This window comes from Halorubrum sp. CBA1229, assembly GCF_003721435.2.
Taxonomy (GTDB): Archaea; Halobacteriota; Halobacteria; order Halobacteriales; family Haloferacaceae; genus Halorubrum.
In genome coordinates, this window is sequence record NZ_CP054585.1 from 3,049,754 (window position 1) to 3,160,558 (window position 110,805).

At 69.0% G+C, this 110,805-nt stretch carries 106 protein-coding genes, 2 tRNA genes and 2 pseudogenes (2 of these 110 only partly in view); 54 read left to right on the forward strand and 56 right to left on the reverse strand.

What is annotated here, in order from left to right; all coding sequences use genetic code 11:
* From acs to Hrr1229_RS15355, 4 genes are all read right to left on the reverse strand, one after another.
* A protein-coding gene (gene acs, locus Hrr1229_RS15340; RefSeq protein WP_123112083.1) for an acetate--CoA ligase crosses the window boundary here: on the reverse strand, positions 1 to 1,387 show its 5' portion. It extends 572 nt beyond the left edge of the window; only the first 1,387 of its 1,959 coding nucleotides appear in the window; its start codon is at positions 1,385 to 1,387; the stop codon falls past the left edge of the window.
* Positions 1,388 to 1,519: 132 nt separating this feature from the next.
* Complete coding sequence (gene hflX / locus Hrr1229_RS15345; protein ID WP_123112082.1) at positions 1,520 to 2,875, reverse strand: GTPase HflX; 1,356 nt, start codon at positions 2,873 to 2,875, stop codon at positions 1,520 to 1,522.
* A complete protein-coding gene (locus tag Hrr1229_RS15350) occupies positions 2,872 to 3,186 on the reverse strand; it encodes a DUF2209 family protein (RefSeq protein ID WP_255212595.1) in 315 nt (104 codons plus the stop codon). The genes hflX and Hrr1229_RS15350 overlap by 4 nt, the downstream gene beginning before the upstream one ends.
* Positions 3,187 to 3,452: 266 nt before the next feature.
* A complete protein-coding gene (locus Hrr1229_RS15355; protein ID WP_123112080.1) occupies positions 3,453 to 4,502 on the reverse strand; it encodes a GntG family PLP-dependent aldolase in 1,050 nt (349 codons plus the stop codon).
* A 148-nt stretch (positions 4,503 to 4,650) separates the two neighbouring features.
* Between Hrr1229_RS15355 and Hrr1229_RS15360 the strand changes: the two genes are divergently transcribed.
* Entirely contained in the window at positions 4,651 to 6,177 is a 1,527-nt protein-coding gene (locus Hrr1229_RS15360; protein WP_123112079.1) for a carboxypeptidase M32, read from the forward strand.
* Between the two features lie 52 nt (positions 6,178 to 6,229).
* The gene (locus Hrr1229_RS15365; protein ID WP_123112078.1) at positions 6,230 to 7,120 is read left to right on the forward strand and encodes a mechanosensitive ion channel family protein; all 891 of its coding nucleotides are present in this window, start codon (positions 6,230 to 6,232) and stop codon (positions 7,118 to 7,120) included.
* 91 nt (positions 7,121 to 7,211) lie between these two features.
* Here Hrr1229_RS15365 and Hrr1229_RS15370 read toward each other — a convergent pair whose 3' ends face one another.
* Positions 7,212 to 7,826, reverse strand: coding sequence for a hypothetical protein (locus tag Hrr1229_RS15370; protein ID WP_123112077.1), 615 nt, complete (start codon positions 7,824 to 7,826; stop codon positions 7,212 to 7,214).
* Positions 7,827 to 8,051: 225 nt separating this feature from the next.
* Positions 8,052 to 9,224, reverse strand: a complete 1,173-nt coding sequence (locus tag Hrr1229_RS15375; protein WP_123112076.1) for a 3-dehydroquinate synthase II — start codon at positions 9,222 to 9,224, stop codon at positions 8,052 to 8,054.
* Positions 9,225 to 9,409: 185 nt separating this feature from the next.
* Here Hrr1229_RS15375 and Hrr1229_RS15380 point away from each other — a divergent pair, with 185 nt between their 5' ends.
* Positions 9,410 to 10,957 (forward strand): HTTM domain-containing protein, encoded by a 1,548-nt coding sequence (locus tag Hrr1229_RS15380; RefSeq protein WP_123112075.1) that lies wholly within the window; start codon positions 9,410 to 9,412, stop codon positions 10,955 to 10,957.
* Between the two features lie 48 nt (positions 10,958 to 11,005).
* Here Hrr1229_RS15380 and Hrr1229_RS15385 read toward each other — a convergent pair whose 3' ends face one another.
* The 4 genes from Hrr1229_RS15385 to trpC all read right to left on the reverse strand — a co-directional run bounded on the left by Hrr1229_RS15385 (position 11,006) and on the right by trpC (position 14,920).
* Positions 11,006 to 11,797 carry a 2-amino-3,7-dideoxy-D-threo-hept-6-ulosonate synthase gene (locus tag Hrr1229_RS15385; RefSeq protein ID WP_123112074.1) on the reverse strand — a complete coding sequence of 264 codons (792 nt, stop codon included), beginning with the start codon at positions 11,795 to 11,797 and terminating at the stop codon, positions 11,006 to 11,008.
* Between the two features lie 82 nt (positions 11,798 to 11,879).
* Entirely contained in the window at positions 11,880 to 12,764 is an 885-nt protein-coding gene (gene trpA, locus Hrr1229_RS15390) for a tryptophan synthase subunit alpha (protein WP_123112073.1), read from the reverse strand.
* Positions 12,765 to 14,090 carry a tryptophan synthase subunit beta gene (gene trpB, locus Hrr1229_RS15395; protein WP_123112072.1) on the reverse strand — a complete coding sequence of 442 codons (1,326 nt, stop codon included), beginning with the start codon at positions 14,088 to 14,090 and terminating at the stop codon, positions 12,765 to 12,767.
* Positions 14,087 to 14,920 carry an indole-3-glycerol phosphate synthase gene (trpC, locus tag Hrr1229_RS15400; RefSeq protein ID WP_123112071.1) on the reverse strand — a complete coding sequence of 278 codons (834 nt, stop codon included), beginning with the start codon at positions 14,918 to 14,920 and terminating at the stop codon, positions 14,087 to 14,089. Before trpC ends, trpB begins: the two co-directional genes overlap by 4 nt.
* Positions 14,921 to 15,058: 138 nt before the next feature.
* Here trpC and Hrr1229_RS15405 point away from each other — a divergent pair, with 138 nt between their 5' ends.
* Positions 15,059 to 15,523 carry an MGMT family protein gene (locus Hrr1229_RS15405; protein WP_123112070.1) on the forward strand — a complete coding sequence of 155 codons (465 nt, stop codon included), beginning with the start codon at positions 15,059 to 15,061 and terminating at the stop codon, positions 15,521 to 15,523.
* 56 nt (positions 15,524 to 15,579) lie between these two features.
* On the opposite strand, the gene Hrr1229_RS15410 is transcribed toward Hrr1229_RS15405, so the two are convergent.
* Entirely contained in the window at positions 15,580 to 16,056 is a 477-nt protein-coding gene (locus tag Hrr1229_RS15410) for a DUF302 domain-containing protein (protein WP_123112069.1), read from the reverse strand.
* A 126-nt stretch (positions 16,057 to 16,182) separates the two neighbouring features.
* Here Hrr1229_RS15410 and Hrr1229_RS15415 point away from each other — a divergent pair, with 126 nt between their 5' ends.
* Positions 16,183 to 16,611 (forward strand): desampylase, encoded by a 429-nt coding sequence (locus Hrr1229_RS15415; protein WP_123112068.1) that lies wholly within the window; start codon positions 16,183 to 16,185, stop codon positions 16,609 to 16,611.
* Between the two features lie 45 nt (positions 16,612 to 16,656).
* On the opposite strand, the gene Hrr1229_RS15420 is transcribed toward Hrr1229_RS15415, so the two are convergent.
* From Hrr1229_RS15420 to moeB, 3 genes are all read right to left on the reverse strand, one after another.
* Positions 16,657 to 17,508 (reverse strand): universal stress protein, encoded by an 852-nt coding sequence (locus Hrr1229_RS15420; protein ID WP_123112067.1) that lies wholly within the window; start codon positions 17,506 to 17,508, stop codon positions 16,657 to 16,659.
* Positions 17,509 to 18,933, reverse strand: coding sequence for an APC family permease (locus Hrr1229_RS15425; protein ID WP_123112066.1), 1,425 nt, complete (start codon positions 18,931 to 18,933; stop codon positions 17,509 to 17,511).
* Positions 18,934 to 19,000: 67 nt separating this feature from the next.
* Positions 19,001 to 19,855, reverse strand: coding sequence for a molybdopterin-synthase adenylyltransferase MoeB (gene moeB / locus Hrr1229_RS15430; RefSeq protein ID WP_123112065.1), 855 nt, complete (start codon positions 19,853 to 19,855; stop codon positions 19,001 to 19,003).
* 310 nt (positions 19,856 to 20,165) lie between these two features.
* Between moeB and Hrr1229_RS15435 the strand changes: the two genes are divergently transcribed.
* Positions 20,166 to 20,429, forward strand: coding sequence for a MoaD/ThiS family protein (locus Hrr1229_RS15435; protein WP_123112064.1), 264 nt, complete (start codon positions 20,166 to 20,168; stop codon positions 20,427 to 20,429).
* 35 nt (positions 20,430 to 20,464) lie between these two features.
* On the opposite strand, the gene Hrr1229_RS15440 is transcribed toward Hrr1229_RS15435, so the two are convergent.
* Positions 20,465 to 21,484: a pyridoxal-phosphate dependent enzyme gene (locus Hrr1229_RS15440; protein WP_123112063.1), complete on the reverse strand. Its 1,020-nt coding sequence runs from the start codon at positions 21,482 to 21,484 to the stop codon at positions 20,465 to 20,467.
* A 150-nt stretch (positions 21,485 to 21,634) separates the two neighbouring features.
* Here Hrr1229_RS15440 and Hrr1229_RS15445 point away from each other — a divergent pair, with 150 nt between their 5' ends.
* Together Hrr1229_RS15445 and Hrr1229_RS15450 are read left to right on the forward strand one after the other, a co-directional pair.
* Positions 21,635 to 21,934, forward strand: a complete 300-nt coding sequence (locus Hrr1229_RS15445; protein ID WP_123112062.1) for a sulfurtransferase TusA family protein — start codon at positions 21,635 to 21,637, stop codon at positions 21,932 to 21,934.
* 2 nt (positions 21,935 to 21,936) lie between these two features.
* Positions 21,937 to 22,272, forward strand: coding sequence for a rhodanese-like domain-containing protein (locus Hrr1229_RS15450; protein WP_123112061.1), 336 nt, complete (start codon positions 21,937 to 21,939; stop codon positions 22,270 to 22,272).
* A gap of 497 nt (positions 22,273 to 22,769) precedes the next feature.
* Here the strand turns inward: Hrr1229_RS15450 and Hrr1229_RS15455 are convergent, their stop codons facing one another.
* The gene (locus tag Hrr1229_RS15455; RefSeq protein ID WP_123112059.1) at positions 22,770 to 23,978 is read right to left on the reverse strand and encodes a YeeE/YedE family protein; all 1,209 of its coding nucleotides are present in this window, start codon (positions 23,976 to 23,978) and stop codon (positions 22,770 to 22,772) included.
* 155 nt (positions 23,979 to 24,133) lie between these two features.
* On the opposite strand from Hrr1229_RS15455, the gene Hrr1229_RS15460 reads away from it, so the two are divergent.
* The 4 genes from Hrr1229_RS15460 to Hrr1229_RS15475 all read left to right on the forward strand — a co-directional run bounded on the left by Hrr1229_RS15460 (position 24,134) and on the right by Hrr1229_RS15475 (position 28,147).
* On the forward strand, positions 24,134 to 25,510 hold the full coding sequence (locus Hrr1229_RS15460) for a twin-arginine translocation signal domain-containing protein (protein WP_123112058.1): 1,377 nt from the start codon (positions 24,134 to 24,136) through the stop codon (positions 25,508 to 25,510).
* Entirely contained in the window at positions 25,511 to 26,602 is a 1,092-nt protein-coding gene (locus Hrr1229_RS15465; RefSeq protein WP_123112057.1) for a rhodanese-like domain-containing protein, read from the forward strand.
* Positions 26,599 to 27,636, forward strand: coding sequence for a hypothetical protein (locus Hrr1229_RS15470; protein ID WP_123112056.1), 1,038 nt, complete (start codon positions 26,599 to 26,601; stop codon positions 27,634 to 27,636). The genes Hrr1229_RS15465 and Hrr1229_RS15470 overlap by 4 nt, the downstream gene beginning before the upstream one ends.
* Positions 27,637 to 27,763: 127 nt before the next feature.
* On the forward strand, positions 27,764 to 28,147 hold the full coding sequence (locus Hrr1229_RS15475; RefSeq protein WP_123112055.1) for a SaoD/DsrE family protein: 384 nt from the start codon (positions 27,764 to 27,766) through the stop codon (positions 28,145 to 28,147).
* A 31-nt stretch (positions 28,148 to 28,178) separates the two neighbouring features.
* Here Hrr1229_RS15475 and cmk read toward each other — a convergent pair whose 3' ends face one another.
* Positions 28,179 to 28,793: a (d)CMP kinase gene (gene cmk, locus Hrr1229_RS15480; RefSeq protein WP_123112054.1), complete on the reverse strand. Its 615-nt coding sequence runs from the start codon at positions 28,791 to 28,793 to the stop codon at positions 28,179 to 28,181.
* Positions 28,794 to 28,889: 96 nt separating this feature from the next.
* On the opposite strand from cmk, the gene Hrr1229_RS15485 reads away from it, so the two are divergent.
* The gene (locus tag Hrr1229_RS15485) at positions 28,890 to 31,697 is read left to right on the forward strand and encodes an ATP-dependent helicase (protein ID WP_123112053.1); all 2,808 of its coding nucleotides are present in this window, start codon (positions 28,890 to 28,892) and stop codon (positions 31,695 to 31,697) included.
* A gap of 42 nt (positions 31,698 to 31,739) precedes the next feature.
* Here the strand turns inward: Hrr1229_RS15485 and Hrr1229_RS15490 are convergent, their stop codons facing one another.
* Entirely contained in the window at positions 31,740 to 31,928 is a 189-nt protein-coding gene (locus tag Hrr1229_RS15490) for a hypothetical protein (RefSeq protein WP_123112052.1), read from the reverse strand.
* A gap of 52 nt (positions 31,929 to 31,980) precedes the next feature.
* Positions 31,981 to 32,964: a formyltransferase family protein gene (locus Hrr1229_RS15495; RefSeq protein ID WP_123112051.1), complete on the reverse strand. Its 984-nt coding sequence runs from the start codon at positions 32,962 to 32,964 to the stop codon at positions 31,981 to 31,983.
* Positions 32,965 to 33,144: 180 nt separating this feature from the next.
* Here Hrr1229_RS15495 and purS point away from each other — a divergent pair, with 180 nt between their 5' ends.
* Entirely contained in the window at positions 33,145 to 33,396 is a 252-nt protein-coding gene (gene purS, locus Hrr1229_RS15500; protein WP_123112050.1) for a phosphoribosylformylglycinamidine synthase subunit PurS, read from the forward strand.
* Positions 33,393 to 34,070 (forward strand): phosphoribosylformylglycinamidine synthase I, encoded by a 678-nt coding sequence (purQ, locus tag Hrr1229_RS15505; protein WP_123112049.1) that lies wholly within the window; start codon positions 33,393 to 33,395, stop codon positions 34,068 to 34,070. Before purS ends, purQ begins: the two co-directional genes overlap by 4 nt.
* Positions 34,071 to 34,094: 24 nt before the next feature.
* On the opposite strand, the gene Hrr1229_RS18260 is transcribed toward purQ, so the two are convergent.
* On the reverse strand, positions 34,095 to 34,652 hold the full coding sequence (locus tag Hrr1229_RS18260; protein ID WP_255212527.1) for an SHOCT domain-containing protein: 558 nt from the start codon (positions 34,650 to 34,652) through the stop codon (positions 34,095 to 34,097).
* Positions 34,653 to 34,751: 99 nt separating this feature from the next.
* Between Hrr1229_RS18260 and Hrr1229_RS15515 the strand changes: the two genes are divergently transcribed.
* The 3 genes from Hrr1229_RS15515 to ilvD all read left to right on the forward strand — a co-directional run bounded on the left by Hrr1229_RS15515 (position 34,752) and on the right by ilvD (position 38,170).
* Entirely contained in the window at positions 34,752 to 35,144 is a 393-nt protein-coding gene (locus Hrr1229_RS15515; RefSeq protein WP_123112048.1) for a VOC family protein, read from the forward strand.
* A gap of 58 nt (positions 35,145 to 35,202) precedes the next feature.
* Entirely contained in the window at positions 35,203 to 36,294 is a 1,092-nt protein-coding gene (locus Hrr1229_RS15520) for a type I restriction enzyme HsdR N-terminal domain-containing protein (protein WP_123112047.1), read from the forward strand.
* Between the two features lie 85 nt (positions 36,295 to 36,379).
* On the forward strand, positions 36,380 to 38,170 hold the full coding sequence (ilvD, locus tag Hrr1229_RS15525; RefSeq protein ID WP_123112046.1) for a dihydroxy-acid dehydratase: 1,791 nt from the start codon (positions 36,380 to 36,382) through the stop codon (positions 38,168 to 38,170).
* A gap of 90 nt (positions 38,171 to 38,260) precedes the next feature.
* On the opposite strand, the gene Hrr1229_RS15530 is transcribed toward ilvD, so the two are convergent.
* Positions 38,261 to 38,512, reverse strand: a complete 252-nt coding sequence (locus Hrr1229_RS15530; RefSeq protein WP_123112045.1) for a hypothetical protein — start codon at positions 38,510 to 38,512, stop codon at positions 38,261 to 38,263.
* 165 nt (positions 38,513 to 38,677) lie between these two features.
* Between Hrr1229_RS15530 and Hrr1229_RS15535 the strand changes: the two genes are divergently transcribed.
* Complete coding sequence (locus Hrr1229_RS15535) at positions 38,678 to 39,286, forward strand: NYN domain-containing protein (RefSeq protein ID WP_123112044.1); 609 nt, start codon at positions 38,678 to 38,680, stop codon at positions 39,284 to 39,286.
* Positions 39,287 to 39,354: 68 nt separating this feature from the next.
* Here the strand turns inward: Hrr1229_RS15535 and Hrr1229_RS15540 are convergent, their stop codons facing one another.
* Positions 39,355 to 40,017 (reverse strand): S26 family signal peptidase, encoded by a 663-nt coding sequence (locus Hrr1229_RS15540; protein ID WP_123112043.1) that lies wholly within the window; start codon positions 40,015 to 40,017, stop codon positions 39,355 to 39,357.
* Positions 40,018 to 40,110: 93 nt separating this feature from the next.
* Here Hrr1229_RS15540 and gcvT point away from each other — a divergent pair, with 93 nt between their 5' ends.
* Together gcvT and Hrr1229_RS15550 are read left to right on the forward strand one after the other, a co-directional pair.
* Positions 40,111 to 41,289, forward strand: coding sequence for a glycine cleavage system aminomethyltransferase GcvT (gene gcvT, locus Hrr1229_RS15545; RefSeq protein ID WP_123112042.1), 1,179 nt, complete (start codon positions 40,111 to 40,113; stop codon positions 41,287 to 41,289).
* Between the two features lie 123 nt (positions 41,290 to 41,412).
* A complete protein-coding gene (locus Hrr1229_RS15550) occupies positions 41,413 to 43,134 on the forward strand; it encodes a formate--tetrahydrofolate ligase (RefSeq protein ID WP_123112041.1) in 1,722 nt (573 codons plus the stop codon).
* 37 nt (positions 43,135 to 43,171) lie between these two features.
* Here Hrr1229_RS15550 and moaC read toward each other — a convergent pair whose 3' ends face one another.
* Together moaC and Hrr1229_RS15560 are read right to left on the reverse strand one after the other, a co-directional pair.
* The gene (gene moaC, locus Hrr1229_RS15555) at positions 43,172 to 43,681 is read right to left on the reverse strand and encodes a cyclic pyranopterin monophosphate synthase MoaC (RefSeq protein WP_123112040.1); all 510 of its coding nucleotides are present in this window, start codon (positions 43,679 to 43,681) and stop codon (positions 43,172 to 43,174) included.
* Positions 43,674 to 45,116 carry an NAD(P)H-hydrate dehydratase gene (locus Hrr1229_RS15560; protein ID WP_123112039.1) on the reverse strand — a complete coding sequence of 481 codons (1,443 nt, stop codon included), beginning with the start codon at positions 45,114 to 45,116 and terminating at the stop codon, positions 43,674 to 43,676. The genes moaC and Hrr1229_RS15560 overlap by 8 nt, the downstream gene beginning before the upstream one ends.
* A gap of 314 nt (positions 45,117 to 45,430) precedes the next feature.
* Between Hrr1229_RS15560 and Hrr1229_RS15565 the strand changes: the two genes are divergently transcribed.
* The 3 genes from Hrr1229_RS15565 (at position 45,431) to Hrr1229_RS15575 (ending at position 48,899) form a co-directional block, all read left to right on the forward strand.
* Complete coding sequence (locus Hrr1229_RS15565) at positions 45,431 to 46,465, forward strand: glycosyltransferase (RefSeq protein ID WP_123112038.1); 1,035 nt, start codon at positions 45,431 to 45,433, stop codon at positions 46,463 to 46,465.
* Positions 46,466 to 48,118, forward strand: a complete 1,653-nt coding sequence (locus Hrr1229_RS15570; protein ID WP_123112037.1) for a DUF2070 family protein — start codon at positions 46,466 to 46,468, stop codon at positions 48,116 to 48,118.
* Positions 48,119 to 48,230: 112 nt separating this feature from the next.
* Positions 48,231 to 48,899, forward strand: a complete 669-nt coding sequence (locus tag Hrr1229_RS15575) for a type 1 glutamine amidotransferase (protein WP_123112036.1) — start codon at positions 48,231 to 48,233, stop codon at positions 48,897 to 48,899.
* Between the two features lie 108 nt (positions 48,900 to 49,007).
* On the opposite strand, the gene Hrr1229_RS15580 is transcribed toward Hrr1229_RS15575, so the two are convergent.
* Positions 49,008 to 50,021 carry a lysylphosphatidylglycerol synthase transmembrane domain-containing protein gene (locus tag Hrr1229_RS15580; RefSeq protein WP_123112035.1) on the reverse strand — a complete coding sequence of 338 codons (1,014 nt, stop codon included), beginning with the start codon at positions 50,019 to 50,021 and terminating at the stop codon, positions 49,008 to 49,010.
* 109 nt (positions 50,022 to 50,130) lie between these two features.
* Here Hrr1229_RS15580 and Hrr1229_RS15585 point away from each other — a divergent pair, with 109 nt between their 5' ends.
* The 11 genes from Hrr1229_RS15585 to Hrr1229_RS15635 all read left to right on the forward strand — a co-directional run bounded on the left by Hrr1229_RS15585 (position 50,131) and on the right by Hrr1229_RS15635 (position 62,318).
* Positions 50,131 to 51,000 carry a hypothetical protein gene (locus tag Hrr1229_RS15585; protein ID WP_123112034.1) on the forward strand — a complete coding sequence of 290 codons (870 nt, stop codon included), beginning with the start codon at positions 50,131 to 50,133 and terminating at the stop codon, positions 50,998 to 51,000.
* Positions 51,001 to 51,058: 58 nt separating this feature from the next.
* Positions 51,059 to 52,054 carry a glycosyltransferase family 4 protein gene (locus Hrr1229_RS15590; protein ID WP_123112033.1) on the forward strand — a complete coding sequence of 332 codons (996 nt, stop codon included), beginning with the start codon at positions 51,059 to 51,061 and terminating at the stop codon, positions 52,052 to 52,054.
* 147 nt (positions 52,055 to 52,201) lie between these two features.
* Entirely contained in the window at positions 52,202 to 52,945 is a 744-nt protein-coding gene (gene proC / locus Hrr1229_RS15595; protein ID WP_255212596.1) for a pyrroline-5-carboxylate reductase, read from the forward strand.
* Positions 52,935 to 53,819 carry a glutamate 5-kinase gene (gene proB / locus Hrr1229_RS15600; protein WP_123112031.1) on the forward strand — a complete coding sequence of 295 codons (885 nt, stop codon included), beginning with the start codon at positions 52,935 to 52,937 and terminating at the stop codon, positions 53,817 to 53,819. The genes proC and proB overlap by 11 nt, the downstream gene beginning before the upstream one ends.
* On the forward strand, positions 53,812 to 55,149 hold the full coding sequence (locus Hrr1229_RS15605) for a glutamate-5-semialdehyde dehydrogenase (RefSeq protein ID WP_123112030.1): 1,338 nt from the start codon (positions 53,812 to 53,814) through the stop codon (positions 55,147 to 55,149). The genes proB and Hrr1229_RS15605 overlap by 8 nt, the downstream gene beginning before the upstream one ends.
* Before the next feature lie 192 nt (positions 55,150 to 55,341).
* Positions 55,342 to 56,175 carry an MBL fold metallo-hydrolase gene (locus tag Hrr1229_RS15610; RefSeq protein WP_123112029.1) on the forward strand — a complete coding sequence of 278 codons (834 nt, stop codon included), beginning with the start codon at positions 55,342 to 55,344 and terminating at the stop codon, positions 56,173 to 56,175.
* A 126-nt stretch (positions 56,176 to 56,301) separates the two neighbouring features.
* Entirely contained in the window at positions 56,302 to 57,939 is a 1,638-nt protein-coding gene (locus tag Hrr1229_RS15615; RefSeq protein ID WP_123112028.1) for a hypothetical protein, read from the forward strand.
* Between the two features lie 137 nt (positions 57,940 to 58,076).
* Entirely contained in the window at positions 58,077 to 58,982 is a 906-nt protein-coding gene (locus Hrr1229_RS15620; protein ID WP_123112027.1) for a hypothetical protein, read from the forward strand.
* A gap of 526 nt (positions 58,983 to 59,508) precedes the next feature.
* The gene (locus Hrr1229_RS15625; RefSeq protein WP_123112026.1) at positions 59,509 to 59,889 is read left to right on the forward strand and encodes a DUF5805 domain-containing protein; all 381 of its coding nucleotides are present in this window, start codon (positions 59,509 to 59,511) and stop codon (positions 59,887 to 59,889) included.
* Complete coding sequence (locus Hrr1229_RS15630; protein WP_123112025.1) at positions 59,882 to 60,916, forward strand: tyrosine-type recombinase/integrase; 1,035 nt, start codon at positions 59,882 to 59,884, stop codon at positions 60,914 to 60,916. The genes Hrr1229_RS15625 and Hrr1229_RS15630 overlap by 8 nt, the downstream gene beginning before the upstream one ends.
* A 307-nt stretch (positions 60,917 to 61,223) precedes the next feature.
* On the forward strand, positions 61,224 to 62,318 hold the full coding sequence (locus tag Hrr1229_RS15635; protein ID WP_123112024.1) for a radical SAM protein: 1,095 nt from the start codon (positions 61,224 to 61,226) through the stop codon (positions 62,316 to 62,318).
* An 18-nt stretch (positions 62,319 to 62,336) separates the two neighbouring features.
* Here Hrr1229_RS15635 and Hrr1229_RS15640 read toward each other — a convergent pair whose 3' ends face one another.
* The 4 genes from Hrr1229_RS15640 to Hrr1229_RS15655 all read right to left on the reverse strand — a co-directional run bounded on the left by Hrr1229_RS15640 (position 62,337) and on the right by Hrr1229_RS15655 (position 65,086).
* Positions 62,337 to 63,140, reverse strand: coding sequence for a MarR family transcriptional regulator (locus Hrr1229_RS15640; RefSeq protein ID WP_123112023.1), 804 nt, complete (start codon positions 63,138 to 63,140; stop codon positions 62,337 to 62,339).
* A gap of 229 nt (positions 63,141 to 63,369) precedes the next feature.
* A complete protein-coding gene (locus Hrr1229_RS15645) occupies positions 63,370 to 64,557 on the reverse strand; it encodes an LEA type 2 family protein (RefSeq protein ID WP_123112022.1) in 1,188 nt (395 codons plus the stop codon).
* A gap of 52 nt (positions 64,558 to 64,609) precedes the next feature.
* Positions 64,610 to 64,807 (reverse strand): DUF5800 family protein, encoded by a 198-nt coding sequence (locus tag Hrr1229_RS15650; RefSeq protein WP_094522355.1) that lies wholly within the window; start codon positions 64,805 to 64,807, stop codon positions 64,610 to 64,612.
* Positions 64,808 to 64,903: 96 nt separating this feature from the next.
* On the reverse strand, positions 64,904 to 65,086 hold the full coding sequence (locus tag Hrr1229_RS15655; protein ID WP_123112021.1) for a DUF5786 family protein: 183 nt from the start codon (positions 65,084 to 65,086) through the stop codon (positions 64,904 to 64,906).
* Between the two features lie 250 nt (positions 65,087 to 65,336).
* Here Hrr1229_RS15655 and Hrr1229_RS15660 point away from each other — a divergent pair, with 250 nt between their 5' ends.
* Positions 65,337 to 66,722, forward strand: a complete 1,386-nt coding sequence (locus tag Hrr1229_RS15660; RefSeq protein WP_123112020.1) for a polymer-forming cytoskeletal protein — start codon at positions 65,337 to 65,339, stop codon at positions 66,720 to 66,722.
* A 30-nt stretch (positions 66,723 to 66,752) separates the two neighbouring features.
* Here the strand turns inward: Hrr1229_RS15660 and Hrr1229_RS15665 are convergent, their stop codons facing one another.
* Complete coding sequence (locus Hrr1229_RS15665) at positions 66,753 to 67,517, reverse strand: ribonuclease H-like domain-containing protein (RefSeq protein ID WP_123112019.1); 765 nt, start codon at positions 67,515 to 67,517, stop codon at positions 66,753 to 66,755.
* A gap of 86 nt (positions 67,518 to 67,603) precedes the next feature.
* On the opposite strand from Hrr1229_RS15665, the gene Hrr1229_RS15670 reads away from it, so the two are divergent.
* Together Hrr1229_RS15670 and Hrr1229_RS15675 are read left to right on the forward strand one after the other, a co-directional pair.
* Positions 67,604 to 68,377, forward strand: coding sequence for an SOS response-associated peptidase (locus Hrr1229_RS15670; protein ID WP_123112018.1), 774 nt, complete (start codon positions 67,604 to 67,606; stop codon positions 68,375 to 68,377).
* Between the two features lie 35 nt (positions 68,378 to 68,412).
* The gene (locus tag Hrr1229_RS15675; protein ID WP_123112017.1) at positions 68,413 to 68,667 is read left to right on the forward strand and encodes a hypothetical protein; all 255 of its coding nucleotides are present in this window, start codon (positions 68,413 to 68,415) and stop codon (positions 68,665 to 68,667) included.
* A gap of 70 nt (positions 68,668 to 68,737) precedes the next feature.
* Here Hrr1229_RS15675 and Hrr1229_RS15680 read toward each other — a convergent pair whose 3' ends face one another.
* From Hrr1229_RS15680 to Hrr1229_RS15690, 3 genes are all read right to left on the reverse strand, one after another.
* Positions 68,738 to 70,198: a class I SAM-dependent methyltransferase gene (locus Hrr1229_RS15680; protein ID WP_123112016.1), complete on the reverse strand. Its 1,461-nt coding sequence runs from the start codon at positions 70,196 to 70,198 to the stop codon at positions 68,738 to 68,740.
* A gap of 28 nt (positions 70,199 to 70,226) precedes the next feature.
* Positions 70,227 to 71,000, reverse strand: a complete 774-nt coding sequence (locus Hrr1229_RS15685) for a prephenate dehydrogenase (protein ID WP_123112015.1) — start codon at positions 70,998 to 71,000, stop codon at positions 70,227 to 70,229.
* 88 nt (positions 71,001 to 71,088) lie between these two features.
* Positions 71,089 to 72,336 (reverse strand): MFS transporter, encoded by a 1,248-nt coding sequence (locus Hrr1229_RS15690; protein WP_123112014.1) that lies wholly within the window; start codon positions 72,334 to 72,336, stop codon positions 71,089 to 71,091.
* Positions 72,337 to 72,649: 313 nt separating this feature from the next.
* On the opposite strand from Hrr1229_RS15690, the gene Hrr1229_RS15695 reads away from it, so the two are divergent.
* Positions 72,650 to 73,921: a glycosyltransferase family 2 protein gene (locus Hrr1229_RS15695; protein WP_123112013.1), complete on the forward strand. Its 1,272-nt coding sequence runs from the start codon at positions 72,650 to 72,652 to the stop codon at positions 73,919 to 73,921.
* A gap of 8 nt (positions 73,922 to 73,929) precedes the next feature.
* On the opposite strand, the gene Hrr1229_RS15700 is transcribed toward Hrr1229_RS15695, so the two are convergent.
* Together Hrr1229_RS15700 and Hrr1229_RS15705 are read right to left on the reverse strand one after the other, a co-directional pair.
* Positions 73,930 to 74,193, reverse strand: a complete 264-nt coding sequence (locus Hrr1229_RS15700) for a DUF2892 domain-containing protein (protein ID WP_123112012.1) — start codon at positions 74,191 to 74,193, stop codon at positions 73,930 to 73,932.
* 113 nt (positions 74,194 to 74,306) lie between these two features.
* The gene (locus Hrr1229_RS15705) at positions 74,307 to 74,990 is read right to left on the reverse strand and encodes a thioredoxin domain-containing protein (protein ID WP_123112011.1); all 684 of its coding nucleotides are present in this window, start codon (positions 74,988 to 74,990) and stop codon (positions 74,307 to 74,309) included.
* A 133-nt stretch (positions 74,991 to 75,123) separates the two neighbouring features.
* On the opposite strand from Hrr1229_RS15705, the pseudogene Hrr1229_RS15710 reads away from it, so the two are divergent.
* Both Hrr1229_RS15710 and Hrr1229_RS15715 read left to right on the forward strand, forming a co-directional pair.
* A pseudogene (locus Hrr1229_RS15710) lies at positions 75,124 to 75,414 on the forward strand (DUF5779 family protein); the annotation flags it as partial.
* Between the two features lie 127 nt (positions 75,415 to 75,541).
* Positions 75,542 to 76,516: an NDP-sugar synthase gene (locus Hrr1229_RS15715; protein WP_123112009.1), complete on the forward strand. Its 975-nt coding sequence runs from the start codon at positions 75,542 to 75,544 to the stop codon at positions 76,514 to 76,516.
* A 146-nt stretch (positions 76,517 to 76,662) separates the two neighbouring features.
* On the opposite strand, the gene Hrr1229_RS15720 is transcribed toward Hrr1229_RS15715, so the two are convergent.
* Together Hrr1229_RS15720 and Hrr1229_RS15725 are read right to left on the reverse strand one after the other, a co-directional pair.
* On the reverse strand, positions 76,663 to 76,875 hold the full coding sequence (locus tag Hrr1229_RS15720; RefSeq protein ID WP_123112008.1) for a hypothetical protein: 213 nt from the start codon (positions 76,873 to 76,875) through the stop codon (positions 76,663 to 76,665).
* A 103-nt stretch (positions 76,876 to 76,978) separates the two neighbouring features.
* Positions 76,979 to 78,442, reverse strand: a complete 1,464-nt coding sequence (locus Hrr1229_RS15725; RefSeq protein ID WP_123112007.1) for a DHH family phosphoesterase — start codon at positions 78,440 to 78,442, stop codon at positions 76,979 to 76,981.
* A 148-nt stretch (positions 78,443 to 78,590) separates the two neighbouring features.
* On the opposite strand from Hrr1229_RS15725, the gene Hrr1229_RS15730 reads away from it, so the two are divergent.
* Positions 78,591 to 78,664: transfer RNA gene (locus Hrr1229_RS15730), tRNA-Lys, on the forward strand.
* A 119-nt stretch (positions 78,665 to 78,783) separates the two neighbouring features.
* Here the strand turns inward: Hrr1229_RS15730 and Hrr1229_RS15735 are convergent.
* Positions 78,784 to 79,200, reverse strand: coding sequence for a thiol-disulfide oxidoreductase DCC family protein (locus Hrr1229_RS15735; RefSeq protein ID WP_123112006.1), 417 nt, complete (start codon positions 79,198 to 79,200; stop codon positions 78,784 to 78,786).
* Positions 79,201 to 79,362: 162 nt separating this feature from the next.
* On the opposite strand from Hrr1229_RS15735, the gene Hrr1229_RS15740 reads away from it, so the two are divergent.
* The 5 genes from Hrr1229_RS15740 to Hrr1229_RS15760 all read left to right on the forward strand — a co-directional run bounded on the left by Hrr1229_RS15740 (position 79,363) and on the right by Hrr1229_RS15760 (position 86,467).
* On the forward strand, positions 79,363 to 81,012 hold the full coding sequence (locus tag Hrr1229_RS15740; RefSeq protein WP_123112005.1) for an HTTM domain-containing protein: 1,650 nt from the start codon (positions 79,363 to 79,365) through the stop codon (positions 81,010 to 81,012).
* A gap of 158 nt (positions 81,013 to 81,170) precedes the next feature.
* Positions 81,171 to 83,282 (forward strand): PAS domain S-box protein, encoded by a 2,112-nt coding sequence (locus Hrr1229_RS15745; protein WP_123112004.1) that lies wholly within the window; start codon positions 81,171 to 81,173, stop codon positions 83,280 to 83,282.
* A gap of 57 nt (positions 83,283 to 83,339) precedes the next feature.
* Entirely contained in the window at positions 83,340 to 84,104 is a 765-nt protein-coding gene (locus Hrr1229_RS15750; protein WP_255212528.1) for a response regulator receiver protein, read from the forward strand.
* 101 nt (positions 84,105 to 84,205) lie between these two features.
* Positions 84,206 to 84,946, forward strand: a complete 741-nt coding sequence (locus Hrr1229_RS15755; protein ID WP_123112002.1) for an SDR family oxidoreductase — start codon at positions 84,206 to 84,208, stop codon at positions 84,944 to 84,946.
* Positions 84,947 to 85,168: 222 nt separating this feature from the next.
* On the forward strand, positions 85,169 to 86,467 hold the full coding sequence (locus Hrr1229_RS15760; protein ID WP_123112001.1) for an MFS transporter: 1,299 nt from the start codon (positions 85,169 to 85,171) through the stop codon (positions 86,465 to 86,467).
* A 7-nt stretch (positions 86,468 to 86,474) separates the two neighbouring features.
* On the opposite strand, the gene Hrr1229_RS15765 is transcribed toward Hrr1229_RS15760, so the two are convergent.
* The 4 genes from Hrr1229_RS15765 to thrS all read right to left on the reverse strand — a co-directional run bounded on the left by Hrr1229_RS15765 (position 86,475) and on the right by thrS (position 91,832).
* Entirely contained in the window at positions 86,475 to 87,206 is a 732-nt protein-coding gene (locus Hrr1229_RS15765; protein WP_123112000.1) for a class I SAM-dependent methyltransferase, read from the reverse strand.
* A 116-nt stretch (positions 87,207 to 87,322) separates the two neighbouring features.
* On the reverse strand, positions 87,323 to 88,432 hold the full coding sequence (locus Hrr1229_RS15770) for a guanosine monophosphate reductase (protein ID WP_123111999.1): 1,110 nt from the start codon (positions 88,430 to 88,432) through the stop codon (positions 87,323 to 87,325).
* A 110-nt stretch (positions 88,433 to 88,542) separates the two neighbouring features.
* Positions 88,543 to 89,709 (reverse strand): alanine--glyoxylate aminotransferase family protein, encoded by a 1,167-nt coding sequence (locus Hrr1229_RS15775; RefSeq protein WP_123111998.1) that lies wholly within the window; start codon positions 89,707 to 89,709, stop codon positions 88,543 to 88,545.
* Between the two features lie 146 nt (positions 89,710 to 89,855).
* Positions 89,856 to 91,832: a threonine--tRNA ligase gene (thrS, locus tag Hrr1229_RS15780; protein WP_176329431.1), complete on the reverse strand. Its 1,977-nt coding sequence runs from the start codon at positions 91,830 to 91,832 to the stop codon at positions 89,856 to 89,858.
* A 175-nt stretch (positions 91,833 to 92,007) separates the two neighbouring features.
* On the opposite strand from thrS, the gene Hrr1229_RS15785 reads away from it, so the two are divergent.
* Positions 92,008 to 92,988 carry a PLP-dependent cysteine synthase family protein gene (locus Hrr1229_RS15785; protein WP_123114811.1) on the forward strand — a complete coding sequence of 327 codons (981 nt, stop codon included), beginning with the start codon at positions 92,008 to 92,010 and terminating at the stop codon, positions 92,986 to 92,988.
* A gap of 33 nt (positions 92,989 to 93,021) precedes the next feature.
* Here the strand turns inward: Hrr1229_RS15785 and Hrr1229_RS15790 are convergent, their stop codons facing one another.
* Positions 93,022 to 93,444 (reverse strand): CoA-binding protein, encoded by a 423-nt coding sequence (locus Hrr1229_RS15790; RefSeq protein ID WP_123111996.1) that lies wholly within the window; start codon positions 93,442 to 93,444, stop codon positions 93,022 to 93,024.
* Between the two features lie 101 nt (positions 93,445 to 93,545).
* Positions 93,546 to 94,148, reverse strand: coding sequence for a recombinase RecA (locus Hrr1229_RS15795; protein WP_123111995.1), 603 nt, complete (start codon positions 94,146 to 94,148; stop codon positions 93,546 to 93,548).
* Positions 94,149 to 94,359: 211 nt separating this feature from the next.
* Between Hrr1229_RS15795 and Hrr1229_RS15800 the strand changes: the two genes are divergently transcribed.
* Positions 94,360 to 94,434: transfer RNA gene (locus Hrr1229_RS15800), tRNA-Arg, on the forward strand.
* A 363-nt stretch (positions 94,435 to 94,797) separates the two neighbouring features.
* Here the strand turns inward: Hrr1229_RS15800 and Hrr1229_RS15805 are convergent.
* Positions 94,798 to 95,286, reverse strand: coding sequence for a type IV pilin N-terminal domain-containing protein (locus tag Hrr1229_RS15805; RefSeq protein WP_123111994.1), 489 nt, complete (start codon positions 95,284 to 95,286; stop codon positions 94,798 to 94,800).
* A 231-nt stretch (positions 95,287 to 95,517) separates the two neighbouring features.
* On the opposite strand from Hrr1229_RS15805, the pseudogene Hrr1229_RS15810 reads away from it, so the two are divergent.
* Together Hrr1229_RS15810 and Hrr1229_RS15815 are read left to right on the forward strand one after the other, a co-directional pair.
* Positions 95,518 to 96,181, forward strand: a pseudogene (locus Hrr1229_RS15810) (hypothetical protein).
* Positions 96,182 to 96,194: 13 nt separating this feature from the next.
* Entirely contained in the window at positions 96,195 to 97,793 is a 1,599-nt protein-coding gene (locus Hrr1229_RS15815) for a 5'-nucleotidase C-terminal domain-containing protein (RefSeq protein WP_123111993.1), read from the forward strand.
* A 278-nt stretch (positions 97,794 to 98,071) separates the two neighbouring features.
* On the opposite strand, the gene Hrr1229_RS15820 is transcribed toward Hrr1229_RS15815, so the two are convergent.
* From Hrr1229_RS15820 to Hrr1229_RS15830, 3 genes are all read right to left on the reverse strand, one after another.
* Positions 98,072 to 98,287: a hypothetical protein gene (locus tag Hrr1229_RS15820; RefSeq protein ID WP_123111992.1), complete on the reverse strand. Its 216-nt coding sequence runs from the start codon at positions 98,285 to 98,287 to the stop codon at positions 98,072 to 98,074.
* 204 nt (positions 98,288 to 98,491) lie between these two features.
* Complete coding sequence (locus Hrr1229_RS15825) at positions 98,492 to 101,335, reverse strand: ATP-dependent DNA helicase (RefSeq protein ID WP_123111991.1); 2,844 nt, start codon at positions 101,333 to 101,335, stop codon at positions 98,492 to 98,494.
* Complete coding sequence (locus Hrr1229_RS15830) at positions 101,332 to 104,007, reverse strand: PD-(D/E)XK nuclease family protein (RefSeq protein ID WP_123111990.1); 2,676 nt, start codon at positions 104,005 to 104,007, stop codon at positions 101,332 to 101,334. Before Hrr1229_RS15830 ends, Hrr1229_RS15825 begins: the two co-directional genes overlap by 4 nt.
* Positions 104,008 to 104,188: 181 nt before the next feature.
* On the opposite strand from Hrr1229_RS15830, the gene Hrr1229_RS15835 reads away from it, so the two are divergent.
* On the forward strand, positions 104,189 to 104,620 hold the full coding sequence (locus tag Hrr1229_RS15835; protein ID WP_123111989.1) for a universal stress protein: 432 nt from the start codon (positions 104,189 to 104,191) through the stop codon (positions 104,618 to 104,620).
* Between the two features lie 79 nt (positions 104,621 to 104,699).
* On the opposite strand, the gene Hrr1229_RS15840 is transcribed toward Hrr1229_RS15835, so the two are convergent.
* From Hrr1229_RS15840 to Hrr1229_RS15860, 6 genes are all read right to left on the reverse strand, one after another.
* The gene (locus Hrr1229_RS15840; protein WP_123111988.1) at positions 104,700 to 105,905 is read right to left on the reverse strand and encodes an inorganic phosphate transporter; all 1,206 of its coding nucleotides are present in this window, start codon (positions 105,903 to 105,905) and stop codon (positions 104,700 to 104,702) included.
* Positions 105,906 to 106,195: 290 nt separating this feature from the next.
* Complete coding sequence (locus tag Hrr1229_RS15845) at positions 106,196 to 107,227, reverse strand: phage integrase N-terminal SAM-like domain-containing protein (RefSeq protein ID WP_123111958.1); 1,032 nt, start codon at positions 107,225 to 107,227, stop codon at positions 106,196 to 106,198.
* Positions 107,224 to 107,352: a hypothetical protein gene (locus tag Hrr1229_RS18265; RefSeq protein WP_255212529.1), complete on the reverse strand. Its 129-nt coding sequence runs from the start codon at positions 107,350 to 107,352 to the stop codon at positions 107,224 to 107,226. The genes Hrr1229_RS15845 and Hrr1229_RS18265 overlap by 4 nt, the downstream gene beginning before the upstream one ends.
* Positions 107,349 to 107,513 carry a hypothetical protein gene (locus tag Hrr1229_RS15850; protein ID WP_158606053.1) on the reverse strand — a complete coding sequence of 55 codons (165 nt, stop codon included), beginning with the start codon at positions 107,511 to 107,513 and terminating at the stop codon, positions 107,349 to 107,351. The genes Hrr1229_RS18265 and Hrr1229_RS15850 overlap by 4 nt, the downstream gene beginning before the upstream one ends.
* Positions 107,510 to 107,776, reverse strand: a complete 267-nt coding sequence (locus tag Hrr1229_RS15855; protein WP_123111957.1) for a hypothetical protein — start codon at positions 107,774 to 107,776, stop codon at positions 107,510 to 107,512. Before Hrr1229_RS15855 ends, Hrr1229_RS15850 begins: the two co-directional genes overlap by 4 nt.
* A complete protein-coding gene (locus Hrr1229_RS15860; protein WP_123111956.1) occupies positions 107,773 to 108,078 on the reverse strand; it encodes a helix-turn-helix transcriptional regulator in 306 nt (101 codons plus the stop codon). Before Hrr1229_RS15860 ends, Hrr1229_RS15855 begins: the two co-directional genes overlap by 4 nt.
* A 373-nt stretch (positions 108,079 to 108,451) precedes the next feature.
* Here Hrr1229_RS15860 and Hrr1229_RS15865 point away from each other — a divergent pair, with 373 nt between their 5' ends.
* Both Hrr1229_RS15865 and Hrr1229_RS15870 read left to right on the forward strand, forming a co-directional pair.
* Positions 108,452 to 108,784 carry a phage repressor protein gene (locus Hrr1229_RS15865; RefSeq protein ID WP_123111955.1) on the forward strand — a complete coding sequence of 111 codons (333 nt, stop codon included), beginning with the start codon at positions 108,452 to 108,454 and terminating at the stop codon, positions 108,782 to 108,784.
* A gap of 21 nt (positions 108,785 to 108,805) precedes the next feature.
* The gene (locus Hrr1229_RS15870; RefSeq protein ID WP_255212530.1) at positions 108,806 to 109,120 is read left to right on the forward strand and encodes a repressor phrH2; all 315 of its coding nucleotides are present in this window, start codon (positions 108,806 to 108,808) and stop codon (positions 109,118 to 109,120) included.
* 5 nt (positions 109,121 to 109,125) lie between these two features.
* On the opposite strand, the gene Hrr1229_RS15875 is transcribed toward Hrr1229_RS15870, so the two are convergent.
* Together Hrr1229_RS15875 and Hrr1229_RS15880 are read right to left on the reverse strand one after the other, a co-directional pair.
* Positions 109,126 to 110,070 carry a hypothetical protein gene (locus Hrr1229_RS15875; protein ID WP_148041722.1) on the reverse strand — a complete coding sequence of 315 codons (945 nt, stop codon included), beginning with the start codon at positions 110,068 to 110,070 and terminating at the stop codon, positions 109,126 to 109,128.
* 577 nt (positions 110,071 to 110,647) lie between these two features.
* A protein-coding gene (locus Hrr1229_RS15880) for a hypothetical protein (RefSeq protein WP_148041721.1) crosses the window boundary here: on the reverse strand, positions 110,648 to 110,805 show its end. 775 nt of this gene lie beyond the right edge of the window; only the last 158 of its 933 coding nucleotides appear in the window; its start codon lies off the right edge, out of view — the gene reads right to left on this strand; its stop codon occupies positions 110,648 to 110,650.

The window sequence follows — 110,805 nt, forward strand, 5'->3', positions numbered from 1 at the left end:
GATCGCCGTCCTCGTCGACGACGCGGGCGTCGATCCCGGGCAGGGGCGGCCCGACCTTCCCCGGCTTCATCGGGGTGATCCCGGGCAGCGTCGCGAGCGCGATGGCGCCCGTCTCCGTCTGCCACCACGTGTCGACAACCGGCGCCTCGCCGCCGCCGACGTGCTCGCGGTACCAGTGCCAGGCCTTGGCGGTGATCGACTCGCCGACGGTGCCCAGCAGGCGGATCGACGAGAGGTCGTGGCGGTCGGGGTACTCCGCGCCCCACTTCATGAAGGACCGAATCGCGGTCGGGGAGGTGTAGAAGACGCTGACGGCGTTGCGCTCGATGAGGTCCCACACGCGCTCGCGGTCCGGGTAGTCGGGCGACCCCTCGTAGAGGACGGTCGTGGTCCCGACCGAGAGGGGACCGTACACGCCGTAGGAGTGGCCCGTGATCCAGCCGATGTCGGCCGCGCACCAGTAGGTGTCGTCGGGGCGCACGTCGAGCACGTTCCGGGTGGTCCACGCGACGTGCGAGAGATACCCCCCGGTCGCGTGCTCGACGCCCTTCGGCCGGCCGGTCGTCCCGGAGGTGTACATCACGAACAGGAGATCGGTGGCGTCGCGCGCGACCGGTTCGACAGTCTCCCCGTCGTGTGCGTCGACGAGCGACTCGTACGCGTGCTCGTCGTCGCCGAGGGACACGTGGAGCGCGTCCCCGAGCCGGTCGACGACGACCGTCGCCGCGAGGTCGGTCTCGGTCCGGAGCCGGGCGTTGTCCGCCTTCGACTTCTGGTTGAACGCGTCCTCCCGCCGGTAGTAGCCGTCGCAGGTGATCAGGTACGACGAGTCGGCCGCGTCGAGGCGGGTCGCCAGCGCCTCCGCCGAGAGCCCCGCGAAGACGACGTTGTGCGGCGCGCCGATGCGGGCGCACGCCAGCATCGCGACCGGCAGCTCCGGGACCATCGGGAGGTACAGCGTCACCACGTCGTCCTCCTCGACGCCGAGGTCCCGCAGGCCGGCCGCGAGCGCGTTCACCTCGCGGTGGAGGTCGAGGTAGGTGTACGAGCGCCGTTCGCCGCGCTTCCCGAACCACCGGATCGCGAGCTGGTTGCGCCGCTCGTCGAGGTGCCGGTCGACGCAGTTGACGGCGGCGTTGAGCCGTCCGTCCGGGAACCACTGATAAAAGGGCGGCTCGCTGTCGTCGAGCACGGTCTCGTACTCCGTCTCCCAGTCGAGGAGATCGGCGGCCCGCCGCCAGGCGTCCGGTCCCTCGGTCTCGAACGCGTCGTGCACCCCCGCGTCGCTCGCGACGGCCTGCTCGCTGAACCCGGTCGGGGGCTCGATGGCGTCGGCGGCGGCGACGGAGCGGTCCCGCCGTCGGCCGTCGATTCCGGCGTCGTCCATGATACCTGTTCGCAAGCGAAGGAATGTATACTTTGTCCGGGGTCCCGGCCAGTGAGCCGAGCCGATGGGAGCGACGGGGGCGTCGCCTGCGGAGCGGCGGTCTGGTCTCCCGGGGATCGACGGAGAACCCGCCTACGTCGACTCCGCGGGCGCGAGCGAGGCGGCCTTCGACCGGGCGCGGGCCACGATCGAGGGCTTGGCCTCGAAGTCGACGGTCACCTGGTCGCTGGCGTACGACTCCTCGTCGACGTGGCCGTGGTCGTGGATCCACGAGACGAGGCTCATCGCCTCGTCGGAGACGGGGAGGACGAGCCGCTCGCGCTCCCAGTCGGGCAGCTCGTCCTCGACGCGGTCGCGGAGCTCCGCGACGCCCGCACCCGTCTTCGCCGAGACGGCGACGGGGTCGGGCGCGATGCCGGAGAGCGCGCCGCGCTTGTCGGCCAGCTCGCCGGGCGCGAGCCGGTCGATCTTGTTGAACACCGTGACGACGGGGGCCTCGTTGCGCTCGTAGAGGGTGTCGTGGCTCGTGACGAGCTTCTCGCGCATGTCCTCGACGGGCTCGCTCGCGTCGACGACGAGCAGCACGAGGTCGGCCCGGTAGACGGAGTCGAGCGTCGACTCGAACGACTCCACGAGCCAGTGGGGGAGGTCCGCGATGAACCCGACCGTGTCCGTGAGGAGCACGTCGCGCTTCTCCATCTCGGCCCGCCGGGTCGTCGTGCCGAGCGTGGTGAACAGCATGTCCTGCGACTCCGCGGTCGTGTCGAGGTCGGGATGCCGGTCGGCGTTCTCGTCGACGTCGATCTCGGCCGCGAGCCGGCGCATCAGCGTCGACTTCCCGGCGTTGGTGTACCCCGCGAGCGCGACCAGGTCGAAGCCGGAGTCGCGGCGCTGCTCGCGTCGCGCCTCCTCCTTCGCCGCGATCGACTCCAGCTCGTCGCGGATCTCGGAGATCTGGCGTTTGATGTCGCGCTCGACGCTCTCGTCGTACTCGCCGAGCCCCATGAAGCCGGGGCGCTCGTCGCGCTTCGCGAGGCTCGCCTTCGCCTCGGCGCGCGGGAGCTCGTACCGGAGCTCGGCCAGCTCGACCTGGAGCTGCGCCTTCCGAGTGTTCGCGCGCTGCCCGAAGATCTCGAGGATGAGCGTGAACCGGTCGATCACCTCGACGCCCTCGGGGAGCTCCCCGCCGATGTTGAACGTCTGGTAGGGTCCCACGTCGTTGTCGACGATGACGGCGCCGGCGTCGGTCCGGCGGACGAGGTCGCGCAGCTCCGCGACCTTCCCCTCCCCGAACATGAACGCGGCGTCCTCCGTGCGGGTCTGCGTGAGCTCGCCGACGACCTCGTAGCCCGCGGCCGCGGCGAGCTGGGTGATCTCGGCGAGGTCGGCGTCGCCGGAGTCGACGCGCTTGGCGACGACCGCCCGACGCTCCTTGGGGACCGGTTCTGCGTTGCCGTCGGCGCCCGCTCTCTCGACGCTCCCGGTCATAAGAGGAGGTCTCGGGCGGCGTACGCGGCGTGGTGTGCTGCCTGCACTGTTTCGCGTTCCCCTATGCTCTCGACGTATTTAAACTCGGGTCGGAAGCTCAGTCCGACTCGCTCGGGGGGCTCCTCGTAGAACTCGCCGTGCTCGGCGACGATCGGCCCGTCCGGTGGCTCCGGCAGGTTTCCGACGGCCGTCGCCACGAGTCCCAGCGTCGCATCGAGCGTCGGTCCCTCCCGCGCGGCGGCGAACCCCATCCCCTCGACCGCCCGGATCCGTGTCGAGTCGATTCGGGCGTGGACCGCTGCCGCGACCATCAGGTACTCGCCGTCCTCCTCGTGGCGGCCGCTGATGTCGACGCCGACCACCTCAGGGACGGGCGCCGGCCACCTCGGTTCGGCCGGAGCGCAGTTCCGATCCCGCGGGTACTGTGCCCATACGACCGACTTGATCGCCCGCCGAATTGAACGTTTCTGTGGTGTGCGTCAGACCTCCAACCGCGCCGCCTCAAGCCGACCGCGCCGCCTCAAGCCGACCGCGCCGCCTCAAGCCGACCGCGCCGCCTCAAGCCGACCGCGCCGCCTCAGGCCGACAGCTCCGCGACCGCGTCGCCGATCCGGTCGATCGCGTCGTCGACATCGGCGGCGTCCACGTCGAGGTGCGTCGTGAACCGCGTCGTGTAGTCGTCGAATTCGACGCAGCCGACGCCGGCCGCCTTACAGGCCTCCACGAGGTCCGCGGCGGGGATCCCGGCGTCGTCGGTGTGCGAGACGACGATATTGGTGTCCGGCGCGGGCGCGTCGACCCCGTCGAGCGCGTCGAGCCCGGCGGCGAGCCGTTCCGCGTTGGCGTGGTCGTCGGCGAGGCGGTCGACGTTCTCCAGCGCGAGCAGCCCGGGCGCGGCGATTATCCCGGCCTGTCGCATCCCGCCGCCGAACAGCTTCCGGACGCGGCGCGCCTCCTCGACGAATTCCTCGCCGCCCGCGAGGATCGAGCCGACCGGCGCGCCGAGCCCCTTCGAGAGGCAGAAGGTGACGCTGTCGACGGGCGCGACGATCTCGCTCGCGTCGACGCCGAGCGCGACCGCGGCGTTGAACACTCGGGCGCCGTCGAGGTGAACCGGCACGTCGGCGTCGCGAGCGACCTCGGCGGCCGCGGCGATCTCCTCGACCGGGACCGCGACACCGCCGCGGTAGTTGTGGGTGTTCTCCAGCGACAGGAGGCCGGTTCCCGGCCGGTGGAGGTCCTCGGTCACGAGCCCCTCGGCGACCGCGTCCGGCGTCGGGACGCAGCGGTCGCCGGCGTCGATCGTCCGGGTCTGCGCGCCCGAGAGCTTCGACGCGCCGGCGAGCTCCCACCGGTAGATGTGCGACTCGCGCTCCAAGAGGAGCTCCTCGCCCGGCTCCGTGTGGACGTGGACGGCGATCTGGTTGGCCATCGTCCCGGAGGGGACGTAGAGCGCGGCCTCGGTCCCGACCGCCTCGGCGGCGCGGCGCTCCAGCTCGTTGACGGTCGGGTCGTCGCGGTACACGTCGTCGCCGACCTCGGCGTCGCGGGCGGCCTCGCGCATCGCGTCCGAGGGCGTCGTGACGGTGTCGGATCGCAGGTCGATGGTGTCCTCGTCGATGTCCATTCGTTAGCAGCGATTCGGCGGCCGGTCTGAAATAGGTCGCGCTCGGGGCCGATTCGCCCGGCTCCCAGCGGCGGAGGCGGCCGTGGCCCGCCGTCCCGTCGATTCCGCGTTCGCTTCCTTCTTAAGCGACGCGGCCGATCCGTGTCGTATGGCAACGGAAGCCGCGGCTGACGACGCGAGCGACGCCCCCGAGGCGTACGAGGCCCTCCTGGACCGCGTTCGACGGTGGAACACGGTCGGGAGCGCCGCCGGCGTGCTCGGGTGGGACCAGCAGGTGATGATGCCCGAGGGGGGCACCCCCGCCCGGTCGAAGGAGCTCTCGACGCTCTCGTCGATCCAGCACGACATGATCACGGACGACGAGACCGGCGAGCTGCTCGCCGAGCTCGACGACGCCGACCTCACCGACGAGCAGTCGGCGGTCGTCCGCGAGGTCCGCCGCGAGTACGAGCGCGCCGACGCGGTCCCGGTCGAGCTGGTCGAGGAGATCTCCGAGACCGGCTCCGAGGCGCTGCAGGCGTGGGAGGAGGCGAAGGCCGAGGACGACTTCGATGAGTTCGCCCCCTATCTGGAGAAGCACGTCGAGCTCAAGCGGGAGTACGCCGAGCACATCGACCCCGACCGCGACCCCTACGAGGTCCTCTTCGAGGAGTACGAGCCGTGCCTCTCGATCGACCGCGCCGAGGCCATCTTAGCGGAGCTCCGTGAGACGCTCGTCCCCATGATCGACGCGATTCGCGAGTCGGACGCCGACCTCGCGGTCGACACCTTCGAGGGCACCTTCCCCGAGGGCGAGCAGGAGGAACTCGCCCGCGAGGCGCTCGAACTCGTGGGCTACGACTTCGACCGCGGCCGGCTCGACGTCTCCTCGCACCCGTTCACCGCCGGGAACCAGTTCGACTGCCGGGTGACGACCCGGTTCGACGAGTCCGACCCGCTCGGTGCGATCGGCTCGACGATCCACGAGTACGGCCACGCGCAGTACAACCTCGGACTCCCGCAGGAGGAGTGGGCGACCCCGCTCGGGGAGTCGCGCGACCTCTCGGTCCACGAGTCGCAGTCGCGGCTCTGGGAGAACCACGTCGGGCGGAGCCGGTCGTTCTGGGAGCTGTTCCTGCCGCGGTTTAAAGAGCAGTTCCCCCAGACCGAGGACGCGACCGTCGAGGACGCCTACGAGGCGTTCAACCAGGTCCACGAGGACAACTTCATCCGCGTCGAGGCGGACGAGCTCACCTACCACCTTCACATCATCGTGCGATTCGAGATCGAGCGCGACCTGGTCCGCGGCGACCTCGCGGTCGAGGACGTGCCGGAGGTCTGGAACGACAAGTACGAGGAGTACCTCGGGATCCGCCCCGAGACCGACAGCGAGGGCTGCCTCCAGGACATCCACTGGAGCCACGGCAACTTCGGCTACTTCCCCACCTACTCGCTCGGCTCGGTGATGGCCGCGCAGCTGTTCGAGGCCGCCGAGAGCGAGATCGACGACCTCGACGCGAAGATCGCCGACGGCGACTTCGACGACCTCCAGGCGTGGCTCGGCGAGAACGTCCACCGGCACGGCTCCCGCTACGAGACGAACGAGCTGGTCAAGCGGGCGACCGGCGAGGACTTCTCCGCGGACGCCTTCACCGACTACGTCGAGGAGAAGTACGGCGAGCTGTACGGGATCTAGCTCGCACACCTCGCAGTCGGGGTTTTTACCGATACGCCGCGATGTGCAGCGCATGGTCGGCCAGGTGTCTCCGCCGAAATGGGCGACAGACGTCTTCTCGGCGTACGATCAGGTGTTTTCGGAGCTGTTCTGGTTTCTCGTGGGGTTCGGGGTCATCTATCTCGTCGGCCAGACGTTTCTCGTCCCCGTTCTCACCCGCGTCATCAGAACGCGTAACCGGAACAACCCCACGATCGAGACGGCGGCGAAGACGTATCTCCGGGTGCTCCTGATCGGATTCGCGACCCTCACGGGCATCATCGCCGCCGGCTACGGACGGGTGCTCTCCGAGTCGGCGGTCATCATCGCGGCGCTCACGTTCGCGCTCGGGATCGCCGGTCAGCAGGTGTTCGGGTCGCTCATCAGCGGGATGTTTCTGGTCGCCGACCCGGATTTCAACGTCGGCGACTGGATCGAGTGGTCGGGCGGGAGCGGCACGGTCGAAGCGGTCGACTTCCGCGTCACCCGGGTCCGGACGCCTGACAACGAGACCGTCTCGATCCCCAACACCGAACTCACGACCAACGCCATCACCCGGCCCTACGGTCGGAACACGTATCGAATCACGGAACAGGTGTACGTCGCCTACGACGAGGACGCCGAGCGGGCCCTGCTGACGGTACAGCAGATCGCCGCGACTCTCGATCCGGTTCTCGGTGACCCGGCGCCGAACACCCGCCTCGTCGAACTCGGCGAGAACGCGATCACGATACAGGCGGAGTTCTGGATCGACGATCCGAGAAATCGGAGTATGCCGACGATCCGCTCTGACTTCCGTCGGCTAGTGAAACGGCGCTTCGACGAGGAGGGGATCACGCTCGCACCCCCGTCTGCGCAGTTACTCTCGGGGGAAGTGACCGTGACGGAGCGTCCGACCGAGCCGGCCGCCTCGAGCAGCGAGTGAAAGCGAACGCGGCGGGTCCGGCGGACGGGCGCGCGCCCCTACGACGGAACGTATCGCGGGTCGGTTCGGACGCGAAAGCGACGACGCATACTCACACTCCCAGCCGGAACCCGGTCATCAGGACGATGATCCCGAGCATCGTCGCGGCCTCGAACAGGCCGACCACGAGGTTCTTCTTCTCGATCGCTTCGAGCCGCGAGGCGTCCGGGTCCGACGAGAGCGTCTCGTAGTAGGCGCTGAGCTGGAGCCGGTGCGGGACCGCGAGGCCGAACGCGAACAGCCCCCACCCGAGCGCGAGCGCGAGCCCCGACCACGTCCCGGCGAACCCGTACCCCAGCCCGAGGCCGGGCGTCAGCAGGACGGTCCCCGAGACGACGGTCGTGAGCGAGAAGCCGACGAGGAAGAAGACGGCCTTCGGAACGAGCGTCGTCGTCACCGCGGCCGACGCCTCCTCGCCGAGCCCTCCGAGCGTCGGGCCGATGATCGCCGGGAAGATCAGGGCGAAGCCGAACCACACCGCCCCGGCGACGACGTGCGTATAAAAGAGGAGCTCCGTGCTCGAGAGGAGGAGGCTCGCGCCGAAAAAGGCCAGCGGGACGAGGAGGCTCCCCGCCGCGAACGCCGGATTCGCGGCGTTCGCGAGGTGTTGTACGCGATCCACTACGGTACCGTCCGTCACGCGGCTATGCTCGTGACTCACAGCCATGGACCGATGAACGGTAAGACGTTTGGTAATAGTAACGGTCGGGGCAGTCCTCTGACAGAAAGGCGGCTCTGAGACCGACCGGATCGGACGTGTCGTGCTTCGAGCAGGTCTCGCGACTCGCTGGTCGAGGGCCGGCTCGTTCGTAGTGGCCTCGCGTTCGCTCGGCCACTCGGCTCGCGGGCCTGCGGCCCGCTCGCGTACGAGACCTCGCTCCGCTCGGTCTCGCTACTTCTCGATGATGCTCTCCTCCACCGCCTCGCCGAAGTGCCGCGCCACGTCCTCGTAGTAGACGAGCGCCTCGTCGCCCTCCTCGAGGTCCGTGACCGCCTTCTTGCCGTCCGCGGTCGCGACCTTGACGGTCTCGGCGTTCTGGATCAGGGTCTCGACGCGGTCGACGCCCTCTTCCGTCTCTATCTCGGCCTGAATCCGGAACATCGGCCGCTTCTCGATCTTCACGCGGCCGACGATCGCCTCGCGGGTGTGGCCCGCGGTGTCGACGACCTGCACCTCGTCGCCGCTGGACAGTTCCGCGAGGTAGTTGGTGCCGCCCTCGGCGTTCCGGACGTACGCGTGGACGGCCCCGGCGTTCACGCGGAAGGGGCGCGACTCGACGTACGGCGACTCCGCGGTCTCGGCGTGGACGAAGAACAGCCCCCGCGACATCGACCCCACGAGCATCCCCTCGTCGTCGTCCATCAGCGAGCCGGTATCGATGCAGACGCGGTCGGCCATCCCGGTGCGCTCGACCGCGGTGACCTCGGCGTGTCTGAGGTCCAGCGTCTCGCGGTCGGCCGCGTCGCGGGCGTCGACCGCGCCCCGGATCTCGTCCGGCTCGTCGGAGTCGAGGAGCACGCCGTCGGCGCCGATCTCCAGCGTCTCGAAGGCGGTCCGCGCCTCGGCGGCGGTCGTCGCGCCGGCGACGAGGTGCGTCTCCTCGCCGACCCGCGCGATCAGGTTCTCCAGCGGGATGATCGACCAGTCCTCGCCGACGACGATCGTGTACTCGGCGTCGTTCGCCGCCTCCTCGGCGAACCGCTCGTAGTCGGTCCCGAGCACGCGGACGTACACGCCCTGCGCGCGGTCGTCTCGCCGGCGGACCGTCGTGAGGTCCGCGGAGCCGGAGAAGTCGTCGGGGAGGTCGATCGTCCCGTCGCCCTCGCCGCCCTTGCCGACGAAGTAGGCGTCGGCTTCGGCGTCGCTCTCGGCGTCGTCGATGACGTCTGCCTCGGAGCGGAACGCCGCGACCGAGACGTCGCCGAGCTCGCGGACGCGCCCCACGTCGGCCTCGTCGACGAGCACCCAGTCCGCGCCGGCCTCGATGGCGGTCGTGATCCGTCGCTTGCGCGCCTCCCAGTCGCCGACGCTCCCGTCGGCCTTCACCCAGACCGTGCGTGTCATTACCGGAACCTCACGGCGGGCGGGCTTGAAAACTGCGGAAGGGTCGCGCGTTGCGAGCGGCGGCGCCGGGGGAGCGTCCGCCGATGGCGGCGGTGCGACGGGACCGGCCGCCGTTGGCGACGCAACGACCCGGAGACGACAAAGCACTTATCACTAAGCTCGTATCGTAGGACGTACATCTCCGAATGACGACACCACGCCGGCGGCCCTCGAACGCGGGGTCCCGATACGCCGCTGCGCGCGAGGCCCTCCGGGAGCGCGCCGCGCCGCACCTCGGGATCGATCCGCGAGCGCTGGGCGCGTTCCGGATCGGGCTGGCCCTCCTGCTGCTCGGTGACCTGCTCGTCTACCGGCTCCCGGTGGTGGGCGCGTTCTACACCGACGACGGCGTCCTGCCGCGCTCGACGCTCGCCGAGCTGTACCCGTTCTTGGAGACCGTCTCGATCCACGCGGTGTCCGGCTCGGCGTGGGTCCAAACGGGGCTCCTCGCGCTCGGCGCGTGCGCCGCCGCCTGCCTGCTCGTCGGCTACCGAACGCGAGCGTCGACGGGCCTCTCCCTCGTCCTGCTCGCGTCGCTTTACGCTCGCAACCCGTTCGTGATCAACGGCGGGAACACGATTCTGCTGATGCTCCTCTTTTTAAGCCTCTTTCTTCCGCTCGACGCCCGCTGGTCGCTCGGTGCCGGCCGGTCGAGCGACCCCGGTTACCGCGACGACGCCGATGGAGGCGCGACTGACGGGGGCGAGAGCGGCGTCGGTCGGCGGGTCTGTTCGCTCGGAACCGCCGTCACCCTCCTGACGCTCGTCTCGATCTACGCGGCCAACGTGGTCTCCAAGGTCCGGAGCGACGCGTGGATGTCGGGCGTCGCGGTCCCGCGGATCTTCCAGATAGAGGAGTTCGTCGTGCTGTTCGGCCCGTTCGTCTCGGACCACACCGCGGTCCTCGCGGCCATAAACTGGCTCTGGATCGCGCTCCTCTCGGCGTCCGTGCTGCTGGTCGCCGCCACCGGGTGGCTGCGAGCCGGCGTGGCCCTCGCGTTCGTCTCCGCGCACCTCAGCATGGCCGCGACGATGCGGCTCGGCGTGTTCCCGTTCGTCATGATCTCGGTCCTGCTCCTCTTCCTCCCGCCGAGGGTCTGGGACGCCGTCGAGGCGCTCGCGTCGAGCCTCCCCGGGTCGTCTCGGCTCCCAGATCGGGCGTACCGAAGCGACGGCGGAAGCCCGACCGAGGCGGCGTCTCCGGTCACGTCGCGGGCGCGTCGCGGGATCCGCGTCGCGGCCGCCGTCCTGCTCGTTGGCGTCTTCGTCGCGCTCGTGGTCTGGCAGGCCGCGGGGGTCGGGCTCGTCGACATGCCGGCGTCGGAGTCGGCCGGCGAACTCTCGGAGGTGAGCTGGTCGTTCTTCGCGCCGAACCCGCCGGACACCTCCAGCTGGTACGTCGTCCGAGCGACGCTCGACTCCGGCGAGACCGTCGACGCGCTCGACGGGGGTCCGGTCGCGTTCGACCGGCCGCCGGACGCGGCGGACACGTACCCGACGACCCTCTGGCACCAGTTCGGGCACAGAGTGCGGTACGCCGGCGAGACGCAGTACCGCCCGGTTGCGGCGTACGTCTGTGAACGGGCGGACCCCGACGTGGAGTCCGTGACCGTCTTCCACGTCGAGCAGGAGGTCGGTCCGAACGGACCGGTGGGAGAGCCGGAGCCCCAAGAGCGGATCAGCGCCGCCTGCTGACGCCTCGAGCGTTGTTACGCCTCGGGCGTCGCCACGCCGCGAGAGTCGCTACGCCTCGATGAACCCGCCCGCGCGGAGCGCCTCGTCGACGTCGGCGTCGTCGTGGACGATCGCCGAGACGGCGCGGGCGATCCCCTCGGGGTCCTCGTGCTGGAAGATCGACCGGCCCATCGACACGCCGGCCGCGTCGCCGTCCATCGCGCCGCGGACCATCTCCACCGTCTCGCGGTCGGTGCCCTTCGAGCCGCCGGCGATGACGACCGGGAGCCGCGTCGACTCCGTGACGCGGGCGAACGAGTCGCCGTCGCCGGAGTAGCCGGTCTTCACCACGTCGGCGCCGAGCTCCTCGGCGAGCCGGACGGCGTGCCCGAGCGACTCGGGGTCGGTCTCGTCGACGCCCTCGCCGCGCGCGTACGCCATCGCGAGCACCGGCAGGCCGAGGCGCTCGGCGTCGGCGGTCAGCTCCGCCAGCTCCTCGATCTGGTCCGGCTCGTGCTCCGAGCCGACGTTGATGTGGAACGAGACCGCGTCGGCGCCCGCGCGAACCGCATCGTCGACGGTTCCGGTGACGCGCTTGTCGCTCTCGTCCGGGCCGATCGTCGTCGACCCGTTGAGGTGGACGATGTAGCCCGCGTCGTTCTTGTTCGGATGGACGCGGGGGGCGACGCCGCGCTGCGTGAGGACCGCGTCCGCGCCGCCGCGCGTGACGCCGTCGATCGTCGACTCGATGTCGACGAGCCCGTCGACGGCGCCCATCGTGATCCCGTGGTCCATCGGGACGATGAGGTACCGGTCGTTCGTGGAGATGCGATCGAGTCGTGCCGAGTGTCCTGCTGTCATGGTGGGTTCGGTCGTTGTGTGAGAGTGTGGCAATCGCAGGTAAGTGGGTTTCGTTCGGGGACGTATTGGCTCGAAACGGCGGTCACCGCGACTCGGCCGCGCCGACGCGGGCGGCGTAGCCCCGTTCGGCGCCCGCCTTCAGCTCCCGCGAGAGCGCCTCCAGGCGGTCGGCGACCTCGTCGGTCGGGCGGTCGTTCTCGACGCCGTCGGCGACGATGTCGACCAGCGCCGAGCCGACGATGACCCCGTCGGCGCCGCCGGCGACGATGCGCTCGGCGTGCTCGCCGGCCGAGATACCGAACCCGACGGCCTTCGGCACGTCGTACTCGGCGAGTCGGTCTAAGCTCTCGGTGGTCTGGTCGGAGACGTCGTCGCGCGCGCCGGTCGTCCCGAGCCGCGCCTGCACGTAGACGTACCCCGACACCCGGCTCATGATCCGGTCGAGCCGGTCGCCGACCGTGGTCGGCGCGACGATGAAGACCAGATCGAGGCCGAACTCGTCGCACGCCTCCCGCAGCGGGTCGGCCTCCTCGGCCGGGAGGTCGGGGACGACGAGCCCCTCGATGCCGGCCGCGGCGGCGCGCTCGACGAAGGGACGGGGACCGGCCTCTTTTCCATACTGATAAATCAAGTTGTAGTACGTCATGCAGACGAGCGGCGCCTCGACCTCCAGCTCTTCGGCGAACGCGAAGAACTGGTCCGGCGTCATCCCGGCATCGAGCGAGCGCACGAGGGCCCCCTGAATCGTCGGCCCCTCGGCGATCGGCTCCGAGAACGGGAGCCCGAGCTCGATCACGTCGGCGCCGCCGCGGTCGAGCGCGCGGACGTACTCCAGCGACGACTCGTAGTCCGGGTCGCCGACGGCGAGGTACGGGACGTACGCGGGGCCGTCGGCGAACGCCTCGGCTATCGCGGCCGAGTTACCCGCCTCCGGCTTCGCCGCCGACTCCGGAGTCCGCTCCGCCATTTAAATACCCCCCGTGAACATCGACATGTCGGGCGCCTCGTCGATGTCGCGCTTGTCGGTCTCCTCGATGGCGGCGTCGAGGTCCTTGTCGCCGCGTCCGGAGACGTTCACGACGACACGCTCGCCGAGCTCCTCGTGATGCTCCTCGAGGAAGCCGAACGCGTGCGCCGTCTCCAGCGCGGGGATGATCCCCTCCGTGTGCGAGAGCCGGTGGAACCCCTCCAGCGCGGCGTCGTCGTCGACGGCGACGGGGTTCACGCGCCCCTCGTCGACGAGGTACGCGAGCTCCGGGCCGACGCCGGCGTAGTCGAGCCCGGAGGAGATGGAGTGGCTCTCCATGATCTGGCCGTCGGAGTCCTGCAGGAGCTTCGTGCGCGCCCCGTGGAGCACGCCCTCCTCGCCGGTGTACAGCGACGCGGAGTTGGGGGCGACGCCGGCCTCCTCGTCGACCTCCAGCGTCGACCCGCCGGCCTCGACCGCGTGGAGCGCGACTTCCTCGTCGTCGACGAACGCCGCGAACGACCCCATCGTGTTCGAGCCGCCCCCCGCGCAGGCGACCACGTCGGTCGGGAGCGCGCCCGTCTTCTCGATCGTCTGCTCGCGCGCCTCCTCGGAGATGACCGCCTGGAAGTCGCGGACCATCACCGGGAACGGGTGCGGGCCGACGATCGACCCGATGACGTAGTGGGTGTTCTCGACGGTGGTCGCCCAGTCGCGCATCGTCTCCGAGATGGCCTCCTTCAGGGTGCCCCGCCCCGCGGTCACCGGATTCACCTCGGCGCCGTTGAGCTTCATCCGGAAGACGTTCGGACGCTGGCGGTTGATGTCGCGCTCGCCCATGTAGATCTCGCAGGGCATGTCGAGGTGGGCGGCCGCCATCGCGGTCGCGGTGCCGTGCTGTCCGGCGCCGGTCTCGGCGATGATCCGCTCTTTGCCCATGTACTTCGCGAGCAGGACCTGTCCGAGCGCGTTGTTCAGCTTGTGCGCGCCGCCGTGGAGCAGGTCCTCACGCTTGAGGAAGACGTCCCGGTCGTAGCGCTCCGAGAGCCGGTCGGCCCGCTGGAGCGGGATGGGGCGGCCGCCGAAGTCGGCGAGCCGCTCGCGGAACTCGTCCATGAAGCCGTCCTCGTTCTCGAGGACGTACCGCTCGTAGGCGTCGGTCAGCTCCTCGATCGCCGGCATCAACGCCTCGGGGACGTACTGGCCGCCGTAGCGGCCGAACTTCCCGTCCTCGCGGCCGCGCTCGCGGCCGGGGCGTCGCGACAGCTCCGCCCGCGTTGCTCCCGCGCCGGTCGTCTCGCTCGTGGTGGATCCGGTTTCGCTCATGTGGGTGTCTCCGTGGTGTCTCGGTGGTCCTCGTCGCCCGCGACCGCGTCGTCCTCGTCGACGTCCGCCTCCGCCCGCGTCAGCGCCCGCGTGTTCGCCTCGACGTCGCCGTCCATGATCGCGCTACCGACGAGCAGCGCGTCGGCGCCGGCCGCCCGCATCCGGCGGACGTCGCCCGGCGAGCCGATCCCGCTCTCGGCGATCAGGGTCACCTCGTCGGGGACGTGGGGCGCCACGGACTCGAATGTTCCGAGGTCGACGACCAACTCTGCCAGGTCGCGGTTGTTCACGCCGATCGTCGTCGCCCCGGCGTCGAGCGCGGCGTCCAGCTCCTCGCGGTCGTGGACCTCGACGAGGACCTGGAACCCGCGCTCGCGGGCGGCGGAAAGCAAGTCCGGGAGGTCGTCCCCGACGAACCGCGCGATCAGCAGGACGACGTCGCTCTCGACGGCGTCGAGCTGCGACTCGGCGACGACGAAGTCCTTGCGGAGGACCGGCACGTCGACGGCCGCCCTGACGCGATCCAGCACCTCGACGCTCCCGCCGAAGTGCTCCGGCTCGGTGAGCACCGAGAGCGCCGCGGCGCCGCCGGCGACCATCCCCTCGGCGAGCGCGACGGGGTCGTCCTCGCGGGTCCCGTCCGTGGTCGGGCTCGTCGGCTTGACCTCGGCGACGACGGGCACGCGCCCGTCGGCCTCGGCCCGGTCGAACGCGGCGCGCAGGTCGCGCGGGTCGACGTCGACGCGGTCGGTGCTGCCCTCGGCCGCCCGGTCGCGGGCCGCCGACAGTATCGACCTGACCGCGGGGGCCAGCTCGGTTGCATCCTCCATTACTGTACACTAATGCACGTATCTGTTCATAAGGCTTGCGGGCGCGAGCACGTTCGGGGACGCGGCGGGAGGCCGTCGGGCCACGGACGGCCGGCTCCGTCCCCTCGTTTTAATTATTCGGCCCGTCGTATGACGGGTATGAATACGACGGGAACGTCGGGCGTCTTCGCCCGCGAGTTCGAGGTCCTCGACCGCGCGGTGGAGGTCGGCTTCGCCGGCGGGCGGGTCATCTCGGTGTCGTTCCCGGCCGACGTGCCGGCGGACGCGGCGGCGGACCACGAGCTGCTCGACCGGATCGGCGCGTACCTCCGCGGGGAGCGCGACGAATTCGCCGAGGTCCCCGTGGGACTGACGGTGCCGACCGACAGACGGGACGTCCTCGAAGCGCTCCGGACGGTCCCCTACGGCGAGGAGGTGTCCGTGAGCCGCCTCACGCGGCTCGCCGCGCTCGACGCGGACGACCCCGAGGACCTCGAACTGGTGACGAGCGCGCTCGACGAGAACCCGATCCCGATCCTCTTCCCGGACCACCGGGTGCAGGGCGGTCCGTACGCAGCGCCGGGAGACGTGCGGAACGCGCTGCGGCGCGTCGAGGGACTGTAGCTGGGCTGTTCGGACCGCTCGGCGCTCAGAGCGACTCCCGCTGCGACGCCCTCGACTTACTCCGCCGCGCGCTTGCGGCCGTGCTCCTCGATGTTCTCCCAGACGACCGTCATCAGCTCCCCGGTCTTCTCGACGAGGTCGTCGACCGCGCCGTCGCAGCCGGTCGGCGCGCAGCCGAGGTCGCGGATCGCCTTGGTCGCCGACGTGTGGTGGACGTGGACGAGGTCGTCCCCCTCGCGTTCGTACACGATCGTCGTACACGGGAGCATCCCGGCGAGCGTGGGATCGATCTCGATCGCGTCGAACGCGATCTCGGGGTGACACACCACGATGAGGGCGGTCCGCTCGACGTCGTCGTGGCCCAACATCCCCTCGATCATCTGGTCGAGCCGCGTGACCTGCACCGTCTCGAAGTCGGTGAGCTCGTGTTCGATCTGCACGAAGGGGACAGCGTCGTCGAACGGCATGTCGAGGGTCGTGTGGAGCGCCTCGTCTGCCGTCGGCGCCGGCGACCCGCGCTGAGCGTCGCTCATGCGTGCGCCTTCCGCCGCGAATTAAAAACACCCCGTCGGCCCGTCAACGACTGCCGCTACCTCTGACGGAGCGCGGCCCTTGCCGGTCGGGACGGACTTATCGGTCGGACCCGCCTTCCGGTATCCATGATCGAACTCTCGCGGGCGGTTTACGACGACATCGTGTACCACGCGTACGGCGGCGGCGAGGCGGAGATCTGCGGCGTCCTCGCGGGCACCCACGGGACCGACGGGGAGCCGAGCGTCGTCACCGAAGCGTATCAGGCCGAAAACGTCGCCGAAACGCCCCAGATACGCTACCTCATCGACCCCGAGGAGCAGTTCGAACTCATCGAGACGATCGAGGGCGACGGGCTCGACGTGGTCGGCTTCTACCACTCGCACCCGACCGGGCCGACCAACCCGAGCGAGACGGACGCCGCGCGGGCGACCTGGCCCGACCACTCGTACGTGATCTGCGCGCTGGACGGCTACCCGTTCGTCGGCTCGTGGCGCTGGCGGGGCGACGAGGACGGCTTCGAGCAGGAGACCGTCTCGGTGCAGGGCGAGCGATAGAATACTTAAAAAACCGAACGGCTATCGGAAACGCGCCGGTCCGCGCTACTCCTCGTCTCCCTCCGGCGTGGCTTTCGCGCCCTCCGGCATGGCTTCCGCGCCCTCCGCTCCGGACTCCCGACGGTCGCGGACGACGAGAACCGGCCCCACAGAGGCGGCGGCCACCCGCTCGCTCTCGTCGCCGAACACGAACGACCGGAACGAAGGCGCGCGCTCGCCCATCACGACCGCGTCGTGGCCGGGCACCGCGTCGATCAGCGCGTCGAACGGCGAGCCCGCCGCGGCCAACGCCGTGTCGGCGTCGATCCCCGCCTCGCGGAGCCGATCGGCTGCGGTCTCCAGTCGGGCGGCGGCGAGGTCTGCGGCGTCGGAGACGTCGGCGGCAGTGCCGACGTCGTCGCCCTCGCCGGAGGCGGGTCCCTCGGACGCGTCGGCGGCCGCCGCGTCGGCGGGGGCCTGATCCTCGGCCGCGAGGAACAGCGTCACGCCGATATCGCGGCCGCCGACGAGGGCCTCGACGAACGAGAGGACCCGATCGACGTCGACGTCGCCGGAGAGCGACACGAGGACCCGCTCGACGTCGCCGGTCGTCCCGGGGACGGCGAACGCGTCCGCGTCGACCTCGTCGGTCACCCGATCGATCGTCTGCTCGCGGTCGTGCGTGAACACGAGCCGGTGGTCGGCCGCGCCGCCCGCGGCCCGGAAGTCATCGTTGATCGCCTCCAGCGCGGCCGTCGCGCGCTCCTCGAACTGGAGCCGAGCCTGGTCCGGCGGCGTCTGTTCCGGCAGGACGTGATAGCCGAGCACGGTCACGTCGACCGCGCCGAGCAGCGAGATCAGGCCGGACGAGACGCTCTCTCCCTCCAGCACCGCGACGGGTACGAGTACGCGTGTCATTTACAGGGCCCCCTTGAGTGACACGTCTCGGGCGTAGTAGAAATACCATCCGGCCGTCACGGCGATGACGGCGGTCCCGACGAGGATCGAGAGCCGGTCCATGAAGGCGATCAGGCCGAAGCTGGCGAGCGCGCCGACGACGGGGACGACGGGACCGCCCGGCACGACGAAGTCCGGGTCGTACCACTCGGGCCGGTCCCGGCGGATGGCGACGAGCGCGACGCACATCAGCCCGTACATGATGAGGTGCAGGAAAGAGGCGACCTCGGCGAGCAGCTGCACCTGTCCGGTCGCCGCCAGGACGACGACCGGCCCGCCGGCCATGCCGAGCGCCACGTGCGGCGTGCCGTACCGCAGGTTGATCCGGCTCGCCCGGCGCGGGAGGAGCGCGTCCTTCGACACCCCGTAGATCGCCCGCGAGGTGCTGAGGATCGACGCGTTCGCCGACGACATCGTCGCGAGCAGCCCGCCGACGATGATCACGAGCGCCCCGGCGGGACCGAGGAGCACCCGGCCGACCTCGACCATCGCGGTCTCGCCGGCAGAAAGCAGCGCGTCCCGCGTGAAGATGTTGGTCGCGATGAAGATGGTCAGCACGTAGAGGACCGTCACGATGACCACGGATCCCACCATCGCCAGCGGCAGATTCCGTCCGGGGTCCTTCATCTCCCCGGCCACCGTCGCGACCTGCGCGAACCCGAGGTAAGAGGTGAACACGAGCGCGGCGACCGAGAGGATCGGCACGGCCTCCCAGACGTCCGCGGCCTGCCCGGGCGGCGTGTCGACGACGACGAGCCCGAACGCCTCCAACAGGCCGAACCCGAGGAAGACGACCAGCATCGAGAGGAGTAGCGCGACGATGCCGTTCTGGAGCTTCGCGGCGTTCTCGGTGCCGGTGACGTTCAGGACGGTGAACGCGACCCCGGCGACGACGGCGAGGACGGAGACGATCGCTTCCGATCCGGCGCCGACCGTGATCCCGAGCTGCGCGAGCGCATCGAGCGCGTAGTACCCGAGCCCGACGAGGTAGAAGGCGGTCGCGAACACCAGCCCGAGCCACAGCGACAGTCCGATCACCGTGCCCGCGAGCGTCCCGAGCCCCCGAGAGATGAAGTAGTAGCCGCCGCCGCTCCGCGGCATCGCCGTCGCCAGCTCCGAAGTCGGGAGCGCGACGAGGAGGGCGATCACCCCGCCGACCGCGAACGAGGCGGACGCCGCGGTCCCGATCTCCCCGCCGGCGAGGCCGGGGAAGACGAAGATCCCGGCGCCGATCATCGTCCCGATCCCGATCGCGAGACCGCCCGTCAGGCCGATGGTGCGCTCGAGCTCGGCGTCCCCGGCGATCGTCGCCTCGTCGGTCTCGACGACGGTCTCCGCGACCGGCGCGTCGCCGTCGAGGTTCCGACCGCTCGGCTCGTCGGTCATGTGCCGCCGGTACGGACAGCCGTCTGATAAGTGTGTGCTGCGGGGAACGGCGCGCCGTCGCGTCGGGTCAGTCGTCGGCTTCGATCTCGGGCTCGTCGCCGCCGGCGTCGATGGCGCAGGAAGCGCTGTAGTCAACGTCGTGAACCGACTCGATGGCGGGGTCGTCGCCGCACACCGGACAGTCGTCCTGCTTGGGGATGTCGACCTTGTCGAACTCCATCTCGAGCGCGTCGAAGAACAGCATCGAGCCGTCGAGCGACTCGCCCTCGCCGATGATGTGTTTGACCGTCTCGGTCGCCTGCAGGCAGCCGACGGTCCCGGGGAGGACGCCGAGGACGCCGGCGGTCGCGCAGTTCGGGACCATCCCGGCCGGCGGCGCCTCGGGGAACAGACAGCGGTAACACGGCGAGTCGTCGCCGCCCGCGAACGTCGTCACCTGCCCCTCGAACTTGAAGATGGAGCCGTGCGAGAAGGGGATCCCGGCGAGCGTGCAGGCGTCGTTGACCAGGTACCGCGTCGCGAAGTTGTCGGTGCCGTCGACGACGAAGTCGTAGCCGGAGATCAGGTCCTCGATGTTGTCGGCGCGCACGCGCAGCTCGTGTTTCCGGACGTCGATGTCGGGGTTGAGCCCCTCGACGAAGTCGGCGGCGGAGTCGACCTTCTTGCGGCCGACGTCGTCGTTCCCGTGGATCACCTGTCGCTGGAGGTTCGACAGCTCCACCTCGTCGTCGTCGGCGATGCCGAGCGTGCCCACGCCGGCGGCGGCGAGGTACTGGATGATCGGCGCGCCGAGGCCGCCGGCGCCGAGTACGAGCACCTCGGCGTCGAGCAGGGCCTTCTGGCCCTCGGGGCCGACGTCGTCCATGATGATGTGTCTGGAGTAGCGGTCGAGCTGCGTCGGGTCGAGATCGAGGTCGCTCATTCGTCGCCCTTTGTGACTACGAACGCATAAGCCGGCCGCCCACCGGCGCGTACTGCCGCCATCTCGGAGGTGCGTTTCGCCCGCACGACCGGGTAGACGCCGGAAAATGGTGACGATCGGCTCACCGCGACCGCGACGATCACCGTATCGCGACCCCCGCGGTCGGCCCACCGCGGGATCGGTCTCGGCCGCGCGGAGTCGACTCGCCGGTCGCACTCAGGAGCGCGGAGTCGGACCGCCGGCCGTACGAGACCGGGGCCGACGTTGCCGTCGGCGGGCCCCTTTTTGAGCTGGGACGCGAACGCCGGGTATGGCTACGATCAAGCTGCCGGCCGTCCTCGTCGGCGGGTCCGCGACCTCGGAGGTAGAGGTCGAGGGCGACACCGTCCGCGAACTGTTCGACAACCACGCCGACGAGCACGGGTCGGAGCTCCGGGACAGCGTGCTCGAAGACGGCGAGATCAAGGAGTTCATCAACGTCTACGTCGAGGGGACGCCCGTCGACGGCGTCGACGCCGAGGTCCCGGCCGACGCGCAGGTCCGCGTCATTCCGGCCGCGAGCGGCGGCCGATAACCGGTCACGTTTCGTCCGACTCCGCCGGATGCGGTTTATAAGTAGTCTTCCCAGAGCGGGATGTCCGCGTACTTGTCGCCGCGGTCGCACAGCATGAACACGACGACGTCGTCGTCCGCGAGCTCGCCCGCCGCGTCGAGGTTCGCCACCACGGCCGCGCCGCCGCCCGCCGAGGTGCCCACGACGAACTGGTCGTCGACCCGGAGGTGCTCGCGGACCGTCGCCTCGTCGTGCTGGCCGGGGTCGGCGATCGGCACCGGCTCGTCTAGGTAGCGCTCGCGGAGCGCCCGGGCGTGGTCGTACGCATCCGAGGTGGTGACGTACTCCGTCCGGTCGAGCACCGACTCGTCGTACGTCTCGGGGTGGTAGTGGTCGCCCGACTTGAGGTATTTCAGGCCGTCGATGGCGTGGAGCTGCTCGTCGGGCTCGAATCCCACGACCTCCACCGCGCCGTCGCTCAGGTCGGTCAGCCCGCGGCCCGTTCCGGTGATCGTCCCGCCGGTGCCGACGCCCGCGACGAAGTGGGTCACGTCGCCGTCGGTCGCCTCGTAGATCTCCCGGGCGGTCGTCCGCTCGTGGGTGCCGGGGTTGTCCGGGTTCTCGTACTGGTTTGGGCGGAAGTACGCCTCGGGGTCGGCGGCGATGATCTCCTCGCAGCGCTCGATCACGGCGTCGTAGCCGAGATTGGCGTCGACGAAGTGGATTTCCGCGCCCGCGTCCCGGACCGCCTCCACCTTACCGCCCGCGGCGTTGTCGGGCATAACGATCTCGACGTCGTAGCCGCGCGCGGCGGCGAGTCGCGCCACCTCGCTGCCGGTGTTGCCCGAGGTCGGCTCGATGACGGTGACGCCGGGCTCGAGCTCGCCGCGCTCCTCGGTGCCGTCTAACATTCCCTTCGCGATCCGGGACTTGATCGAGCCGCCGCCGTGCGGGGCGTCGCAGAGGTTGAACCACTCCGCCTTCGCGTACACGTCCGTGTCGGCCTCGAGGCCGAGGTCGAGTTCCACGAGGGGCGTCTCGAAGATCGTCGACTCGTCGACGACGTACTCGCTCATGGGTCTCGTAGATCGCTCCCTAATAAGAGTCCGACGGAAACGGCGCTCTCGACGCCTATCGCGGTCATGCGCCGCGATCGCCCGTCAGAGATACGGGAGAAGCCTGCCGGTCACGAAAGGGGTTACGGGGCTGGAGGTCTACACGTGGCCATGAGTCAACCATCGTGGGACGACGTCGTCGAGACGCCCGACGAGCTCGACGACGAGAGCGCCGAGGCGCTCTTGGAGGACGCGACCGAGGTACAGGACATGACCGGCGAGGTCTGCCCGTACCCGCAGGTCGAGGCGAAGAAGGCCATCGCGGGGCTCGCCCCCGGCGACGTGCTCGTCCAGAAGACGGACCACGTCCCGAGCACGGAGAACGTGCCGAAGGCGGTCGGCGACGACGCGACCGCGAAGGTGTGGAAGTCCGGCGACGGCCGCTACCGCATCTTCATGCGGAAGGAGTAACCATGGTCGAGGAACTCACCCCCGAGGAAGTCAACGAGCGCGTCCAGGAGGGCGACGTCCGCGTCATCGACACGCGACCGCCCGAGCAGTTCGAGGAAGGTCACATCCCCGGCGCGATCAACGTGCCGCTGGGCGACCTCCCGTCGATGGTCCCGGACATCGAGTGGGACGACACCGACGTCGTCTGCGCCTGTCCGATCGGCCAGTCGTCGAAGCAGGCCGCGATGCTGATCAGCAGCTACGAGGGCGTCGAGGACGACGTCGTCGTCGCCAGCATGGCCGGCGGCTACGAGGAGTGGGACTTCGAGCTGGAGACCGGCGCGGCGGCAGACGCCTGAGCGGGCAGTCTGGTTTTCCGGGTTCTTTCCGTAGAGTTTCAGATCCGAGTAGCGTCGCGGCTGAGAGACGTTTGCGGCGATTTAGGCCCGATACCCGCGATGGCGCGTGCCGACGAGCGCCCGCAGGGCGCGAGTCGCACGCGCGAGGGAGTCGGCCGACCGGAGCGAAGCGGAGGGAGGCCGACGAGGCTGGGGAGGCGTGAGGTGCTGTGCGGTGCCTTGCGGGGCGGGACTCAAAGGGGCAGCCGCGAGGACGAAGGCGCGTGACGCAAGGACCGCAGGAACGAGTGAAACGAGTGACGAGGACCGCAGCGAGCGCACCGAGTCCTCGCGGCTGGGGCTTTGGAGGTGTGCGCCATCGAGTAGCAGTCACCCGTGTATCGCCGAGCGGCTGGGGTTTTGGAAGTGAACGGCGTCGATTTGTGGGAAGTTATTCCGTTGAAAAAAGGCCTTTCACCGCATCGTTCGACGAACTAGAACCCGACCGATACACCTGATTAAATCGCGCAGCCGACCTCGCGGTACATGTAGTGGGTCATCACGTAGACGCCGAGGATGATCCCCGCGCCGGCGAGGAAGGAGTGCACCGAGAGCAGCGCGACCCCCGAGAAGAGGTTCGCGATGTTGCAGCCGGCGGCGAGCCGCGAGCCGACGCCCATCAGGAGCCCGCCCGCGGCGTAATTCGGGACCCGGTTCAGCTTCGGCTTGCGGATCCGGAAGTCGCCGGAGGCGTACGCGGCGATGAAGGAGCCGACGATGAGCGACGCGATCATCACCATGTCGATGGTCAGCGAGATGTTCCCGTCGCGGAACAGGATCGAGCCCCAGTACTCGACGCTCGCGACGTCGAACCCGGCCCCCGCCAACAGGTAGCCGGCCCAGCGCGCCTCGCTGCCGGTGATCGCCCAGTGACCGTGCACGTAGAACCAGAGGCTCGCGACGAGCGCCATCGCGACGCCCGCGGTCCGCGCGTCCCACGAGTCGCGGAGCCGGACCGTCAACGGCCGGTCGTCGTCGCGGAGCGCGCGGACGTACTCCACGGTGCCGTCGGCGATACCGCGTAGCCCGACCGAGACGGCCGAGAGCGTCCGCGAGGCGCCGAGCGCGGCCTGCGCGCGCGTGTCGGCCCCCACGCCGCTCCCGCCGGAGGGGTCGTCGGGGAGCCGGCTCCGTCCCTTGACGAACGCGTACGCGAGTGTCCCAAGCGCGACGGCGCCGGCCCCGGTGACCGCCGGCGAGAACGGCAGGGAGAGGTACAGCGTCCGCCCCTCGAACGGGTTCAGCGTCTGGAAGTAGTACGTCTCCGCGACGGGGAACGCGAACGCGAAGAGGACGTAGCCGACGAACATGAAGAGGAGGACGAGCCAGAACTGGAGGTACCCCTGCCCGGCGCGATACAGCGTTCCGGAGGCGCACCCGCCCGCGAGCGTCATCCCGAGCCCGAAGACGAAGCCGCCGAACAGCGACCCGAGCCCCCACGCGGGCGTCCAGAAGCCGCGGAAGTAGCCGAACGTCGCCTGCACGCTCCAGAAGACGGTCATCACCGCGATCCCGGCGAGAAGCCCCTTCAGCACCCGGGTGTCTTTGAACGCGACGAAGTCCCGGAAGGCGCTGACGAAGCAGAACCGCGCCTTCTGTAGCAACACCCCGAACGAGAGCCCGACCGCGACGGAGATCCCGACGTAAGCGACGGGCGATAGCATCATTAGCGGTGCGGAGTGTTCCCGCACTTAAAACGTCGCTGAAGACGGTAACGGTACGCGTCAGTCCGAGAAAGGGGCAACAATTACGCCTATGTCACACCCGGGGCAACGAAGCGCGCGTTCGGGAGCCCTTTAGGCGCGAGACGCGTCGTACGGGTATGAGCGACGACTGCGGATGCGGCACGAACGACGCGACGGCGCGCCCCGCTGACGGCGGGACGACGCCGTCATCGACCGGGTCGGAGCCGCGCCCGGCGAAGGGGAGCGAACTGGCGAACGACGACCGCCGCAACCCCTTCGCGGACGGGATCGACCGACGCCGACTGCTACAGGCCTCCGGCGCCGTCGGCGCGACGACGGCGCTGGCCGGCTGTGCGGGCGGCGACGGCGGCGACGGCGACGAGCCCGCGCCGACGATGTTCGTCTTCAACAACGGGGACCGGACGCTGAGCGTCATCGACGCGGAGAGCGACGAGCTGCTCACGACCGCGTTCCTCGGGACGACCGCCTCCTTCCCGGCCAACCAGTACGCCACCGGCATCGACGACGAGCACGACGTGCTCTGGCTGAACGTCTCCGGCGGCGTCCGGGCGTTCGACCAGCGCACCCTCGAAGAGCTCGCCTTCGTCGAGACGGGGTACGGCCCGAACTACCCGAACGTGACGCCCGACGGCGAGCACCTCCTCATCGCCTCCGGCGGGACGACCGGGATGGCCCCCGAGGGCGACGAGGCCCACGCCATCTTCCGCGTCGACGCGAACCGCGACAGCGACACCTTCGGCGAGGTGACCGACGAGATCGAGACCGGCTACGTCGGCCCCTGCGACATGACGCTCGGCCCGAACGGGGACTACGCCTTCGTCGTCGACGTCGCCGACGAGGCGGTCCGCGTGCTGAGCGTCGACCCGTTCGAGACGGTGACGCGGGTCGACGCCGGCGAGCCGGTCACCGAGGGGAACGTCCTCCCGTTCATGTGCACCGCCTCCTTCGACGGGGAGCTCCTCCTCGTCGAGAACGGCGAGGGGACGCTCGGCGGCGACCCCGAGGTGCCCCGCGAGGGCTCCGAGAGCGTCTGGGACATCTCCGACCCCGAGAACCCGGAAGAGATCGCGAAGGTCACCCGCGATGACGGGCTGCCGGGCGCGCCGATCACGAGCGAGGTCGCCCCGGACAACACGGCCGCGTACCTCTTCATCCCCGGCGAGGGCGTCGGCGTGATAGACCTCGAGGCGAACGAGTACGAGACGACGATCGACGTCGGCGGCAGCAGCATCGCCGGCGCGTGGGGACCGAACCGCGAGAAGCTGTACGTCCCCGTGCAGGACGCGAACCAGGTGGCCGTGATCGAACACGAGAGCCGCGAGGTCGTCGCGACCCTCGAGGCGGGCGAGGCGCCCACTGGCGCGGTCGCCGGATCGGTCCGACCCGAGGAGGACGCGGTGTCGAGCATCCAGGCGTCGCTCGCCTCGCTCGGTATCACCTTCGGCGAGATGGAGGCGTCGTGGTGCATGGACGACCACTGCTACTGCGGATAGATGGCCTCCGATAACACGCCGAGCGACCGGGAAGTCGACGATCCCGACAAGTCGGACTCGGCGTCGACCCGGCGCGGGCTCCTGCGGGCCGCGGCGGGCGCGACGGTCGCCGGCGCGGCGAGCACGGCCGGCTGTCTCGGCGTCACGACGCCGGCGGACGTCGCCGCGCGGAACCAGGTCAGCGGGAACGTCGCCCACTTCGTCGGGCCGAGCTGGCTCGCCGACAACCGCGAGGACGTGGTCGTCCTCGACGCGCGCAACGTCGAACGGTTCCGCAAAGAGCGGATCTACGGCGCTCGGCGCGTGCCGTTCGACGCGATCACGAGTCGGCGGTCGACCGACGCGGGCCTGGTCCCGGACGCCGAGGCGATCGCCGACGCGTTCGCCGAGGTCGGCGTGTCGCCCGACGACGACGTCCTCGTCTACGGCGCGAGCGTCGGGTCGCGGGTGACGCGGACCGCGTTCGCGCTCGCGGCGCTGGGTCACGAGGGCGACATCAAAGCCCTCAACGGCGGCCTCTCTGGGTGGAACGGCCGGCTCGGGACGGGCTCGCGCGACCGGGTCCAGGAGGCCGAGTACGAGCCCGACCCCGCCGAGTCGGCGTGGGTCACCCGAGAGTGGCTCGCCGATCGGGTCGGCACGTTCAACGGCGACGGCCCGGGTCTGGTCGACGTCCGCGTGCCCGAGGCGTACGTCGGCGCGCCCGCCTCCGACGCCCTCAACCCCGACAACGACCGCCACGGCCACCTCCCCGGCGCGATCGGCGTCCACTGGGTCGGCAACGTCGCCGGCCGGCGGATGACCGAACCGGGGCGCCTCGTACAGCTGTACGAGAACCAGGCGGAGCTCGATCGCGCGGGCACCGTGGTCGTCTACGGCGACGATAACGTCGACCCCACGTCGACGTGGCTCACGCTGCGGGCGATCGGGTTCGAGGACGTGCGCGTGTACGACGGCGGGTTCGGCGAGTGGGCGAACGTCGAGGACGACCGCGGCCGGTACCCCGTCGAGACCAAGACCAGCGTCGTCGTCGAGACGGAAGGGAGCGTCGGCGGCGACGACGGCGGCGGCGACTTCTCCTGTACGGGATGACGGGCGGCGGAAGGGCCGAGCGCGACGACGTGGGCGACGCCGGTAGCCCGCCCGCCCGCGTCGTCGCGGTCCCCTGCGAGGGCGACGACGCCCTCGCGCTGTTCGCGCTCGCCGACGGCGATCCGCTCGGCGAGGTCCCGGTCGGGAGCCACCCGGTCCACGCGACGACCTTCGGGGGACGGACCTTCGTCGCGACGATGGGCGACCGGGCGGTCACCGCGGTGGACGCGGACGGCGCCGTCTCGCGCATCGAGACGGGCGTGCTGGGCCCCTCGCACTTCGCGGCCGCGAACGGCGAGCTGTTCGTCTCCTGCACCGCCGGCGACGCGCTCGCCGTCGTTGACCCCGAGACGCTGACCCTCGTCGCCCGCGTGGCGGTCGGCGCGGAGCCCCACGAGGTCGCCGTCGCTCCGGACGGTCGGCGGCTCTACGCCGGGAGCCGCCGAGAGGGCGTCGTCGACGTCGTCGATCCCGCGTCTCACGAGCGGATCGGTGCGGTCGACGTCGGCGCCGACGCCCGCGTGCAGGGCGTCGCGATCGGTCCCGAGGGAGCCCGCGGCTACGCCGTCGACCAGGCGGGCGCCCGCGTCGTCGCCTTCGATCCGGGCGGGGTCGACGAGCCGGGCGGCGCCTCCGAGGAGCCGGTTCTCGGCGCGGCCGCGGTCGGCGCGGACCCGTACGACCTCGTCGTCACCGCCGACCGCGTGTTCGTTCCCGGCCGCGAGGACGGCGTCGTCCACGAGTTCGACCGCGACCTCGGGCTCGCGGCGGTCCACGAGGGGTTCGCCCGTCCCGTCGACCTGTTCCGGATCGGCGGCGAACGCTGGGTGCTCGACGCCGGCGACGACCGGCTCCGGTCGCTCGGGGGGTCGGTCGTCGAGACGCCGGCGCCGGGCCTCGTCGCGACCCGCGTCGAAGACCGACTCGTCGTCTCGCACTACGACGACGACCGGATCTCGCTCGTCGACGTCGCCGAGGGGACGGTCTGGACGGCGGAGACGCCGGCGTACCCCTTCGGCTCGGTCGTCGTCTGAGACCGTTCCGGCGCCTCGGCGGGCGCGGGTCCGCGGGCGACGAGGCGGACGGTTCGCCCCCGTCACAGACAGCGGGGAACGCTGCCGGAGCCCTCGGAGCCATCCCCCGCCTCGTCGTCCCCGCGGTATGAAGGTCGCCTACGTCTTCGCGACGGCCGGACAGACCATCGACTACGTGCTCGGGGACATGATCCTCCCGCAGCTCGAGGCCGGGGCCCACGGCGCCGACGTCGTCGGGATGTTCTTCTTCCACGACAACACCTACGCGCTCCGCGAGGACGACCCGCTGGGCCAGCGGCTCGCCGACGTGGCGGCCGAGCGGGAGATCCTCCTCATGCTGTGCGACCAGTGCGCGACCCGCCGGGGGCTCGCCGAGTTCGACCACACCGACGAGCACGGGCGCGACCACTACGAGCCGACGAACACCGTCGAGGGCGCGACGGTGGGCTGCTTCCCCGACCTCTACGCGGCGCTCGGCGAGGTCGGCGTCGACCACGTGATCACGCTGTGAGCGGGAGCTGTCGCGGCCCGAAACGCGCCGCTTAAATCTCGAAGTCGGGCGTGTCGAACGCGCCCTCGTCGTCGTCGACGTCGTACCCCTCGATCGCGGTGAGCGCGACGTCGAGCGTCGTCTCCACGTCCCACCGCCCCGTGTTGATCGCGAGGTCGTAGATCGAGCGGTCGGACAGGTCGATCCCGTAGTACGACTGGTAGCGCTTCTCTTCGATCACTTCCCGGACCTGCATCTCGGAGGTCATCTCCTCGCGGTCGAGCGTCCGGTCGGCGCGCACCTCGTCGGGGGCGTCGAGCCAGATCCGGACGTCGGCGCGGTTCCCGGCGATCCACCCGGCGAGGCGCGACTCCAGGATGAACGCCTTGTTGGCGGCGCCCCACTTCTCGGCGATCCGGCGGAGCCGCCGGTCGAGCGCGCGGTCGATCTCCTCGGACTCGCCGGTCTTCGCGATCAGCTGCGAGAGGCTCATGTCGCGCTCGGCGGCGATCTCGCGGAACAGCTCCCCGCCGGAGACGTAGCCGCAGTCGAGCGCCTCCGCCAGCCCCTCGACCAGCGTCGTCGCCCCGCAGCCCGGCGGACCGGAGACGGTGACGAACAGGTTTCGGTCGATCTCCCGCTCCGTCGCCGGCGAGGTTCCACTCATACGTGCGGCGCCACGGACGGATCGCGGATAAACGGGCCGGTTCACGCACCGCCACCGACACAACCGATATGCCTCCGCGCGCCCACGTACGGGACAGTGACCGGACTCACGGAACGCGGCGCGGAGCTCCCCTCGGCGAGGGCCCTCCTCCGCGAGGCCCTCGCCGAGCACGACGGCCCCTCCGTCGAGTTCGATCCGGAGACCGTGCCGCTCCCGGACGCCCACGTGCTCGACCGGCTCTCGCCGCCGGTCCGTCGCTGGTGGGTCTCGGAGTTCGGCGCGTACGTCGGCGAGAACGGCGGCTTCTTCACCCCGCCGCAGCGCGAGGCGATCCCCCACGTCGACGAGGGAGAGAACTGCCTCGTCGCCGCGCCGACCGGGAGCGGGAAGACGCTCGCCTCCTTCACCGCCGTACTCGACGACCTCTTCGCCCGAGAGCGGGCGGGAGAGCTGGAGAACTCGGTCTACTGCCTCTACGTCTCGCCGCTGAAGTCGCTCGCTAACGACATCGAGCGCAACCTGGAGGCCCCGATCGAGGGGATCGCGGCGGAGGCGGCCGCCGGCGACGAGGGAGACGGCGACCCCGATCCGGGGGTCAGGCAGGCGATCCGCCACGGCGACACGAGCAAAGCCGACCGGCAGGCGATGCTGGAGGAGACGCCGCACGTGCTCAACACCACGCCGGAGACGCTGGCGATCCTGCTCAACTCCCCGAAGTTCAAGGAGAAGCTCCGGACCGTCGAGTACGTCGTCGTCGACGAGATCCACTCGCTGGCGGCGAACAAGCGCGGCACCCACCTCGCCGTCTCGCTGGAGCGGCTGACGGATCTGGCCGACGGCTCCCCGACCCGGATCGGCTGCTCGGCGACGGTCGAGCCGCTCGACGAGGTGGCCGAGTTCCTCGTCGGCCGCGAGCGCGTCGCCGGCGAGGTGGGCGACGAGTCCGGGCTCGACCCCCGACCCTACGAGCTGGTGGACGAGCGCTTCGTCCGGGAGTTCGACCTCGAACTGCGGACGCCGGCGGCCGACCTGATCCACACGCCCCGATCGGCCGTCACCGATCGCTTTTATAACTCTCTCCGCGACCTGATCGAGTCCCACGAGAACACGCTGGTGTTCACCAACTCCCGGTCGGGCGCGGAGCGCACGTTGCAGGAGCTCCGCGAGCGGTTCGGCTACGACGAGTCGGACTCGGGCTGCCACCACGGGAGCCTCGGCGAGGGCCAGCGCACTCGGATCGAGGAGGGGCTGAAAGAGGGCTCGCTCGACGTGGTGACCACCTCGACGAGCTTGGAGCTCGGCATCGACATGCCGCACCTCGACTTGGTGGTGCAGGTCGGCTCGCCGAAGTCGGTCGCGGCGCTGCTCCAGCGCGTCGGGCGCGCCGGCCACAGTCCCGGCGAGACCGTCGAGGGGCGGGTGTTCGCGCTCGACCGCGACGAGCTGGTCGAGTGCGCGGCGATGCTCGCCCGCGCCGAGGACGGGTTCGTCGACCGCGTGTTCCTCCCCGAGGGAGCCTACGACGTGGCCGCCCAGCACGTCTACGGGATGGCGATAAACCGGATCCGACCCGACCGCGAGGTCCGCGAGACGCTCCGGCGCGCACACCCGTATCGCGAGTTCGGCGAGAGGGAGTACGAGCGGCTCATGCGGTACCTCACGGCGGACTACGAGGGGCTCGAAGACCGGAACGTCTACCCGAAGGTGTGGCGCGACGAGAACGACCCGCCGGGCGGGGAGCACCACCACGAGGAGCACCCGGTCGGCGAACTCCTCGTCGGGAAGCGCGGCCGGCTGGCGCGGGTCATTTATATGACCAACGTCGGGACAATCCCGGACTCGTTCAGCTGTCAGGTGCTCACTCGCGACGGCGAGCCGGTCGGGACGCTCGACGAGAGCTACCTCGACACCCTCGACCCCGGCGACGTGTTCGCGCTGGGGGGCGAGCGGTTCGCCTTCCGGTACCGCCGCGGCTCGAAGGTGTACGTCGACCGGACGAGCGAGCGCCCGACCGTCCCCTCGTGGTACTCCGAGCGGCTGCCGCTCTCCTACGACCTCGCGCGGGAGGTGCTGGCGTTCCAGGGCGAGCTGCTCGACCGGCTTTCAGACGGCGGCCCCCCGGCGGTCCGCGCGTGGCTCCGGGAGTTCCCCCTCGACGGGAACGCGGTCCGGGCAATCACGCGGATGTACGACGAGCAGGTCAACTACGCGGGCGCCGAGAGCGTCCCCACGCCCTCCCGGCTCGTCGTGGAGGAGGAGCTCGACCGGGCCGAGTACAAGCGCCGGTTCTACGTCCACTCGAACTACGGTCGGCGGTTCAACGACGGCCTCTCCCGGCTCGTCGCCGCCGCGGTCGCGAACCGCACGGACGCGAACGTCGCCGTCGCGGTCGCGGACCGCGGCTTCTCGCTCGCGCTCCCGCTGAACCGCAAGGTCGACGTCGCCGGGATCCTCCGCGAGCTGGACCCCGACACGGCGCGCGAGGACCTCCGCGAGGCGGTGCAGGGGACCGACCTCCTCCAGCGCTACTTCCGCATCGACGCGGCGCGCTCGCTCCTCATCTTGAAGCGGTACAAGGGGTACGAGAAGACGGCGGCCGAACAGCAGGTGTCGGCCGAGATGCTGCTGTCGTTCGCCGAGGAGCTCGACGAGTTCGCCGTCACCGAGGAGACGTACCGGGAGCTGCTGGAGGACCGCCTCGACCTCGCCGGCATTCGCGAGGTGCTCTCGGGGGTCGCCGACGGCGACGTCGACGTGGTCCACCACACGGTCGACTCACCGACCCCGATATCCTTCGGGCTCGCGACGCTCGTCGACTCCGACACGGTGCTCGCCGACGACGAGTCGGCGGTGCTCCGAGAGTTCCACGCCCGCGTCACGGAGTCGATCGAGGAGGTCGAGTGAGGGCGACGGGAGGGCGACTGAGAGCCGATGCCCCCGCGCCGCTCACGGCCGCGGCGGCTCCGAGGGGATCACGTCCGGGAGCCCGTCGAGGAGCAGGGTGGTGTAGTAGAGGAAGACCACGAGCGCCGCGACGGAGAGCAGCAGGAGGAAGAGTAGGATCATGCGCTCGTCGCTGCGGACGACGGCGCTTCCGTCGGCGACGAACCGCGCGAGGGACCGGTCCGTAGGCATCGACGGTACCCTACGCGCTCGGGCTTTTAAAAAGGTCGCCCGAAAGAGCGACTCAGTCGCTCTCGATCGGCGGCGTCTCCGAGCGCGACAGCGGCTCGCCGTCGACGGGCTCGTCGGGGTTGGCGTCGACGGCCGCGTCGCTCAGGCCGAGCTGCGCGTCGACGTCGGCGTCCTCCCGCACGTGGACCGTGCCGCGGTGGATCGCGATCGCGTCGGCGAGGTGGAGCCGGACGGCGTCGAGCAGCACGTCGGCCTCGAGGGGCTGCCCGCGGCGCTTGATCGCCTCGACGTCGGCGCCCGCGGGCACGTCGAAGGCGCGCTGGGCGATCACGGGCCCCTGGTCGAGGTCGGTCGTGACGTAGTGGGCGGTGACGCCCGCGACGCGGACGCCGGCGTCCTTCGCCTGCCGGTACGCCTCCGCGCCGGGGAACGCCGGCAGCAGCGAGGGGTGGACGTTGATGATCCGGCCCTCGTAGCGGAAGACGACCTCCGGCGAGAGGATCCGCATGTAGCGGGCTAAGGCGATCAGGTCCACGTCGTACTCGGCCAGCAGGTCGAGCAGCCGGCCCTCGTCGGTGTTGCCGTTCCCGTCGCCCACGTCGTAGAAGGGCTTGTCGTAGCGCTCCGCGAGCGACCGGAGGTCGCCCCGGTTGCCGATGACGACCGGGATCTCGGCCTCCTCCCCGTCGTCGGCGAGCTCGTTGTTGGCCTCGGCCTCCAGCAGCGCCTCGGGCGCGTGCGTCTCCTTCGTGACGAGCAGCGCGATCCGGCGCGCGTCGCGGTCGCTCGGGAAGCGCACCTGGATGTCGACGTCGAGCTCCCGGCCGAGCTCGGCGAGCGCGCGCCGGAGCTCGCCTCTGGACGTCTCCATCTCCGAGGCGTCCACGCGGGTCGTCATCCGGAAGACGCCCTCGCGGACCGCCTGGTCGAGGTCCTCGATGTTGATCCCCCGCTCGAACAGCAGGGAGGTGACCCGCGCGATGAGTCCGGTCTTGTCTCCTCCGACCACCGTGATCTCGGTCAGTTCGCGGGTCATGCGACGATCACCTCCGCAGTGTCGAGCGGCTGCATACACCGGGACCAAGTCGCGGAGGGGTTTGCCCCTTTCGTTCCGCGCGGAGCCTGCCGCCCGCCCGATCGACCGGGATATACCCACAAACGTGCATATAAAAGGCGTTCCAAAACGGTTTTTACACACGACTCCGCAGTATCGCTCATGACGGCATACACCGCGACGGTGACGGTCCGGCTGAAGCGGGGCGTCCTCGACCCGGAGGCCGAGACCACCCAGCAGGCGCTCGAACGCCTCGGGTTCGAGCTGTCGGACCTCCGGTCCGCCGACCGCTTCGAGGTGGACCTGGAGGCGGCCGACGCCGACGAGGCCGCCGACCGCGCCGACGAGATGGCCGAGCGGCTCCTCGCGAACCCGACCATCCACGACTACGACGTCGCGGTCGCCGAGCGATGACGGTCGCCGTCGTCCAATTCGGCGGATCGAACTGCGACCGCGACGCGGTCCGCGCGCTGGCGCACCTCGGGGTCGACGCCGAGCGCGTCTGGCACGAGGACGGCCTCCCGGCCGACCCGGACGGGATCGTCCTCCCCGGCGGCTTCTCGTACGGCGACTACCTCCGCGCCGGCGCGATGGCCGCCCGCGCGCCGGTCATGGAGGAGGTCCGCGAGGCCGCGGCCGACGGCGTCCCCGTGATCGGTGTCTGCAACGGCGCGCAGATCGGCGCGGAGTCCGGGCTCACCCCCGGCGCGTTCACCACCAACGCCTCCGCGCGCTTCCAGTGCGAGCCCGTCCACCTGCGCGTCGAGCGCGCGGACACGCCCTGGACCGCCGCCTACGACGAGGGCGACGTGATCGAGGTCCCCATCGCGCACGGCGAGGGCCGCTTCGAGATCGGCGAGGAGGCACACGCCGACCTCGTCGCCGACGACCGCGTGCTCTTCCGCTACTGCGACGCCGACGGGAACGTCACCGACGCCGCCAACCCGAACGGCTCCACCGACAACGTCGCCGGCGTCCTCGGCGAGCGCGAGACGGTCGCCGTGCTCATGCCTCACCCCGAGCGCGCCACCCTCCCGGACCTCGGCCGGAGCACGGACGGGGCGGGCATCCTCCGAGCGTTCGCCTGAACGGCCGCCGACCCGCCGGCCCCGCTATCGCTCGCGTCCCGAGAGCGAACGCTCCGCGCTCGCTCCGCCGATGTCGCGCTCGTCGTCGGCCCGGTCGACGCCGCCGTCGGTCTCCTCGCCGCCGAGTTCGCGTTCGAGCGCCCGCTCGAACTCGGCCTCGGTGAGCTCGCCCTCGGTGTACCGCCGCTGGAGCCGGGCGATCGGGTCGGTCTCTTCGTCGTCTGCCTTTGTATCGACCTGACCGCTCTCGTCCGGTCCGGCCATCGCGCGGATCCCGACGTAGCCGAGCGCGAGGAGCGCCGCAAACGTGAGGAACATGAACGGGAAGAAGACGAACGGGAAGCCCCCCGCTCCGCCCATCATCCCGCCGCCCATCATCCCGCCGCCCATCATCCCGAGGGGACCCGCCGTCCCGGTGCTCGTCACCCCGGTGCCGGCCACCGTCCCGCCGCTCGTCACCCCGGTGCCGCCGGTCGCGCTCGCGGTCGGCGTCCCGACGGCGAGCGCGAGGAACGCGATACCCGCGAACGCAGCGACGGCGACGCCGGCAGCGGCGCGTTCGGCCCGATCGAACGTAGTCATGTGTGATGGATACACGTCTACGCATAAATACGGTGGTGGCCGGTTTCACTCCCGGGAAATCCCCGTCTATTTTTGCGGTTCGGTACCCAACCGCGTCACATGCAGGCACGGCATATCGACCACGTGAACCTCCGGATCCCGGCGGAGGGCGTCGACGACGCCCGGGAGTTCTACGGCGAGCGGCTCGGGTTCGGGATCGAGGACGCGCTGTACGCGGCCGACGAGAAGCCCTTCTTCGACGTGCGGTTGTCGGCGACGGCCGTCGTTCACCTGTGGCCCACCGCTTCGTTCGAGCCGCCGGCGGCGACGAACTACGACCACGTCGCCGTCGTCGTCGAGGAGTCGCTCGACGAGATCGCGGCCGAACTCGACGCGGCCGGCGTCGAGATAGAGAAGACGCTCGACTCGCCCCTCGGCGCGACCGGGGAGGCGCCGGCGGTGTACGTCAGGGACCCGTTCGGGTACCGGGTCGAGCTGAAGGCGCGGGTGTGAACGCGACACTACCGACGTTTGTACTTTTAAGAGGGCACGCACGCGACGTATCAGGAGGATGGACGAGGAGACGGTGACGAAGTATATTGAACGCTCGCAGTCGCTCGTGGAGGCGTCCCCGCAGATGGACGAGCAGAACACTCGGGCACGGCTGATAGATCCGTTTATAAGGGACGTACTCGGTTGGGACTTTTACTCGACATCGATCGAGATGGAATACTCGGTCCAGATGGGGTCGAGTAAAAAGAAAGTCGACTACGCGCTATTCGCCGACGGATCTCCGGCGGTGTTCGTCGAAGCGAAAGGCTGTGACACGACTATTTCCGAGTCGCACGCTGATCAGCTCCGAAGCTACATGCGCCAAGAGTGGGTCGACTGGGGACTTCTCACAAACGGAAGGTCGTTTCTTGTTTTCCGACTTAAAAAGGACGGCGACAGGCCAGACGTGGAACTTCTTAGGCGCATGGAACTGGCCGACCTCACTGCGAACGACTGGCTGCTTGCGGCATTATCTAAAGAATCGATCCAGTCGGGCGCGTCGACGGAAATATACGAGCGTGTCGAACGCCGTCGACAGGCGATTAATGCACTTTCCGACGGAAAATCGGAGATCGCCGAAGCGATCCGGAAAACCGTTGTAGACCGCGTCGGCGAAGTCGTCTCACAGCCGGCGGAGTCTCTTTCGAAAACTTTTGTCGATGACCTAATTTCGGAGCTGGAAAGCGATCAAAATGACGGTCGAGACACCGCGAGCAATTCCACGCCATCGGAAACTGTGTCAGGCCACGGTAAAGAGACCGAAACCGTCGATTCGTCCGATGCATACGTAGTCAAAATCGCTGATCAAATGGAGTCTACATCGTTCAGCGACGACAGTCAGGCCGATCTTATGGGAACAGTCGTGGATCATCTCATTAGGGAACACGACCTGATCGACGCGTATGCCCCGCTTCCGTACGTTCCGGGAAAGAAAATCGCGATACTGAACGATGAGCCGACTCACCCGTCGGGCGAAGATATGCGTTTATATCGTGCGGCCGGCGGCGGCTACTACGTGTACACCTCGCTGAACAAGGGAGACAAGAAGCGCCACCTCACCGACTTCGCCGACGCGTGCGGCGTCGACATCTCTTTTGACGGCGACTGGTAACCTGACCGGACCGAACGCGTTCGCCGGCCCGAGCAACCCTCGCCCCGTTGCGGTCGTTTAAGACCCCCGAGCGACAGGACCAACTATGAGCGAACAGCAGTCACGATCCGACGAGGGGGAGACCGCTCGCGGGCGCGGAGACGCGGACCGGTTCGCGGGCGAGAAGGACGAGGATCTGCGGAGCAGGGACGTGACGGAGGGCGCGGCGCGCGCCCCCCACCGCTCGATGTTCCGGGCGATGGGGTTCGACGACGAGGACCTCTCCTCGCCGATCGTCGGCGTGCCGAACCCGGCGGCCGACATCACGCCGTGTAACGTCCACCTCGACGACGTCGCCGACGCGGCGATAGAGGGGATCGACGCCGCGGGCGGGATGCCGATCGAGTTCGGGACGATCACCATCTCCGACGCCATCTCGATGGGGACCGAGGGGATGAAGGCGAGCCTCATCTCACGGGAGGTCATCGCCGACTCGGTCGAACTGGTCTCGTTCGGCGAGCGCATGGACGCGCTGGTGACGGTGGCTGGCTGTGACAAGAACCTCCCCGGCATGCTGATGGCGTCGATCCGCACCGACCTCCCGAGCGTCTTCCTCTACGGCGGCTCGATCATGCCCGGCGAACACGAGGGGCGCGACGTCACCATCGTCCAGGTGTTCGAGGGCGTCGGCGCCTACGCCGAGGGCGATATGAGCGGGGAGGAGCTCGACGACTTGGAGCGCCACGCCTGCCCCGGCGCGGGCTCCTGTGGCGGGATGTTCACCGCCAACACGATGGCCTCCATCTCCGAGGCGCTCGGGATGGCGCCGCTCGGCTCCGCCTCCGCGCCCGCCGAGGACCAAGAGCGCTATGCGGTCGCGGAGCGGGCGGGCGAGCTCGTCTTGGACTGCATCGAGAACGACCGCCGCCCCTCCGACATCCTCTCACGGGAGTCGTTCGAGAACGCGATCGCGCTCCAGACCGCGATCGGGGGCTCGACGAACGGCGTCCTCCACCTGCTCGCTTTGGCCGCCGAGGCCGACGTCGACCTCTCGATCGAGGACTTCGACGAGATCTCGCGGCGCACGCCGAAGATCGCCGACCTCCAGCCCGGCGGGAGCCGCGTGATGAACGACCTCCACGAGGTCGGGGGCGTCCCGGTCGTGCTCCGTCGCCTGCTGGAGGCCGACCTGCTCCACGGCGACGCGATGACCGTCACCGGCCGCACCCTCGCCGAGGAGATCGCGGAACTAGAGGAGCGCGGCACGCTCCCGGACGACGACGATATCGAGGCCGACTTCCTCTACACCGTCGACGAGCCGAAGGAGGAGGAGGGCGCCATCAAGATCCTCAAGGGGAACCTCGCGCCTGACGGCTCGGTGCTGAAGGTGACCGGCGACGACGAGTTCTACCACGAGGGGCCCGCCCGCGTGTTCGAGAACGAGGAGGACGCGATGGAGTACGTCCAATCTGGCGCGGTCGACTCCGGTGACGTGATCGTGATCCGCAACGAGGGGCCGACCGGCGGCCCCGGGATGCGCGAGATGCTCGGCGTCACCGCCGCCGTCGTCGGCGCGGGCCACGAGGACGATGTCGCGCTCCTCACCGACGGGCGATTCTCCGGCGCGACGCGCGGCCCGATGATCGGCCACGTCGCCCCCGAGGCGGCCGACGGCGGCCCGATCGGCCTCATCGAGGACGGCGACCACATCACCGTCGACATCCCCGAGCGCGACCTCGCGGTCGACCTCTCCGACGAGGAGCTCGCGGAGCGCCGCGAGGCGTGGGAGGCGCCCGCGCCGCAGTACGAGGGCGGCATCCTCGCGAAGTACGCCCGCGACTTCGACTCCGCGGCCGCCGGCGCCGTGACGAACCCGCGGCTGACGCAAGACCGCTAGCGACAACCGGCGTTCTTTTTAAATAGACAGCGAGGAAGGACCGAAGGCGCGAGGCGGTGAGAGCGGCGGGACCGGTCGATTCGTCGCCGTTTACTCCCGTTTCCCGCCGTCCGTGTGCGCGGTCCGGACGGCCTCTGCGCGCCAGACGTTGCTGCGGCGGCCGGCGCGCGACAGCTCCATCTTGACGACCGAGCCGACCGGCAGGTCCGCGACCGTCTCGCGCGCGTCGTCGTCGGCGTAGTCGACGACGTGGTACGTCTCGTTGCGCGGATGTGCACGAAGCGTGGTGCATTCGTGATCGTTCTGTTCGGAAATGACGGTGAAGGTGTCGTAGTTCGACATCTTGAATCGAGATAGTTGGACATACTATTTTAAATCTCCGTATATTCACTACGGTCGTCGGTCAGGTCGTAATACGGATATAAGGTGTTTAACAACGGGGCGCGGGACGCGGGAGCGCCGGCTCGGACCAGCACGCATATTTCCGCCCGCCGCCGACCTCGTCGCATGGAATCCAGTCGGGAGGACGAGGAGCCGGTCGGCGTGGCGCTGTTCGTCGACGGGCCGAACGTGTTGCGCGAGGAGTTCGACGTCGACCTCGACGACGTGCGGCGGGCCGCCGAGGCGGAGGGCCCGCTCGTCACGACGCGGCTCTACCTCGACGAGCACGCGACCCCGGGGCTCATTCAGGCCGCCGAGGCGCGCGGGTTCGAGGTGGTGATCACGAGCGGCGACGTCGACGTGAAACTCGCCGTCGACGCCGCCCGGTTCGCGGCCGAGGACCGGATGTCGGTCCTCGCGATCGCCTCCCGGGACACCGACTTCAAGCCCGTCGTCGAGACGGCGAACGGGTACGGGATCCGGACCCTCGCGATCGCGCCCGGCGAGTTCGGGCGGTCCGACGCCCTGCGCAACGCCGCGAACGGGTCGGTGACCCTCGAGGAGGCGAACGGGGAGGACGACGAGACGAACGGGAGCGGAGACGAGGACGCCGCAGATTGGGCCGGCGACGAGGACGCCGACGGCGGGGACGCCGCAGACGGGGACGCCACCGACGCCGAACCCGGCGACTCGGAGACCGATTCGGGCGCGACGGCCGACTCCGCGCCGGAGTGAGGCGTCGCCTTCGCGGTCGCGTACCGCGTCGCTCTCACTACCGCGTCGCTCTCACTACCGCGCCGCGGTCACTCCCCCGCACCGTCGCGCCCGCGGCCGATCCGCCCGATCAGCACCGCGCCGAAGCCGCCCGCGACCGCCGCGGCGCCGCCGACGCCGAGGGCGGTCGGCAGGAGGCCGAGCCGAGCGATTGCGGCGTCGACGCCGACCCGGAACCAGCCGAGGTTCGGGACCGAGACCAGCGCCTTGGCGCTGATCCACTCCTCGCGGACGACCGGGGCGATCCCCGCGCTCTGGTCGTACTCTCCGTTCGCGTCGCCGTAGGTGATGTACCCGTCGTGGGGCGCGGGACAGGCCTCGATCGCGGCGCAGTCGCCGTCGAGCAGCGCCGGGTCCGCGCGGTCCGTCCAGTCCTCCCCGGCGCTGACGGGAAACGCGATCCGGTGGAGGATCGGCCGCGTCTCCGCGTCGGGCGGGTCGAACACCACCACGTCGCCCCGGCCGCCGAGTCGCGTCGGGGCGCCGGGCTCGTCGCTCGCGACCAGCCCGCCCCAGGGGAACCGCTCCGTCGAGGTGACGACCACGAGGTCGCCGCGCTCGACGGTCGGCTCCATGCTCCCGCTCTCGACGGCGACGAACGGGGGCCACGCGCCCGCGGCCGCCGCGACGACGAGCGCGACGAGCAGGACCGCGGCGGCGGGCGCGAGCAGTCCGGAGACGTTCCGCTTCACGTGGGACAGGGAGAGAGGAAGCGGCTTGAGGCTGTCGGCGCTGAGAGCGCCCCGATGGCAAGACCTTAGGCGCGTCCCGGTGACCGTCCCGCCATGACGGATCGGCTTCCACCCCTCCACGAGACCCACGAGGCGCGCGGCGCGACGTTCACCGACTTCGGCGGCTGGCAGATGCCGGTCGAGTTCGACTCGATCCGCGAGGAGCACGCCGCGGTCCGGGAGTCCGTCGGCGTCTTCGACGTCTCGCACATGGGCGAGATCGAGGTGGCCGGCCCGGACGCGACGGCGCTGATGAACCGCCTGACGACGAACGACGTGACGGCGCTCGACCCGGGCGACTCCCAGTACGCGGCGATCACGGACGACGAGGGGATCATGCTCGACGACACCGTCGTCTACCGGCTCCCGGACGGGGTCGAGGCCGGAACGGGCGCCGACGCGCTCGCCGGGATGGACCGCGACCTCGACGCGGGCGACGGCGACCCCGCGTACCTCTTCGTCCCGAACGCGGGCCACGACGAGCAGATGACCGACCGCTGGACCGACTACCGCGACGAGGCCGGGCTCGACGCGACCGTCGCAAACGCCACCGACGACTGGGCGATGCTCGCGGTGCAGGGCCCGGACGCGGCGGATGCCGTCGACGACGCGACCCCCGCGGACCGCGTGGTCGGCCTCTCGAAGTTCGAGGCGACGGTCGCCGGGATCGCGGGCGTCGACGCGTGGGTCGCCCGCACCGGGTACACCGGCGAGGACGGCTTCGAGGTCATGTGTCCGGCGAGCGCGGTCGAGGACCTCTGGTCGGTGTTCGTCGGCGGTGACGCAGACGAGGGTGCACAGCCGTGCGGGCTCGGCGCGCGGGACACCCTCCGGACCGAGATGGGCTACCTCCTCTCCGGACAGGACTTCGATCCCGAGGGCGAACCGCGTACCCCCTACGAGGCGCGGATCGGCTTCGTCGTGAAGCTGGACACCGAGTTCGTCGGTCGGGACGCGCTGGAGCGGCAGAAGGAGGAGGGAGTCGACGAGCGGTTCGTCGGCGTCCGCCTGCTCGACCGCGGCGTCCCGCGCGGCGGCTACGCCGTGACCGACGGCGACCTCACCCGGATCGGCCAACTGACCTCCGGCACGATGAGCCCCACGCTCGACGAGCCGATCGGCCTCGGCTACCTCCGCGAGGGCTACGCCGACGCCGGCACCGAGGTGAGCGTCGTGGTGCGCGGCGACGAGAAGCGCGCCGAGGTCGTGATCCCGCCGTTCCTGGACCGGTGAGCGCGGTGAAATCGGGGGAGTGCGCGGAGTCGACCGCCAACAGGTAGCGATGGACCGGCAGCCGATTTTTAACGGGCGGGAACGGGTCCAAGACTCATAACCGCGCCGAGAGAAGGCTTCGGCATGGCGCACTCAGAGCCGGACGGCGACGCGGTCGACGCACCGGAGTCCGACCTCGCGGTCGCGCGGGCCGCGGACCCCCGGCCGATCGAGGCGGTCGCGGCCGATCTCGGCCTGCGCCCCGCCGACATCGAGCCGCGGGGCGACGGGGTCGCGAAGCTCACCCTCGACGCGGTCCGCTCGGCGACCGCGGACGCCGACCCCGGCGACGGGACGACCGTCCTCGTCACCGGGATGACCCCGACGCCGAAGGGCGAGGGGAAGACCGTGACGACGGTGGGGCTCGGGCAGGCGCTCGCGGGGCTGGGGGAGTCCGCGGCGGTCGCGGTCAGAGAGCCCTCGCTCGGCCCCGTCTTCGGGGTGAAGGGCGGCGCCGCGGGCGGGGGGTACTCGCAGGTGCTCCCGATGGAGGCGATCAACCTCCACTTCACCGGCGACATCCACGCGCTCACGGCCGCGCACAACCTGATCGCCGCCGCGCTCGACAACCACCTCCATCAGGGGAACGACGAGGGGATCGACGTGCGCCGCGTCGACTGGCCGCGCGCGCTCGACGTCAACGACCGCGCGCTCCGCGAGACCGTCGTGGGGCTCGGCGGCCCCGCCCGCGGCGTCCCGCGCGAGGACGAGTTCGTCATCACCGCCGCCTCGGAGCTGATGGCCGTCCTCGGGCTCGCGGAGGACCTGACGGATCTGAAGGCCCGCATCGGGCGGATCGTCCTCGCGGAGGACGAGAACGGGGACCCGGTCACCCCCGACGACCTCGGCGTCACGGGGGCCGCGGCGGCGCTCCTCCGCGACGCGTTCCGCCCGAACCTCGTCCAGACGGTCGAGGGCGTCCCCGCCCTGGTCCACGGCGGTCCCTTCGCCAACATCGCGCACGGGACCAACACGCTCGTGGCCGACCGGGTCGGCGCCTCGCTCGCCGACTACCTCGTCACCGAGGCCGGCTTCGGGGCGGACCTCGGCGCCGAGAAGTTCGCGCACATCGTCGCCCGCGAGGGGGTCGTCCCGGACGTCGCGGTCGTCGTCGCGACGGTCCGCGGGGCCAAGCGCCACGGGCTGGAGATGTGGCCGACCGACTTCGACGCGCTGGACGCGACCGACCCCGAGGCCGTCCGGGCGGGCGTCGACAACGTGGCGCGTCACGTCGAGGTCATCGAGTCGCTCGGGATCCCAGCGGTCGTCGGGATCAACGTCTTCCCTGACGACGCGGAGTCGGAGCTCGCGGCCTTGGAATCGACGCTTTCGGACGCGGGGATTCCGGCCGCACGCTCGACCGCCTACCGCGACGGCGGCGAGGGGGCGACCGCCCTCGCGGAGCTGGTCCGCGAGCGCGCCGGAACCGGGACGTTCGCGCCGCTGTATGACCTCGACGCGCCGATCCGCGAGAAGATCGAGACCGTCGCCCGCGAGGTGTACGGCGCCGACGGCGTGGAGTACGTCGACGGCGCCGCCGCCGACATCGACCGCGTCGAGGCGTGGGGGTACGGCGACCTCCCCGTCTGCGTCTCGAAGACGCCGTACTCCTTCTCGGACGACGCCTCCTTGACCGGCGTGCCGGAGGGGTGGACGCTCACCGTCCGCGAGGTGTCGCCGTCGGCCGGCGCGGGCTTCGTCGTCGCCAAGACCGCCGACGTGATGACGATGCCCGGGCTGCCCGCCGAGCCGGCCGCCGAGGACATCGACGTGGACGCCGACGGCGACGTGAGCGGGCTGTTCTGAGCCCGCGGGCGCGTCCGTCGCCCGCCGCTCCGGGGGCTCAGTCGCCGCCGTCGAGCGCCCGCTTCTCCTTCTCGATGACCTCGACGCCGGAGATGCCGGTGTCCGGGTACTGACCGTCGCCGTCCTTCTCGGCGGCCTTCACCATGTCCCAGACGACGTTGAGGCCGGTCGTGACGCCCTCCAACGCCTCCATCTCGCAGCCGGTCTTGCCGGTCGTCTCGACGGCGACGGTCAGCTCGATCCGGTCGTCGCCGACCGCGAAGTCGGTGTCGACGTTCGTGATCGGGATCTGGTGGCACATCGGGATCGTCTCCCACGTGTGTTTGACGGCCTGTACAGCGCCGACCCGCGCGGTCGCGAGCACGTCGCCCTTCCCGACCTCGTCCGCCTCCACGGCCGCGATCGTCGAGGGCGTCAGCCGGATCTCGCCGCGCGCGACCGCGCGTCGGCTCGTGTCCGGCTTCGCGCCGACGTCGACCATGCGGACCTCGCCGGAGTCGTCGGTGTGGGTCAGCTCCCCCGCCGCCTCCGTTGGCTCGTCACTCATCACGCATCGCCTCGGGAAGCCGGTCGGGTAAGTCCGTCGCCACGAGCCCGTTCCCGTGCGCGGCGGCCGCCGCGTCGCCGGCCAGCCCGTTGACGTACGCCCCGACCGCGGCCGCGCGGAACGGGTCGGTCACGGCCGCCAGCGCGCCGACCGTCCCCGCGAGCACGTCGCCGGTCCCACCCACGGTCATCCCCGGGTTCCCGGTCCGGTTCAACCGCACCGCGTCGCCGTCGCTGACGATGTCTACGGCGCCCTTCACGAGCAGCGTGTGGCCGATCTCGTCGGCGAACGACCGCACGAGCGCGGCCCGCTCGTCCGGGTCCTCGGCCGTTTCGCCGCCCATCCCGACGAGCTCGCCCTGGTGCGGCGTGCCGATCAGCGTCGCGTCGGTGTCGACCTCGGGGACGACGCGGAGCGCGTCGGCGTCGACGACGGCCCGGCCGTCGTAGCTGTCGAGGAACTCACGGACGAACGCCAGTGTGGCGTCGTCGTCGCCGAGCCCCGGGCCGAGCACGACGACGTCGTTGTCGGCGGCGAGCTCCGCGACGCGGTCGACGTGGGCGGGTCCCAGCCGATCGCCGGGGAGCCCGCGGACGATGAGGTCGGCGGAGTACCCCTGCACCTCCCGCGCGACGGTCTCCGGGCAGGCGACCCGGACGAGGTCGGCGCCGGCCCGGAGCGCGGCCCGCGCGGACAGCGACGGCGCGCCGGTGTAGGGGCCGCCGCCGACGACGAGGGCCTCGCCGTTCTCGCCCTTGTGCGAGTCCCCGGCGCGGCCGAGCGCGAGCAGGTCTCCGGGACCGGTGTACCGCTCCGCGGCCGCCGGGATGCCGATGTCGGCGACCGTCACGGCGGCGTCGAGCCCGGCAAGCCCCGGCTTCCCGTCGTGGAAGGTGACGACGCGGTCGGCCTCGACGCGGACGGCGGACTCCCCCCCGGTCGGCCCGCCCGTGTCGGCGTCGACCCCGCTCGGGACGTCGACGGCGACGACGGTCGCGTCGCGCTCGTTGGCCAGCCGCGCCGCCGTCCGCTCGGGCTCTCGGAGCGCGCCGGACACCCCGGTCCCCAGCATCGCGTCGACGATCACGTCCGGGTCGCCGAGCGACAGGTCGGTCGAGTCCGTGACGGTCTCCGTCGGGATATCGGTCTCGCCGAGGGCCTCCCAGTTCTCCCGCGCGATGTCGGTCCGGATCGACTCCGGGCGACCGAGCAGGTGCACCGTCGCGTCGTACGCCGAGAGGAAGCGCGCGGCGACGAGCGCGTCGCCGCCGTTGTTCCCGCGCCCGCACAGCAGCGCGACCTCGGCGCCCGGCTCGGCGACCGCCCGCACCTCGCGGGCGACCGCGTTGCCGGACGACTCCATGAGCTGTTTCCGCGGCACGCCGAGGGCGGCGGCGTTGGCGTCGACCGCGGCCATGCGTTCGGTCGATATCATGCCTCCCGATCCGCGCCCCGTGGGATTAAGGGTGGGGTCGCCGCCTCGCCGGTTTGCTCTACCACGGGACCCGGCCCCGCGCGGCCGCCGCCTCGCCCCGCCTGCGGTCGGAATGAAAATGTTGAAGCTTTTCGGTGCGGAATCCCGGAGACAGAACCCGTGCGACCCGCTGTACATCCCGACGCGCCGACGCGGTCCGACCGGCTCCCGTCCGCCGCTGACGCGGCGGTCGGCGGATCGGCTCGTCAGAACGTCGTCCGCGCCCCTCCCGAGATCGGTCTCCGGCGGGCGACACGCGAACGACGGACCCTCGCATGAACATCGGATTCTTCACCGACAGCTACTTCCCCGGCGTCGACGGCGTCACCTACACGATCCAGTCCTGGCGCGATCGGTTGGAGGACCGAGGCCACGACGTGTACGTCGTCTACCCGGCGAGCAGCCACGAGCCGGACGCCCGGGAGATCCCGGTGCGGTCGCTGCCGAACCCCTTCTACCGCCAGTACCGCGTCCCGCTCTACCGCCGCCTCTCCACCCTCCCCGACCTCGACGTGGTCCACTGCCACGGCCCGGCGTCGACGGGGGTGATGGGGCGCCGGTACGCGAAGAAGCGGGGCGTCAAGTCCGTCTACACCCACCACACGCCGGTCGAGGACTACTTCGTGCAGGGGCTCAAACTGGAATCGCTCTCCGACGTCGCCGGGCGCGTGTACGTCGCCTACGAGAACCGGTTCCTCCGGTCGTTCGACTGCGTCACGGCGTCGACGTCGCGGATCCGCCGCGACGTGGCCCCGCGGAAGCTCCCGGTCGGCATCGAGACGGAGACGTTCCGGCCCGTCGACGGCTCGCGGTTCGAGCGCGACGAGCCGACCGTCGGCTACAGCGGGCGGATGACCCGCAACAAGAACGTCGACGAGATCCTCCGGCTGGCCGAGCGGATGCCGGAGGCGCGCTTCGAGCTCGTCGGCGAGGGGCCGGTTCGCGACGCCCTCGAACGCGACGCCCCGGACAACGCGCGGTTCCGCGACTTCCTCCCGCGCGAGGACCTGCCGGCCTTCTACTCCGCGCTCGACGTCTTCGTCACCGCCTCGACCTGCGACACCCTCGGGCTCTCGACGCTTGAGGCGAACGCCTGCGGGACGCCCGTCGCCGCCGCCGACGTCTCGCCGTTCGACGAGACCATCGGCGAGGCCAACGGCGCCCGGTTCGCGTACGGCGACCTCGACGACATGGAGCGGGCGGTCGAGGACTGCCTCGACGGCGACCGCCGGACCCGGGAGGCGGTCGAGGAGTTCTCCGTGACGCGCACGATAGACGAGCTGGAGTCCATCTACGGGGTGTCCTCGTAGATGGGGGCGGACAACGTCGACGTCTTCCAGCGGCTGGTGTTCAGCGTCCCGTCGCTGAAGGTACAGCTCCCGGCGCTGGTCGGACTCAGCGCGGTGTACAGCCTCGTCGCGTTCTCGGCGTTCTCGGCGTTCACGCCGCTCTCGCCCGAGCCGTCCAGCGTCCTACCGGTCGCGGTCCTCCTCTTCCTGCTTCCATTTCTGTTCGCCGGGGAGCTGTTCCATCGGCTGCTGCCGAGCTACCCTCGGTCGTGGAGCTTCTTTCTCGCCTTGGTCAACCAGCTCGTCCTGTTCGTCTACGCGCTGGTGCTCTCCGGCGCCAACGACGTCGGGAACGTCTGGAGCATCGTCTGGCTCCTCTTCATCACAATATACCTGATCAACATCCTCGCGCTCGTCGTCTCGACGGGGATCGACCGCTACAAGCGGATCCTCCTCGTGTCGCTCGCGGAGCCGGCGGCGCTGATCGCGGCCTTCTACGCGTTCGCGGGCGGCGACCTCGGGTTCTCGACGTACCGCCACGTGTTCGCGTTCGCGTCGCTGCTGATCGCGGCCGCGTTCCTCGTCTCGGTGCTCGCCCTCGTCGACTACCTGATCCGGAGCAACACGGACGTCTCCGCGTTCGCGCTCACGTCGGGGATCCTCCGGAACGACCGGGAGTCGCTCGACCTCGGCGTCGAGGCCGAACCGACCGTCGAGACCCTCGCGATCGACAACGGCGACCGGCTGACGCTCGCCGCCCCGTGGGTCCACCCCGGGCCGCTGGGCGGGTTCGGCGGCGGCCAGCTCAGCGGGAACGTCATCGAGGCCCTGAACGACGGCGCCGACGAGCACGGCTTCTTCCTCCACGTCCCCTGCACGCACAAGGAGGACCTCTCGAACCCGACCGACGCCGAGAAGATCCTCGACGCCGTCGGCGACCCCGAGGGCTCGGGTCGCGCCTCGCGGCTCGTCCACGAGGACTACGGCGAGATCGAGTTCTACGGGCGCCGGTTCGGCGACAAGCAGGTCGTGTACCTCCACAGCGAGGGGATCGACGACTACGACACCGGGGTGTTCATGCGCGACGTCGACGAGTCCGAGGTGCTCTTAGTCGATCTCCACAAACACGACATCCAGGACGGGCCGACGAAGGAGGTCCAGTACGGGTCGAGCGAGGCCGACCGCCTGAAGCGCCACTTCGACGACTTCCGCGAGCGGATCGCCGAGGAGCCGCTCGGCGAGTACGCGGCCGGGTTCGCGGTCGAGCGCACCGACCAGGACATGATCGCGGTGGTCGAGTCAGTCGACGGGCAAGACGTGCTGACGATCGGGATCGACACGAACGGCGTCACGCCGGACATCCGCGAGATGGAGACCCGCCACGGCGAGGCGTACGACGAGGTGCTCGTGTTCTCCACGGACACCCACGCCTCGATCTACGAGCTGGCGAACATGAAACAGTCGAACGTCGACGCCCTCGAGGCGGCGATCGAGCGCGCCCTCGACGACGTCTCGCCGGCGACGATCGGGCTCGAAAGCCGGCGCACGGCGCCGCTGAAGCTGCTTAAAAACGACTACAACGGGCTCGTGTTCAGCGTCAACATCCTCATCCGGCTGACGGTGATCGCGCTGGTGGCGCTGTACGCGCTGCTCGTGATGTGGCTGTTCTTCTGAGCGGGGCTCGCGGATCTGCGGTGTAGCGTTCGACCGACCGCCCGTGCGGTGTAGCGTTCGACCGACCGCCCGAGCCGAAAGGGTAAGGGCGATCGCCGCGGAACGGGCGCGTGTGACAACTCCCACCACGGTCGCGTCGGACCTGTTCGTCGTTCGCAGCGAGGTCGACGCCGACTGCGAGTACCACTGCGACGCGCTGGCGGCGGGGTTCCCGACCGCCGAGGAGGTGGACTTCGTCGCGGGCGAGCGGGTGCCCCTCGACGAGGCGGACGGCGTGGTCTTGACCGGGAGCACGGCCGCCGTCTACGAGGCCGACCGCCGCCCGTGGATCGCCGAGCAGGAGTCTTTCGTCCGCGAACTCGTCGATCGGGAGATCCCGACGCTGGGCGTCTGCTTCGGGCATCAGGTCGCCAACTCCGCGCTCGGCGGGACGGTCGAGCGCGTCGGGACGACCGCGGGACTCGTCGAGGCGACCCTCGCCGACGACCCGCTGTTCGAGGGCGTCGAACCGATCGTCGTCTCGTTACACGGCGACGCCGTGACGGAGCTCGGCGACGGGATGGAGGTGATCGCGTCGGCCGACCACGCGAGCGCGTTCGGCACCCGCCACCGGACGGCGCCGCTGTGGACGGTCCAATTTCACCCGGAGATCGACGCCTCTCACCGCGACCGCCTCGCCGAGGACTTCGACTGGGAGCCGGGGCGACGCTCGTTCGAGGACGTCACCGCCGGTCAGATCTTCGAGAACTTCCGAGCGCTCGTCAGCCGAGCGGAAGCGTAACGCCGGCCTCGGTGGCGTGCGGCTCCCGGTTTCCGAGCCGATCCGGTCGCTCGTATCGGCCGCAGTCGACCTCGACGGAGCCGGTCGTACTTAAATAGACGCCGGCGCTCACCGCACCGCGTCGATGCCGAGCACCGAGACGGAGACGCCGCCGATCAGCATCGGGAGCCAGTAGACGGCGCCGCGGAACACGAGCACGGCGGCGGTGACGGTCGAGGCGGCCACGCCCGTGGTCGGGACGAGCAGCGCGACGAACGCCGCCTCGATCCCGCCGAGCCCCCCGGGCAGCGGCGTGGCGCCGGCGACGTACGCGAGCGGGACCGCGAACAGCGCGATCTCCGGCGCGATCGGGGCGCCGACGGCGGCGAACGCGACCGCGAGCGCGGCCGCCTGCAGCGTCCAGCCCGCGAGCGAGAGCCCCACCGCGGCCGCGAGCCGACGCGGGCTCGTGCCCACGCGCTCGATGTCCTCGAAGAAGTTCCCGAGACGCGCCGCGAGCGCCGCCTCGACCGCGGCGGCGTCGAACCGCCGCAGCCGCCCGAGGAGCCCCCCGACGGCGGCCGGGAGGCGGTCCACGATCGCCCGCCTGGAGCGCCAGCCGAGCGCGATCGCGGTCGCGATCGACGCGATCAGGGCGACGGCGACGGTGACGGCGACCTCCAGCCGCTCGCCGACGGCCGCGGTGGCGGCGTAGGCGCCGACGCCGAGGAAGACGAGGGAGATGGAGGGGACGACGTTGAGCACGTCGACGCTGGCGATGCCGACGAGCCCCGTCTCGTAGCGCGAGCCCGACACCTTCGCGATGAGCGCCGCGGCGACCGGCTCGCCGCCGGCCTGTCCGAAGGGGGTGACGTTGTTCGCGAAGACGGCGCCGGCGTAGACGAGGAACGACGTCGCGATCGGGAGATGGACGTCGAGCGAGCCGAGCACCGTCCTGAGCATGAGGCTCCACGCGAAAAGCCAGCAGAGCGCGAGCCCGAACGTCGCCGCGACCAGCCCGCGGTCGGCCGCGAGCACCGTGTCGACCACCCGGTCCGCGCCGACGACCGCGAACAGCACCGCGAGGATCGCGACCGCCGCCGCCCCGCCGATCACCAGCCCGCGCCGACGGCTCCCGTCCATACGGCCCCTGCGTCGCTGGCGAACTTGAAACGTCTGATCGCCCCGGGGAGCCCCCGCGACCGAGCATCAACAAGAATACAACGGTCGGTCGGGTACGGTAGCGCAACCTATGGAAGACCAGCGGTTCCTCGAGTCCGAGTGGGATTACTGTCTGGTCCTCGACGCGTGTCGCTACGACGTGTTCGAGGACGTGTACGACGAGTACCTGGACGGCGACCTCGAGAAGCGCTGGAGCGTCGGCTCCTCGACGCCGGAGTGGGCCTACCGGACGTTCACCGGCGACCACGACATCGCCTACTTCTCGGGGAATCCCTTCATCAACGACCTCGGCATCCCGCTGAACGAGCTGAAGTGGGGGGCGAGCTGCGACTACGAGTGGACCGCCTCCGACCACATCAGCGACATCCACGACGTCTGGAAGACCGGCTGGGACGACGACCTCGGCACGGTCCCTCCGGAGGGGATCGCGGAGGCGTTCCGGAACAACCGGGAGGCCGTCGAGCGCGCCGACCGCACGGTGCTCCACTACATGCAGCCCCACGCCCCGTACCTCTCGCGCGGGAAGGGCCAGAAGCTCAAACAGATCCAGAAGGGGATCAAACAGCAGGAGGAGGAGGAAGCCGGGGAGGAGACGACGGACGACGACGGCGGCCTCCTCTCGTCGCTCAGCGACACGGTCCGTCCGAAGATAGAGAGCCGGCTCGACGACAGCGAGTTCGCGCAGAAGGCGGGGCTCTGGCTCGAGCTCGACCCGGCGGACCTCGTGACAGACGGCACGCGCGTCACCGCGCTCCGGCTCTACGAGGAGAACCTCCGGATCGCCCTCGAATCGGTCGCGGAGCTCGTCGAGGAGCTCGACGGGACCGTCGTCGTCACCGCCGACCACGGCGAGGCGTTCGGCGAGGAGGGCGTGTGGGAGCACCACATCGAGACGCACATCCCGCCGCTGATGGAGGTCCCGTGGCTGGAAGTCGAGTGATCGATCGGTCGGCGACGGCGGTCGTCTCCGGCCTCCCGACCCCCGCCGACGCGACGCGATGAAGGTCAGCCACTACTTCGAGTTCGAGGACCGCGTGACGGGCGGTATCAAGGAGTCCGTCGTCCACCAGCGGAAGATGCTCGACCGCGAGGGGATCGCGTACACGACGGAGCCGACCCTCGACGCCGACGTGCTCCACTGCAACCTGATGGGGCCCCGCTCGGTGTGGTACGCGAAGCGCGCGAGCGACCGGGGCGTGCCGGTGGTCGCGCACACCCACGTCACCGCCGAGGACTTCGGCGACAGCTTCCGCTTTACCAACGCGCTCGCGAAACCGCTCAGGCCCTATCTCAGCCGGGCGTACGGGCTCGCCGACGCCTTAGTCTGCCCCTCCGAGTACAACCGCGGCGTGATCGAGGAGTACACCGACGCCCCGACGACCGTCATCTCGAACGGCGTCGACCGCGAGAAGCTGTCGGGCTTCGAGTCGCTGGAGGGGGAGTACCGCGAGCGGTACGACCTCTCCCCGCCGACCGTCTTCCTCGTCGGCCACGTGATCAAGCGGAAGGGGTTGGAGACGTTCGTCGACCTCGCCCGCGCGCTCCCCGACGTCGACTTCGCGTGGTTCGGGCCGCTCGACCTCTCTTTAAAAGGCCGCGAGACGACCCGGCTCATCGAGGAGTCGCCCGACAACTGCACGTTCACCGGCTTCGTCGACGATATTCGCGGGGCGTTCGCCGCCGGCGACGTGTTCCTGTTCCCGACCCACGAGGAGAACGAGGGGATCGCGCTGCTGGAGGCGATGACGGCCGGGAAGGCCGTCGTGGTCCGCGACATCGAGACGTTCTCGTGGCTCGACGACGGCGAGGACTGCCTCAAGGTCGATCCCGCCGACGGGGACTCTGAGACCGAGGCGTTCGCCGACGCGATCCGGCGACTGGAAGACCCTCAGCTCCGCGAGCGGCTCGGGTCGAACGCGGCCGCCCGCAGCGAGGTGTTCTCGCTCGACGCCATCGCCGAGCGGTACCGGTCGCTGTACGATCGGCTGGTGTGACTCCTTCCCCCCGAGTTTCGACCGCTTCGACCGCTTCGACCGCTTCGACTCACCCGCAGCGTCCGTGTCCAAACCGCAGTTGGTATGTCGGTGAGTCCACTCCCTGCAGGTAACATGACACGCGTGAGCGTCATCGGCTGCGGGAACATGGGGGGTGCCCTGTTGCGCGGCCTCGCGAGAACCGACTCGTATCACCTGACGGCGATCGACCTCGATCCCGACGCGCTCGCCGCCGTCGCGGACGTCGTCGACGAGACGACTGAGGACGTCGACGCGGCGACGGAGGCCGACATCGTCGTCCTCGCCGTGAAGCCGGACGTCGCCGAGCACGTGCTCGCGGACCTCGATCTGTCCGCCGACCAGCAGCTCGTGACGCTGGCCGCGGGGCTCCCCCGCGACTTCGTCGCCGAGCGGACGCCCGCCACCGTCGTCCGGATCATGCCCAACCTCGCGGCCGAGACCGGGGACATGGCCGCGGCGGCGACGAACGAGGGCCTCACCGACGAGGTGCGCGCCATGCTCGACGACGCTGGGGAGTTCGTCGAGGTCGACGAGTCGCTGATGGACGTCTCGACCGCGGTCAACGGCAGCGGGCCCGCCTTCGCTTTCTACCTCATCGACGCGATGAAACGGGCCGGCATCGACGGCGGGCTCGACCCCGAGCAGGCCGAGACGCTCGCCGCCCAGACGTTTAAAGGGGCGGCCGAGACCGTACTCCGAGACGACCGGAGCGTCGACGAGCTCATCGACGCGGTCTGCTCGCCGAACGGGACGACGATAGAGGGCATGGAGGTCCTCTGGGACAGCGACGCCGACGAGGCGGTGGTCGACGCCGTCGCGGCGGCCGAGCGGCGCTCGCGGGAGCTGGCCGAGGCGTTCGATGACGAGTGACGGCGTCGCGGTCGGAGAAGTGGACTCGGACGCCGTCGACCGCGCGCGGACCGCGGCCGCGGAGGCCGACCGCGTGGTGGTGAAGGCCGGAACCAACTCCCTGACGGACGAGGAGTCGCGGCTCGACCGGGTGAAGCTCGACAAGCTCGTCGCCGACGTGATGGACCTGCGCCGGCGCGGCAAGGAGGTCGTTCTCGTCTCCTCGGGCGCCGTCGGCGCCGGCGTCGGTCGGTTGGGCAACGGCGAGGGGGTCGTCGACGTCGACATCGACCGCGGGAGCGACATCATCGACGAGCGTCAGGCGCTCTCGACGGTCGGCCAGAGCCTCCTGATGCGCCACTACACGCAGAGCTTCGATCGCTACGACCAGCCGGTCGCGCAGATCCTCGTGACCGGCGCCGACCTCGACGCGCCCGAGCGGTTCGACAACTTCACGAACACCGTCGAGACCCTGCTGGACTGGGGCGTCGTCCCCGTCGTCAACGAGAACGACGCGGTGGCGACCGACGAGCTCCGGATCGGCGACAACGACATGCTGTCGGCGTCGGCGGCGATCGCGCTCGACGTCGACCTGCTGGTCACGCTCACCGACGTCGACGCCGTGTACACCGGGCACCCGAAGCGCGACCCGGAGGCGACCGCCATCGAGGCCGTCGGAACGAACTACGACGCGGTCCGAGAGCTGATCGGTGACAGCACGGCCACCGATTTCGGGGGGATCCGAACGAAGGTGGAGGGGGCCCGAGACGTGGCCGAGAGCGGCACGCCGGCGGTGATCGCCGGCTCCGCGACCCCGGACGTGTTAGACCGGATCGCAGCCGGTAAACCGACGGGCACGCTATTCGTACCGACAGCGGGTGAGACGAATGAGTGAGACAACGGAGATCGAGCGCGACACGGACGAACTGATCGAGGGGTCACAGCGGGCCGCCCTGCGGCTCGCCAACGCCGACGAGGCGACGCGGGACGCCGCGCTCCGGTCGATCGCCGACGCGCTCCGCGCGAACGAGGAGGCGATCCTCGAGGCGAACGCGCGGGACGTCGAGGCGGCCGAGGAGATGTTGGAGCGCGGCGAGTACACGCAGGCGCTCGTCGACCGCTTGAAGCTCGACGCCGCGAAGCTCGACGACATCGCCGGGATGGTCGAGTCGGTCGCCGAGCAGGACGACCCCCTCGGCCGGACGCTCGCCGCCCGCGAGCTCGACGAGGGGTTAGAGCTGTACCGCGTCTCTGTCCCCATCGGCGTGGTCGCCACCGTGTTCGAGTCGCGGCCGGACGCGCTCGTCCAGATCGCGGCGCTCGCGTTGAAGTCCGGCAACGCCGTCATCCTCAAGGGCGGCAGCGAGGCGAGCGAGTCGAACCGCGTCCTCCATCGGGTGATCCGCGAGGCGACCGCCGACCTCCCCGACGGCTGGGCGGGGCTCGTCGAGGCCCACGAGGAGGTCGATCGGCTCCTCGAACGCGACGACGCCGTCGACCTGGTGATGCCGCGGGGCTCCTCGGAGTTCGTCTCCTACATCCAGGACAACACCCAGATCCCCGTGCTCGGTCACACGGAGGGTATCTGTCACGTCTACGTCGACGACGACGCCGACCTCGAGATGGCCGCCGACGTCGCCTTCGACGCGAAGGTGCAGTACCCTGCGGTGTGTAACGCGGTCGAGACGCTGCTCGTGAACGAGTCCGTCGCGTCCGACCTGCTCCCGGACCTCGTCGAGCGCTACGAGGCGGCGGGCGTCGAACTGCGCGGGGACGAGGCGACCCGTGAGATCGTCGACGTCGGCGCCGCGACCGACGACGACTGGGACACGGAGTACGGTGACCTCGAACTGTCGATCAAGCTCGTGGACGACGTGTACGACGCGGTCGAGCACGTCAACGCGCACGGCTCGAAACACACCGAGTCCATCGTTACCGAAGATCAGGCGGCCGCCGAGGCGTTCATGACCGGAATCGACGCCGCGAGCGTCTTCCACAACGCCTCGACCCGCTTCGCCGACGGCTACCGCTACGGGCTCGGGGCCGAGGTCGGCATCTCGACCGGCAAGGTCCACGCGCGCGGTCCGGTCGGGCTGGAAGGGCTCACCACCTACAAGTACTACCTGGAGGGCGACGGCCACCTCGTCGCGAGCTACAGCGGCGAGGACGCGCTCCCCTTCACGCACCGCGAACTCGACGCCGAGTGGGCGTTCGGCGGCGAGTAGGCGTCTCCGTTCGCTTTTCCGGTTTGTCGCTCCGCGTTTTTCGGTCCCGCCTGAGTTCGCTTTCGGCCGAGATTTTGTATAGCGATATATGATACAAGAGATCGGCTTCGGACAGAACTCTGTCGTTTCAGTCAGGACAGTATTCTGTCTCACTCCGGAATCATTACCCCGCGCGCCCGCCCAGCGTGGGGCATGGCCGATTCCGACTGGGGCGACTGGCTGCCGCGCGCGGTCGCGGACGCCGACCCCGACACGGTGGCACTGTGGTACCTGGGCTGTAACGGCTTCGCGATCAAGGGCAGCGAGGGCACCGTCCTCTGGATCGACCCGTACGTGGGCACCGGCGACCCGCCGCGCACGGTCCGGATGATCCCGGTTCCCTTCGACCCCGCCGACGTCGACGTCGCGAACGCGGTGCTGGCGACCCACGAGCACACCGACCACGTCCACGGCCCCTCGCAGGCGCCGATCCTCGCGAACACGGACGCCGACTTCGTCGCGCCCGACGACTCGCTGGCGGTCGCGCGCGAGGAAGAGCGGTGGACCGAGAATTGGGACGTCGAGAGCGAGGCCTTCCTGGAAGTGACCGAGGGTGACGAGCTGCGGATCGGCGAGTTCACGGTTCACGTCGTGGAAACGCAGGACTCTGACGCCACGCACCCGGTCGGCTACGTGATCGAGCACGACGCCGGCACCGTCTTCCACGCCGGGGACAGCAAGCCGTCCGACTCCTTCCCGGGGCTCGCCGCGGAGTTCGACATCGACCTCGGAATCCTAGCGTTCGGGTCGGTGGGGGCGGTCCCAGACAAGGAAACCGGCGAACCCGTCCGCACGAAGTGGTACAGCGACGAGAACGAGATCGCGAAGGCGGCGAACGACCTCGCGCTCGACCGGCTCGTCCCGACCCACTGGGACATGTGGAAGGGGTTGACCGCGGACCCGACCGCACTCCACGAACACGTGCGGAGCTTCGAGCACCCGAACCGACTGGAGATCGTCGAGATCGGCGATCGGATCGACCTGTAGTCGCCCGGTGACCCGAACCGGCAAGTGGGCGCGATCGAGTCGGTCAGGCTTTTTTCGGGGGCACGGGGTTATCAACGCCGAAACGCGGCCCGTGGAATTTAAGCCCCTGCTCCGGGAGGTGCCGGTATGAGCGAACGGACGGCAGAAGCGACGACGACCGTCGACGAGGACGGTATTCGCGTCGAGAAATCCTTCACCGACGACGCGTTCCCCGTGCCCGCGGTGAGATTCGAGCTCTCCTCGACCCGCGAGGACCCCGTGCGCGTGCGCATCGTGGACCGGATCCCCGAGTCGTTCCCGATGGACCGCATCGGGTTCCACCCGGAGTACGAGAGCGAGAACTGGACGGCGTACAAGGACCACCGCGTCGAGTTCGAGCGCGTCCTCGACCCGGGCGACACGGTCGAGACCGTGTTCGGGATCCGCGACGACGACCCGGACCTCGACGGGTTCCTCGGCACGCCGAGCATCGAGCACGTCCCGGTCGGCGAGGAGATCGAGGACGTCCTCGGCACCGGCGACACCGACGCCGTCAGGGAGGTCCTCTCCGGCGACCGCGCCACCCTCCCCGGCATGGAGGACTCGCTCGCCGAGGCTGAGGACGAAGAACCGGTCGAGACGGACGCAGAGGAAGGTGTCGAGGGCGAAGCGGCAGCCGAGGCCGGTGTCGACGAGGCGGACGACTCGGACGCCCCCGAACCGCGGGCCGTCTCCGCGGAGGGGACAGCCGCGGTCACGGTCCGAGACGACGAGCGCGAGGCGAAGGCCGAATCGGAACCGTCGCCCGACGCAGACGAAGCGCCCGATTCCGACGACGAGAGCGAAGCGCCCGTTTCCGACGACGAGGGAGGGGACACCGACCTTGACGAGCCGGCCGACTCGGGGGCCGTCGAGGCCGCGGAACCGGACGAAGACGCTGGCGAACCCGCCGGCGCCGTAGCTGCCACGGACGTCTCGTCCGAAGGCGGTATCGCGTCCGCGCTCGCCGCCGAGATCCGCGCCGGCGAGGTCGCGGACGAGGACCTCGAGACGCTCAGCGAGGAGCTCGACGTCGGCGTCCCGCGGAGCGTCGACGTGCGCATCGCTCGGCTCCAGTCGAGCGTGGCCGACATCGAGGCGTACGCCGACGCGCTCGCGGAGTTCATCGACGGCGAGGGGACGGCGCGGGAGATCCTCGACGAACTCGACCGAAAGGTGGAGACCGTCGAATCCGAAATGGACGCGCTCGACGACCGGGTCGACGCGGCCGACGCTGACCGGGAGGACCTGCGCGAGACGGTCGGTCGGGTAGACGACTCCGTCGAGGCGGTCTCGTCGGAGGTCGACGCCGTGACCGAGCGCGTCGCGGGCGTCAGCGACCGGGTCGACGGGGTCGAAGGCGACGTCGACGACGTGGCGGCGACCGTCGATAACGTCGCGGACGACGTCTCGCGGCTCGACGAGGAGACCGCAGCGCTCGAGGAATCGCTCGACGACGCGGGCGACGACATCGAGACGCTGTACGAGGAGGTCGACGACGCCGCCGCCGCGGCCGAGTCGACGGCGGACCGCGTCGACGACGTGGAGTCCCGTATGGGGCGCTTCGACGAGGAGTTCGACGACCTGTGGGACGACTTAGCGGAGGTCGACACCCGGCTGACGGAGATCGAAGACAGGCTCGGCGAGGACCTCGACGATGTCGAAGCGGAGATCGACGATATCAACGACCACCTGGAGGAGTTAGAGGCCTTCCGGGAGCGGCTCAACGAGGCGTTCGGACCGTAACGACGAGCGGCAACTTTTAAATAGACGCTCGCTTCGACGGTTCCGCTCGACGGACGCCTCTCCGCCGTTCTCCCGTGGCCGCACGGCGACCGACCGAAAGCGCAACCCGTTTTAGCCGCGGCGACCCACTCCGGGTAATGAGCGAACCGGTACCGGTCGCCGTTCCGCGGAAGGGTCGGCCCCTCGAAGCGGTCCTCGAACGGATCGCGTCCGTCGGCCGGGACGACCGGCTGGACCGCCTTGCAGACAGCGTGAGCAACACGCTCCGCTACGAGAAGGCGATCACGAAAGGCGGCGTCGAGGCCGACGACGGCCCCTACGAGCGGCTGGCCGAGTACTCCGACCCGCACGCCCCGGCCGAGCCGGAGTTCACGCTGCTGCGCGACGACCGCGACGGGAAGCCCCGTCGGATCGTCTTCGACGCCGCGACCGTCGATATCGGCGACGTCAGGCTGAAGCTCGTCGGCCGCGAGGAGCCGTTCCGCGCCCTCCGGACCCACGAGTTCGCGCTCGGGTTCGACTCGGCGGACCTCGTCTTAGAGGAGGTCGTCGGAATCCGGCCGGACGGGCTCGGCGAGATCGCCGACGTCAACGAGCGGATCGATCCGGTCGACACCGACGTCCGCGTCGTCAACGGGCTCGGTGACACTGTCTACCACACGCTGATGGGTCGGCCGGAGCGGCTCGACCCGGGGACCGACCTCGGCCGCGCGTTCCTCGCCGACTACGAGGGGCCGCTGTGTATCTCACCCCGATACGAGCGGCTGGTCACCGCAGTGCTGGGCACGGACGCCCTCGGCGGGGTCGACTTCGTCTACCCGAACCCGGACGAAGAGGAGGAGGCGGGGATCGCACGAGCGGGCCTCGGCGTCTACCTCACCGTCACCGGGTCGACCGCCCGCGAGCACGGCCTCGTCGTCGGCGAACACCTCTTCCCCAGCGAGACCGTGTTGATGCGGAACGCGGCCGAGAGCGACCCGCGAGTCGAACGCGCGATAACCGCCCTCGACGTCGACGACGCGACCTCCGAGATCCGAGTCTGATCCCGGCAGTTTCTATAGCGATATAAGATATGCTCGTTGTGGACGGAACGTGCGCTCACGACGGATCCGGGACGTTTTCGGAGGCTATCCGGTCTCGTACCGGACGAGCCGCCGATAGAGCCGGTCGGATCGCGAACGACACCTTCCTCCCCCTATTTTCGACGAGTTCGACTGAGCGCGTCGCCAGACTGTATTGGAGGTGCGAGGCGATCGAAATACTGACCGTCCCAATAACGCTCGCCGCCGAACGATTCAGTCCGTTTCATCGATTTCGGTAGATCCGGGCGGGACGGGATCGCGAGGGAAATCGATCCGCCGATTTGTGACCTTCGACAGCCGACAGAACTGTTGTAGCGCCGAGATAGTATATCCGATATTTTGATACCTTAGATTCGATTTCCAGCTCTACAATTCAAGATATTATGTTTGAACGCTGGATTTGAGAGCACTACAGAACTGTATAAGTGACCTTATCCGGAATTGTGGGATAGATTGAAGTCGGCGGCCGGACAACTCGGATCCAACGATGAGCGACGATCGACGCTCGGTGAAGACGTACGTCCCCGCCGAGCAAAAGGATCGGTGGCAGGAGCACGCGGACGAACTCGGGATGTCACAGAGCGAGTTCGTCCGGACGATGGTACAGGCCGGTCGCCGCGGGTTTTCGCTGTCCGATTCCGGAAAGGCCGCCGAACCCGGTCCTTCGGGGTCTGACCCCGAGGGTGACACCCTCGAAACGAGGGTCGAAGCGGCGCTCGCCGACGGGCCGCTCTCGTGGGAGGAGCTGACGGAAGCCGTGGTCGGCGACTTCGAGGATAGGTTGGAGGACGCGCTCGACGCGTTACAGGATCGCAACCGCGTCCGGTACAACGGACGGAAGGGCGGGTACACCCTCACCGATGAGTAGCGCCCGAGCGCCGGACGAGGTTTCGGACCCGGTGGGATACTTCATCGAGGACCTCACCTACCACGGGAAGACGGAGCGCACCCGCGAGTCCTACGAGCGCGTCCTCCGACGGTTCGAGGCGTTTCTCGGGCCCGAGACGACGCCCGATTCGGCGACGCACCGCGACTGCATGTCGTTCGTCCACTCGCTGCGCGGCGACGTGGCGGACAGCACGGTGGCGACGTACGCCGCCTACCTCCATCGATTCTACGGGTACATGACCGAGGTCGGCGTCTTCGAGGGTAACCCGATGACGCTCGTAATGGAGGAGATGGACGAGACGGTCGATAAGGACCCCGCCCGACGCGACATCCCGATCCCGGCGATGCGCGAGTTCGTTGCCGGGATCCGGCACCCCCTTCACCGGGCTCTCGTGGTGACGCTGCTCAAAACCGGTATGCGGGTCGGAGAGTGCTGTAACTTGGATCTCCGCGATCTCGCCGTCGACGACCCGGAGCTTCGGGACGCATACGACCTCGGAGCCCGTCCCGTGCTCGCGGACCGGCCGAATTCGCTGTACGTGACCCCCGAGGCGACCGTCGGCGAGGAGCTGAACGGCGAGGTCAGGACCGCCTCGAACAAGCGCAAGCGCGGGACAGTGATCCCCGTCGACGACGAGCTGGCGCGGACGCTGAAGCGCTGGCTGGCGATCCGGCCCGACAGCCCCTCGTCGGCCGAGCCGCTGTTCGTCGGGACAGCCGAGGGATGGGGCGAGCGGCTCGATCCGCAGGCGGTGCGGCACGTCGTCGAGCGGTACGCCCGGGAAGCGGGGTGGTACCGAACGGGGGGCGGGGCCGCCGAGAACGTCACGCCGCACTACTTCCGACACTTCTTCACGACGCACCTGCGCGACAGGACCGGCGACCGCGGTGTGGTCAAATATCTGCGCGGCGACGTCGCCGACGACGTGATCGACACCTACACCCACAACTGGGGAGACCAGGTCCGAGAGACGTATGAAGCGAACGTCTACCGGCTGTTGGAGTAGTTTAGGGACGTTTTGTTGTCTCAGAAACGACGTGGACCGCGTCGCAAACCGTACGCGTAAATCATATAGCGCTATACAAAATTGTCTTTCGCGCCTGGGTTCACTCCATTCCCTGAAACCCCCGGAAAGTGCCGAAAGAGCCGTGCTGCCCGGAGAAAACCGAATTCGTCTCGTCGACAAGTCGTTCTCTTGGATAGTCGACGAGAAGTGGACCGGGGTCTGAGCGGCAAATGAAGAAGCGGGACATTCCCTGAACACGTTCGGGGTATTCCCCAAGGGGGCATAGGTCGTAGCGCGTGGCAGGCACATGTTCGACGACCTCGACGTGGACCGGCGGCCCCTCGTCCTGATCTGGGAGGTGACGCAGGCGTGCGGGCTCGCCTGCCGTCACTGTCGGGCCGACGCGAAGCCCAAGCGGCACCCGGAGGAGCTGACGACCGCCGAGGGGAAGCGACTCCTCGACGACGCCGCGGAGTTCGGTGACGGCCAGCTGGTCGTCCTCTCCGGCGGCGACCCGCTCGCCCGCGACGATCTCACGGAGCTGATCTCGTACGGCGACGACCTGGGCCACCGGATGACGATCACGCCGAGCGGAACGGCGTCGCTGACCCCCGACCGCGTCGAGGCGCTCGCGGACGCGGGGATCCGGCGAATGGCGCTCAGCATCGACGGGGCGACGCGCGAGAGCCACGATCGGTTCCGCGGCGAGGAGAGCTTCGAGGACACGCTTCGCGCGGCGCGGGCCGCACGCGAGGCCGGACTCCCGCTCCAGGTCAACACCACCGTCTGCGCCGAGACCGTCGCCGAGCTCCCGGCGATCCGGGACCGGGTGCGCGACCTCGGCGCGGTGCTCTGGAGCGTTTTTTTCCTCGTGCCGGTCGGTCGCGGCCGGATCCTCGACCCGATCCCCCCGGAGCGCGCCGAGCGGGTGATGGAGTGGCTCCAAGACGTCGCCGAGGCGGAAGGCTTCGGCGTCAAGACCACCGAGGCGCCGTTCTACCGTCGGGTCGGACTTCAGCAAGACAGAGCCGACGGCGCGGCTCGCCGGAGAGGCGGGATCACGGCCGGGCGCGGCTTCGCCTTCGTCAGCCACACCGGGGAGACGTACCCGTCCGGGTTCCTCCCGAAGTCCGCGGGCAACGTCCGGGACCGGTCCGTGGTCGACATCTATCGGAACGCGGAGCTGTTCGAGTCGCTCCGGGATCCGGACCGATTCGAGGGGAAGTGCGGCGCCTGCGAGTTCAGACAGGTCTGCGGGGGGAGTCGATCTCGGGCGTTCGCCGCGACCGGGGACCCGCTGGGGAGCGACCCGCTCTGTCCGTACGTTCCGGACGGATACGACGGCGAACTACCGGAGACGCTGACGGGCGAGAACGCGGGCGTCTCCGACGCGGCGGACTGAGGGCCGGCGTCGCTGAGGCTACAGGTCGTCCGAGTCGAGGACTCGGTGCGGGACGTTCTTATCGCGCAGCTTGGAGGTGTGTCGCGGGATCTCGTCGGTCACCGCGACGAGCAGGACGTCGAGGCCGAGCATCCCCGCCTCGGCGACGCCGTCCGCGGTTCCGAAGCGGATGTCCGGGTCCGCGTCGCTTCTGGAGACGAGCGCGTACGCCTCCGTGCCAGCGACCGCGAGCAATCCGTCCTCGGGGACGTGCGTGGGGACCACACTCGGATCGGGCGGGGCCTCGTCGGTGACGGTCGGGACCGGAAGCACCGAGACGGTGCCCGTGTCGTAATCGACGACGCCCTCGAAGTCGGCGACGCCGACCGCCGCGCCCCGCTCGGCGCTCGTGACGGTGACCGCGGTCGCCGTGCCGCCCGCGGGGTTTGCGTGGAGGACGCCGTCGCGCATCACGAGGCCGACCTCCCTCCCCTCCGCCACGTCGTCGAGCGCGATTGCGGCGTCGACCTCGACGCTCCCGAGGACGTCGGAGTTCACCCGTTCGAGGTACGCCTCCAGGTCGTCGGTCCGAGAGATGAGCCAGTCGACCCCCTCCTTCGTCACCTCGTATCGGCCGCGACCCCCCTTCTCGACGTATCCCGCCTCGACGAGGTCTCGGACGTAATCGCTGACCGCCTGCGAGGTCACTCCGATCGTGTCTGCGATCTCGCCCTGGCTCACGGCCGGCTGTCGGGCCGCGATCTCGACGAGCACCTGGTAGCGCGTCGCGCTCCGCTTGTTCTCGAGGACGTCCGGCGAGTCCCCGCCATCGGCGTCGGCCATTATCGGGAATTCGGCGGCCGCAAATAAAGTAGTGTTGTCTATCTGATCGCGTCGTCGCCCCAGAGGCCGTCTCTCGGCGGCAGGTACAAAATAGGCCTTTTCTAAGACAATCCTAATTGAGTCGAGCTGCGATCGACTTGTACGCCAGAACGCGAACTCGGGCGAAACGCGGCCGTCACCCTCGTCGATCCCGACCCGTCAGGGCTGGGCGCCGGGTGCCGTCGACGTCTTACAGCGGCAGAACGCCGTCGTCATCGTCGCCGTCGTCCGACCCGTCGTCAGTCGTGTTGTCGTCAGTCGTGTCGTCATCGGTCGTGTCGTCGCCGGTGGAATCACCGTCCGTGGTGTTTCCGTCGGTGGCTTCTCCGTCGTCGGTTTGGTTCCCCCCGTCGTCCGTGGTGTTTCCGTCGGTACCGCTCTCGTCGGCGCTCGAGTCGCGCACGTCGTCGCCCTCGTCGAAGATGTCGGTCTCGATCGTCTCCTCGTAGGTCAGTTCGTCGAGCGGGACGGTGACCTCCTCGCCGGTCGGGAGCTCGATGACGGCGTAGAACTCGATCCGGAGGTCGCTCACCTGGTGGCCGCGCACGTCCGCGTCAAGGTGCGTGACCCACCACTCGTCGAGGCGGCGGTTCTGGAGGGCCGTCGTGAACTCGATCGTCTCGGCGCTCCGCGAGGGGATCACGTACCCCTCCTCGGTCTGTCCGGAGGCCATCTCGACGCCGTTCATCGTGACATCGTAGCCGATCTCCGAGACGGCGTACGGTTCGAGGTTCGGGTTGTAGACGGTGAACGCCATATCGATGGGCGTCTCGGCCTCGCTGACGCTCCCCCACTCGCCCCGCGTCTCGTTGACGTAGAGGATCGGGTCGTCGGTCAACGCGCTGTCGGCGTTCACCGGACGCGTCTCGTCCGAATTAAAGGCGCCGAGCAGGTCGGTCGTGATCTCGCGGCTACGGCTGAACTCGACGCTCCGCCCGAGCAGACCCGAGGTGACGCTGGCGTCGATACCGACGGTCGTCCGCTCGCCGCTGCGGACGTGGCTGACCCACCACGGCGGGATCGCGTCGTTCCGGAGGTCGGTTTCGAGGGGGATCGTGGAGTTTCCGGTTCCGACGCGCACGCCCTCTCGGCCGCCCTGGGCCATCTCGATGTCGTTCATCGAGACCGTGTAGTTCACCGAGACGCCGTCGAGCCTGACGCCGACCGGGTTCGGGTTCGAGACGACCAGGTCCGTTCGGACCTCGGTGGTCTCGCTTGTCACGTCGCCGAAGGTGTTGTCGACGGCCGCGACGCTCGGGACGCCGAGTATCCCGACAGCGAACGCGCCGCCGACGGCGGCCGCGACGACGAGCAGTCCGACGAGGACGATCCGCAGTTTCGAACCCGTGAGCGTGCCGAGCGCGGATCCGAGAAGCATACACCAGCCAATCCGACCGGGTCGTAAAATCGTACCGCTTCCGGGAGCGCAGCTATAACACGTCGCCGATCCGCACCGGCTCGCCGTCCAGGTCGGGCTCCTCGGCGACGATCTGGAGGACCTCGTGGTCGGTGACGTCGCGGAACCCCTTGCCGGTCGCCTCCTCGATCAGGTCCTTCTCCAGTTCGAACTCGGTTCCCTCGTAGACGACGTCGACGCCGTCGTCGGTGAACGTCAGGTCGGTGCTCATGGTCCGTCGTAGGCGGCGATCGGATAAAAGGGGCGTGACACGACCGCGATCCGGAGTCCGCGGGCCGTCGCTCGTCGGTCTCGGTCGGCGAGGCGGTTACTCGTCGTCGCCGTCGTCTTTCATCTCCGAGAGGCGCCCGACCAGGTCGTCGGTGGACGCGCCGCCCTCGATGGAGACCTCGCCGTCGTGGTCGTTCTCGTGGACGTTCACGGCGTCGTCGTCGTCGGTGTCCACGTCCTGGTCCTTCTGCTCGCTCTCGTCGTACGATCCGAATCCCATACCTGAGTCTCCCGCGCCGGACTCAAAAGGGTAGTGACCTGCCGACGATATGGGGACGGACCGCACGCGCGGCGCTCCGGAGGGGAGACCGTCGGACTGAGGCCCGACGCCCGCTCGCATGCGACCGCACCGCTCGCAACGCGGCGTCGCGTCCCTCTGAATCCGCTGTCGCGTCACTCCGGGAGGTCCGCAGTCCGACGCGCGTCGGACGCCCCACACGGTTTATAGGCGCGGAGAGAGATTTCCCGGTGTGTCGCTGCGAGGAGACGGTCCGATAGAGGAGCTCGCGGTCCCGTCCGGGACGACCGTCGAGGAGCACGACCTCGTCGTCGACGGCGACGTGCTCGTCGGCGGCCAGTCGACGGTGGAGTTCGGGCTCCGCGGGCGCAACGTCGCGATAGGCGAGCGCGTGCGCGTCGGGAACGACATCGAGGCCGAGGGCGACTGCCGGCTCGACACGTGGTGTAGCGTCGACGGCAACGTCCTCGTCGGCGAGGACGCGTACCTCGGCGAGCGCGTGACCGTCACGGGGCGGCTGATGGTCTCGGGCGACCTCGACATCGGCGACGACGTGTCGATCGAGGAGGGGTTCGAGGCGAACGGCTGGATCGTCATCCGGAACCCCGTCCCCACCATCGTCTTCTACTTCATCGTCCTCTCGCAGCTCCTGCGGGTCGGCGAGACCGACGCGGCCGACGAGCTCGCGGAGGCGCTCGCCGACGGCGACGACGTGCGCGACCCTCTCTTGATCCCGCGCGGCGCCGAGATCTCCGACGACGCGTGGCGCGTCTCGACGCCCGCGACGGTCGGCGACGACTGCCGGATCCACGGCAACCTCCGCGCCGAGTCGGTCCGCGTCGGCGAGCGCAACGAGGTGTTCGGCTCCCTCCGCGCGCGAGAGGGGATCACGGTCGGCGCCGAGACGGTCATCCACGGCGACGTCACCACCCGCGGCGGGACGGTCACCATCGAGGCCGGCGCGCGGGTCCTCGGCGACGTCTCCGCCGGCGACCTCGTCGTCCACGACGGCGCCGAGATCGACGGCTCCCTCCGGGCCCGCGGCGAGATGAAGTTAGTCCAAGAGACGGGAAGCGAGGCCGGCGAGGACGGCCAAGACGAGGGGGAGACGGAGTCGACCGATGAGACAGAGTCGACCGATGAGACGGAGACGACCGATGAGGCGGAGACGGTCGACGACGAAGCGGTGGGTGAAGGCGAGGACGCGGAGACGGAGTCACCCGATGGCGCGGCGGCGGCCCAGGGGAACGACGACGAGGAAGCCGAAGGAGACGCGGAAACAGACGGCGATTCCGGGGACGAGGACGCCGCCGAAAACGGGCCCGCAGTCGACAGCGAACACGGGGCGGAACCGGAAGTCGACGGCGAACCGGAAGCCGCCGACGAGCCCGAAGACGGAAACCCCGAGACGGGGGACGACGGCTCGGAAGCCGACGAGGAGTCGGCAGAAGCGCCGCCGGTGAGAGACGCCGAGACGGTCGCCGCGGAGGGATCGACGGACGACGGCGAGAGCGACTCGGACGACGGCGAGAGCGACTCGGCCCCCGACGAAAGCGGAAGCGACGCGGGGTCCGGGACGGCGGAGGCGGCCGTCGACCCCGACGCGGAAGCGACGTAGCCGACGCCGCTTGGCCGATTTCTGACCGCGCTACCGCTCGGGAGCGGCGGCGACGAACACGTCATCGTGGAGCCGCTCGCAGACGACGTCGGCCAGCGTCCGGAGGTTCTCGGTGTCCTCGCGGTTGTACGAGACCAGCGTATCGAGGGCGTCCTCGTCGCCGCGCTCGTACTCCCGCCAGAGCCGAACAGCGTCTCGTCCCGAGATGTCCGGGCGGTCGCGGTCGATCCCGATCTCCTTCTCGATGGGTTTCAGCCCCCCGGAGAGCCCGATCCGCTTGCAGGGGTACATCAGGTCGAGGTGCGGCGTGTCGACGTCGATCCCGAAGGAGGTCTCGAGGAAGGGCACGTCGAACCGCGCGCCGTTGAAGGTCGCGAGCAGGCTGGCGTCGGCGAACTGCTCGCGGAGGCGGTCGGCGGTGAGGTCGTCGCCGGCGACGAGCGTGGTCGTCTCCCCGTCGCGGTGGAAGCTCACGGTCGTCACGCGGTCGCGGTGCTCGTCGAGCCCGGTGGTCTCGATGTCGAAGAAGCAGGTCTCCTCGCGGAAGTTCTCGTAGAGCCGCCAGCGCTCCCCGCTCGGGAACGCGCGGTCGAAGTAGGTCGCGTCGCCGTCGTCGAGCCGCGTCAGGGCCTCGACGATGAACGACTCGATCCGGTCGGCGGTGGTCGAGCCGACGCCCGCGACGTCGACGGCGGGATCGAACGCCTCCCACGTGGTGACGCCCTCGCGCCACAGCCGGCGCTCCGTCGTCTCGCCGACCCCCTCGACCGGGATGAAGCTGTTCTCGATGCGCATACCCGACCGCGGCGGCGCGCGGGCAAAAACCCGACGGGAGGCGGCGACGCGATTTATGCCGCCGCGGACCGAACGCGGGGACACGCATGTGCGGCCGCTACACCCTCTTTACCCCCGCCGCCGATCTCGAGACCCGGTTCGGCGCCGACTTCGGCGATGTCGAGCCCAGCTACAACTGCGCGCCCGGACAGGAGCTCCCGGTGATCGCCGACGAGGCGCCCGACCGCGCGACCCGGATGGAGTGGGGGCTCACCCCTTCGTGGGCCGACGAGTCGTTCGACCTCATCAACGCCCGCGCCGAGACGGTCCGCGAGAAGCGGAGCTTCGCCGACGCGTTCGAGCGCCGGCGGTGCCTCGTCCCCGCCGACGGCTTCTACGAGTGGGTCGAGGGCGGCGGGCCGGACGGGGCCGGTGGACAAGGCGGTCACGGCAACCGCGGGGACCGCGGCGGCTCCGGAAAGACTCCCTACCGCGTCGCCTTCGAGGACGACCGCCCGTTCGCGATGGCGGGGCTCTACGAGCGGTGGGAGCCGCCGGAGCCCGAGACGACGCAGACGGGGCTCGGCGCGTTCGGCGGCGGGCCGGCGGAGGGCGACGAGGACGAGGCCGACGGGCCCGTGGAGACGTTCACGGTCGTGACGACCGAGCCGAACGCGCTCGTCGCCGACCTCCACCACCGGATGGCGGTGATCTTGGACCCGGACGAGGAAGAGACGTGGCTCCGCGGCGACCCCGACGAGGCCGCCGCGCTGCTGGACCCGTATCCGGCCGACGAACTCGCCGCGCACCCGGTTTCGACGCGGGTGAACTCCCCCGCAGTCGACGCCCCGGAGCTGATCGAACCGGTCGGCGGAAAGTAATCTTTTTCTACCTGTTTGCTGAATGAAAGAATGAAATGCCCTCCCTCCCGCAGATCGGCGTCGCCGGCGGTCCGGAACTACTCGTCGCGCTCCTCCTTCTCGGGATACTGGTCGTCCCGGCGCTGCTCGTGTCACTGATCGTCTACCTAGACGCGACGGACCGAGACAGCCGCCACGCGATCGCGTGGGCGCTCGGCGCGCTCCTCGGCGGCGTCGTCGTCTGGGTCCTCTACTTCGCCGTCCGCGACGAGGTCGGTCCGAGCGGGTCGGCCGTGAACGGTCGACCGTGATCGCGGGGTCGATGATAGCTGGAGCGGTGATCGCGGGAGCGGCGGAAGCCCCGTCAGCGGAGCGTCGGAGTCAGGGCGCGACCAAGTCGACGACTGTCTCGTCGTCGACGACCACGTTGTACGCCCCCTCGTCGTCGTTCCAGAGCACGAGGCCGTTCTCGACGAAGACGACCGCGCCGTAGTCGGCCCGCCGGAGGTCCTCGTTGAGCACGGTCTCGCGCGTGCAGACGAGGTAGTGGTCCACCGTCTGTGAGCCGTCGCCGACGCGGTAGAGCGCGTTGTCGCCGTCGCTGAGGTCGTGGCTGAGTTTCACCGCGAGCAGGTTCACGCGGTCGGTAACGTGCTCCTCCGAGTCCGCCATCCGCGCGCAGCGGTCGTCGCTCGCCCGGACGTCGACGCGGCGCTTCCCGTCGTGTCGGAGGATCGCGTACGCGAACTGGACGTCGACGTTGACGAACTCGCCCGGCTCGTCGGTCGATCCGCGCTCGGCCGCCTCGTCGAGCCGCCGCTGGAAGGGGGGCACGTCGAGGTCGTCGGCGACGTCGAACGACCAGCCGCCGTCGGAGGGGGTCTCGTCCGGCCAGAGCCGGAGCGTGGGCGAGTACGTCTCGACGCCGCTCGTCGGCGTGACGACCTCGCGTTCGATCTCGCGGAGCCCCATCGCGGTGTTGCGGTCGGCGGGCGCGAAGGCGACGACGCTCCCATCGTCGGCGAGGCGGTCGATCGCGGCATCGACGACCGAGACCGGGTCCGCGAGCTCCGAGAGGACGTTCCCGAAGACGACCAAGTCGAAGGGGCCGTCCGGGGCGTCCGACCCCTCGGCGTCAGCCCGCGCCGTCTCGCCGTCGGTCCCGAGGAACGACTCCGCCGTCGTCTCGTGGATCGTCGGCCGAAAGTTGCGGCCGGTCTCCTCGAGCATGCGGTCGAGCACGTCGGCCGCGGCGCTCGGCTCGACGGCGTGGTAGTCGACGACGGCGTCGTCGGGGAGGTAGTCGTGGAGGCCGAGCGCGGGGCCGCCGACGCCCGCGCCCACGTCTAGGACGCGGAGGGTCCGGTCTACGAGCCCGTTCTCGACGAGGTCGTCGAGGACGTACCCGATCGTCGCGTAGTAGGCGGGGAGGTGGTAGATCGCGTACCCGAGCGCGGCGACGGGGTCGTACTCGACGTCGTTCTCGTAGAGGTAGTCCGACTTCAGCCGCCGGACCGCCTCGCGGAGTTCCTCGCCGGACTCGTCGCGGTGCCAGTTCGCGCCGAACTCCTCGACGAGGAGGTCCTCTAAGGCGAACGAGTAGGCGTCGGGGAACGCGGTCGGCGCCCACTCGGGGTCGGGGATCGGTCCCTCGGGGACGGGCTCGAAGCTCCCGTCGTCGCGCTCGCGCAGGCGGAGGTCGAACGCCTCCTCGCGGAGCGTCTCGCGGACGACCGTCGGGTGCGGCGTCCCCTCGACGTACTCCGCGATCTCCTCGGGGTCGATCGGCCTGACGTTGCGCAGGTAGTTGGCGTTGTTTCGGACCGCGTCTCTGTCTATCATGAAATTGCTGTTACCGTGGTCGATCGGCTCACTCGTGTCGCTCTCGTCCCTCGCGGTCGCCGCGGGCCGCCTCGTACAGGTCGGCGAACGCCTCCGGGTCGGCGTCGGCGATCTCGCGGGCCGCGGCGGCCACGTCGTCGGCGCCGTCGAAGGCGCGCTGGATCTCGGCGTACACCCCGGGCGCGCCCTCGGTGACGGTGTCGGCGACATCGTCGAGCGCGGCCGAGACCGGGGTGTGGAACTCCTCGCGCACGTCGTCGCCCGCCAGCCGCCACGCGAGGACCGCCGCGTGCGCGCCGGCCTGCACCGTCTCCATCGCCCGGTCGTGCTCGGCGGGCGTCGTCTCGAACACGTCGTTGCCGCCGGCCTCGATCGCGGCCGCGATCCCCTCGACGACGGAGCCGCCCTCGTCGACCACGCAGGCGACGTTGCCCGGGACGCGCGGCGGCGCGAACAGCGGGTGGAAGCTCGCGCGTTCGAGGTCCGGCGCGTGCTCGCGCATCGCCGCGACCGCCTCGGTCATCTCGCCGGAGACGTCGAGGACCGCCCGCACCGCCCGGGGCGCGTACGCCTCGACCGCCGCGGGGACCGCCGACATCGGCACCGCGAGACACACCGCGTCGTGGGTCGTGTCGCCGTCGGCCGGGACCGCCGTCGCGTCGCGCGAGGCGGCGGCGTCGCGGGCGACCTCGGGGTCGCGGTCGGCGAAGGCGACCGCCGCGTCCACCGGCGACTCGTCGGCCGACACCGTGTCGGCGATCCACCGGCCGATCTCGCCCGCGCCCACGACGAGTAGGTCCATCGGTTGCCCGGACGGAGGGCGCGCGAGGCTTAAAAAGGCTCGACTCGGTCGCCGGTCCGGGGCCGCCCGCACCGTTCTGGGGCGAGCGCTACTCCGAGGCCGACCGCTCGGCGTCTCCGCGGAGCCCGAGGAGGCCATCGCCCGGGGCGAGGGCCCGGACGGCCGGGAACAGCGCCAGCGCGATCGCGAGCTCCAGCCCGCCGACCGCGAGGAACGCCGGCGTGTACCCGAACGCCTCGGTGGCGCCGCCGCCGACGAGGAAGCCGGCGAGGAAGCCGAGCGAGCCGAACACGTTGAACAGCCCCATCGCCGCGCCGCGGGCCTCGGGCTCGACGAGGTCGGTGACGAGCGCCATCGTCGCCGGCGCCATCAGCGCGCCGCAGACCCCGACGAGGGCCATCAGGCCGGCGGCGACGGGGTAGACCGGCGCGAGGCCGACGCCGACCGTGACGACCCCGTACGCGATCGACCCGACCACGACGGGGAGGAAGCGGCCCACCCGGTCGGAGAGCGACCCGAACGGCGACTGGAGCAGCGCGAACGGGACGAAGAAGAGCGCGAGCGTCGCGCCCGCGCCGGCGGCCGAGAGGCCGAAGGTCTCCGGGTCCTGAAAGTAGTAGACGCCGACTAAGGCGAAGAAGCCGGCCGTGAGTCGGTCGACGAACCCGAACGCCAGCGGGACGAGGAGCCCGCGGGTCGTCCGCGCTTGCGCGAGCACGTCGCGGAACCGGGCGTCGTCGCCGTCGCCCTCCGCGCTCGCCCTTCCGACTGCCCGGTCGTCGACGGCCGCCGCGAGCAGCCCCGCGCCCGCCAGCACCGCGGCCCCGGCGTACACCGGGTAGAACGTGTCGACGTCGGCGAGCGCCCCGCCGACCACGGACCCGAGGGCCGCGCCCAGCCCGATCGCCGTCCCGGCGGCGCCCATGTTACGCCCGTTGCCGCCGCGTAAGTCCATCAGCGACGTGATCGCGAGCGAGAACGCGCCGATCGTGAGCGCCCCGCCGACGACGCGGACCACGAGCGCCGCCCGGAAGCCGAGGCCGAGGCCCGGCACCGCCGCCAGCGCGACGTACGAGGCCGCGCCGCCGAGGGCGCCGGCGACGATCAGCGGGACCCGCCGCCCGAGGGCGTCGCTGGCGGCCCCCCAGACGACCGCGAAGGAGACGAACGCGCCGAACTCCGCGACGAGGAACCACATCCCGGCGTCGATGCCGGCCGGCGCGCCGAGCGCGACCACCAGGTCCGGCACGCCGGGGTAGAGGAGCACCTGCGAGACGAGCACCGCGAGCACGACGGCGCCGAGCAGCCGCCGTTCTCCGCGGTCGTCGTCGCTCATTTGCTTATAAAACGGGCCGAACGGGCAAAAGAACGACGCTCCGTGGGGAGGGCCGTGCCCGCGGCGAACCGCCCGTCTGGTCCCGTCGAAACGGTCGGCGGGGGCGCCGACGCCCTCCCGCCGCGCCTCGGGACTTTTTAAGCACCACGTTGAAGTAATCACCAGACCAACCGGTTTCCACCGACGACTGACGGCCGCGGGCGGCGGGACCCGCCCGCACAGTGAACTCGGCCGAAACTGATGACTGAAGGGACCAACGAATGAGATCGGAACGGAGCGCAAGCGACGCAACAGTCGGAGTTGAGCGCGGTCGATGATCGAACCGCTCGCCGCGACAGCCGTCGCGCTCGTGTTCTGGGTGACGCTCCTGTTGTACGGCTTCTCCTCGTTCTGGTGGCTGCTCGAAGTGACGGTCCTCGCGTACGGCTGGCGGGCCGACGACGAGAGCGAGATCGGCCTGGATAACATCCAAGTGCGTATTCTGACGTACAACTCGCCGTCGACCGTGCAAGTGACCGTGAACTCAGTCCCCGAGGGAGTGGCCGAGACGAAGGTGATAGCCGAGGCGGAGATGGACATCGACGGCGCCGACGTCCACGTCGTCCCCGACGAGTTCGAGAGCCAGGCGCAGAAGAAAGGCCGAGCCATCGAGTGGGCCCGTCGGCACGTCGCCTGCGAGCAGGAGTACATCCTGTACCTCGACGAGGACAGCATCATGGTCAACTTCGAGGGACTGCCGGCCGCCGACCTCGTCCAGATCACGGAACACCCGCTCCGGACCGGGTCCTGGCTGGTCTACCTCTGTGAGGTGTTTCGGGTCGGCTACCAGCGCGAACAGCGCGCCTTCCACCGCATGGCGTATCCCCTCTACGCGTGGGGCGGCGCCGTCGCCGTCCGGACCGAACTCGAGGACGAGGTCACGTGGGACGTCCCGACGATCACCGAGGACACAACGTACATCTGGCGGGCCGCCAAACACGTTAACCGCAAGGGCGGACGGTTCGACTACCGCCTGCTGAACAGACGGTTTCGGAACCAGGCCCCGCCCTCGATCCGGGAGATGTTCAACCAGCGACGGCGGTGGATGTCTGGGACGCTCCGGGACATGTACCGGCTCCCGCGGCGGTACCTCCCGCTCCAAGCCGCGCGAATTATCACCTGGACGCTGTCGCCCGTGATCCCGCTGTTGTCCGTGCTGGCGTTCCTCTATCCCGAACTGGTCCCGCAACACGGCCTCTATCAGATCGCCTCCGTCGGCCTGTTCAGTATGCTGTTCGTGTATATGACGGCGGGGCTGATCGAGTACCGCAAGTACCCCGAGCAGTGGCCCGTCTACCTCGCGTTGACACCGCTCGTCGTGACGCTCCACGCCGTCGGAGCGTTCTGGGGCATGCTCCGGCCGGCGAAGGACTTCAAGATAACCGAGAAGACGCCGGGGCGTGTCGGCGTGGAGACGCTCACGGAACTGAATCCCGACCTAGATGAGGAAATCATGGCGCCTAACGAAGAGACCGCGGAGCCCGGAAAAGAGACCGCGGCGTCCGACGGGGAGTCAGACGCCGCGGCGGCGTCGGCCAACGACTGAACGATCGGCTACCCCCATGTGCTCCCGCCGGCGTACTCGTCCTCGCATCGACAGGTGTCGATACCGAGCGCGGCGTAGACCCCGCAGGTGCCCGTGACGGCACCGGCTCCGAGAATCAAGACGAGGACCGCCAGCCCGCCCGTAACGGCCAGCGTGAGCGGCTCTCGGGGCATCGAGTAGTAGAGCCAGAGGGCGACTGCCGCCGCGATCGGCGCCAGCACCCCCCGTGCGATCCGGTCGCGACGGCCGACGTTCTGCTTTCTCCCAGCCATGTCACTAACGATACGTGTCCGATAAATAAATAGGTTACAATCGCGCGTTACACCGGTACCCGGACGCTCGCGCAGCGCCGCTCGCCTTCGACGCCGCTTACGACGCCGCCAGCCTACAGCGCCGAGTCGATCGCCGCCGAGATCGCCGCCGCGTCGTACCCCTCGACCGCCTCGCCGTCCACGAAGATCGTCGGCGTCCCCTGAACGCCTATCGACTGCCCCTCGCTCCGGTCGCTCATCGACGCCTCCTCGTAGGCCGCGAACTGCGCGTCGGCGATGGCGGCGCACGGGTCCGCGCCGGCGGCCTCCGCGGCCGCACCGATCGCCTCTCCGCTGTAGCTCCCCTGCGACTCGTAGGCCGCCGTGGCGAACTCGAAGAACGCCTCGGAGCCGTTCCGGGCGCCGACGCCGCGGGCCGCGCTGGCGACGGGGACCGCCCAGGTCTCGTTGACCGGGATCGGGAAGTCCCAGTGCTCGTAGCGCACCTCGCCGGGGTCGATGTACTCAGCGCGGACCGTCGGGAAGTGGTCCAGCTTGTAGGAGGCGCAGTGGCCGCAGGTGAAGTCCTCGAACGCCTTGACGACGACGTCCGCGTCCGGGTCGCCGATGACGGGCCGGTAGTCGAGGGCCGGGTCGGCGGGCTCCGAGAGGTCGCAGTCGTACGCGCCCGTGTCGAGCGTGTCGCTGCCCTCACTCCCCCCGCCGTTGCCGCCGCCTCCGCCGCCGAGACACCCCGCCGCGCCGACGACGCCGACCGACGCCGCGCCCGCGATCAGAGACCGCCGCGTGCGTTCCATACTCGCCGTTCGGACCGGATCGCACTTAACCGCTCCGCGACGGCCGCGGGGGCCCGCGCCGGAGAGGGGTGGCTCGCGTCCGAACGTTTGTTCGCGTCCGAACGTTTTTGCCGGCGCCTCGCGACCCTGTGGTATGAGCGACTGGGACCTCGACCTGCGCGACGCCGAAGAGCAGATGGACGAGGCGTTCGCGGCCGGCGGCGACGTCGTCCTCGGCGTCCTCGACGGGACGACCGACCCGGAGGAGTGGGTCCGCAGCGTCGACTACGGCAACACGCTGGTGCTGTCCATCGAGGGCGACCTCAACGAGCTCGCCGCCGGCTTCGCCCGCGAGGTGAAGGACATGGGCGGCGAGCTGATGCATTTCCGCGGGTTCCTCGTGGTCAGTCCGCCGGGCGCGAGCATCGACACCGATCGGCTGAGCGGGTGACCGCCGCGTCGACCGCCAACGCTCCGCGTCGACCGCTAACGCTCCGCGTCGATTTCGGGCCGCGTTTTTGACCGTTGACACGAGCAAAAGAGGTTTGTCACCGGAGTGAGACGGGGGGTGTATGAAAGCCGTAGTACTCGCAGGGGGTTACGCGACCAGACTCTGGCCGATCACCGAGCACCGTCCGAAGATGTTCCTGCCGGTCGGCGAGAACACCGTCATCGACGAGATCTTCGAGGACTTCGAGGCCGACGACCGCGTCGACGAGGTGTTCGTCTCGACCAACGAGCGCTTCGCCGACACGTTCGACGAGTACCTCACCGACAGCCCGTTCGAGAAGCCCACCCTCTCGGTCGAGGAGACCGTCGAGGAGGACGAGAAGTTCGGCGTCGTGGGGGCGCTCGAACAGCTCGTCGACCGCGAGGAGGTCGACGACGACCTCATCGTCGTCGCCGGCGACAACATGATCAGCTTCGACCTGGCCGACTTCACCGACTTCTTCGAGTCGAAGGGGACGCCGACGTTGGCCGCCTACGACGTGGGCGACCGCGAGCGCGCGAAGTCGTACGGGCTCGTCCAGCTGGACGGCGACGAGGTGATCGACTTCCAGGAGAAGCCCGAGAACCCCCAGTCGACGCTCGTCTCCATCGCCTGCTACGCGTTCCCCGCCGAGACGCTCCCGAAGCTCACGACGTACCTGGAGGACGACAACAACCCGGACGAGCCGGGGTGGTTCCTCCAGTGGCTCCAGGAGCGCGGCGCGGTCCACGCGTTCACCTTCGACGGCGCGTGGTTCGACATCGGCACCGCCGACAGCTACCTCGACGCGGTCGAATACGCGCTCGAAGGCGGCACGCTTGTCGCCGACGACGCGACCGTCGAGGGCTCCGACCTCGGCGACGTGGTCCACGTCATGTCGGGCGCGACCGTCACCGACTCGACGCTCGACCGCTCCGTCGTCTTCCCGGACGGGACGATCACCGACTCCGAGATCCGAAACTCCGTGATCGACACAGGCGCCACCCTGGAAGGGGTCGACCTCTCCGGCGCGCTGATCGGCTCGTACACCTCGATCACCGAGGGCGACGACTTCTGACGGGCGACGACTTCTGACGGGCGAGGGCTCCTGACGGCCGACGGTTTTTAAGAAGGGCGGCCGGGTTAAGCGGAGGCGGCCGTGAACGGTCTCGCGTCGCTCGCGGCCCGACTCCGCGACGTTTCGCGCTACTCACCGGCCGTTGGCTACTCGCCCGCCGAGCTCCCGGCCTGTCCGTGCGTGTGGTGATAACAGTCGAGCGCCGGGTCGTCACCGTCGTTCGCGGGGTCGAAACACACCCGCTGATACCGCTGGTTGTCGAGCAGGTTGACGACGAACCCGTCCGCGTGACGGGACACCGACTCGTAGGGGTCGCCGCAGGCGGGACAGGTCGCGGGCGGGTCCTCCGGGACGTGCATGGTGATCGCGCCGTGCGCGTGTCGCTGGTCAGGGCCGAACGAGTAAAACGGATCCGGGGGTCGGGGGCGGCCGCCTCGTCGCCGTCCGCCGTACCTCGTGGCGCTACGACCCGTTCCCGCCGTCGCCGCCGCCCTCGACGCCGAGCGCGTCGAACAGCTTCCGGCGGACGGCCTCCTCGGTGAGATGCAAGAGGGTGTCGCGGTTCTCGCCGCTCGCCTCGATGCCGGTGAAGATGCCGAGCGGGATCGACAGCGAGCCCTGCGTGGAGTGGCCGGCGGCGTCGCCCATCTCGGAGAACGCCTCGTCGAGGACGTTGCCGATGTTCAGCCGGATATCCTTCGAGCGCGCGGCGAGGTAGATGGTGTCGTCGGCGATGCCCAGGACGGCGGTCGTCGTGATCCCCTCCAAGTTGAGCAGGTGTTGGGCCGCCTGCGCGAGCGCTTCGCGGTCCCGGATGAAGCCGGCCGTCGAGAAGAGGTGGCTCCCCTGCACCTCGCGGTTCTGGATCGCCTCCGCGAGGACGTCCAGCGTCTCGGGGCTCATCGACGGCGACTCCACCTGTTCGAGCGTGTCGTGGTTCGCGAACGGGTGGAGGTACGCGGCCGCCGTCAGGTCCGCGGGCGTCGTGTCCCGCTTGAAGTCGAGCGTCTCGGCGCGGATCCCGTATAAGAGAGCGGTCGCGACCGCCTCGGTCGGCGACTGATCGAACTCCTGAAGGTACTTCGTGAGGATCGTCGACGTCGAGGAGACGTTGGTCCGCACGTCGACGAACCGGGCGTCGAACGGGACCTCCGCCTCGAGGTGGTCGAGGTAGATGTCAATATCGGCGTCGAAGTCGAAGCCGTCGTCGGCCGATTTCGCGAGGTCGACCGCGGCGACCGTCTGATACTCGGGGAGGTCGGGCGCGTCCGACCGCGCCACGAGGTCGATCCCGAGGAGGTTGACGAACGCCCGGTTCTCCTGGTGGCCCACGTCGCCGGAGTAGAGGATGTCGGCCTCGACGCCGAACGCGTCCGCGATCGCTTGTAGGGCGGTCGCCGACGCGATCGAGTCGGGCTCCGGGTTGTCGTGGGTCAAGATCGCCATCCGGCCGCCGCCCTCCTCGATGATCTCCGCGAGCTGGCGGGCCATGTACTCCAGCTCGCCGGTCTCGAGCGACTGGAGAGCGCTGTCGGCGATCACCGTGGAGGGGTTGATCACCACGTCGGCGCCGCGCTCGCGGAGCTCGTCCTCGCTGACGGGGTCGGAGGCGCGGACGACGACGTAGTGGTCGCCGCCGACGTCGCGGATCGCCGAAACGGCCGCCTTGTTCGCCTCCACGTCGCTGGAGAGGATCAACACGATGTCCCGGTCGTCCAGGGCCTCGACGACGTCGGGCTCGGCGATGTCCTGTACCCGGGCGTTGAGGTCTTGGTCGCGGAGCGCCTCGACGCGACTCTCGTCGCGGTCGAGGATGAGCACGTCCTTGCCGCGATCCGTCAGCTCCTCTGCGACGGCGTGTCCGACGCTGCCACAGCCCAGGATCGCGTACCGCGTCCGTGCCGATCCGGATGCCCCACTACTCATTACCCGTGAATTCCGCGGGACGCCACTTAACGAGTGCGCTCTCCGTGTGGGAGGGGCGAACAGGGCACACTTCCGCGGGGCGAGAGGGCGGCTTCGTGCGCCGTCGAATGAAAAGGCCTTTTACGTCGACAGCGGTAGAATTCGGTGAGGGCCGGTAGCTCAGTTAGGGAGAGCGACGGACTCTTAATCCGTCGGTCGCGTGTTCAAATCGCGCCCGGCCCGTTTCTTCGAGCAGTGTTTCGCGACGAGCGAACCGCTCTCTTGTGGACCCGATACCGAGTTAGCTCGGTAGCCGCTGATTTATGTATACGTGACCGGGCGGCACTTATAAACGACCCCGCTCACTCCAAGAACCGCGACTCGACATCTCCGGACGGCATCATACACTGGTCCTTCTTGCCAAACCACCGGTATCGGTTGTCGGCGACGAAGTCGTAGATCCGGTCACGGACCGATCGGGGAAGGTAGCGGAACGGGGAGAGGAGCCGATAGGCACCGCCGAGCCCCGTCGCGATCTGGATGATCGCCGACGACTTCACGTAGCTCTCGCCGTCTTCGATCAGGACGACCGACTCCAGTTCGTCGCTCGGCAGGTCGTGCTCGGCCAGCAGCGCCTGTCCGGCGTCGGACTGGAGGGAGGCGAAGCGGTACTTGCCCTCCTCGTCGCGGGGGAGGACGAACTGCACGAACCCGCTACAGAGGTTACAGACGCCGTCGAAGAGGATGACCGACTCGTCGTCGGGGGGATCCGTGGGCATCGCGTGGCTGAAGTACGGACCCGCCGCAGTTCATGCTTCCGGTCGGGGGACCCGAGTCCCGCTTCGATCGGCAGACGGAGGACCGTCGAACGCGGAAGCCGGTCTACACCAAGCTTATGCCATTCGGGGGGTGATGCTGTCGAACGACGGGGTCACGAAAGTATGGATCAAAAGCCCTCCGACGGCAGTACCCGATCGCGACTCTCGAGCGCCATCGACCGCTTTTCGGCGGCGTTGGCCGCGCGAGTCGCGATCGATCTGCGCGCGCTCGCGGCCTTCCGGATCGGGCTCGGCGCGCTGTTGATAGCCGACCTCGCGCTGCGCTCGCGCTCGCTGACCGCCTTCTACACAGACGACGGCGTGCTCCCACGCAGTGCGTTCCTCTCGGACTACTCGGCGAGCCACTCGCTGCACGCGTTCGTCGGCGAGCCGTGGGCCGTGGCGCTGCTGTTCGTCGTCGCGGGCGCGTTCGCGCTCGCGCTGCTCGTCGGGTACCGGACGCGACTCGTCACGGCCGTCTCGTGGGTGCTGCTGCTCTCGTTGCACGCTCGGAACCCGATGCTGTTGAACTCGGGAGACAGCCTGCTGCGCATGCTGCTCTTCTGGAGCTTCTTCCTCCCGCTCGGCGCACGGTGGTCGGTCGACGCCGTCAGGCGAGCGGACGCGCCGGAAGACGATACCGACCCCGGAATTGCGGGTTCGATCGGGCCCGCCGTGGCGACCGTCGCCGGGTTGGCGCTCCTGTTGCAGATGCTCGTGATGTACCTGACCAACGCCGTCCACAAGTACGAGGGCGACCTCTGGATGAGCGGCGAGGCGGTCGTCTACGTCATGCAGGCCGACCACTTCACCTACCTCCTCGGCAACCACATCGCCGAGTTCCCCGGCCTGCTGCGCGCGCTCACCGTCCTGTGGCTCGTGCTCCTGTTCGCGTCGCCGCTGTTGCTCCTGCTCACCGGGATCCCGCGCGCCGCGGTCGCCTCGCTGTTCGTCGGCATGCACCTCGGGATGCTGGTCACGATGCCGATCGGTCTCTTTCCGGTCGTCGTCGTCGTCGGTTTCATTCCGTTCTTCCAGACGCCCGTCTGGGACGCCGCCGAGCGCGCCGTCGCTCGTCTGGGCCCGTCGACGCGGATCGCGCGCTGGCGTGCCGGGCTCGAATCCCGGACGAGGGCGCTCCTCTCGCTCGGCGCGTCGCTCCCCTCGCTCGGTGCGTCACTCCCTCGACCGACCGCGTCGGAGCGCCTCGCCGGCCTGCGGGACGCGGACCTCTCGGCGGGCCTCGCGCGCGGACGCGTCCTCTTCTCGACAGTGCTGCCGTACGTCTTCCTCGTCCTAGTCGTCCTCTCGAGCGCGCAGGCGGTCGACTACACCGAGGTTCCCGAGCCCGGCGAGGACGTCTTAGACGCCGTCGAGATGGACCAGTCCTGGCGGATGTTCGCGCCCGATCCCACCCACACGACGCGATGGTTCGTCGTCTCCGGAACCCTCGAAAACGGGACCGAACGGGACGTGTTCCGAGACGCGGCGGTACGTTTCGAACGACCGCCGCGTGCGGAGACCACCTATCCGAGCGCGCGCTGGCGGAAGTACCTCACCAACGTCTACTCGACCGACAACGAGAACCACCGCTCGTACCTCGCGAACTACCTCTGTGCGGAGTGGAACCGCACCCACGAGACGGGCGTCGAGAACGTGACCGTCTACCAGCTGTACGAGCGAACCGACCCCTACAACGGGACCGTCGAGGCCGAGGGACAGTTCGAGATGATCGAGTACGACTGCTCGGGCGAGTTCGTCCAGAACGAGTGAGGTCGGACCGTCTCGACGGGCGCGGAGGCGATCGCTCGCGTCCGTCCGCCATCGGCAATCCCCCACGTCACCGCGATTGGCGGCCAGAGAGGGCGCTGCGATGCCGGTTCTGATAATTTGGGTTATAGACTTTTATTCTCCACCGCAGTCGCTCGGGTATGGAGCCTCGAACGGAATCAGTTCGGACGGTCGTTCACGTCGGCCCCGCCGGGGACCGGGTCCGGGAAGCGGCCGCGAAATCGACGGTCGTCGACGGACCGGACCGCGTCGTCACCGTCGATCCCGAGGCTATCGGAGACGCCTCGCCGGATCCGGCCGACGTACGGCTGATCGTCTGCGAGCTGACGCCGGCGTCGGGGGTCGATTCCCTCGTCGCGATCCGCGAGGCGGTGCCCGGCGTCCCGTCGCTCGCGGTCGTGGCCGACGACGCCGCTGTTGACGACGCGCTCGCGGCCGGAGCGACCGACGTGCTGGTCCGCCGGGACGGCGTCGACGAGCCGACGCTGCTCGCTCGACGGATAGACACGGTCGCGACCACGCCGACGCGGCCGCCGCTCGCCGCCGAGCCGACCGAACGCCTCCTCGATGCGATCGACGACGCGTTCTACACCCTCGACACGGACGGCGCGCTCAGGCGGTGGAACGACAGCCTCGGAGAGATCACGGGGTACGGCGACGACGAGCTGGAGGGGAAGCACGCGCTGGAGCTCTTCGCCGGCGCCGACAGAGACCGGATCGCAGACGCCATCGAGACCGTGCTGGAGACCGGCACGGCAACCGTCGAGGCGGAGCTGATCGCGAAGGACGGCGGGGCGACTCCGATCGAGTTCACGGGCGCCCTCGTGACCGACGCCGACGGGACGCCGCGGGGCATCGTCGGCATCGGTCGGAACGTGACCGATCGCCGGGAACGCGAGGACCAGCTGTTGCGACTCCGACAGGCCGTCGAGACGGTCGTCGAAAGCGCGCCCCTGACGCTGTTCGAGGTCGAGCCCGACGGGACGGTCTCGACGGTCCGCGGCGAGACCCTGTCGCGTCGGCTCCGCCGTCGGGTCACCCCAGGAGACGACGTCGCGGAGGTCTTCGGCGACCAACCGCGGGTTCGCAGCGCCGTCGACGCCGCGTTCGCGGGCGAGTCCGCACACGAGCTCGTCGACCTGGCCGACGCGACGCTCGAAACGTGGCTCCAGCCGTCACTGGACGAGACCGGCGCCGTCAGTCGCGTGATCGGCCTGACCCTCGACGTGACGGAGCGGGAGGAGCGAGCCGGCATGCTCGATCAGATCCAAGCGAACGCCGGCGAGGTCATCTGGATGTCCACTCCGAGCAAGGAATCGATGGACTTCGTTACCGATTCGTACGAGACCGTCTGGGGGCGCTCACCCGAGACGCTCGACGAGAACGCGACCTCGTTCGTCGAGGCGGTCCATCCCGACGACCGCGAGCGGGTCGAGGCGGCGGTGGCCGAGCAGCGCGAGGACCCGGACGCGTACGAGGAGACGTATCGGGTGATCCGACCGGACGGCGAGGTCCGGTGGGTCCACGACCAGTCGTCCGGCGTCTACGAGGGCGGTGAGCTGACGCGTATCGTCGGCATCGCGACGGACGTCACGGTCCGGAAACGCCGCGAGCGGGAGCTCCGGTTGAAGAACCGCGCCATCGAGACCGCGCCGGTCGGGATCGCGATCCACGAGGCGACCGGACCGAGGAGTCCGATAACGTACGTGAACGAGGCGTTCGAAGCGACCACGGGATACGAGCCCGACTCGATCGCCGGCGAGGGCCTCTCGGAGCTCGTCGGCGACGCCACGGACGGGGATCGCATACGGGAGCTCGAGACGGCGCTCGAGGCGGGCGAGCACCGGTCGCGCACCGCCGTGCTCCACCGCGCTGACGGGACGCCCTTCTGGGGCCGGATCGCCGTCGCTCCCGTCGTCGAGACGGACGGCGACGTGACGCACGCGGTCACGTTCGTCCAGGACGTGACCGAGTCGAAGGAGCACGAGCAGTCGATCGAACGGCACCTGGCCGAGTTCGGCGAAGTGCTCGCGGAGGACCTCGGGGTCCCGCTGCGGGAGGCGAGGGGACACCTGGACGCGGCGATCGACGACGGAGCGGACGAGGAGCTCCGACGGGCGACGCGATCGATCGAGACCGCGATCTCGCTCGTCGACGACCTCGCGACCGTCCACTCGTTCTCGGTCGAACCGCGACATCTCTCGGAGTCGATGCGGGAGTCGCTGCCGGGGTCCACCGCGGGGGACGAGTGAGATGACCGACCGCCGAGTTCGCTCGGCCGGTCGATCGCCGGTCGGTGGGTGATCCGCGTGGAGCTCCCGGCGTCGGCGATCGTCGTCTGCGAGTCGAACCGGACGAGGGCGGACCTCTACGGGCTCTGGCTCGACGACCGCGAGGTCCGGCAGGCGCTGACGCGGTCGCAGTTCGTCGAGGCGTTCGACGCCGGTATCGCGGTCGTCGTGTTGGAGCACTCGTTCGGCGACGAGGGGGCGGAGTCGATACTCGATCGAGTCGGATCGCGGGCGCCTCACTGCCGCGTGGTCGGGGTCCGAGACCGGTCGACCGCGACGCCGGAACCGAGATACGACCGCGAGATCGAACGGCCGGTGTTCGAGGCGGAACTCGCCGAGTCCGTCGAGGCGCTGTTCAACCGCGCGAACTATCACCTGCTGCTCGACCTGTACTACCGGACCACGGTCGTGATCTCGACGTACGAGTGGCGGGCCGACGGCGACCCGTCGGACGACGAGCGGTACGGGCGGCTCCGCGACCGGGCCGATCGCATTCAGGGCTATTTAAACGGGCTCCGGCCGCGGATGAGCGACGAGGACGTCCGCGCCGTCGCACGGGGGATCACGATCGCCGACGCCGCCGCCGTCGACGCCGACGCGACCATCGAGAGCAAGTACCGGCCCGACGGCTGCTCGCGGTGCGGACAGGACTGGAGCGAACCGATAGACGGCGGCGATTCGGCCGCGCGGCTGGCGGCGTACGTGTGGCGCTGCGTCAACTGCGGGCACGTCGACATGCGCGCGGACCCGAACCACCGACACGTCAGCTCGTTCAGGCGCTGAGCCGGTGGAGGCCGCCGATCCGGCGGTCGGCGGGCCGGCGACCCACCCCCGAGTTCACCGCGACGCGACCTTTTATCAGCGATGTCGCCGACGGCGTACCCATGGTGACACTCGACGACGCGACGGTGCTGGTGACCGGCGCGAGCTCCGGGATCGGCGAGGCGACGGCGCACGCGCTGGCGGCGCGCGGCGCGAGCGTCGCGCTGCTGGCCCGCCGCCGGGACGCGCTGGAGTCGCTGGCGGCGGAGCTGGAGGCCGACCACGACGCGAGCGCGCTGGTCGTCGACGGCGACGTGCGCGACCGGGCGACGAGCGAGGCGGCGGTCGAGGCGGTGATCGACCGGTTCGGCGGGCTCGACGCCGTCGTCTCGAACGCGGGGATCGGCCGCGGCAGCGACGTGGCGACGATGACGGACGAGGAGTACTTCGCGATGCAGGAGACGAACGTCGACGGGACCTTCTTCCTCACGCGCGAGGCGCTCCCGCACTTAAAAAAGAGCGAGGGGACGCTCGTCGTGGTCGGGAGCTTCGCGGGCCAGTACCCGCGCTCGTTCAACCCGGTGTACGCCGCGACGAAGTGGTGGGTGCGCGGCTTCGCGCACAGCGTCGCGGCGCAGGTCGGCGACGAGGGCGTCGCCGTCTCGGTCGTGAACCCCTCCGAGGTCCGCACCGAGTTCGGCAGCGAGGACGGCGAGCCGTTCGAGGAGCGGTTCGAGCCCGGGACGGTGACCGAGCCAGAGGAGGTCGCCGAGGCGATCGCGTTCGCGGTCACGCGCGAGGGGTCGTCCGCGCAGGAGATCGACCTCTTCCGCCGGGACAAGTTCACCGATACGCTGTCGTAGGACCCCGAACGTCACTCGGTGGGAGACTCGATCGGCGCGCCGCAGTCGGGACAGACGTCGTCCCCCCGCGTGACCGCGAGGTCGCACTCGGGACAGAACCGACGGTCGCAGGCGGGGTCGCCCATGGCCGAGAGACGGAGCGCGCCTCACATAACTCCGGCGGCGGTCGCGCCGCGCCTTTCGAACCGAAATTCCTTTTAAAACGCTGCGCGCCGATCCGGTGTGAGCAACGCGGACGCGGCGAACGGGGCGATCCGATCGCAGTTCTGGGCGCTCTACCTCACGCGGTTCGCCGAGGGGTTCGGCTTCATCACGCTGTTGACGCTGCTGCCGACGTACATCAACACGCTGGACCCGCAGGCGACGACGGTGCTCGGCGTCACGATATCGGCCGGCTTCGTCATCGGGATGTACACCACCGGGTTCACCCTCGCGCAGACGGTCGCCGTGGTCCCGCTCGCGTGGGCCGGCGACCGGTTCGACAAGCGGCTCGTGCTGCTCGGCGTCCTCGGCGTCGGCGCGGGCGTGTACGCGCTGTTCCCGCTCGTCGACTCCTCCGTCACGTTCATCCTCGTCCGCGCGCTGCAGGGGCTCGTCGTCACCGGCGCCGGGCTGATGACGCTCTCGCTGGTCGGCCAGATCGCCGACGTCGGTACGCGGGCCGGCAAGATCGGGAAGGCGAACGCCGCGTCCTTCGCGGCCTCGATCCTCGGGTCGCTCGGGGCGGGTGCGGTGTACGACGCGGTCGGGTTCGGGCCGGTGTTCGCCGTCATCGCGGCGCTAATGGTGATCGCGTGGGCGGTCACGTGGGGGTTCCTCGACTCGGACCCGACGCGGGTCGAGGGGTTCCCGTTCACCGATCTCGCGGTCAACCGCAAGATCGTCACGATCTCGACGTTCCGCGCGCAGTACGCGTTCGCCGTGACGATGGTGCGGACGTGGGTCCCGATCTACGCCGGCACGGAGCTGGCCGCGGGCGGGCTCGCGGTCGGCGCGACCGCGGTCGCGGTCACCGTCACCGCCGAGAAGGCGACGAACATGGTCGGCCAGCTGTTCACCGGCCGGCTCTCGGACGCCTACGGCCGCTCGCTGTTCGTCTTCGCCGGCGGGGGCGCCTACGGCCTCGTCGCGGTCTGTATCCCGTTCGCACCGGCCGCGGGCGCGCTCGTCGGCGCCGACGTGACCGCCCCCCTGCTCGGCGCGCTGCCGCCCGCGTACCTGCCGCTCGTGGCCCTCTCCGGGCTGCTCGGCGTCGCCGACTCCTTCCGCGAGCCGGCGAGCATGGCGCTGTTCGCCGACGAGGGGACCGACGACGGGGGCGTCGCCTCCAGCTTCGGGATCCGCGAGCTCGTCTGGCGCCCCGGCTCGGTGGCCGGCCCGCTGATCGCCGGGTGGCTGATGGTCGAGGTGAGCATGGCGTCCGTCTTCTACGTCGGCGGCGCGTTCGCGGTCACCGGCGTGCTCGCCTTCCTCGCCGTCCTCGCGTATGACCACGGCAGGACGGCGCTGACGACGTGGTGAGGTCGACTCACTCCGCGCCGCGCTTCCGCAGCGCGGCGCGGTAGTGGTACCCGTTCCCCTCGTCGCCGCGGGCGACGTCCGCGACCGTCCAGTCGGTCCCGACGGCGGCCTCGCGGAGTCGGGCGGGGCTGAACAGCCGGAGCTGGAGGATCGGGTTCGTCTCGCCCTCGTACTCGAAGAACATCACGCGGTGCGCGAGCCCCGGCGTCGGGTCGTCGCGGTAGCCGACGAGGTCGGCTGTCGCGGGGTGCGTGGGGTCGTAACAGTCGACGACCGCGGTCGCGTCGGGCGTCGTCACGTGCGCGAGGTCGCCGAGGAACGCGGAGAGCCCTCGCATCGACCCGGCGAGGCCGAGCTGGGTGCCGTTCGCGAGCGCCGACCCGAACCGGTCGCGGGAGAACTGCTCGCGCAGCGCGAACATGTCGCCCTCGCGGGCGTCGTCGACGCCGCGGTCGCGCATCGTCTCGACCAGCGCGGGGCTCGGTTCGAGCGCGACCGTCTCGAACCGCTTCTGGAAGTACAGCGCGTGCCGGCCCGTGCCCGCGCCGAGGTCTACGAGCGGTCCCTGCAGCCACGACGCCAACCACTCGTGCGCCGGGTCCTCGCTCGGATCGAACTCGGTGAAGTAGAACGCCTCGATCGGGTGTTCGACCGTCTCCCCGCCGTCCCGGTGCAAGAGGGGCTCGTCGCGCTCGCCGCGGAAGTGGTCGCGGATCGCGCGGCCGAAGGCGTCCGTCATGCGTCGAGAATGCGGGGTCACCGTGAAAAGTCGCTCGCGAGTGAGTCACGCAGACGCATGGACCCCCGCGCACCTCTCGATCGGCGGATCGGAGTCGTGCGGGCGCGTCCGGCGATTCAGTCGTCGCTCTCGGCGGCCGACCCGCCGGCCGCGTCGCCGACCCGTCTCGTCTCGCTGTCCACGCTGATCCCCTCCCAGTCGTCGTCGGTGTGGAACCCCTCGCGCTCCTTCGCACCGGGCGCGACGCGGATGAACGCCGCCTTCTCCCGGGCGCGCTCGATCGTGTGCCCGCCGCAGTACGAGAGCCCCGAGCGGATCCCCTGACAGAACTCCTCGGCGACGGTCGCGACCGGCCCCTTGTACGGCGTCAGGGCCTCGACCCCCTCGTCGGCGACCACGTCGGCGCCCTTGTCGTCGCGGTCCTCGGCGGCGGCGGTCGTCGCCATCCCCCGCGACCGCTTGTACCGCGTCCCGTCGACCTCGACGACCGCGCCCGGCGCCTCCTCCGTCCCGGCGAAGAGGCTCCCGAGCATCACGGTGTCGGCGCCGGCCATGAGCGCCTTGACCGCGTCGCCGGAGGTGCGGATCCCGCCGTCGGCGCAGACCGTCGCGTCGAGGCCCTCGGCCGCCGTCGCGCAGTCGTCGACCGCGGTGAGCTGCGGGACGCCGGCGCCCGCGACCTTCCGCGTGGTGCAGTGCGATCCGGGCCCGATGCCGACCTTCACGCAGTCGGCGCCGGCGGCCGCGAGGTCCTCGACGCCCGCGGGCGTCGCGACGTTGCCGGCGATCAGGTCCGTCTCCGGGAACTCGTCGGCGATGTCCTCGACCGCCGCGACCGTCCGGTCGAGGTGGCCGTGCGCGACGTCGACGACCACGGCGTCCACGCCGGCCTCGACCAGCGCGGCGCTCCGGGCAACGTGGTCCTCGTTGATGCCCACCGCGGCGGCGATCCGCTCGCCCGCGCCGGCCACGCGTTCGACCTGCGCCGCCTGTTCCTCGACGGTGAGGAACCGGTGGAGCACGCCGAGGCCGCCGGCGCGCGAGAGCTCGACCGCCAGCTCCGACTCGGTGACGGTGTCCATCGCCGCCGAGACGAGCGGCGTCTCCAGTTCGATGCCCGGCGTGAGCCGTGTCGAGAGGTCTACGTCGCTCCGGCTGTCGACGGGGGACCGCTGCGGAACGAGCAGCACGTCTCCGTAGCTCAGTCCGGTTCGTAGATCGTTCATACCCTTAGCGAAGGGAGAGACACGCGTTTATAAACCCCTCGCTGAGGTGCGACGGGCATTTAAAAAGACGAGTCGGAACCGCGGGTCGGACGAAGAGCGGCGGCGGCCGCTTAGAACCCCTGCTCGCCCAGCGCGTCCTCCAGCGCCGCCAGCACGTACTCGACGTTCTTCGGCCGGGCCGAGTGACCCATGCAGCCGATCCGCCAGATGTCGCCCTCGAGGTCGCCGAGGCCGGAGGCGATCTCGATGTCGTACTCCTCGAGGAGGTGCTCGATGACGGCGCCGTCGTCGACGCCGTCCGGGACGCGCACGGCGTTCAGGCTCGGCAGCCAGTACTCCTCGGCGGCGTTCATCTCGACCCCGAGGTCCAGCAGGCCCGCCTTCAGCTCGCCGGCGACGTCGCGGTGGCGGGCCCACCGCTCCTCGATCCCCTCTTCGGCGACCAGTCGGAGCGCCTCGCGGAGCGCGTACACGTTCGTGATCGGGGCGGTGTGGTGGTACGCGCGGTCCTCGCCCCAGTACCCCTCCAGCAGCGAGAGGTCGAGGTACCACGAGCGCGGCTCCTCCTCGCGGTCGAGCACCTTGTCCATCGCGCGGTCGTTCAGCGTGAGCGGGCTCGCGCCGGGCGGACAGGAGAGGCACTTCTGCGGGCCGGAGTAGGCGACGTCGACGTCCCACTCGTCGACGCGCATCTCGACGCCCCCGAGCGAGGTGACGCAGTCGGCGATCACGTACGCGTCGTGGGCGTGCGCGACCTCGGTCAGGGCGGGCACGTCGGGCTGGCGGACGCCGGTCGACGTCTCGGCGTGGACGAAGCCGAACACGTCGGGCTGGTGCTCGTCGAAGGCGCGTTCCACGTCGACCGGATCGAGCGGCTCGCCCCACGGCGCCGACACCTCGACGACCTCGCCGCCGGCGCGCTCGGCCATCGACTTCATCCGCCCGCCGAAGTAACCGTTCGTCGGCACCAGCATCGTGTCGCCCGGTTCGACGAGGTTGCCGATGGCGGCCTCCATCGAGGCGGAGCCGGTGCCGGACACCGGAATGGTCCACTGGTTGTCCGTCCGGAACGTGTAGCGGAGCAGCTCCTGGACCTCATCCATGATCTCGACGAACGACGGGTCGAGATGGCCGACTAGGGGCGTGCTCATCGCCCTGAGAACTCGCGGATGGACGTCGCTCGGGCCGGGGCCCATCAGTGTGCGGTCTGGCGGCGTCAGCTCCCCCACGTCGGGGGCGTCTTCGACGTCGCCGCGTGCCAGTTGCGTGTCGCTCATACATGAACCCCCAACGGTGACGGTCAAAAGTACGGCGGAACGCGTCCGGGGTTCGCGGGGGCGAGGCCGGTCGCCTATCGAGGGGGCGAGGCCGGTCGCTTCTCGCGGCGGCGACGGGGGTCGCTTCCCGCGTCGTTTCCCCGGCGTTACTCGGCGTCGACGAAGTCCGGCTCGGTCCGCTTCTCGTCGCGTTCGTCGACGAGGTGGTCCACGAAGGCGTCGAGCTCCACGTCGCCGCGCTGGTTCTCGAAGCGGTCGCGCACGGAGACGGTCCCGGCCGCCTCCTCGTCGTCGCCGACGATGACCATGTACGGGAGCCGGTCGTCGTGGCCGGCGCGGATCTTGCGGCCGACGGTCCAGTCGCGGTCCTCGACCTCGACGCGGAAGCCGGCGTCCTCGAGCTCGTTTTTCACGCGGTGCGCGTAGCCGAGCGTCTCGTCGGAGACGGGGAGGATCCGGACCTGCTCGGGGGCGAGCCACAGCGGGAAGTCGCCGTCGAAGTGCTCGATGAGCACCATGAAGAAGCGCTCGTAGCTCCCGTACAGCGCGCGGTGGATCATCACCGGCTGGTGGTCCTCGTTGTCCTCGCCCGTGTAGGTCAACTCGAACCGGTCGGGCATGTTGAAGTCGAGCTGGACGGTGGGCCCGTCCCAGACGCGGCCGAGGGCGTCCTCGAAGCCGAAGTCGATCTTCGGGCCGTAGAAGGCGCCGTCGCCGGGCTCGACGTCGTAGTCGTAGCCGCCGGACTCGAGCACGTCGCGGAGCTGCTCCTCGGCGGACTCCCAGATCTCGTCGCCGCCGACGGACTTGTCGGGGCGGGTCGCTAAGGCGACCTCGACTTCCAGATCGAGCGTCTCGACGACCTCGAAGATCATCTCGATCACCGACTCGATCTCCTGGCGGATCTGGTCCGGCCGGACGAACAGGTGGCCGTCGTCGATGGTGAACGACCAGACGCGCGAGAGCCCGGAGAGCTCGCCGCGCTGCTCCTTCCGGTACACCTTCCCGTTCTCGAAGTAGCGCTGCGGGAGGTCGCGGTACGACCACGACTGCTGGTCGAAGATCGTCGCGTGGCCCGGGCAGTTCATCGGCTTGAGCCCGTACTCCTCGTCGTTGACGTCGAGGAGGAACATGTCGTCCTTGTAGTTCTCGTAGTGCCCGGACTGCTTCCACAGCTCCGTCCGGAACACGTGCGGCGTCTCGACCTCCTCGTACCCGTTCTCGCGGTTGAGCTCGTTCGCGAAGTCAGACAGCTCGCGGAGCACGGTCTTCCCCGGCGGGTGGTACAGCGGGAGCCCCGGCCCGGTCACCGTCGGGATCGAGAAGAGGTTCATCTCCTGGCCGATCTTCCGGTGGTCGCGCTCCATCGCCTCCTCGCGTAGCTCGAGGTGCTCCTCCAAATCGGACTCTGAGGCGAACGCCGTCCCGTACACGCGCGTCAGCGTGTCGTTCTCCTCGTCGCCGCGCCAGTAGGCGGCCGACACCTCCAGTAAGGCCGCCGCCCCGATCTCGCCGGTCGACTCGACGTGGGGGCCCTGACAGAGGTCCCGCCAGCCGTCCTGGGCGTAGAAGGTGACCTCCTCGTCGTCGGCCTCCTCCTCTAAGATCTGCAGCTTGTACTCGTTGTCGGCGTAGATCTCTTTCGCCTCCTCGCGGGACCGGACCTCGCGCTCGATGTCGTAGTCGGCCTCGATGATCGCCTCCATCTCGTCCTCGATGGCGTCGAGGTCGTCCTCGTCGAGGTCGACGTCGGTCACGTCGTAGTAGAACCCGTCGTCGGTCGGGGGCCCGATCGTGAGGGTCGCCTCGGGGTGAAGCCGCTGGAGGGCCTGCGCGAAGACGTGGGCGGCGGAGTGGCGCAGCACGGTGAGGTACTCGTCGGATTGGTCGGTGACGATCTCGATCCGCGCGCCGTCGTGGACCTCGGCGTGCTTCTCGACGAGTTCGCCGTCGATCTTCCCCGCCACGGTGTCGCGACCGAGCCCGGGGCCGATCTCGAAGGCGACGTCCTCGACTGTCGCCCCCGCCGGAACGTCCAGCTCTGATCCGTCCGGAAGGACGACCGTCACGTCGGCCTGCGCATCGGTCTCGCTCATACCTCTTCGGAACCGGACGAGCGGCATAAGTTTGTTCGATCCCCGGTACGACGCCGCGCCCGCGACGCGCTCGATGCCCGCCCGGGCGATTCCGACCCGAGCGCCGGCGACGTCGGCCGGCAACACCGGCCGACACCGCCGACAGGGGGACGCCGACGCGGGCATGGAAACACGCAAAAGGGGCGGCAACGATTGCGCGAACATGACGACCCATCGGGAGCCCCTGTCGTCGGTGCTGGAGACGATCGGGGAGACGCCGCTCGTCCGGGTGCACGACTCGCCGGACGCGGTGCCGGTGTACGCGAAGCTGGAGTCGTTCAACCCCGGCGCGAGCATCAAAGACCGGATCGGGAAGTACATGCTCGAACGGATGCTCGAGCGCGGCGACGTCGGCGAGGGCGGTACCGTCGTCGAGCCGACCGCCGGCAACACCGGGATCGGGCTGGCGGTCGCCGCCAAGCAGCTGGGACTGAACGCCGTGTTCGTCGTGCCCGAGCGGTTCTCCGTGGAGAAACAGCAGCTCATGCGCGCGCTCGGCGCGGAGGTGGTCAACACCCCGAGCGAGGACGGGATGGGGTTCGCCATCGACCGCGCCGGCGAGATCGCCGACGAGCTCGACGACGCCGTCGTCCCCCAGCAGTTCTCGAACCCGCTCAACGCCGAAGCCCACTACGAGACGACCGCCCCCGAGGTCGACGAGGCGCTGGACGGCGAGGTGGGCGCCGTCGTCGCCGGCTGCGGCACCGCCGGGACGCTGATGGGGATGGCCCGCTACTTCCGCGAGCGAGACGCCGACACCCGCGTCGTGGCGGTCGAGCCCGCCGGCTCCGCGTACCGCGAGTTCCTCGGCGAGGACGTCGACCACGAGGAGTACAAGACGGAGGGGATCGGCACGCACGACATCGACACCAACGAGCTGTTCGACCCCGCCCTCGTCGACGACATCCGACCGATCCCGGACCGCGAGGTCCACGAGGAGATGGGCCGGCTCGCCGCGGAGGAGGGCCACCTCGTCGCCTCCTCCGCGGCCGCGAACGCGATCGCGGCCAAGCGGGTCGCCCGCGAGATCCGCGACGGCGACGTCGACGCCCCCCACGACGCCGTCGTCACCGTCTTCCCCGACTCCTCGGAGCGCTACCTCTCGAAGGGCGTCTATCGATCGTTCGAGGAGTGGGAAGGGTAGCCGCCTCGGATTCCGGACCGTCTCGGGGGTCGCCTACCCGCGCAGGCGACCGTGCTCGACTTTCATACACCGGTCCTGTACGACATCGATCCCGTCGGCCTCCGCGGCCGCGGCCGCCTCGTCGTGGCTGATCCCGAGCTGGAGCCACGCCGCGCCCGCGTCGCCGCGCGCCGCGTGTCGCTCGCGCACCGCGTCGAGGATCTCCGGCACCTCCTCGCTCGGGCGGAAGACGTTCACGAGATCGATCTCGCTCTCGACGTCCGCGAGGGCGTCGAACGCGGGCTCGCCGAGGACTCGATCCGCGAACGGATTCACCGGGACGATCCGATAGCCGTGGCGCTGGAGGTACGCCGGCACGTCGTGCGCCGGCTTGCCGGCCGTCGTCGAGCAGCCGATCACGGCGATCGTGTCGGCGTCGAGCAGCCGGTCGAGTCCCTCGTCGTCTCTGATGGGCATGCGTCGTTCTTCGCGGGCGGAGGGATTAAATCTACCACCCGAGACGCGATCGCTGGCCGACGGACCGAGGGCGGTCCGGGGGCGTCGCCCGGCCCACGGCCTCACGCCAGCCGGATCTCGGGCTCCCCGTCTTCGGGAACCTTGATGACGCCGTCGAAGAGCTGTTTGAGGGTGTTCATCGCCTGATCGTCGTGCGACGTCGAGTCGATGCTGAACAGGCCGAGCCCGTTGACGCTCTGGATGCGCCCGGTGAACACGTGGAGGAACCGGAACACCGTCTGGAGGTCCGAGTACATCAGCAGCGTCGACAGCGAGTGGACCATCACGCGGTTCTCCTCGATGCCGCGGTCGCCGAACGCCTGCAGGAACTCCGAGAGCTTGATCCCGATGCCGGTCATGTCCACCGGCGAGGAGGCGTACTTGATCCGGGACGATTCGCGGGCGTCGTTGACGCCCTGCTGGCGCGTGACGCAGTCGACGACGGCGACCGGCTTCCCCTCGTACGGCGTCCGCTTCTCGTAGTCTTTCAGGACGCGGTCGGCGCCGTCCTTCGTGGTCACGACGATCGCGCCGTCGCCGCGGTCGGTCCCGGCGGCCAACACGTCCATCATCATGGACCGCTTGCCGGTCAGCGGCGGACCGGTGAGCAGGAGGTTCGTTCCGGGTTCGACCTCCGCTTCGAAGTGTGGCCTCAGGTCATACATGGGGGTACCTCGACGACGGCAAGACCGGCCCGGACCGCTCGTTCGGCTGCGAGGCCGTACGACGAAGACACATCTACTACGGAAACCATACCCGGTCCCGATAATATTCTTTTTGATCGCTCACGGGCGGACCCAAAAGGTGGGCTCCGACGGTCACCGGACGATTTCGAACCGCGGGACTTAACACGTCCAGCGGAAAAGCAATCGGTACGGGCGCTTAGCTCAGTCTGGATAGAGTGCTTGGCTTCGGACCAAGTTGTCGCGGGTTCAAATCCTGCAGCGCCCATTCGTTTTCATGATGCTTCGGATTATGCAGACTGCGAAGAATTGTTTATAAACAATTCTTTTATTTGTGCTGAATCTCATCAGGTCCAGTGATACGGGTCAACGAGGTCATTCGGTTCGTAGGTTTCTAACCGTGATGAGCCGGTTAGAACTCTCAAAAAAAGAGATATCGCGTCTAACGGTCACGACGACGACCCGCTGGTGAGTCTTGTGGATCGATACCGCTCTTGCGTACTTGCTGGAGAGTAAGGGAGTATTAAGAATGCGCGACATCTGTATAACTCTGAGACGATCACGAATTCGCGGAACACTACCGCTATTGGATTTAAATATCGAAAAATATTGGGCTGGCGGAGGTAGTCAGTTAGAACGTGATGTCGCCGCCACTGATAGTGCTGATGTCATCTACCTCAATCGTTCGGTCTAGCAAGACCGAATCACTCGGCGTGTGAATGATACGAATGCGGAGATCCTCGGTTGCGGTACTATCGTCGGTAACACCGAATGTCCCGGTTTGGATGTCACCAACTGTTAGTGCGTCACCGAATTCTCCACTTGAATTAGCTTCATCGCCGTCACTGTCAGTTATGATTATGTTAAGACTCTGGGAGTCGATCCGATCACCACCGCTGTGCTCAATTTCAAGATTGTATTGACCTGCAGTTGTGGTATCATTCTCCACGTTCACATCTAGTTGCGCCGTCGGCTGACTATCCCCGAGCGAGTCCCCGAGTCCGAGCACGAACGTCCCGATGACGGCGGCCAGAATTACAGTGATTGCGACCATGAGGATAACCCCAATAACGGGACTCACCGCACGGTTGTCCGAGTTGAACAGGTTGCTTGGTTTCATAGTTTGAACCCAGCGGCCCACCGACGGAACGGCCGATCCGTTCCGAACGGTTAGCTGGTTACTAACAGATTTAACGGCCGACATTATGTAGTTATTGTCCGGAATATCACGGGCGAAAATTGGAGGGGCAAGGTGAAACCAGTTGGCGCGTAATCAGTTCGCACGGATCCCACGGCCCAGGCTCTCGCGCGGACGTACAGCGACCGAGAGTACCCGGACCCGTGGGAGAAGGTGCTCGACTTCCGTCGCGTGCTCGACTACGCCGCCGACCACCCGAACGCCGGACGAACGCGGGTCGGGAACGTCCTCGACCTCCCCCCGTCTCGCGTTCGCGGCTGGCTCGACGACGAGGTCCCGGACCCCGCGAGCGGGGTCCACACCGCGTCACAGCGAGGCTGGCTCGATCCGACTCCCGACAGCGACGCGGCCGCCGGGCTCGTCGAGCTGCTCGCGCACGTCCTCGCGGGCGGGAGCATCGCCCGAAAAGAGCTACGCGCCGGCCGTGACCCCCGGCCGACGCGTGGACGTCGACGAGATCCGAGCGGCGTTCGACCGCGTCGGCGTCGAGACGACCACTCGCCGCGAGCACGCGAGCAGCCGCGCGACCGAAGTCGTTCTCGGAACCGACGCGTCCGTGCTCGGGCGGTGTCTCGTGGCGATGGGCGCGCCGCTCGGGTGTAAGACCGACCTCGACCGGCTTCCGGCGGTCGTGTGGGAGGTGCCGACGGCGGTCCGCGAGTCGTTCGTCCGCGTCTACGTTCGGCACCGCGCGACGCACAATCGGTCGAAGGCGACGCTTACCATTAGGGAGGAGCGCCCGGGAACTGACCTCTTTTGCGGCGATATTCCCGCAATTATATCCGTTACCCTAAGTGAAACGATTGCGCTGCGGTAGTCGTTGAACTGTCATGTCGGATAGCGAACTGCGACGGCGGACAGTGCTCTCGTATCTCGGCGCCACCGGTGTCAGCGTCGCGCTCGCCGGCTGTAACCAAGGCGATGACGGGGGCAACACCACAGATTCCCCGGATGAGACGGAGAACGAAACGGCTGACGAGACGCCGACGGAACCGGCCACGGAGTCGCTGACGCTGCTTCACGACACCCACGTCGGCGGGCGGCTCGGGACCGCCGACGCCAACGATAACGAGAACATCGAGAGCTACTTCGGGCTGATGGACGACCTCGCCGAACCGGACCGCACGCTGCGGTTGGGTGCCGGCGACGACCTGGGCTCGTCGGCCCTGTCGTCGGAGTTCGAGGGGCAACACGTCATCGACCCGTTCGAGGCCGGCGACCTCACCCACGACACGTTCGGCAACCACGACTTCGACTTCGGCCCGGACGTGCTCCGGACCCGGGTCTCCGAGACCGAGGACTTCCTGTGGGTCAGCGCCAACGTCGACGAGCCATCCGGTGAGATGTTCGCCGGCGCGGAGGGGGCCGAGCGCTACGACATCGTCGAGCTGGCCGGCGTGTCGATCGGGGTCACGGGCGTCCTGACGCCGCGGGCGAGAGAGGTGACGAGCCTTGGCGACGCGACGGTCGAAGACCCGACTGATGCGCTCAACGAGGTGGTTCCGGAGATGCGCGACGACGGCGCCGAGGTGGTCGTCGTGATGTCTCACGTCTCCAACGACCTGGCGCGCAACGAGATCGCTCCCAACGTCGACGGGATCGACGTCATCGTCGGCGACGACGCCGCCGAGCAGTTCGACGAGGCGGTCGAGATCAACGACACCGTCCTCTCGTTCGTCGGCGACGAGTACGACTACCTGGGCGAGGTCACGCTCGAGGTCGGCGACGACGGGATCCGGTCGCACGACCGGTCGGTGTACGACGTGAGCGAGGAGGAGATCGAGCCGAACGAGGCGGTCGAGGCGGTCGCGGACTTCTACCGGCGCCAGGTCGACAGCGAGGTGATCGGCGAGACCACGGTCCCGCTGAACTGCGTGAGCGAGGACCTCCGCACGGGGGAGACCAACTCGGGCAACTTGGTGGCCGACGCGGTCAGGGACGCCGTCGGCTCCGACGTCGTCATTCAGAACGGCGGCGGGATCCGGACGAACACGCTGTACCCGCCGGGTGACATCACCGATCTGCTCGTCCGCCAGATCCTGCCGTTCGGCAACACGACCACCGAACTGGAGGTGAGCGGCCAGACGCTCCACGACGCCCTGGAGAACGGCGTCAGCGAAGTCGAGAGCCTCGAGGGGCGGTTCCCGCAGGTCAGCGGCATGGAGTTCGCGTGGGACCCGGAGGCCGAGCCGGGCGACCGGGTCGATCCGGCAGACGTCACCGTCGGCGGCGACCCGCTGGAGTTGGAGGCGACCTACACCGTCGGGACGAATAACTTCATGGCCGATGGCGGCGACGGGTACGACATGCTGTCGGGCGCCACGCGGACCGACGCCGGCGGAACAGGCCTCGCTCAGCTGGTGATCGACCGGATTCGGGAACGGACGCCTATCTCTCCGGAAACGGAAGGACGGATCACCCGACTCTGAGTCGACCGTCGGTCTGATACCGAGCCCCCTCCCGGCGCTCGGGCGGCCTCTCGACCGCAGGACCGAGAATGAAGCGCATGTCTGAGCAACCGCGTCCGGCGACGACGCTCCCGACTGTACTGGTTATCGGTGATCTCACTGAAAAGGATGCGTCGCATCTGTCGGTCGCCTAGCGCGCGACCGGTTGTGTTACCCGTCCCTGAGAACGACCGGTTGTGCTGTCGGTCGCCTAGCGCGCGACCGGTTGTGTTACCCGTCCCTGAGAACGACCGGTTGTGCTATCGGTCCCTGAATTCCACCGTGTAGCCGTTGTCGCGGAGCGCCTCGACGAGGTCGTCACCGGCCTCGATCGTGAACTCGTGGAACGAGTTGGTCGGGGTGTCCGCCGTGTACAACTCCGAGTCGATATTATCGGGGATTTCGTTCTGGTGAGTGTCCTCTTGCACGACGACCGGTTGACTGGGTACGCGTTTGGAGCCGCTGTCTTCGGTCATTTGGATATGTGTCGTTGTCGCTGTTCGGCTATTTGTATTCCGGTTCTCTGTCGGTCGAGACGACCGTCTACCGATACCACGTGATCCGACGCGAGTCGAACGCGGCGCCGCCGTGTCTGTGGTTCTCGATCTCTATGCGGAGAGACACGGAACGACGGCGGTCAGCCGGGATTCTCTCGCCCGCCCGGGAAGCTACGTCGACGCTCAGTCCGCTTCCGTTATCAACTCGCGAATGGCGTCGAGCGAGAGCGGCTCGATAGTATGCCGGGTCCCGGTCTCCGTGTACAGGATGCTCGTTCCGACCTCGCGCTCCGGATAGGCCTCGCGGACGACGTGGTGGTAGACGCTCAGCTGCTTGCGGTACTCCGGTTCGCCGTGGCGACCGCGGTCGGTCTTGTAGTCGACGATCTCGACGCGGTCCGGCGTCACGTGGACGAGGTCGACGACGCCGGAGACGGTCACGCGCTCGCCGTCGACCGCGAGCGGCAGGTAGGCGTCCTCCTCGACCAGCAGCTCGCCGTCGAGGCCGTCGAGGAACCGCGCGACGTGCGCCTCGTCGTCGTTCCGCGGGTCGACGTCCTCGCCGAGCGCGTACGCTTCGGCGAACTCGTGGACTCGGGTTCCGAACTCTGTCCCGCGACCGCCCTCTACCGCCTCGAAGACCTCGTTCCGCATGAGCGTGTGCGGAGTGTGGCCGCGCGGCCCCGCCGAGACCGGCGTCTCGACCTCCAGTCCGGTCCCCTCGGCCGTTCCGGTCGGGCGCGCCGTCACGTCGGGGACGATCGATTCGATCTCGACCGGGAGTTCCTCGATGAAGGTGTTGGGGTCCTCGCCGGCGGAGAGGACCACGTGGCTCTCCGCCCGGGTGATCGCGACGTAGAGGAGGCGGCGCTCCTCGTCGTAGTCGCGGGGCGTGCACGCCCGGAGCACGTCGGTCCGCCAGTTATCGTAGACGTGGGGCGTCCCGTGTGCGTCCGCCGAGTAGACCTTCCGCTGCCGGAGCCCCACGGGGTCGTCGTAGGTGACGACACCGCCGTTACCTCCGGCCGGCGGGAACCGCCCGCTGTTCATGTTGGCCAGGATGACGATGGGGTGTTCGAGCCCCTTCGTGGCGTGGATCGTCTGGACCGTCACCGAGTCGGTCCCCGCGCCGTCGTGGACGTCGTGGGTGCTCCCGGCGTCGATGCCGCGTTCGATGAAGCGGATGAGGTCGCCGCGCGTCTGCGTCGTCGCGTCGTGGACCGACTGGACCGTGTGGAGGACGACGTCGGCGGTCGCCCCGTCGTAGCCGTAGCGGGCGAACACGCGCCGCGCGACGCCGCCGACCGTCGCCGTCGACCGGAGCTCCTCGCGGAACGCCGCCGCGTTCTCGGGGTACGTCTCGGCGTCGAGCATCGAATCGACCTCGTCGAGCGCGTAGCCCGCCCGCTCGAGCACGACCGCCCAGCCGCGGTCGCCGTCGTCCTCGAGGATCCGCAGCCAAGCGAGCAGCAGCTTCGCCTGGTCCGTCCGGAAGAGCTCGATCCCGCCCTCGTACGCCATCGGCAGCCCGTACTCCTCGGCGGTTCCGAGCAGCTCGCGCCCGAAGTCGCGGGTGCGCGTCAGCACGGCGACATCTCCGAACTCCGGCGCGCGGAGGTCGCCGTCGTCTCCCTCGACCCGGTACGACTCGCTGCCGACGATGTCCTGTATTTTCGTCAGCACGGCCGCCGCTTCCTCGTCGCTTCGGATGGCCTCGATGACGGTGTTGTCGCGGTCCGAGTTGGACTCCAGCGAGACGATCCGGTCGTCGACGGCCGCCGCGTCGACGTCGTCGCGGCTCGCCGCGGGGACGCGCAGGGCGTGTTCTGAGAAGTCGAGGATCGCCTGCGTGGAGCGGTAGTTCTCGACGAGCTCGACGGTGGTGACGGGACGGGTCGGGAACGAGACGCGCTCGCGGTCGGCGTTCAGCTGGTCGACGAACCGGTCGAGGCGGTCCTCGAACGCGACGATGTTGTCGACGTCGGCGTACTGGAAGCCGTAGATGCTCTGTTTCCAGTCGCCGACGACACAGAGGTTGTCCGTGTCCGCGAGCAGGAGCGCGAGCTTGAACTGGATCTCGCTGGAGTCCTGGAACTCGTCGATCGTCACGTACTCGAACGCCACGTCGTCGCGGAGGGCGTGGTCCTCGCAGAGCAGGACGAACGCGAACAGCTGGAGCATCCCGAAGTTCAGGTAGTTCCGCCGCAGCGCGAACCGGAGGTACCCGTGGTAGACGTCGTGGACGAACCGCTTCAGCTCCTCCCGGTCGTCGTCGAAGACGCGCTCCGCGAGCCCCTCGGGAACCGCCTTGCCGCCGCCGCGGATCGCCTCCTTCTCGGGGGCGTCCGGGAGGTAACACTTGTTCCGGCCGTAGCGGCCGAGCGCCGACCGGAGCGTCGACTGCCTGCTCCCGCCGTTCCGCGGCTCGTTCAGCTCGTCGAACTGCCTTTTAAATGCCGCGAAGTCGCCGTCGAGGTGGCGTTCCCCGTCGCGGTACCAGCCGTCGGCCGTCGGAAAGACGCCCTTCGCCGCGAGCTGATTAATGAGACCGAGCAGCTCGCCCGGGTCCGAGAGCGCGCGGAAGACGTCGTCGTACTCGGGGTGGTCGTCGCCGAAGCGGTCGAGGAACCCGTCGAACAACGCTCCCTCGACGAGCTCGTTCTCGACGATCCGCGTCGACCCGGTGATGCGGTCGTCGATGCCGAGGTGCGTCGGGGCGGCGTGCCCGTGCTCCTCGAGCAAATCGTGACACAGCGAGTGGAACGTCTGGATCGGCGCGTCCGCGAGCTCGCGGGTGCCGTAGCGGGAGTGGCCCACGATGCGCTCCTTCATCTCGGCGGCGGCGTTGTTCGTGAACGTCACGAGGAGGACGTCGTCGGGGTCGACGCCCTCCTGCGAGACGATGTTCGCGTAGCGGCGCGTCACGGTGAACGTCTTCCCCGTGCCGGCGCCGGCGTCGACGAGGTAGAGCCCCTCCGTGCCCTCGATGAGCGTTCGCTGCCGGTCGTTCGGCTCGAGGTCGGTCATCGGTCGCCCTCCAGGAGGAGGTCGCGGTTGTCCACGTACCGGAAGTTCGGCTCGCCGCCGAGCCCGTCGACCGGGAACCGCTCGTCGCCGGCGCGCCGCCGATTCAGCTCCGCGAGCCGCTCGTCGACGAACGCCTCGAACGCGTCGAGGTCGCCCTCGAAGAAGGCCCGTCCGCGAGCGCGTGCCAGCTGGCGCAACGCCTGCCGACAGCCGGACGCGACGTATTTGTAGTCGCCGACGCGCTCTTTCATCCGCGCGGTCAGCGCCTCGCCGAACGCCGAGTCGACGAGGTCGTCGCTATCGGTCGTCTCGGGGAGGGATGCCTCGTCGAACACCGAGGCGTAGTCCGCGTACTCGACCTGCGAGAGCGTCTTCTGACAGTCGTTCGCGCCGTCCGTGACGAGCCCGTCGAAGAATCCCTCCGAGCGCGCGTACTCCTCGAACGGCGTCGGGTGGTAGGTAACCGTCGTCAGCGCGTCGTCGAGGTCGGCCTCACCGGTGACGACGTCGTCGAGCGTCTCCAGGAAGTGGAAGAACGTGAACTCCAGCCGCCGGTCGGGGCGCTGCGAGCGCCAGTGGGTGAGGTACAGCAGCGCCTGGAAGTTCGGCGAGTCGCTCGGCGGATCGAGCGCCGAGTTCCCGACGACTCGGGAGGCGCTCTTGCGCCGACCGCTCTTGTGGTCGACCAAGCGGGTGGGAGAGTGAACCAGGTCGATCTTCCCTTTGAGTCCCAGGTCGTCGTTCTCGAACCACCGTTCGGTGACCGGCGAGTCGACGGGCCGGTCGAACCGGTCGGCGAAGGCGTTGCTCCCCCGACCGCTCGCGGCCGTGAGGAACTCGCCGTCGACCGGCGGGTTCGCCTCGAAGTACTCGGCGATGGTCTCCAGCCCGGCGCGGTACTTCGTCCGCCGCGTCGCCTCGTCGACCGACCGGAGGAACGGCCGCGTCTCGGCGAGCATGTGGTCGACGACCTCGTCGATGACGGCCCCGTCGACGAAGTCGGGGTGGGCGACGTAGAACTCGGCGAAGTCGTGGAAGAGGTTTCCTTCCGTGAAGTAGTCCGTATCCGGGCTGTCGACGAGCCTCCCGAAGAAGTGGTCGCGGGGGGAGTTGACGTAGGTCCCGAGCGTCGATTGGCTGACGGTCGACACCTCGGTGGGGACGACGCCGGTCGGCTCCCGCTCGAACCCCTCGCGGGAGCGGTCGTCCTCGTCCGAGTGATCGTCCTCACTGGAGCGGTCGCCGTCACCGGAGCGGTCGCCGTCACCGGAGCGGTCGCCGTCACCGGAGCGGTCAATTTTCCGCGTGTGCGCCTCCGACTCCAGGTCGCTGAAGCGCTCGAACTCCCCGTCGAGCAGTTCCTCGAAGTAGAGGCACGGCGTCACCGGCGACCCGCCCTCCGCGTCCCGCACGAGGTAGTACTGCGTCGCTCCGCTCTGGAGGAGGAGCTGGAACCCGCGGATGTTGCGGGTGTACTGGGCGTCCCGGTCGACCCACGGTCGTCGCGGCGCCGAGTGGGTCCAGTCCTCGTCCAGTCCGAGGTAGAAGACGACCGGGCGGTCGACGTAGGCGGCCGACTTCGCGTCGGCGAGCAGCACCCCCTCGTTCTCGCGGTCGACCGGGACCTCGTAGCTCTGAAGGTAGAAGGCGAGCCGGTCCACGACGCGCTCGGTCGCCCGCGAGTCGGCGACGCCGAGCGTCTCCAGCTCCTCGCGGAACGCGTCGAGCCGGCGGCCGGTCCGGTCCTCGAACCGACCGAGCGCCTCGGCGACGGTCCGGGTCTCGACGCGCTCACAGAAGTCGACGACCCAGTCGAGCGTCGACTCGTCGGTCTCGTAGAGCCGCTTCTCGTCGTGTTCGACGTCGACCGAGGCGCCGAGCCGCGCGAGGAGCGGGCGTATCTCGCCGACGCGCGTGTCGGTGCCGGCGTGCGCGGCGCGGAGGAGCTGCACGAACGCGCGGTGGTCGGGGTCGTCGGCGAACCCGGGCCCGCCGTAGAACGGGACGTCGACGGCTTCGAGCGCCGACTCGACGAGCACGGAGAACTCGCTCTCCTGATCGAGCACGACGGCGACGTCGTCCGCGTTGGCCTCGCTGACGGCGTCAGCGACGGCGTCGACGATCGCCGTCGCCGAGTCGAAGACGTGGAACGGCGGCCGGTCGAACTCCCGCTCGCTGAACAGGTCGACCCCGTCGTACTCGTCGGGGAGGATCGTTCGCTCCAGTCGCGTCAGTTGGGCTTCGCCGACGACGGCGACGTCGTTCGCGTCGTCGATGCGGTAGTCGGTGAGTCGACGAGACGTCGTGTCGAGGTCGGCGACGTGCTCGACCGCCTGCCGCGTGGCGTCGTCGACGTACGCGTCGTAATCGAGGATCGCGTCGAGACGACCGCGGTGTTCCCAGCACTGGAGGATGTTCCCGACGGCGTAGGCGGCGCGCTTCCAGTCGAGGTCGGTCTGGTCGACGAGTTCGAGGAAGGCGATCCGGTCCTCGGCCTCCTCGCGGCGCCCCGCCGCGAGTCGGCGGGGCGTGATCGCGAACGAGCCGAGCCGCGGCCGGTCGATGCGGCGGTTCAGCGCGCTCGCCAGCGGCGCGTCCGGAACCACGACGAGGTCGTGTCCGGCGACCGCCTCGTAGAGGTCGTCGATCGGCCGGGCGCGGGGAAATGACACGACTGGACCATCGGCCCTCGATTAATAAAGGTTCACAGACCGACGCGGTGTCGACGCCCTCACACCGACCTCCTCCGCGGAGTCGGTCATCGGGGCTCGTCTGTCCCGTGTCGGGCGACCGGGGAGCCGACCGCGCTCTGACGACCGCTGTTACTATGTGCGAGCGGGTTCGACCCGTCGTATGGCGCCATCGCACGTCCTCGTCCCGCTCGACGGGTCGCCGCTGGCCGACGAGGCGCTCACACAGGCGATCGAGCTCTTCGATTGTCGGGTGACCGTTCTGAACGTGGTGACGCCGATCGACGCGACGATGAGCGAGGGCGGCGTTCTCGAACCCGACGAAAACCGCCGTGAGACGGCTCGAGACCGCACCGAGAGCGTCGTCGAACGGGCGAAGACGCGAGCGAGCGAGGCCGACCGATCCATCGAAACGGCGGTGGAGACCGGCGACCCCGCCGAGGTCATACTCGAGTACGTCGCCGCTCACGACGTCGACCGCGTCGTCATGGGCGGGCACGGCGGTGAGCGGGGAAGTATCGCTCGCCGACTGCTCGGAACCGTGGCGACGACCGTCGTCAGCGAGGCCCCCGTGACCGTGACGGTCGTCCGCTGACCGCCGTCCGCTGACGGTCGTCCGCTGACCGCCGTCCGCTGACGGTCGTCCGCTGACGGTCGCCCGCTTACCCGGTTCGTCACCCGCCGAGCACCGCGGCGAAGACCTTGTAGAGCCCGAACCCGATGGCGATAGAGGCGACGAGCGTGATCAGCCAGAACCCGAGGGTGACACCGATCTTCCGCCGAGAGACGCCCGCCGATCCGCCGGCGAGCCCCCCGCCGATGACGCCGGAGATGATGATGTTGTTGAACGAGATCGGGATCCCCAGCGCGATGGCCAGCTGCGCGATGATGAACCCGGGGACGAGCGCGGCGATGGAGCGTCTGACCCCCAACTGCGCGTACTCGCGGGAGGTCGCTTGGAGCAGCTTCGGCGCTCCCATCCACGCGCCCGCGAGGATGCCCGTCGCGCCGAGCGAGAGCAGGACGATGCCGGGGAGTCCGAGCTCGACCCCGTAGAGGTTCTCGAGCGGCCCGGTCGCCAGCCCGACCTGACTGCCGCCGCTGGAGAAGGCGACGACGCTCCCGAGGACGATGAGGAAGGTCCGAATGCCGCCCTCGACCGACGCCTGCGTCCGCCGGCGGATGGCCAGGAACCACGCCGCGGCGGCCGCCAGCGTGACGAGCGCGACCACCGGATCGATATCGGCGACCGTCGGCGTCTCGACCTGCCGCGCGATGAACCCCGCGACGGAACTCTGGGTCGCGTCGGGCGGCGAGGGGATGACGCCCAACTGGACGTTGGCGACGATGCCGCCGACCACCGCCGCGAGCAGCGGGACGCCGACCGTCTCCGGGATGTCGTCGCGTCGGAGAACGGTGGCGGTGAGATAGGCGAGCCCGCCCGAAACGGGGGGAACGAGCGCCCAGAAGAGCGCGATGCGGCGGTAGGTGTCGATCGCCGGGTCGCCGCCGAGCGAGAGCCCCACGCCCACCATCGCCCCCGTCGTCGCGAACGCCGCCGGGACCGGATAGCCGGTGTAGACGCCGAAGGCCATGAACCCGGTCGCGGTCAGCAGCCCCGCCGTCGCTGCCAGCGACGTTATCTGGACGCCGTTTATGAGCCCCGCTCCGACCGTCTCGGAGATCGCCCCGCCCTGCGTGAGCGCGCCGAGCGCGGCGAGGATCCCGATGAGGAAGGCGGCCCGCATCGTCGAGATGGCGTTGGCGCCGATCGCCGGGGCGAACGGGGGCGAGTTGCTGTTGGCGCCGAGCGCCCACGCCGTGGCGAGGCTGGTGAGCGTCGCCAGCGCGACGAGCGCCCAGAAGACGGCTCCCGCCACGCTCAACGGCCTCCGCTGACGGCGGTTCGAACCATGTCACCCACTTCGACGGAGGCGGTGATTAAACGTTCCCCCGACGCGTCCGCGATGCACGTCGGAAGGCTACGGTCGCAGACTCGATTCGCTCGAAAAACGAGTCGGTAGCACGTGTGGTGAAATCACCGTCGACACGGTACCGACGCTCGCGACGTGTCTCGCGGCAGCAGAGAATGGGGCCGGAGGGCGAAGCGAAACTCGCAGATCCCGCTTCTCCGACTCTCTTCCCGACCGATCCGACTGATCGCGTTTGCTTACGCTGGCTCATTATTGATGTCTAAGTCCGTGTGCTGCTGCTGTCGTTCTTCGAACTCTTCGACTACCGTGGCCTGATCGTAGTACCGCCGGATCGTCGCCGGCTTCGCGTTGACCCGGCGAGCGACATACTCGATGTCGCCGTCCGTCTCGTTCAGGAGCCACGTGATCGCGCCGGTCCGAATTGCATGCGGCGACCTCGACGACGGACACTTCCCGGACTCTGCCCGACTCGTCCACTCGCAGCTGTGACGCTCTCGTGAGTGCGGGCAGCCGGTGTAGAGACACGGTTGGGTCGACTGGTAGCACCAGGACCGAATCGTCGTCCGACTCGGTCGCCCCTGTCGCGTCGAGAAGAGCGGATCGCGGCCGTACTTGTCCCGCTTGTCCGGCCGCTCTCGAGCGACGTACATGTCGAGCGCTGCGACGACATCGTCGTTGACGCTCACTATCCGTTCGCCCTCGGCGTCGTTCTTCAGCGGCGTCTCCGTCTCCGGCCGATGGTAGAACCGCAGTGTCCCCTCCTCGGCGTCGTAGTCGCCGAGATCGAGGCCACGGAGACCGCCGAGACGGCACGCCGTGTGCCAAAGCACCTCCATCGAGGCGTGCCAGGCCGTTCCGAACCACTGGTCAGAGTCGCGGAAGTAGTTCAAGTGCTTCCGCGCTCTGTCCGCCGGCAACTGCTCGTCGCTCGTCTCCTCGTCTTTCGTCAGTTTCGGGATCTCGACCTTCTTACTGAGCTCCTCGTCGACAACCTCGATCCGTTCGCAGAATTCGAACAGCTGCTTGATCGAGACCATCGCGCTCTTCACCGTCGACGGAGAGACATCGTCCGACTCACGGTGGTGGCGGTAGTCGTCGATCTCCCAACCGTCAATATCACGCATCGTCTCGATATCGTTCTCCTCACACCACTCGACGAAGTGACTCAGCCGATGCGCGTAGCTCCGAACCGTCTCGTCGGCCTGCCGCTGCTGGCGCCGACTCAGGAAGCGATCGGCCGCTTCCCTCGGTGAAAGCTCCCGGCTCATGGTCCCCGGTCAAGACAGTCGAGCGACCGGCCGGCGTACCGGCCGCAGTTCGGGCAGGTGTTCCCGTTCACGAACCGGTTGACGAGCCGGTCGCACTGCGGGCACTCCCACAGCTTCCCGGTCACGGAGCCACCACCTCGCCCGTGTCGAACTCGCTCGCGGGGATCCCGGCCTGCCGGCGCGCCATGTCGACCGCAGCCGAGTCCGTCGCGAGCACGCCGACGGCGACCGTCTCGACGTGCCAGCCGTGCGACGAGCGCAGTTCGACGTCGACCTCCCGGCTCACGGGTCGGCCTCCGGCGCGTCGAGCTCGTCGTAGTCGAGATCGCGGAGCTCCGCGGTCACCCAGCTCGCGTCACCCGGCAGATTCCGGGCGAGCCGGTGGACATCGTAGTCCGCGACCACGGCCCCGGGCGTCATCACCGCGTAGAGCAGCTGCGGGGAGTGGTAGCCCGCGGGCTCCAGTTCCGGATCGTCGTCGGGGTCGAGGCGTTCGACGCCGACCGTGTACGCGGTCGCCTCGCCGTCGGCGATGCGGGTGAACCTCATTCGTCACCTCCCGCCTGCCACGCTTGGCGGGCTTTGAGGGCGCGGCGGGCCGACTCGGTGAGTCGGTACTCGTTGGTGCGCTTGTCGCGCGCCTGCTTGGCGACAAGGTCGCGCTCGACGAGCTTGTCGAGGTTCTGGTAGAGGCGGCTGTGGTTGAGTTCCTCGCCGTAGTAGTCGGCGAGTTCCGCCTTCAGCGAGAGCCCCTTGCGGGCGTCGTCGTGGGACAGCGCCCACAGGAGATCGCGCTGGAAGGCGGTGAGGTCCGCGAGCGCGTCGTGGTCCGCGGCGCACTCCGCGCTCATGCGTCGTCCTCCGCACATGAGAAACAGACGGGCACGCCGCGCTCTGCGTCGAGGCCGTCAGCCGGCGCTGGGCAGAACGCGCAGCCGCCGTCGGTTTCGCTCGATTCTCCGGTCGTCGCGCAGGGCTTAAGCCCCGCAGTTGCCATCGTCAGCATGGTTCTGTGGGCCAACACAGAACCCGACCCGGTCGGGTGTTGTAGCACCGCGACCGGGATCCTACATTTCATCGCGAGCCGAGGGTTCGTCACTCGGGCTCCGTGTCAACACAACATAGGTGATACAACTTATAGGTTGTGTCTGAAATTGATAGTTCAATAGACTTTCTGAGGTTCCGATCGTGTGTACTAGGTTTTAGTGAACTAGTAGTCTCCTTATGAGATATTCTGGGGACTGGATGGCACTCGTTGACGACAGAGTGCTTGAATATCTACGCGAGAACGGTTCTGGATCTCCTACAGAAATGAAGGAAGAGGGGCCGATCCGGTATTCGAGTCAGTATATCGGCCGTCGATGTAAGAAATTGAAAGAAAATGGGCTCGTTCAGCACCTCGGGAACGGGGTTTACGTCATCACTGACGATGGAGAGGCGTACCTCGATGGGCGACTTGACACGCAGGAATGGCGCTACATCGATGACGATGCGAGCGAAGTCACCGCCAGTAGCTCCGAAGAGGTCCCCGGTGAGTCGAACGGAGGCGCAACCTGAATGCGGTCTTTCGTTCCGTGGATGACCCAGCTCGACGAGCGGATCCTCGAACAGGTTGCCTCCGATGGTGCTTCTACCTCTTGGGAAGTCGGGTTCGAACTCACCGGCACCGTGAGCCCCGGTCGCGTGACCGAGCGCTGTAACACGTTGGTCGACGCCGAGCTTGTCGAGCGCGAAGATCGTGATATCGGATTCGGTCGCGTGGAGACCTACTGGTCGATCACAACGTGGGGGCGGTTGTACCTGAGTGACGAAGTCGATCCCGGACTCGACATTCCCGAGCCCGGTCCGCGACCGCCTCATGCTACGCGGCCGGGTGAGTGGGCAGGCTTTTAATTTGTCTACTGAGTGTAATTGGAAACCCGTGACAAGTCGTTTTGAAACTCTTCAATCGGTGGGAGTACTAAGTCGCTTAGTAGGCTAGCCACCAATTCTATTCCTTGTGTAACAGCCATCTTGAATTCTTCAAGTTCATCCAACTTGACCGTATCTCCCCGTCTCGTTACATAGTGGCTGATCTCATTCCGAGTGTCTACGATCCACCGTTTAATTTCTCCAAGATTATATGTATCACTTTGAGCGTAGTGTGCCTCAATATCTCCAATAATACAGCCCACACTAGTCTCGTCTATCTTGTGGTGAACCCCGTCGACGTAAGCGTTTAACCACCTCGCGCCGACCTCCTCTATCATGGTTGAGCAGGCGATGATTACCACGATCAACGGCGGATGTGAGATATATGGGAAAGAGTTACTGGTCAACTCTTCAAAATCGTTGTCTCTTTTCATCAATCCGTGGAACCGAGCGGCGTGATTGAAAGATTCGACAACCCAAAGAAACCACAGTTGTGCGTGTACGTATAATCGTATCCGAGGAATTATTGTATCCTGGAAATTTAGGGTGTCCTTGGCTAGTTCTTCGTATATGTCATTTTGACTAAACTCTGCTTTCGAATTAAGAATCTCAAAACTCTCCTCAAATTGATCTAATATGGGCTCTACCGTCTCCAAAAGTCTGATCGCGTTGCGGATCCCCCCACTAAGTCGAACCGGGTGTCGTATGTCGATCGCCCTAGCCCCATTGCTGTGGTCCTTCTGTATCTGCTGATAATAGTTGTCAACAGCCTCAGATATGACTGCTTGAACAAACTTACAGAGTTTTTGTCCTTCTCGGATTGTAGCTGCCTGCCACGGGTCTTGGGCAGGTTCGAAACGGATCTTCCGTGGAACTTCCGAGTGTTGCTCGAGTAGTATTTTTACCGTCGCCACATCCCCAAAGTCCCTCATACGATATCCGTAGAAGGTGTACTGCGTGATAATAGTGCCAGCCGAGATAGTCAATTAGCGAGTTTGTCTGCGTCACAGTCATCGCGAAGACCTATTCGATTGCTAGTAGAATCGCGATTGTTGGGTCAGAGCTTGGCTTTATGTGGAACATCCACTTCAGAACGGTCACCCTTTCGGGGCTTGGCTACGGTGGAATCAAGCCGACCACGACGACGACACAACTGCTCGCGAGCGTTCAGTCGCTTATCCGTGGGATTCTAATAGCGCTTTGCCGTGTTTGGACGTCGGGCTCTTAGATAGTTCTCTGGCTAGACTAGCGCCGGTGTCGATGAGCCAAAACTCCTTGCTCAAACAACGAGAGATTTAATTGATGATTGGACCTACTAGCTATTCCTCGTCATCTTGATCATCCTTTCCCGACCAGGTGACCGTACCACTACCGTGTACTGCGACTTGGAACAGCTGTTCTTCAACTGCCTCCTGTAGATCTTTTTCTTTGTTCATAGGCCCCACCTTGTGTGCTGATTATGTGTGTTGGCATTAGTACCTTGTGTGGAAGGTAAAAGTGGAATTGGGGCTATGTGATTTGCCACAAGCCCCAGGCTACACCATGGAGGAGTAAAGGAATGATACAGAGTATCTTGTATCTATCTGCCCATTCATTATTCAACGCAAAAATGAGCCCTAATGTAGCTGTGATGAAACCTCCGGAGCCGGCTTGAATTAATCCCTGAG

Coding starts and splice junctions, on each gene's coding strand:
- hflX (WP_123112082.1), bottom strand. CDS start 2,875: ATGACCGGGAGCGTCGAGAGAGCGGGCGCCGACGGCAACGCAGAACCG.
- Hrr1229_RS15350 (WP_255212595.1), bottom strand. CDS start 3,186: ATGGTCGCGGCAGCGGTCCACGCCCGAATCGACTCGACACGGATCCGG.
- Hrr1229_RS15355 (WP_123112080.1), bottom strand. CDS start 4,502: ATGGACATCGACGAGGACACCATCGACCTGCGATCCGACACCGTCACG.
- Hrr1229_RS15360 (WP_123112079.1), top strand. CDS start 4,651: ATGGCAACGGAAGCCGCGGCTGACGACGCGAGCGACGCCCCCGAGGCG.
- Hrr1229_RS15365 (WP_123112078.1), top strand. CDS start 6,230: ATGGTCGGCCAGGTGTCTCCGCCGAAATGGGCGACAGACGTCTTCTCG.
- Hrr1229_RS15370 (WP_123112077.1), bottom strand. CDS start 7,826: ATGGCTGTGAGTCACGAGCATAGCCGCGTGACGGACGGTACCGTAGTG.
- Hrr1229_RS15375 (WP_123112076.1), bottom strand. CDS start 9,224: ATGACACGCACGGTCTGGGTGAAGGCCGACGGGAGCGTCGGCGACTGG.
- Hrr1229_RS15380 (WP_123112075.1), top strand. CDS start 9,410: ATGACGACACCACGCCGGCGGCCCTCGAACGCGGGGTCCCGATACGCC.
- Hrr1229_RS15385 (WP_123112074.1), bottom strand. CDS start 11,797: ATGACAGCAGGACACTCGGCACGACTCGATCGCATCTCCACGAACGAC.
- trpA (WP_123112073.1), bottom strand. CDS start 12,764: ATGGCGGAGCGGACTCCGGAGTCGGCGGCGAAGCCGGAGGCGGGTAAC.
- trpB (WP_123112072.1), bottom strand. CDS start 14,090: ATGAGCGAAACCGGATCCACCACGAGCGAGACGACCGGCGCGGGAGCA.
- trpC (WP_123112071.1), bottom strand. CDS start 14,920: ATGGAGGATGCAACCGAGCTGGCCCCCGCGGTCAGGTCGATACTGTCG.
- Hrr1229_RS15405 (WP_123112070.1), top strand. CDS start 15,059: ATGAATACGACGGGAACGTCGGGCGTCTTCGCCCGCGAGTTCGAGGTC.
- Hrr1229_RS15410 (WP_123112069.1), bottom strand. CDS start 16,056: ATGAGCGACGCTCAGCGCGGGTCGCCGGCGCCGACGGCAGACGAGGCG.
- Hrr1229_RS15415 (WP_123112068.1), top strand. CDS start 16,183: ATGATCGAACTCTCGCGGGCGGTTTACGACGACATCGTGTACCACGCG.
- Hrr1229_RS15420 (WP_123112067.1), bottom strand. CDS start 17,508: ATGACACGCGTACTCGTACCCGTCGCGGTGCTGGAGGGAGAGAGCGTC.
- Hrr1229_RS15425 (WP_123112066.1), bottom strand. CDS start 18,933: ATGACCGACGAGCCGAGCGGTCGGAACCTCGACGGCGACGCGCCGGTC.
- moeB (WP_123112065.1), bottom strand. CDS start 19,855: ATGAGCGACCTCGATCTCGACCCGACGCAGCTCGACCGCTACTCCAGA.
- Hrr1229_RS15435 (WP_123112064.1), top strand. CDS start 20,166: ATGGCTACGATCAAGCTGCCGGCCGTCCTCGTCGGCGGGTCCGCGACC.
- Hrr1229_RS15440 (WP_123112063.1), bottom strand. CDS start 21,484: ATGAGCGAGTACGTCGTCGACGAGTCGACGATCTTCGAGACGCCCCTC.
- Hrr1229_RS15445 (WP_123112062.1), top strand. CDS start 21,635: ATGAGTCAACCATCGTGGGACGACGTCGTCGAGACGCCCGACGAGCTC.
- Hrr1229_RS15450 (WP_123112061.1), top strand. CDS start 21,937: ATGGTCGAGGAACTCACCCCCGAGGAAGTCAACGAGCGCGTCCAGGAG.
- Hrr1229_RS15455 (WP_123112059.1), bottom strand. CDS start 23,978: ATGATGCTATCGCCCGTCGCTTACGTCGGGATCTCCGTCGCGGTCGGG.
- Hrr1229_RS15460 (WP_123112058.1), top strand. CDS start 24,134: ATGAGCGACGACTGCGGATGCGGCACGAACGACGCGACGGCGCGCCCC.
- Hrr1229_RS15465 (WP_123112057.1), top strand. CDS start 25,511: ATGGCCTCCGATAACACGCCGAGCGACCGGGAAGTCGACGATCCCGAC.
- Hrr1229_RS15470 (WP_123112056.1), top strand. CDS start 26,599: ATGACGGGCGGCGGAAGGGCCGAGCGCGACGACGTGGGCGACGCCGGT.
- Hrr1229_RS15475 (WP_123112055.1), top strand. CDS start 27,764: ATGAAGGTCGCCTACGTCTTCGCGACGGCCGGACAGACCATCGACTAC.
- cmk (WP_123112054.1), bottom strand. CDS start 28,793: ATGAGTGGAACCTCGCCGGCGACGGAGCGGGAGATCGACCGAAACCTG.
- Hrr1229_RS15490 (WP_123112052.1), bottom strand. CDS start 31,928: ATGCCTACGGACCGGTCCCTCGCGCGGTTCGTCGCCGACGGAAGCGCC.
- Hrr1229_RS15495 (WP_123112051.1), bottom strand. CDS start 32,964: ATGACCCGCGAACTGACCGAGATCACGGTGGTCGGAGGAGACAAGACC.
- purS (WP_123112050.1), top strand. CDS start 33,145: ATGACGGCATACACCGCGACGGTGACGGTCCGGCTGAAGCGGGGCGTC.
- purQ (WP_123112049.1), top strand. CDS start 33,393: ATGACGGTCGCCGTCGTCCAATTCGGCGGATCGAACTGCGACCGCGAC.
- Hrr1229_RS18260 (WP_255212527.1), bottom strand. CDS start 34,652: ATGACTACGTTCGATCGGGCCGAACGCGCCGCTGCCGGCGTCGCCGTC.
- Hrr1229_RS15515 (WP_123112048.1), top strand. CDS start 34,752: ATGCAGGCACGGCATATCGACCACGTGAACCTCCGGATCCCGGCGGAG.
- Hrr1229_RS15520 (WP_123112047.1), top strand. CDS start 35,203: ATGGACGAGGAGACGGTGACGAAGTATATTGAACGCTCGCAGTCGCTC.
- ilvD (WP_123112046.1), top strand. CDS start 36,380: ATGAGCGAACAGCAGTCACGATCCGACGAGGGGGAGACCGCTCGCGGG.
- Hrr1229_RS15530 (WP_123112045.1), bottom strand. CDS start 38,512: ATGTCGAACTACGACACCTTCACCGTCATTTCCGAACAGAACGATCAC.
- Hrr1229_RS15535 (WP_123112044.1), top strand. CDS start 38,678: ATGGAATCCAGTCGGGAGGACGAGGAGCCGGTCGGCGTGGCGCTGTTC.
- gcvT (WP_123112042.1), top strand. CDS start 40,111: ATGACGGATCGGCTTCCACCCCTCCACGAGACCCACGAGGCGCGCGGC.
- Hrr1229_RS15550 (WP_123112041.1), top strand. CDS start 41,413: ATGGCGCACTCAGAGCCGGACGGCGACGCGGTCGACGCACCGGAGTCC.
- moaC (WP_123112040.1), bottom strand. CDS start 43,681: ATGAGTGACGAGCCAACGGAGGCGGCGGGGGAGCTGACCCACACCGAC.
- Hrr1229_RS15560 (WP_123112039.1), bottom strand. CDS start 45,116: ATGATATCGACCGAACGCATGGCCGCGGTCGACGCCAACGCCGCCGCC.
- Hrr1229_RS15565 (WP_123112038.1), top strand. CDS start 45,431: ATGAACATCGGATTCTTCACCGACAGCTACTTCCCCGGCGTCGACGGC.
- Hrr1229_RS15570 (WP_123112037.1), top strand. CDS start 46,466: ATGGGGGCGGACAACGTCGACGTCTTCCAGCGGCTGGTGTTCAGCGTC.
- Hrr1229_RS15580 (WP_123112035.1), bottom strand. CDS start 50,021: ATGGACGGGAGCCGTCGGCGCGGGCTGGTGATCGGCGGGGCGGCGGCG.
- Hrr1229_RS15585 (WP_123112034.1), top strand. CDS start 50,131: ATGGAAGACCAGCGGTTCCTCGAGTCCGAGTGGGATTACTGTCTGGTC.
- Hrr1229_RS15590 (WP_123112033.1), top strand. CDS start 51,059: ATGAAGGTCAGCCACTACTTCGAGTTCGAGGACCGCGTGACGGGCGGT.
- proC (WP_255212596.1), top strand. CDS start 52,202: ATGGGGGGTGCCCTGTTGCGCGGCCTCGCGAGAACCGACTCGTATCAC.
- proB (WP_123112031.1), top strand. CDS start 52,935: ATGACGAGTGACGGCGTCGCGGTCGGAGAAGTGGACTCGGACGCCGTC.
- Hrr1229_RS15605 (WP_123112030.1), top strand. CDS start 53,812: ATGAGTGAGACAACGGAGATCGAGCGCGACACGGACGAACTGATCGAG.
- Hrr1229_RS15610 (WP_123112029.1), top strand. CDS start 55,342: ATGGCCGATTCCGACTGGGGCGACTGGCTGCCGCGCGCGGTCGCGGAC.
- Hrr1229_RS15615 (WP_123112028.1), top strand. CDS start 56,302: ATGAGCGAACGGACGGCAGAAGCGACGACGACCGTCGACGAGGACGGT.
- Hrr1229_RS15620 (WP_123112027.1), top strand. CDS start 58,077: ATGAGCGAACCGGTACCGGTCGCCGTTCCGCGGAAGGGTCGGCCCCTC.
- Hrr1229_RS15625 (WP_123112026.1), top strand. CDS start 59,509: ATGAGCGACGATCGACGCTCGGTGAAGACGTACGTCCCCGCCGAGCAA.
- Hrr1229_RS15630 (WP_123112025.1), top strand. CDS start 59,882: ATGAGTAGCGCCCGAGCGCCGGACGAGGTTTCGGACCCGGTGGGATAC.
- Hrr1229_RS15635 (WP_123112024.1), top strand. CDS start 61,224: ATGTTCGACGACCTCGACGTGGACCGGCGGCCCCTCGTCCTGATCTGG.
- Hrr1229_RS15640 (WP_123112023.1), bottom strand. CDS start 63,140: ATGGCCGACGCCGATGGCGGGGACTCGCCGGACGTCCTCGAGAACAAG.
- Hrr1229_RS15645 (WP_123112022.1), bottom strand. CDS start 64,557: ATGCTTCTCGGATCCGCGCTCGGCACGCTCACGGGTTCGAAACTGCGG.
- Hrr1229_RS15650 (WP_094522355.1), bottom strand. CDS start 64,807: ATGAGCACCGACCTGACGTTCACCGACGACGGCGTCGACGTCGTCTAC.
- Hrr1229_RS15655 (WP_123112021.1), bottom strand. CDS start 65,086: ATGGGATTCGGATCGTACGACGAGAGCGAGCAGAAGGACCAGGACGTG.
- Hrr1229_RS15665 (WP_123112019.1), bottom strand. CDS start 67,517: ATGCGCATCGAGAACAGCTTCATCCCGGTCGAGGGGGTCGGCGAGACG.
- Hrr1229_RS15670 (WP_123112018.1), top strand. CDS start 67,604: ATGTGCGGCCGCTACACCCTCTTTACCCCCGCCGCCGATCTCGAGACC.
- Hrr1229_RS15675 (WP_123112017.1), top strand. CDS start 68,413: ATGCCCTCCCTCCCGCAGATCGGCGTCGCCGGCGGTCCGGAACTACTC.
- Hrr1229_RS15680 (WP_123112016.1), bottom strand. CDS start 70,198: ATGATAGACAGAGACGCGGTCCGAAACAACGCCAACTACCTGCGCAAC.
- Hrr1229_RS15685 (WP_123112015.1), bottom strand. CDS start 71,000: ATGGACCTACTCGTCGTGGGCGCGGGCGAGATCGGCCGGTGGATCGCC.
- Hrr1229_RS15690 (WP_123112014.1), bottom strand. CDS start 72,336: ATGAGCGACGACGACCGCGGAGAACGGCGGCTGCTCGGCGCCGTCGTG.
- Hrr1229_RS15695 (WP_123112013.1), top strand. CDS start 72,650: ATGATCGAACCGCTCGCCGCGACAGCCGTCGCGCTCGTGTTCTGGGTG.
- Hrr1229_RS15700 (WP_123112012.1), bottom strand. CDS start 74,193: ATGGCTGGGAGAAAGCAGAACGTCGGCCGTCGCGACCGGATCGCACGG.
- Hrr1229_RS15705 (WP_123112011.1), bottom strand. CDS start 74,990: ATGGAACGCACGCGGCGGTCTCTGATCGCGGGCGCGGCGTCGGTCGGC.
- Hrr1229_RS15715 (WP_123112009.1), top strand. CDS start 75,542: ATGAAAGCCGTAGTACTCGCAGGGGGTTACGCGACCAGACTCTGGCCG.
- Hrr1229_RS15720 (WP_123112008.1), bottom strand. CDS start 76,875: ATGCACGTCCCGGAGGACCCGCCCGCGACCTGTCCCGCCTGCGGCGAC.
- Hrr1229_RS15725 (WP_123112007.1), bottom strand. CDS start 78,442: ATGAGTAGTGGGGCATCCGGATCGGCACGGACGCGGTACGCGATCCTG.
- Hrr1229_RS15735 (WP_123112006.1), bottom strand. CDS start 79,200: ATGCCCACGGATCCCCCCGACGACGAGTCGGTCATCCTCTTCGACGGC.
- Hrr1229_RS15740 (WP_123112005.1), top strand. CDS start 79,363: ATGGATCAAAAGCCCTCCGACGGCAGTACCCGATCGCGACTCTCGAGC.
- Hrr1229_RS15745 (WP_123112004.1), top strand. CDS start 81,171: ATGGAGCCTCGAACGGAATCAGTTCGGACGGTCGTTCACGTCGGCCCC.
- Hrr1229_RS15755 (WP_123112002.1), top strand. CDS start 84,206: ATGGTGACACTCGACGACGCGACGGTGCTGGTGACCGGCGCGAGCTCC.
- Hrr1229_RS15765 (WP_123112000.1), bottom strand. CDS start 87,206: ATGACGGACGCCTTCGGCCGCGCGATCCGCGACCACTTCCGCGGCGAG.
- Hrr1229_RS15770 (WP_123111999.1), bottom strand. CDS start 88,432: ATGAACGATCTACGAACCGGACTGAGCTACGGAGACGTGCTGCTCGTT.
- Hrr1229_RS15775 (WP_123111998.1), bottom strand. CDS start 89,709: ATGAGCGACACGCAACTGGCACGCGGCGACGTCGAAGACGCCCCCGAC.
- thrS (WP_176329431.1), bottom strand. CDS start 91,832: ATGCCGCTCGTCCGGTTCCGAAGAGGTATGAGCGAGACCGATGCGCAG.
- Hrr1229_RS15785 (WP_123114811.1), top strand. CDS start 92,008: ATGACGACCCATCGGGAGCCCCTGTCGTCGGTGCTGGAGACGATCGGG.
- Hrr1229_RS15790 (WP_123111996.1), bottom strand. CDS start 93,444: ATGCCCATCAGAGACGACGAGGGACTCGACCGGCTGCTCGACGCCGAC.
- Hrr1229_RS15795 (WP_123111995.1), bottom strand. CDS start 94,148: ATGTATGACCTGAGGCCACACTTCGAAGCGGAGGTCGAACCCGGAACG.
- Hrr1229_RS15805 (WP_123111994.1), bottom strand. CDS start 95,286: ATGAAACCAAGCAACCTGTTCAACTCGGACAACCGTGCGGTGAGTCCC.
- Hrr1229_RS15815 (WP_123111993.1), top strand. CDS start 96,195: ATGTCGGATAGCGAACTGCGACGGCGGACAGTGCTCTCGTATCTCGGC.
- Hrr1229_RS15820 (WP_123111992.1), bottom strand. CDS start 98,287: ATGACCGAAGACAGCGGCTCCAAACGCGTACCCAGTCAACCGGTCGTC.
- Hrr1229_RS15825 (WP_123111991.1), bottom strand. CDS start 101,335: ATGACCGACCTCGAGCCGAACGACCGGCAGCGAACGCTCATCGAGGGC.
- Hrr1229_RS15835 (WP_123111989.1), top strand. CDS start 104,189: ATGGCGCCATCGCACGTCCTCGTCCCGCTCGACGGGTCGCCGCTGGCC.
- Hrr1229_RS15845 (WP_123111958.1), bottom strand. CDS start 107,227: ATGAGCCGGGAGCTTTCACCGAGGGAAGCGGCCGATCGCTTCCTGAGT.
- Hrr1229_RS15855 (WP_123111957.1), bottom strand. CDS start 107,776: ATGAGGTTCACCCGCATCGCCGACGGCGAGGCGACCGCGTACACGGTC.
- Hrr1229_RS15860 (WP_123111956.1), bottom strand. CDS start 108,078: ATGAGCGCGGAGTGCGCCGCGGACCACGACGCGCTCGCGGACCTCACC.
- Hrr1229_RS15865 (WP_123111955.1), top strand. CDS start 108,452: ATGAGATATTCTGGGGACTGGATGGCACTCGTTGACGACAGAGTGCTT.
- Hrr1229_RS15870 (WP_255212530.1), top strand. CDS start 108,806: ATGACCCAGCTCGACGAGCGGATCCTCGAACAGGTTGCCTCCGATGGT.
- Hrr1229_RS15875 (WP_148041722.1), bottom strand. CDS start 110,070: ATGAGGGACTTTGGGGATGTGGCGACGGTAAAAATACTACTCGAGCAA.